The 114143-nt window shown below is 70.1% G+C and carries 90 protein-coding genes and 13 tRNA genes (1 of these 103 cut by a window edge); 25 read left to right on the top strand and 78 right to left on the bottom strand.

Features of this window, described 5'->3' with window-relative positions; all coding sequences use genetic code 11:
- Positions 1 to 339: the 3' end of a M56 family metallopeptidase gene (locus QMK61_RS07950; protein ID WP_302071653.1), read on the top strand. The gene continues 1224 nt to the left of window position 1, outside the view; the window shows 339 of its 1563 coding nt (coding positions 1225–1563); the start codon falls outside the window, past its left edge; the stop codon is at positions 337 to 339.
- Between the two features lie 139 nt (positions 340 to 478).
- The gene (locus tag QMK61_RS07945; protein WP_302071652.1) at positions 479 to 958 is read left to right on the top strand and encodes a nuclear transport factor 2 family protein; all 480 of its coding nucleotides are present in this window, start codon (positions 479 to 481) and stop codon (positions 956 to 958) included.
- A gap of 156 nt (positions 959 to 1114) precedes the next feature.
- On the opposite strand, the gene QMK61_RS07940 is transcribed toward QMK61_RS07945, so the two are convergent.
- The 7 genes from QMK61_RS07940 to QMK61_RS07910 form a co-directional block, all read right to left on the bottom strand.
- Positions 1115 to 4234, bottom strand: coding sequence for a CusA/CzcA family heavy metal efflux RND transporter (locus tag QMK61_RS07940; RefSeq protein ID WP_302071651.1), 3120 nt, complete (start codon positions 4232 to 4234; stop codon positions 1115 to 1117).
- Positions 4234 to 5328: an efflux RND transporter periplasmic adaptor subunit gene (locus QMK61_RS07935; protein ID WP_302071649.1), complete on the bottom strand. Its 1095-nt coding sequence runs from the start codon at positions 5326 to 5328 to the stop codon at positions 4234 to 4236. Before QMK61_RS07935 ends, QMK61_RS07940 begins: the two co-directional genes overlap by 1 nt.
- On the bottom strand, positions 5325 to 6620 hold the full coding sequence (locus QMK61_RS07930; RefSeq protein WP_302071647.1) for a TolC family protein: 1296 nt from the start codon (positions 6618 to 6620) through the stop codon (positions 5325 to 5327). Before QMK61_RS07930 ends, QMK61_RS07935 begins: the two co-directional genes overlap by 4 nt.
- 70 nt (positions 6621 to 6690) lie before the next feature.
- On the bottom strand, positions 6691 to 7017 hold the full coding sequence (locus QMK61_RS07925) for a hypothetical protein (protein ID WP_302071645.1): 327 nt from the start codon (positions 7015 to 7017) through the stop codon (positions 6691 to 6693).
- 350 nt (positions 7018 to 7367) lie between these two features.
- Positions 7368 to 7973: a peroxiredoxin gene (locus tag QMK61_RS07920; RefSeq protein ID WP_302071643.1), complete on the bottom strand. Its 606-nt coding sequence runs from the start codon at positions 7971 to 7973 to the stop codon at positions 7368 to 7370.
- A gap of 249 nt (positions 7974 to 8222) precedes the next feature.
- Positions 8223 to 9248: a hypothetical protein gene (locus tag QMK61_RS07915; protein WP_302071642.1), complete on the bottom strand. Its 1026-nt coding sequence runs from the start codon at positions 9246 to 9248 to the stop codon at positions 8223 to 8225.
- Positions 9249 to 9584: 336 nt separating this feature from the next.
- Positions 9585 to 13466: a glycosyl transferase family 36 gene (locus tag QMK61_RS07910; protein WP_302071641.1), complete on the bottom strand. Its 3882-nt coding sequence runs from the start codon at positions 13464 to 13466 to the stop codon at positions 9585 to 9587.
- A gap of 175 nt (positions 13467 to 13641) precedes the next feature.
- Here QMK61_RS07910 and QMK61_RS07905 point away from each other — a divergent pair, with 175 nt between their 5' ends.
- Both QMK61_RS07905 and QMK61_RS07900 read left to right on the top strand, forming a co-directional pair.
- A complete protein-coding gene (locus tag QMK61_RS07905; RefSeq protein ID WP_302071640.1) occupies positions 13642 to 15012 on the top strand; it encodes a glucoamylase family protein in 1371 nt (456 codons plus the stop codon).
- Positions 15009 to 16541, top strand: a complete 1533-nt coding sequence (locus QMK61_RS07900) for a mercuric reductase (RefSeq protein WP_302071639.1) — start codon at positions 15009 to 15011, stop codon at positions 16539 to 16541. Before QMK61_RS07905 ends, QMK61_RS07900 begins: the two co-directional genes overlap by 4 nt.
- On the opposite strand, the gene QMK61_RS07895 is transcribed toward QMK61_RS07900, so the two are convergent.
- From QMK61_RS07895 to QMK61_RS07885, 3 genes are all read right to left on the bottom strand, one after another.
- A complete protein-coding gene (locus QMK61_RS07895) occupies positions 16542 to 17498 on the bottom strand; it encodes a Dyp-type peroxidase (protein WP_302071637.1) in 957 nt (318 codons plus the stop codon).
- A gap of 97 nt (positions 17499 to 17595) precedes the next feature.
- A complete protein-coding gene (gene fdhD, locus QMK61_RS07890; RefSeq protein WP_302071635.1) occupies positions 17596 to 18462 on the bottom strand; it encodes a formate dehydrogenase accessory sulfurtransferase FdhD in 867 nt (288 codons plus the stop codon).
- A gap of 119 nt (positions 18463 to 18581) precedes the next feature.
- Positions 18582 to 19724, bottom strand: a complete 1143-nt coding sequence (locus tag QMK61_RS07885) for an IS4 family transposase (protein WP_302071633.1) — start codon at positions 19722 to 19724, stop codon at positions 18582 to 18584.
- A gap of 217 nt (positions 19725 to 19941) precedes the next feature.
- Between QMK61_RS07885 and QMK61_RS07880 the strand changes: the two genes are divergently transcribed.
- Positions 19942 to 22233, top strand: a complete 2292-nt coding sequence (locus QMK61_RS07880) for an FdhF/YdeP family oxidoreductase (protein WP_302071631.1) — start codon at positions 19942 to 19944, stop codon at positions 22231 to 22233.
- A gap of 81 nt (positions 22234 to 22314) precedes the next feature.
- Here the strand turns inward: QMK61_RS07880 and pgm are convergent, their stop codons facing one another.
- The 4 genes from pgm to QMK61_RS07860 all read right to left on the bottom strand — a co-directional run bounded on the left by pgm (position 22315) and on the right by QMK61_RS07860 (position 34581).
- Positions 22315 to 23964, bottom strand: coding sequence for a phosphoglucomutase (alpha-D-glucose-1,6-bisphosphate-dependent) (pgm, locus tag QMK61_RS07875; RefSeq protein ID WP_302071630.1), 1650 nt, complete (start codon positions 23962 to 23964; stop codon positions 22315 to 22317).
- A 57-nt stretch (positions 23965 to 24021) separates the two neighbouring features.
- Positions 24022 to 25107 carry a transaldolase gene (gene tal / locus QMK61_RS07870; RefSeq protein ID WP_302071629.1) on the bottom strand — a complete coding sequence of 362 codons (1086 nt, stop codon included), beginning with the start codon at positions 25105 to 25107 and terminating at the stop codon, positions 24022 to 24024.
- On the bottom strand, positions 25104 to 25865 hold the full coding sequence (locus QMK61_RS07865; protein ID WP_302071628.1) for an HAD family hydrolase: 762 nt from the start codon (positions 25863 to 25865) through the stop codon (positions 25104 to 25106). The genes tal and QMK61_RS07865 overlap by 4 nt, the downstream gene beginning before the upstream one ends.
- A gap of 103 nt (positions 25866 to 25968) precedes the next feature.
- Positions 25969 to 34581, bottom strand: a complete 8613-nt coding sequence (locus tag QMK61_RS07860; RefSeq protein WP_302071627.1) for a glycoside hydrolase family 94 protein — start codon at positions 34579 to 34581, stop codon at positions 25969 to 25971.
- 202 nt (positions 34582 to 34783) lie between these two features.
- On the opposite strand from QMK61_RS07860, the gene QMK61_RS07855 reads away from it, so the two are divergent.
- The 3 genes from QMK61_RS07855 (at position 34784) to QMK61_RS07845 (ending at position 38697) form a co-directional block, all read left to right on the top strand.
- Positions 34784 to 35380, top strand: coding sequence for a YigZ family protein (locus tag QMK61_RS07855; RefSeq protein ID WP_302071712.1), 597 nt, complete (start codon positions 34784 to 34786; stop codon positions 35378 to 35380).
- A gap of 384 nt (positions 35381 to 35764) precedes the next feature.
- On the top strand, positions 35765 to 36877 hold the full coding sequence (locus tag QMK61_RS07850) for an acyltransferase (protein WP_302071711.1): 1113 nt from the start codon (positions 35765 to 35767) through the stop codon (positions 36875 to 36877).
- 50 nt (positions 36878 to 36927) lie between these two features.
- Complete coding sequence (locus QMK61_RS07845) at positions 36928 to 38697, top strand: ABC transporter transmembrane domain-containing protein (protein ID WP_302071626.1); 1770 nt, start codon at positions 36928 to 36930, stop codon at positions 38695 to 38697.
- Between the two features lie 64 nt (positions 38698 to 38761).
- On the opposite strand, the gene fabV is transcribed toward QMK61_RS07845, so the two are convergent.
- From fabV to QMK61_RS07785, 12 genes are all read right to left on the bottom strand, one after another.
- Complete coding sequence (fabV, locus tag QMK61_RS07840) at positions 38762 to 39973, bottom strand: enoyl-ACP reductase FabV (protein WP_302071625.1); 1212 nt, start codon at positions 39971 to 39973, stop codon at positions 38762 to 38764.
- A 123-nt stretch (positions 39974 to 40096) separates the two neighbouring features.
- Positions 40097 to 40828, bottom strand: coding sequence for a copper homeostasis protein CutC (locus QMK61_RS07835; protein ID WP_302071624.1), 732 nt, complete (start codon positions 40826 to 40828; stop codon positions 40097 to 40099).
- Positions 40825 to 41865, bottom strand: coding sequence for a N(4)-(beta-N-acetylglucosaminyl)-L-asparaginase (locus QMK61_RS07830; protein WP_302071622.1), 1041 nt, complete (start codon positions 41863 to 41865; stop codon positions 40825 to 40827). Before QMK61_RS07830 ends, QMK61_RS07835 begins: the two co-directional genes overlap by 4 nt.
- A 136-nt stretch (positions 41866 to 42001) precedes the next feature.
- A complete protein-coding gene (locus QMK61_RS07825) occupies positions 42002 to 42208 on the bottom strand; it encodes a cold-shock protein (RefSeq protein ID WP_072320702.1) in 207 nt (68 codons plus the stop codon).
- 162 nt (positions 42209 to 42370) lie between these two features.
- Positions 42371 to 43123, bottom strand: coding sequence for an S-methyl-5'-thioinosine phosphorylase (locus tag QMK61_RS07820; protein WP_302071616.1), 753 nt, complete (start codon positions 43121 to 43123; stop codon positions 42371 to 42373).
- Complete coding sequence (locus QMK61_RS07815; protein ID WP_302071614.1) at positions 43120 to 43662, bottom strand: NADPH-dependent FMN reductase; 543 nt, start codon at positions 43660 to 43662, stop codon at positions 43120 to 43122. The genes QMK61_RS07820 and QMK61_RS07815 overlap by 4 nt, the downstream gene beginning before the upstream one ends.
- A 22-nt stretch (positions 43663 to 43684) precedes the next feature.
- A complete protein-coding gene (locus QMK61_RS07810) occupies positions 43685 to 44233 on the bottom strand; it encodes a hypoxanthine-guanine phosphoribosyltransferase (RefSeq protein ID WP_302071612.1) in 549 nt (182 codons plus the stop codon).
- The gene (nagZ, locus tag QMK61_RS07805) at positions 44230 to 45243 is read right to left on the bottom strand and encodes a beta-N-acetylhexosaminidase (protein WP_302071610.1); all 1014 of its coding nucleotides are present in this window, start codon (positions 45241 to 45243) and stop codon (positions 44230 to 44232) included. The genes QMK61_RS07810 and nagZ overlap by 4 nt, the downstream gene beginning before the upstream one ends.
- A complete protein-coding gene (locus tag QMK61_RS07800) occupies positions 45243 to 45767 on the bottom strand; it encodes a CYTH domain-containing protein (protein ID WP_302071608.1) in 525 nt (174 codons plus the stop codon). The genes nagZ and QMK61_RS07800 overlap by 1 nt, the downstream gene beginning before the upstream one ends.
- 198 nt (positions 45768 to 45965) lie before the next feature.
- Complete coding sequence (gene rlmD / locus QMK61_RS07795; RefSeq protein ID WP_302071607.1) at positions 45966 to 47276, bottom strand: 23S rRNA (uracil(1939)-C(5))-methyltransferase RlmD; 1311 nt, start codon at positions 47274 to 47276, stop codon at positions 45966 to 45968.
- 69 nt (positions 47277 to 47345) lie between these two features.
- Positions 47346 to 47948 carry a YdbL family protein gene (locus QMK61_RS07790; RefSeq protein ID WP_302071606.1) on the bottom strand — a complete coding sequence of 201 codons (603 nt, stop codon included), beginning with the start codon at positions 47946 to 47948 and terminating at the stop codon, positions 47346 to 47348.
- Positions 47949 to 47972: 24 nt separating this feature from the next.
- Positions 47973 to 49997 (bottom strand): hypothetical protein, encoded by a 2025-nt coding sequence (locus QMK61_RS07785; RefSeq protein WP_302071605.1) that lies wholly within the window; start codon positions 49995 to 49997, stop codon positions 47973 to 47975.
- A gap of 45 nt (positions 49998 to 50042) precedes the next feature.
- Here QMK61_RS07785 and QMK61_RS07780 point away from each other — a divergent pair, with 45 nt between their 5' ends.
- Positions 50043 to 50774, top strand: a complete 732-nt coding sequence (locus QMK61_RS07780; RefSeq protein WP_302071604.1) for a hybrid sensor histidine kinase/response regulator — start codon at positions 50043 to 50045, stop codon at positions 50772 to 50774.
- Between the two features lie 19 nt (positions 50775 to 50793).
- On the opposite strand, the gene recO is transcribed toward QMK61_RS07780, so the two are convergent.
- The 11 genes from recO to QMK61_RS07725 form a co-directional block, all read right to left on the bottom strand.
- Positions 50794 to 51516 (bottom strand): DNA repair protein RecO, encoded by a 723-nt coding sequence (recO, locus tag QMK61_RS07775; protein ID WP_302071603.1) that lies wholly within the window; start codon positions 51514 to 51516, stop codon positions 50794 to 50796.
- 109 nt (positions 51517 to 51625) lie between these two features.
- Positions 51626 to 52561 carry a GTPase Era gene (era, locus tag QMK61_RS07770; protein WP_302071602.1) on the bottom strand — a complete coding sequence of 312 codons (936 nt, stop codon included), beginning with the start codon at positions 52559 to 52561 and terminating at the stop codon, positions 51626 to 51628.
- An 80-nt stretch (positions 52562 to 52641) separates the two neighbouring features.
- Positions 52642 to 53301, bottom strand: a complete 660-nt coding sequence (gene rnc / locus QMK61_RS07765) for a ribonuclease III (RefSeq protein WP_302071601.1) — start codon at positions 53299 to 53301, stop codon at positions 52642 to 52644.
- Between the two features lie 4 nt (positions 53302 to 53305).
- Positions 53306 to 53686 carry a DUF4845 domain-containing protein gene (locus QMK61_RS07760; protein ID WP_302071600.1) on the bottom strand — a complete coding sequence of 127 codons (381 nt, stop codon included), beginning with the start codon at positions 53684 to 53686 and terminating at the stop codon, positions 53306 to 53308.
- Between the two features lie 147 nt (positions 53687 to 53833).
- A complete protein-coding gene (gene lepB, locus QMK61_RS07755; protein ID WP_302071599.1) occupies positions 53834 to 54724 on the bottom strand; it encodes a signal peptidase I in 891 nt (296 codons plus the stop codon).
- A gap of 22 nt (positions 54725 to 54746) precedes the next feature.
- Positions 54747 to 56537, bottom strand: a complete 1791-nt coding sequence (gene lepA / locus QMK61_RS07750) for a translation elongation factor 4 (RefSeq protein ID WP_302071597.1) — start codon at positions 56535 to 56537, stop codon at positions 54747 to 54749.
- Positions 56538 to 56679: 142 nt separating this feature from the next.
- Entirely contained in the window at positions 56680 to 58131 is a 1452-nt protein-coding gene (locus QMK61_RS07745; RefSeq protein ID WP_302071595.1) for a DegQ family serine endoprotease, read from the bottom strand.
- Between the two features lie 124 nt (positions 58132 to 58255).
- Positions 58256 to 58942 (bottom strand): sigma-E factor negative regulatory protein, encoded by a 687-nt coding sequence (locus QMK61_RS07740; protein WP_302071593.1) that lies wholly within the window; start codon positions 58940 to 58942, stop codon positions 58256 to 58258.
- Positions 58939 to 59532, bottom strand: a complete 594-nt coding sequence (gene rpoE / locus QMK61_RS07735; RefSeq protein WP_302071591.1) for an RNA polymerase sigma factor RpoE — start codon at positions 59530 to 59532, stop codon at positions 58939 to 58941. Before rpoE ends, QMK61_RS07740 begins: the two co-directional genes overlap by 4 nt.
- 145 nt (positions 59533 to 59677) lie before the next feature.
- Positions 59678 to 62221 carry an EAL domain-containing protein gene (locus tag QMK61_RS07730; RefSeq protein ID WP_302071589.1) on the bottom strand — a complete coding sequence of 848 codons (2544 nt, stop codon included), beginning with the start codon at positions 62219 to 62221 and terminating at the stop codon, positions 59678 to 59680.
- An 11-nt stretch (positions 62222 to 62232) separates the two neighbouring features.
- Positions 62233 to 62724: a hypothetical protein gene (locus QMK61_RS07725; protein WP_302071587.1), complete on the bottom strand. Its 492-nt coding sequence runs from the start codon at positions 62722 to 62724 to the stop codon at positions 62233 to 62235.
- Positions 62725 to 62884: 160 nt separating this feature from the next.
- Here QMK61_RS07725 and QMK61_RS07720 point away from each other — a divergent pair, with 160 nt between their 5' ends.
- Positions 62885 to 64954 (top strand): 3-hydroxyacyl-CoA dehydrogenase NAD-binding domain-containing protein, encoded by a 2070-nt coding sequence (locus QMK61_RS07720; RefSeq protein WP_302071585.1) that lies wholly within the window; start codon positions 62885 to 62887, stop codon positions 64952 to 64954.
- Positions 64955 to 65372: 418 nt separating this feature from the next.
- Here the strand turns inward: QMK61_RS07720 and QMK61_RS07715 are convergent, their stop codons facing one another.
- The 5 genes from QMK61_RS07715 to QMK61_RS07695 form a co-directional block, all read right to left on the bottom strand.
- Entirely contained in the window at positions 65373 to 65915 is a 543-nt protein-coding gene (locus tag QMK61_RS07715; protein ID WP_302071582.1) for a DUF2058 family protein, read from the bottom strand.
- A gap of 39 nt (positions 65916 to 65954) precedes the next feature.
- Positions 65955 to 66167, bottom strand: coding sequence for a SlyX family protein (locus QMK61_RS07710; protein WP_302071580.1), 213 nt, complete (start codon positions 66165 to 66167; stop codon positions 65955 to 65957).
- Complete coding sequence (locus tag QMK61_RS07705) at positions 66167 to 67510, bottom strand: UDP-glucose/GDP-mannose dehydrogenase family protein (protein WP_302071578.1); 1344 nt, start codon at positions 67508 to 67510, stop codon at positions 66167 to 66169. Before QMK61_RS07705 ends, QMK61_RS07710 begins: the two co-directional genes overlap by 1 nt.
- 108 nt (positions 67511 to 67618) lie before the next feature.
- A complete protein-coding gene (locus QMK61_RS07700; RefSeq protein ID WP_302071576.1) occupies positions 67619 to 68365 on the bottom strand; it encodes an FKBP-type peptidyl-prolyl cis-trans isomerase in 747 nt (248 codons plus the stop codon).
- Between the two features lie 167 nt (positions 68366 to 68532).
- Positions 68533 to 70287 carry a cation:proton antiporter gene (locus tag QMK61_RS07695; RefSeq protein ID WP_302071575.1) on the bottom strand — a complete coding sequence of 585 codons (1755 nt, stop codon included), beginning with the start codon at positions 70285 to 70287 and terminating at the stop codon, positions 68533 to 68535.
- Positions 70288 to 70447: 160 nt separating this feature from the next.
- Between QMK61_RS07695 and QMK61_RS07690 the strand changes: the two genes are divergently transcribed.
- The 3 genes from QMK61_RS07690 to QMK61_RS07680 all read left to right on the top strand — a co-directional run bounded on the left by QMK61_RS07690 (position 70448) and on the right by QMK61_RS07680 (position 70719).
- Positions 70448 to 70523, top strand: a tRNA-Ala gene (locus QMK61_RS07690).
- A gap of 9 nt (positions 70524 to 70532) precedes the next feature.
- Positions 70533 to 70608 (top strand) — tRNA-Glu (locus tag QMK61_RS07685).
- A gap of 34 nt (positions 70609 to 70642) precedes the next feature.
- A tRNA-Asp gene (locus tag QMK61_RS07680) sits at positions 70643 to 70719 on the top strand.
- Between the two features lie 137 nt (positions 70720 to 70856).
- On the opposite strand, the gene QMK61_RS07675 is transcribed toward QMK61_RS07680, so the two are convergent.
- Complete coding sequence (locus tag QMK61_RS07675; protein WP_302071574.1) at positions 70857 to 71327, bottom strand: DUF1249 domain-containing protein; 471 nt, start codon at positions 71325 to 71327, stop codon at positions 70857 to 70859.
- A gap of 22 nt (positions 71328 to 71349) precedes the next feature.
- Complete coding sequence (locus QMK61_RS07670; protein ID WP_302071573.1) at positions 71350 to 72165, bottom strand: pyruvate, water dikinase regulatory protein; 816 nt, start codon at positions 72163 to 72165, stop codon at positions 71350 to 71352.
- Positions 72166 to 72394: 229 nt separating this feature from the next.
- Between QMK61_RS07670 and ppsA the strand changes: the two genes are divergently transcribed.
- Entirely contained in the window at positions 72395 to 74848 is a 2454-nt protein-coding gene (gene ppsA / locus QMK61_RS07665; protein ID WP_302071572.1) for a phosphoenolpyruvate synthase, read from the top strand.
- A gap of 142 nt (positions 74849 to 74990) precedes the next feature.
- Positions 74991 to 75746, top strand: coding sequence for a TetR/AcrR family transcriptional regulator (locus QMK61_RS07660; RefSeq protein ID WP_302071571.1), 756 nt, complete (start codon positions 74991 to 74993; stop codon positions 75744 to 75746).
- Here the strand turns inward: QMK61_RS07660 and QMK61_RS07655 are convergent.
- Positions 75718 to 76419 carry a protein phosphatase 2C domain-containing protein gene (locus QMK61_RS07655; RefSeq protein WP_302071569.1) on the bottom strand — a complete coding sequence of 234 codons (702 nt, stop codon included), beginning with the start codon at positions 76417 to 76419 and terminating at the stop codon, positions 75718 to 75720. The genes QMK61_RS07660 and QMK61_RS07655 overlap by 29 nt on opposite strands.
- A gap of 110 nt (positions 76420 to 76529) precedes the next feature.
- Between QMK61_RS07655 and QMK61_RS07650 the strand changes: the two genes are divergently transcribed.
- Positions 76530 to 76619: transfer RNA gene (locus tag QMK61_RS07650), tRNA-Ser, on the top strand.
- A 64-nt stretch (positions 76620 to 76683) separates the two neighbouring features.
- On the opposite strand, the gene dnaQ is transcribed toward QMK61_RS07650, so the two are convergent.
- Genes dnaQ through QMK61_RS07635 form a run of 3 tightly spaced genes read right to left on the bottom strand, consistent with a single transcriptional unit; the run spans position 76684 to position 78539 of the window.
- Positions 76684 to 77415, bottom strand: a complete 732-nt coding sequence (gene dnaQ / locus QMK61_RS07645) for a DNA polymerase III subunit epsilon (RefSeq protein WP_302071568.1) — start codon at positions 77413 to 77415, stop codon at positions 76684 to 76686.
- On the bottom strand, positions 77412 to 77861 hold the full coding sequence (gene rnhA / locus QMK61_RS07640) for a ribonuclease HI (RefSeq protein WP_302071567.1): 450 nt from the start codon (positions 77859 to 77861) through the stop codon (positions 77412 to 77414). The genes dnaQ and rnhA overlap by 4 nt, the downstream gene beginning before the upstream one ends.
- A 33-nt stretch (positions 77862 to 77894) precedes the next feature.
- Positions 77895 to 78539, bottom strand: coding sequence for a methyltransferase domain-containing protein (locus QMK61_RS07635; protein ID WP_302071566.1), 645 nt, complete (start codon positions 78537 to 78539; stop codon positions 77895 to 77897).
- A gap of 241 nt (positions 78540 to 78780) precedes the next feature.
- Here QMK61_RS07635 and gloB point away from each other — a divergent pair, with 241 nt between their 5' ends.
- Complete coding sequence (gene gloB / locus QMK61_RS07630; RefSeq protein ID WP_302071565.1) at positions 78781 to 79542, top strand: hydroxyacylglutathione hydrolase; 762 nt, start codon at positions 78781 to 78783, stop codon at positions 79540 to 79542.
- Positions 79539 to 80798, top strand: coding sequence for a transglycosylase SLT domain-containing protein (locus QMK61_RS07625; RefSeq protein ID WP_302071564.1), 1260 nt, complete (start codon positions 79539 to 79541; stop codon positions 80796 to 80798). The genes gloB and QMK61_RS07625 overlap by 4 nt, the downstream gene beginning before the upstream one ends.
- 105 nt (positions 80799 to 80903) lie before the next feature.
- On the opposite strand, the gene QMK61_RS07620 is transcribed toward QMK61_RS07625, so the two are convergent.
- From QMK61_RS07620 to QMK61_RS07540, 17 genes are all read right to left on the bottom strand, one after another.
- Positions 80904 to 82832: a SurA N-terminal domain-containing protein gene (locus QMK61_RS07620; protein ID WP_302071563.1), complete on the bottom strand. Its 1929-nt coding sequence runs from the start codon at positions 82830 to 82832 to the stop codon at positions 80904 to 80906.
- A gap of 102 nt (positions 82833 to 82934) precedes the next feature.
- Positions 82935 to 83011, bottom strand: a tRNA-Asp gene (locus tag QMK61_RS07615).
- Between the two features lie 10 nt (positions 83012 to 83021).
- Positions 83022 to 83096: transfer RNA gene (locus QMK61_RS07610), tRNA-Val, on the bottom strand.
- A gap of 19 nt (positions 83097 to 83115) precedes the next feature.
- Positions 83116 to 83388, bottom strand: a complete 273-nt coding sequence (locus QMK61_RS07605; protein ID WP_017461157.1) for an HU family DNA-binding protein — start codon at positions 83386 to 83388, stop codon at positions 83116 to 83118.
- A 339-nt stretch (positions 83389 to 83727) separates the two neighbouring features.
- A complete protein-coding gene (lon, locus tag QMK61_RS07600) occupies positions 83728 to 86238 on the bottom strand; it encodes an endopeptidase La (protein ID WP_302071562.1) in 2511 nt (836 codons plus the stop codon).
- Between the two features lie 164 nt (positions 86239 to 86402).
- Positions 86403 to 87701, bottom strand: coding sequence for an ATP-dependent Clp protease ATP-binding subunit ClpX (gene clpX / locus QMK61_RS07595; protein WP_302071561.1), 1299 nt, complete (start codon positions 87699 to 87701; stop codon positions 86403 to 86405).
- 106 nt (positions 87702 to 87807) lie between these two features.
- On the bottom strand, positions 87808 to 88431 hold the full coding sequence (gene clpP / locus QMK61_RS07590; protein ID WP_302071560.1) for an ATP-dependent Clp endopeptidase proteolytic subunit ClpP: 624 nt from the start codon (positions 88429 to 88431) through the stop codon (positions 87808 to 87810).
- A 92-nt stretch (positions 88432 to 88523) separates the two neighbouring features.
- A complete protein-coding gene (gene tig, locus QMK61_RS07585) occupies positions 88524 to 89816 on the bottom strand; it encodes a trigger factor (protein WP_302071559.1) in 1293 nt (430 codons plus the stop codon).
- Between the two features lie 85 nt (positions 89817 to 89901).
- Positions 89902 to 89986, bottom strand: a tRNA-Leu gene (locus QMK61_RS07580).
- A 246-nt stretch (positions 89987 to 90232) separates the two neighbouring features.
- Positions 90233 to 90308 (bottom strand) — tRNA-Lys (locus tag QMK61_RS07575).
- A 14-nt stretch (positions 90309 to 90322) separates the two neighbouring features.
- Positions 90323 to 90399, bottom strand: a tRNA-His gene (locus QMK61_RS07570).
- 15 nt (positions 90400 to 90414) lie between these two features.
- Positions 90415 to 90491 (bottom strand) — tRNA-Arg (locus tag QMK61_RS07565).
- A gap of 22 nt (positions 90492 to 90513) precedes the next feature.
- Positions 90514 to 90590: transfer RNA gene (locus QMK61_RS07560), tRNA-Pro, on the bottom strand.
- A gap of 169 nt (positions 90591 to 90759) precedes the next feature.
- Positions 90760 to 90836: transfer RNA gene (locus tag QMK61_RS07555), tRNA-Arg, on the bottom strand.
- Between the two features lie 142 nt (positions 90837 to 90978).
- On the bottom strand, positions 90979 to 91776 hold the full coding sequence (locus tag QMK61_RS07550) for an amidohydrolase (RefSeq protein ID WP_302071558.1): 798 nt from the start codon (positions 91774 to 91776) through the stop codon (positions 90979 to 90981).
- Entirely contained in the window at positions 91764 to 92909 is a 1146-nt protein-coding gene (locus QMK61_RS07545; protein ID WP_302071557.1) for a pyridoxal phosphate-dependent aminotransferase, read from the bottom strand. Before QMK61_RS07545 ends, QMK61_RS07550 begins: the two co-directional genes overlap by 13 nt.
- Before the next feature lie 46 nt (positions 92910 to 92955).
- A complete protein-coding gene (locus QMK61_RS07540) occupies positions 92956 to 93921 on the bottom strand; it encodes a LysR substrate-binding domain-containing protein (protein ID WP_302071556.1) in 966 nt (321 codons plus the stop codon).
- Between the two features lie 112 nt (positions 93922 to 94033).
- Here QMK61_RS07540 and QMK61_RS07535 point away from each other — a divergent pair, with 112 nt between their 5' ends.
- A complete protein-coding gene (locus tag QMK61_RS07535) occupies positions 94034 to 94618 on the top strand; it encodes an NAD(P)H-dependent oxidoreductase (protein WP_302071555.1) in 585 nt (194 codons plus the stop codon).
- A gap of 82 nt (positions 94619 to 94700) precedes the next feature.
- On the opposite strand, the gene QMK61_RS07530 is transcribed toward QMK61_RS07535, so the two are convergent.
- Positions 94701 to 95531 carry an oxidoreductase gene (locus QMK61_RS07530; RefSeq protein ID WP_302071554.1) on the bottom strand — a complete coding sequence of 277 codons (831 nt, stop codon included), beginning with the start codon at positions 95529 to 95531 and terminating at the stop codon, positions 94701 to 94703.
- Positions 95532 to 95667: 136 nt separating this feature from the next.
- Between QMK61_RS07530 and QMK61_RS07525 the strand changes: the two genes are divergently transcribed.
- A complete protein-coding gene (locus tag QMK61_RS07525) occupies positions 95668 to 96600 on the top strand; it encodes an AraC family transcriptional regulator (protein WP_302071553.1) in 933 nt (310 codons plus the stop codon).
- A 377-nt stretch (positions 96601 to 96977) separates the two neighbouring features.
- Here QMK61_RS07525 and QMK61_RS07520 read toward each other — a convergent pair.
- The 3 genes from QMK61_RS07520 to tpiA all read right to left on the bottom strand — a co-directional run bounded on the left by QMK61_RS07520 (position 96978) and on the right by tpiA (position 98293).
- Positions 96978 to 97062, bottom strand: a tRNA-Leu gene (locus QMK61_RS07520).
- 21 nt (positions 97063 to 97083) lie between these two features.
- Positions 97084 to 97524, bottom strand: a complete 441-nt coding sequence (secG, locus tag QMK61_RS07515; protein ID WP_302071552.1) for a preprotein translocase subunit SecG — start codon at positions 97522 to 97524, stop codon at positions 97084 to 97086.
- A 19-nt stretch (positions 97525 to 97543) separates the two neighbouring features.
- Complete coding sequence (tpiA, locus tag QMK61_RS07510; protein WP_302071551.1) at positions 97544 to 98293, bottom strand: triose-phosphate isomerase; 750 nt, start codon at positions 98291 to 98293, stop codon at positions 97544 to 97546.
- 178 nt (positions 98294 to 98471) lie between these two features.
- Here tpiA and QMK61_RS07505 point away from each other — a divergent pair, with 178 nt between their 5' ends.
- Complete coding sequence (locus tag QMK61_RS07505; protein WP_302071550.1) at positions 98472 to 99281, top strand: SDR family oxidoreductase; 810 nt, start codon at positions 98472 to 98474, stop codon at positions 99279 to 99281.
- Between the two features lie 222 nt (positions 99282 to 99503).
- Here the strand turns inward: QMK61_RS07505 and QMK61_RS07500 are convergent, their stop codons facing one another.
- The 4 genes from QMK61_RS07500 to orn form a co-directional block, all read right to left on the bottom strand.
- Positions 99504 to 100439 carry a 2-oxoglutarate and iron-dependent oxygenase domain-containing protein gene (locus QMK61_RS07500; protein ID WP_302071549.1) on the bottom strand — a complete coding sequence of 312 codons (936 nt, stop codon included), beginning with the start codon at positions 100437 to 100439 and terminating at the stop codon, positions 99504 to 99506.
- 128 nt (positions 100440 to 100567) lie between these two features.
- Complete coding sequence (gene glmM, locus QMK61_RS07495) at positions 100568 to 101914, bottom strand: phosphoglucosamine mutase (RefSeq protein ID WP_302071548.1); 1347 nt, start codon at positions 101912 to 101914, stop codon at positions 100568 to 100570.
- A gap of 72 nt (positions 101915 to 101986) precedes the next feature.
- Positions 101987 to 102895, bottom strand: coding sequence for a dihydropteroate synthase (gene folP, locus QMK61_RS07490; protein ID WP_302071547.1), 909 nt, complete (start codon positions 102893 to 102895; stop codon positions 101987 to 101989).
- Between the two features lie 16 nt (positions 102896 to 102911).
- Positions 102912 to 103472, bottom strand: coding sequence for an oligoribonuclease (orn, locus tag QMK61_RS07485; protein WP_302071546.1), 561 nt, complete (start codon positions 103470 to 103472; stop codon positions 102912 to 102914).
- Between the two features lie 68 nt (positions 103473 to 103540).
- On the opposite strand from orn, the gene sbcB reads away from it, so the two are divergent.
- Together sbcB and QMK61_RS07475 are read left to right on the top strand one after the other, a co-directional pair.
- Positions 103541 to 104986, top strand: coding sequence for an exodeoxyribonuclease I (sbcB, locus tag QMK61_RS07480; protein WP_302071545.1), 1446 nt, complete (start codon positions 103541 to 103543; stop codon positions 104984 to 104986).
- Between the two features lie 16 nt (positions 104987 to 105002).
- Entirely contained in the window at positions 105003 to 105689 is a 687-nt protein-coding gene (locus tag QMK61_RS07475) for a DUF2461 domain-containing protein (RefSeq protein ID WP_302071544.1), read from the top strand.
- A gap of 277 nt (positions 105690 to 105966) precedes the next feature.
- On the opposite strand, the gene QMK61_RS07470 is transcribed toward QMK61_RS07475, so the two are convergent.
- Positions 105967 to 107283 (bottom strand): MFS transporter, encoded by a 1317-nt coding sequence (locus tag QMK61_RS07470; RefSeq protein ID WP_302071543.1) that lies wholly within the window; start codon positions 107281 to 107283, stop codon positions 105967 to 105969.
- Positions 107284 to 107551: 268 nt separating this feature from the next.
- Between QMK61_RS07470 and aqpZ the strand changes: the two genes are divergently transcribed.
- Positions 107552 to 108283: an aquaporin Z gene (aqpZ, locus tag QMK61_RS07465; RefSeq protein WP_302071542.1), complete on the top strand. Its 732-nt coding sequence runs from the start codon at positions 107552 to 107554 to the stop codon at positions 108281 to 108283.
- Between the two features lie 42 nt (positions 108284 to 108325).
- Here the strand turns inward: aqpZ and QMK61_RS07460 are convergent, their stop codons facing one another.
- Genes QMK61_RS07460 through rnk form a run of 4 tightly spaced genes read right to left on the bottom strand, consistent with a single transcriptional unit; the run spans position 108326 to position 112524 of the window.
- Positions 108326 to 108709 carry a VOC family protein gene (locus tag QMK61_RS07460; RefSeq protein ID WP_302071710.1) on the bottom strand — a complete coding sequence of 128 codons (384 nt, stop codon included), beginning with the start codon at positions 108707 to 108709 and terminating at the stop codon, positions 108326 to 108328.
- Between the two features lie 14 nt (positions 108710 to 108723).
- On the bottom strand, positions 108724 to 109680 hold the full coding sequence (gene epmA, locus QMK61_RS07455; protein ID WP_302071541.1) for an EF-P lysine aminoacylase EpmA: 957 nt from the start codon (positions 109678 to 109680) through the stop codon (positions 108724 to 108726).
- Entirely contained in the window at positions 109680 to 112070 is a 2391-nt protein-coding gene (ligA, locus tag QMK61_RS07450) for an NAD-dependent DNA ligase LigA (protein WP_302071540.1), read from the bottom strand. The genes epmA and ligA overlap by 1 nt, the downstream gene beginning before the upstream one ends.
- A 46-nt stretch (positions 112071 to 112116) precedes the next feature.
- A complete protein-coding gene (gene rnk / locus QMK61_RS07445) occupies positions 112117 to 112524 on the bottom strand; it encodes a nucleoside diphosphate kinase regulator (RefSeq protein ID WP_302071539.1) in 408 nt (135 codons plus the stop codon).
- Positions 112525 to 112748: 224 nt separating this feature from the next.
- On the opposite strand from rnk, the gene QMK61_RS07440 reads away from it, so the two are divergent.
- Entirely contained in the window at positions 112749 to 114107 is a 1359-nt protein-coding gene (locus tag QMK61_RS07440) for an MFS transporter (protein ID WP_302071537.1), read from the top strand.
- Positions 114108 to 114143: the final 36 nt, after the last annotated feature.

Raw genomic sequence — 114143 nt, 5'->3', positions numbered from 1 at the left:
GATGCCGCCGAAGCGGGGCGCATCGACGCCGCGCTGGCCGAACGCATCCGCGCCGGGCAGCCGTACCCGGGCAGCCAGAAGGCGCTGGAGCTCCTGCTGCGCGATCCCGTCGACGGCGCCGGCATGAGCAAGGACCTGGCAGAGATCCGCCAGGAACAGCGCGCCTCGCGCGAGCAGTATCTCGCCGGGCTCGGACCGGTGCAGTCGTATACCTTCACCGGCATCAACCAGTACGGCGACGACGTGTACGCGGTGAAACACGCCCACGGCACGGAGATCATCAGCCTCGTGGTCGACTCCGACGGTACGCTGGCGAGGGCATTCCGCCACCCCCGCTGATCCGCCGCTTTCACCGGTCGCGAGCCGGGCGCTTCCCACGCCCGGCATCAGCTCCCTGCAGGCCGCACATCCGCGGCCGTCTTCGGACGGCCGCCAGGGCAGCGCTTGCCTGGGCGCTCACCACTGAAGGAGCTACGCCGTGGAAATCCGCACCATCCTGCGCCATGCCATCGTCGCCACGGCGATCAGCACGGTCGCCACCGCCGCCGTCGCCTCGCCGCCGTCGCCCGGCCGCCGCACCGACGACGCCTGGCTACGCCAGGCCCTCATCGCACGCGAAGGCGCACTGAGCCGCGCCTACGACACCTGCAACCTGCACGCACTACGCGCCAGCCTGTTCGCCGGCACTGTCCTCGGGACGCCCGATGGGCGACGCATAGACCCGGTGATCGACGCGCGCGACCGGGTTTGCGGTCGCCTGCATCGGCACGTGACGCCAGGCAGCCTGTCGGTGCGTGGAGTCGGGGACGACAGTGCATGGGTCGATGGGATGCAGCGCTTCTGCGCGCTGGCCGGCGGCTCCTGTTCCACGCGGGGCGAGCGATTTGTCCATCTATGGACGCTGGATCACGGCCAGTGGCGAATGAGCCTGATGCTCGACCTGGGCGTTGCGCGTTGACAGTCTGGCGCCGGTAGCCCCGCACTGCGCCACAGCACACGTTGGGCGAAAGCGCCTCGCGCCGAGCGGCCTTCTTCAGGCCGTTGGGCGAAAAGGAAGACCGCCTGCCTGCTCCAGGCCATGCACGCTGCCCGTGGCACATGCCCGCCACTTCCTTCATGGTGCGTTCTCATTGGCCAGGCGCCTGGCGGCGCGTTCTTCCATCCAGTCATAGAGCACCGGCAGCAGCACCAGCGTGAGCAGCGTGGAGGTGATCAGGCCGCCCACCACCACCGTGGCCAGCGGGCGCTGGGTCTCGGCGCCGACGCCGGTGGAGAGCAGCATCGGCACCAGGCCGAGGATCGCCACGCTGGCGGTCATCAGCACCGGCCGCAGGCGCAGCGCGGTGCCGCGCACCACGGCTTCGCGCACCGAAAGCCCCTTTTCACGCTGCTCGTTGAGGAAGCTCACCAGCACGATGCCGTTGAGCATCGCCACGCCGAACACCGCGATGAAGCCGATCGCCGAGGGCACCGACAGGTACTGCCCGGTGACGGCAAGCGCGACGATGCCGCCGATGGTCGCGAACGGCACGTTGGCCAGGATCAGGCCGGCGTACTTCACCGAGTTGAAGGCGGTGTACAGCAGCACGAAGATGAAGAAGATCGTGGCCGGCACGATCAGCGACAGCCGCTTCAGCGCGCGCTGCTGGTTCTCGAAGGCGCCGCCCCATTCGGCGTAGTAGCCGGCGGGCATGCGCACCTTGGCGTCGATCGCCGCGTTGGCCTCCTTCACGAAGCCGTCGATGTCGCGGCCGCGCACGTCCATCTGGATCACCGCATAACGCTGCAGCTGCTCGCGGCGGATGAACGAATAGCCTTCCGTGTCGCTGACCCTGGCCACCTGCGACAGCTGCACGATGGCGCCGCCCGGCGTGCGGATCGGGATGCGCTCGATCGCCGGCAGCGACGCCTTGTCGGCATCGTCCAGCCGCACCGTCATGTCGAAGCGCCTGATGCCGTCGAGCAGGGTGCCCACCGGTTCGCCGCCGATGCCGTTCTTCACCACCGCCAGCACGTCGTCGGCGTTCAGGCCGTAGCGGGCCAGGGCGTCGCGGTCGACCTGGATGCGGATCTGCGGCTTGCCGATGTTGGCTTCCAGCGCCAGGTCGGCGACGCCGGGCACGGTGGCCAGCACGTCCTTGATCTTCCCGCTGAGGCGATCCAGTTCGCCCAGGTCGTCTCCGTAGAGCTTGAGCGCCAGGGTGGCCCGCACGCCGGAGATCAGTTCCTCGATGCGCATCTGGATCGGCTGCGTATAGCTGACCACCGCCGTCGGCAGGGCAGCGGAGAGCTCCTTCTGCATGGCCGCCTCGATGCTCTCCAGCATCTGCCCGTCGCGCCACTGCTGGCGGGGCTTGAGCGGGGTGTAGACCTCCATGTAGTTGACGTCGGCCGTCTCGCCCTTCTCGGCGCGCCCGATCATCGCCAGCGTGGTGTCGACCTCGGGGAACTTCTTCCTGATCAGCGCCGACACCTGGCGCGAGATGCCGATCGACTCGTCCAGCGAGGCCGAGGGGATCGAGGTGATGCGCCACATGATGGCGCCCTCCTTGAGGTTGGGCATGAACTCCTTGCCCAGGAACGGGAACAGCGCCAGGCTGCCCGCCAGCGCGACGCCGGCGATGATCATCACCAGCCTGCGCCGGGCCAGCGACCACGCCAGCACGCGCGCGTAATTGCGCTTGAGGAACGCGACCAGCCGCGTGTCCCTTTCCGCCCCGGGCTTGAGCACCAGCGCCGCCAGCACCGGGACCAGCGTCAGCGCCAGCAGCAGCGAGCCGGCCATGGCGAAGCTGATGTTGAACGCCATCGGCTTGAACATCTTGCCTTCCAGCCCCTGCAGGCCGAACAGCGGCAGGAACACCACGATGATGATCAGGATCGCGAAGGCGATCGGGTTGGCCACCTCGCGGGCGGCCGCCAGCACCGCGGCGGTGCGGTCCACCGGCTGACCGTGCGCCTTGCGCTCGGCCATGATGCGGAAGGCGTTTTCCACCATCACCACGGCGCCGTCGACCATCATGCCGATGCCGATCGCCAGTCCCGCCAGCGACATCAGGTTGGCCGACAGGCCCGCCTGGCCCATGCCGATGAAGGCGATCAGCATCGCCAGCGGCAGCGCGATCACTACCACCAGCGCGCTGCGCAACTCGCCGAGGAACAGGAACAGGATCACCGCCACCAGGATCGAGCCCTCGACCAGCGCACGCACCGCGGTTTCGACGGCGGCGTTGACCAGCCCGGTACGCTCGTACACCGGCCTGACCTCGACGCCATCGGGCAGGGCGCGCCTGACCGTGTCGAGCCTGGCCTTGACCGCGTCGACCACGTTCCTGGCGTTCTCGCCGATGCGCGCCAGCGCCTGGCCCATCACCACTTCCTTGCCGTCGCGGGTCACCGCGCCGGTGCGTGGCGCGCCCGCCTCGGTCACCGTGGCGACGTCGCGCACGTAGACCGGCGTGCCGTCCTCGGCCTTGAGCACGATGTTGCCGATGTCCCTGGCGTCGGAGACCAGTCCAAGGCCGCGTACCAGGTACTGCTCGCGCCCCACGTCGACGTAGTTGCCGCCGACCTGGGCGTTGTTGGCCTGCAGCGCCCCGATCACGTCCTTGAAGCCCAGCTGGTGCGCGATCAGCTTCATCGGGTCGATGCGCACCTGGTACTGCTTTTCCTGCCCGCCCCACGAGGTGACGTCATCGACGCCGGGGGCGGTGCGCAGGATCAGGCGCACCGTCCAGTCCTGCAGCGTGCGCAGGTCCATGTCGCCCGGTGCGTTCCTGAGCGCATCGTCGGCGCGCTCGACCGTGTACCAGAACACCTGGCCGAGGCCGGAGGTATTCGGGCCCATCTCCGGCTTGCCATAGCCGGCAGGGAGGCGGTCGCCCACCTGTTGCAGCCGCTCGTTGACCAGCTGGCGGGCGAAGTAGATGTCCATGCCGTCGGCGAAATACACCGCCACGTACGACAGGCCGAACAGGCTCACCGAGCGGATCTCCTGCACCTCGGGCAGGCCGGCCAGGGCCGACTCGACCGGCGTGGTGAGCAACTGCTCCACGTCCTCGGCGGCCAGGCCCGGGGCTTCGGTGTAGACGTTCACCTGCACCGGCGTGACGTCGGGGAAGGCGTCGACCGGCAACTGGCGCACGGCCTGATAGCCGAGCACGCCGACCACGGCGAACACGATCAGCACCAGCACCTTGTAGCGGAGGGAGAGCTCAACCAGTCGTTCCAGCATCACTCTTCTCCCAGCTGCGCGCGGAGCAGGCGCGCCTTGAGCACGAAAGCACCCTTGCGCACGTAGGGTGTACCCGGCTTCAGGCCCTGCTTGATGACGGTCCAGCCACCGTGGGTTTCACCGGTGACCACCGGGGCGGCCTCGAACGGACTCGTGCCATGGGCGACGAATACGGTGGGCTGGTTCTGCAGCAACACGACCGCGTCGGCTGGCACCGCCACGGATTCGTCCTCGCCGCCGACCGCGATGTACGCCTCGACCAGCTCGCCGGGGTGCAGGAGGTCCTGGCGGTTGTCCACCTCGATCCGTACCGGCACCGTGCGGGTGCGCTCGCTGGCCTGATGCGAGCGCTGGATGACCGCGCCAGGCAGCTCGGTGCCGTGGGCGATCACGCGGACGCGATCGCCCGGCTTGACCCGCGCGGCCCCGGCGGGGGTCATCTGCGCCTCGACCCAGACCGAGTTCTCCTGGACCAGGGTGAACAGCGTCCGTCCTGCGGCGACGCGCTCGCCGACCAGGAAGTCGTCCGTCGTGATGCGGCCCTCGGAAGGAGCGAGCAGGTCGTAGCTGCCGTCGGCCCGGGCCGAGCCCGCCTTCAGCAGGTTCCGGATCTGGCCTTCGGACAGGCCGTAGGCGCGCAACTTCGCGTTGGCCTGGTCGCGTGCCACCCTTGCCTCGTTGTAGCGGCGGGCGGATACGGCCTGCGGCCCCAGCGCCGCGATCCGGCGCCAATCCTGCTCGGCGACGATCAGTTCGCCCTGGGTGCCGGCGACATCGACGCTGGACAGTTCCACCAACGGGTCACCCGCTTTCACCACGTCGCCCAGGCGGGCCTTGCGCTTGAGTACCTGCGACGCCACCCGGGGGGAGACGAGCACGGTGGAGTAGGCATCCGCCTCGACCTCGCCCGGCGCCTTCAGTTCGTCGGCAAGCGTTCGCGTCGCGGCCTTGTCGACGATGATGCCGGCTTCCTTGACGGCGCCGGCATCCAGCGCGAGGGGGTTGCCGGCCGGGGCATGCTGGGCCAGCGCACCCGCGCAGGCGAGCGTGAGCGAAAGAGCGAGCAGGGGGCGGCAAAGGAGAAGGTCATTCATCGGTTCGCGTCCTGGGTGCGCCCGGCAAGCCAGTCGTTCAGACGGCCTGCCGCAGTGAGGTAGTCGAACCAGGCCTGCCAGGCCTGGCCTTCGAGTTCGAGGCCGGACAGCGCGGTGTCCAGGCTCTGCTTGAGCTGCACGAGGTAATCGGAGGTGCCGATTTCGCCAGCCCGCCACAGCTTTTCGAGCAGGGCCACGCGATCCTCGAAGGCCGCCGCGCGGCTGCCCCGGAACGCCTCGTCGGCATGGCGCAGCGCGCGATAGCGCTCGGAGAACCCGGCCAGCCGCGCGTCGAGTGACTGGCGCCGCGACTGCAACCTGGCCGCCGCCGCATCGACATCGGCGATGGCCGCGTCAACCTCGGCGCGGCCGTTGTTGAGCACGGGCAGCGGGATCGACACGCTCATCCCGATGACGCGATCCGTCCGCGGGCCGCTGCGCACCTGCCCGCCGGTGAAGCTGATCGTGGGATCGGGAACGCGAGCGCGGCGGGCAACCTGCACGCCGGCTTCGGCGCTCGCAAGCTCGGACCGTGCCTGCACCATGTCGGGCAGATCGCCGGTCGCCCTCGGCGTGATGACGTCGATCGCCGGAGGCAGCCCGGACGGGAGCGGAGGAGGGGCTGGCGCGACGCGCCCCTCGATGGCGAGCAAGGCCGCTTGCGCCGCGGCAGCCTGGCTTTGCAGCGTTGCCTGCTGCACCTGGGCCTCGCCCAGGGCGAGAGCCGCAAGATCCCGTTCAGGGCTGCCGATGTCTCCGACCTTCAGGCGTTCCGCGGCCAGCGCGTCGAAGCGTCGCATCAGCGCCACCCGGCGCTGTCCAAGCCCGGACTGACGCCCGGCAAGGGCGGCGACCGCCCATGCCTTGAGCCATCGTGCCGCCAGATCGCGGCGCTGCACGTCGTAGGCGGCCTCGCTGGCGCGCAGCTCGGCCTGGCCCTGATCCGCCCGGGCGCGCCGCTTTCTCCCCAGATCCAGCGGCAGGCTGATCCCTGTCGTTCGCCGGTCGACGTCGGCGTTTTCCGCGTCCAACGCCAGCGACGGGTTGTACAGCGGCTGCGCCGCGGCCCGCGCCCGGGCACGAGCGGCCTCAAGCTCCGCGCGGGCGGCCTGGATATCCGGACTGCTGTTCCAGAGGCGCCTTACGGCTTCCGCCAGAGCCGGGGGCGCGAGAGGAGACGGGCGTGTCGAGGGAGCGAGCGCATCGCGTCCCTCGAACTGGGGTGTTGCCGCACAGGCGGCAGCGAACAGCAAGCAGACGGCGCCGAGGGGCACCGAACGAAACGCGGACATGCGGGATTCTCCTGAAGGCAGACACAGGCGCCCGGCCGTGATTCACGGCGAGGCGCAATGGCGGTTGCTTTCAGGCGATGGGTGGGCGATGGAGCGTGCCGGGCAGTGTCGGCGGCCGCGAAGCGGTCAGCAGCGGCGGCACGAAACGCGGGACGACAAGCGGCAAGGCATGATTCGCCACCGTCGGGAGGGCGATGCTGTGCACGCAGGTGCAGTGGCATTCCGAACCCTCGCCCAACAGGCACGCATCGTCGCCGGAGGCGAGCGAGGGGCCCTCGGCGGCAAGGGTCATGGCAGTCGACGCGCTTGCAGAAGCCGACGGTGTCCACTGGTACCTGGCGCCGTCCGCGAGGCAGATCGTCCCCGTGACCAGCTTGAGCAGCAGCACGACGAACACCAGCAACCAGAGGCCGCGATGACGCCGAAGCTTGCCCAGCTGGATAGAGGATGAGGGAGGCATTCGCGAAATACTACGAAAGCCGCCGAGCGTTAGACAATTACGTGAGCCGATCCTTGATGTCCGCCTGGTGTCTATGGCGTGGGAGGCTGCACCATGATTGCGCATAATGTATATTATGTAAAATTAGAAATTACCCATAGATCCCTATGTGATGTGCTGGATGTGATGTGCTGGCCTGCTTCGGTCCCTAAAATGGACCGATTGTGTCGACCCGCTGCATCGCTGCTGGCGGATCGCCGGCGGCAAGAGACCTCGTCGCCGGCGCTGCCTGGTTCAGTCCGCCTGCATCAGCCAGCCTGCAGCCGTTGCACGATGGCCAGCGACTGCTTGACGTGGTCTTCTGGATGCAGGTGGTCGGTTTCCGAGGACAGCGTGGCGATGATCCTGCCGTCGCGGCCGATCACGAAGGTGGTTCGCGGGATGAAACCGTGGTCGATCGCCACGCCCCGCACGTCGGTCGCGCCGGCCACCGCCGCGTGCAGTTTGAGGCCATAGGAAGCGGCGATCTTGCCATGGGCGTCGGATGCGACCGGGAACTTGCCTGCGCAATAGTTCGGATCGGACGAGAACGTGTTGAGCCGCTGGAGGCTGTCGGCCGACACGCCGATGATGGTGGCGCCGGCAGCGTCGAATTTCGCCTTCTGCGCGGCGAAGGTATGCGCCTCGATGTCGCAGCCGCCGGTATAGGCAGCCGGGTAGAAGTAGACCACGACCGGTCCCTTCTTGAGGGCATCTTTCAACGAGAAGGTGAAGTCCTTGCCGGCAAGGCTGGCCTCGGCGGTGAAGTCAGGTGCCTTGGCCCCCTGCTCCAGCGCGGCGAATGATGGCGTAGCCAGCACCGACGCCACCGCGAATGCTCCCGCCACCACCAGACCCACGCGATGCTTTTTCATTCCGGCGCCCTCTTTCGAAATTGAGAGATGACATGCACGTCGCCATGAAACCGCTGGCCGGCGGCGTGTGCGTCCGCCGGCAGGGTTCCACGCGTCCATGCATGATCGTACAACCAAGCGGGCCGGACCGGCGCGACACCATCAGATCAGAGTCGCCTCAACAGGTGCGGCCACCCGTAATGACGGCGCGGCGAGGAGCCGCAGCCCCTCGCCGCCCTGGTCACCGTACGGCCGAGGCCGCCGGGACGATCAGTTCGACTCGGTGAACTGGATGTAGGGCGAGCTTCCGCCCACGGCGCTGCACGGACCGAGGTTCAGGTTGTTGGTCTCGCCGGTCGTGCCGTCGTTGGCCAGGCAGGCCGGGGCGTTCGTGCTGCCATCGTTCACCTGCAGGTTCACCGTGATCGACGAGCCGCTGTTGAACGTGGCCGCCGAGCCGCCGCCATTGCCGACGACGTTGAACTCGGACTGGTTCCACACGTAGGCGGCGCCCAGCGTGCCGTCGCTCTCGCTCACCGCATAGGCGTCGTTGCCGTTGGTGAACGTCACCGTATCGTTGCCGTTTGCCGATACCGAGCCGGCCAGCTTCAGGTTCGCCAGCTGGCTGGCGGGCACGGTGACGGTGTTCACGGCATTGCTGTTCTTGTAGCAACCGTTGTACGAACGGGTCTTGTAGGAAGTCCATCCGCCGCTGCGCGGGCAACGGGAATGCGACGGGATGAACATCCAGTTCTGGATGAACACCTGCGCCACGCCGCCCACATAGCTCGAGGAGTAGATGAACTGCTCCCAGACCTGGCAACTGGAATAACCGTAGCTGGCGCAGGCAGGCGACGAATTGCCCAGGTTGGTGTTCAGCTGCAGCGTATAGCTGTTGCTGGTGCTGCCGTCGGTTTCGCTGCTCACCCCGGTCACGACCGGGAAGCTGCCGGTGGCCGAGCTGGTCAGGTTGGCCGTGCTGGCGGCGTAGTCGTTGCCATTGCCGACGGTTTCCGCCGTGTCGGACTTCACGTGGGGGTTCGAGCGATAGTAGGTCACGCCGCAGGAGGCTTTTTCCCAGATCACGCTGGGAAATGCAGCGTGGAAGCAGCCCTCCGTGGGCGGCGCCATATGTCGCATGGTCTCGTGCCAGCTCTTCAGCGCCTGCGCGTGCGCGGCGGCGGCGATGTCGACCGTCGATGCGGCGGCAGGCAGGAACGAGGCTACGCCGAGAAGACCGGCCACCGACACGACCCCGGCCATGAAACGGATACCGATAATGTTCTTGGACTGCATTACACCCTCCCAGGCAATGAAGTAATCGAAGGCAATCGGAAACCCGGGGCGCCGCGCCTTTCGCGCGCACGAATACCTCGCAATCGCGATGGCTCTTGAGCGCATTCCGGATCCTTCTCCCATCCGCGGCTGGAACACGTGCCCGGACCCTTCCCCCAAAAGGATCCCCCCGCCGCGGATGGGCGGAGCGTAGCGCCAGTATTCGACGGAAATAAAGCACTTTGCGGATTCGATTTTTCCTGCGGAATCAAGATGGAAAATACGCATGCCGGAACGGCATGCGCCATGCGGGAAAGTCCATCTTGAACGCCTGGCCTCGGCTATTTCTTTCGATGCTCACCCGCTATTCCCGAGCCGCGCCCGAACCCGGTGTAAACCGCCGTCGTCGACCAGCGGCACGTGCAGCGCGCCGCCTGCGCTTTCCAGCGGCTCGTCGTCCAGGGAGGCGACGGCGATGCCGTGCTGCAGGCCGTGCGGGTTGTCCACCCGGATGTCGTAGCGCGTGACCATGCCGCCGGGGGCCCGGCGTTGGTAGCGAACGTCGAAGCCGGACCAGGCGGCGGGCAGGCATGGCGACAATTGCAGCCGGTCGCCCTGCAGGCGGAAGCCGAGGATGGCCTCCAGGCCCGCGCGGTACAGCCAGCCGGCCGAGCCGGTGTACCAGGTCCAGCCGCCGCAACCGGTCCACGGCTCGACCGAATAGACGTCCGCGCAGGCCACGTAGGGTTCCACGCGGTAGCGTTCGATGGCTGTTTCGCTGTCTGCATGGCGAATGGGGTTGAGCAGGTCGAACAGTTCGCCGGCATGGTCGCCCTGCCCCAGCCCGGCATGGGCGAACACCGACCAGATGGCGCCATGCGTGTATTGCCCGCCGTTCTCGCGGATGCCGGGCGGATAGCCCTTGATGTAGCCGGGATTCTCGCCGCCATGGTCGAACGGCGGCGCGAGCAGCGGCGCGACGCCGGGCTCGTGCAGCAACAGATGCTTCCGCACGGCCCGCATCGCGGCTTCCGCATGGATACGGTCGGACGCCCCGGCGAGCACGCTCCAGGATTGCGCGATGGCGTCGATGCGGCATTCCTCGTTCTCGCGCGAACCCAGCGGCGCGCCGTCGTCGTAGTAGCCGCGGCGGTACCAGTCGCCGTCCCAGCCGGCCTCGCCGTCCATCGTGCGGCGCAGCCGGTCGGCGTGCCGGCGCCAGCGTGCGGCGCGTTCGCCGTCGCCGCGCGCCTCGGCCAGCGGCGCGAAGGCATCGACGGTGGCGATCAGGAACCAGGCCAGCCAGGCGCTTTCGCCGCGCCCCTGCGCGCCCACCTCGTTCATGCCGTCGTTCCAGTCGCCGGTGCCCATCAAGGGCAATCCGTGCGCGCCGGTGGCGAGGCTGGAATCGATGGCGCGCGCGGCGTGTTCGTACACGCTGGCCGACTCGCCGGAAGCCTGCGGCAGGTAGAAGGCATCGGTGGCGCCCGGCGGCACCGGGTCGCCGCGCAGGAACGGCAGCGCCTCGCCCAGCACGGCGGCGTCGCCGGTCGTTTCCACGTAGTGCGCGGCGACGAACGGCAGCCACAGGCGATCGTCGCTGATGCGCGTGCGGATGCCCTTGCCCGACGGCGGCAGCCACCAGTGCTGCACGTCGCCTTCGGGGAACTGGCGGCCGGCGGCACGCAGCAGGTGGCCGCGCGCCACGTCGGGACGGCTGGCGCACAGCGCCATCACGTCCTGCAACTGGTCGCGGAAGCCGTAGGCGCCGCTGGCCTGGTAGTACGCGGTGCGCGCCCACAGGCGGCAGGCCAGCACCTGGTACGGCAGCCAGTCGTTGAGCAGGATGTCCATGGCGCGGTCGGGCGTGCGCACCTGCACGGTGTCGAGCAGGGTGTTCCACTGCGCCTGCAACCCGGCCAGCGCGGCGTCGATGCCTGCCGCGCGGTGCTTGCGCACCAGCGCGCGTGCCGCGTCGCGCGACTCGGCGTCGCCCAGCATGAACAGCAACTCGACCTGCCCGCCGGGCGGCAGTTCCAGCGGCACCTGCAGGGCGCCGCAGGGATCGAGCCCTGCGCCGGTGCGGCCGGACAGCGCGCGATGTTCCAGCAGCGCCGCGGGCCGTTGCACCGTGCCGTGGCGGCCGAGGAATTCGAGCCGGTCGCCGGTGCAGGCCGACATCCGCTCGCCCAGGTCGACGAAGGCCACGCGTCCGCCGAATTCCTCGCGCCAGGCGTTGCGCGCGAACAGCGCGCCGGTGGCCGCGTCGCGTTCGGTCGCCACGAAGGGAGCGCTGGCGACGCCGTTCGCGCCCAGCATCCATTCCACGTAGCCGGTAACCGTCAGCCGCCGCGGATGCGCCGAGCGGTTGCGCAGGCGCAGCCGGGAAAGCTTCACCGTGTCGTCCACCGGCACGCATTGCAGCAGTTCCACGTCGATCTCCTGCGCGCCGTGCTCGAAGCGGCTCCAGCCCTTGCCGTGGGTGGCGCGGTAATGCGCCGAAGGCACGCGGATCGGCGCGGCGGTGGCGCTCCACAACAGGTCGCGGTCCTCGTCGTGCAGGTACAGCGCCTCGTGCGGCATGTCGCAGACGGGATCGTTGGGCCAGGGCGTCAGCGCGTTCTGCTGGCTGTTCTGCGACCACGCGTAGCCGCCGCCCTCGGCCGAGACCAGGCAGCCGAAGCGCGGGTTGGCCAGCACGTTGATCCACGGCACCGGCGTGCAGCGTTCGCCCGCCAGTTCGACCTGGTAGCTGCGCCCGCCGTCCACGAAACCGCCCAGGCCGTTGTCGAACTCGCGCACCGGCACGGCGGGGATCGGCGACGTGCGCGTGGGCGCGGGCGGAACGGGGGCGCGATGCGCCGTGGCGCATGTCACCGGCATGGACCCGCGCAACGGTTCCGGCCAGGGCGCGGCGGCATCCAGCTCGATCCGCGCGACGGTGCGCAGGCCATTGCGCAGCGCCGGCTGCAGTGTCCCGTCGTCCAGCGCGAAGCATTGCGCGCGGGCGAGTTCCTTCGCTTCCAGATGCCCCGCCTGGGCCTTCGCCATGGACTGCAGCGCATCGTGCAGGGCGCCGCCCGTACCGTCGAGCAGCACCACGTCGATGCCCAGCTGCACCGCTTGCCAGTAGCGCTGGGCCAGCAGCCATTCGCGCGCGCATTCCAGCCCGGCTGCATTCGCCAGGCGCAGCAGCACGATGGGGCGGTCGCCGGAGATGCCGGCGCTCCACAACACCGGCGCGCCCCCCTGCCCCTGCGCCAGCACATCGGCAGGCGCGCGCCAGGCGGCCTCCGCATGGAGCAGTGGGCCGGCCAGGGCGTCGAAGCGCGCGGCCCGGGCTTCGTCGATGCCCAACGCACGTCGGCGCGCCGCTGCACGGGCCTCGCCGCTGCGCAGCGTCCCGTCGACAGCATCGGGCGCGCACAGCGAACGCAGCGATGCCAGCACGCCTTCGCGACTGTCGGCCAGCACAGTCCAGAAGCAGGCGGTCATGCGGGCGCCAGGGGCCAGCGTGGCGCGATGGCGCAGGCTGAAGACCGGATCGAGCACGCAGCCGGTGCGGTTGGACAGCCCGACGCCTGGCCGCATCGCATGCGCGTCATGTAGTGTGTGGCCACGGCCGAGGAAGTACATGCGGTCGGTCTCGTGCGCCTCGGCGCCCGCCGTGCCATCGCCGAGGCGCAGCGCGTGCGCGGCCCAGATGCGCGGCTCCCCCGGCGAGCGCGGGCGGCGCGTGGCGAGCAGCGCGCCGGCGTCTTCCAGCCACTCCGTCTGCACGAACATCTTGGAGAACGCCGGGTGTGCGGCGTCCGCGCCGGCCGGGCCCAGCACCAGTTCGGCATACGACGTCAGCGACAGCTCGCGCGGCCGGTCGCCGTGGTTGACCAGGACGACGCGGCGCAGTTCCGCGTCGCGTTCGCCGTCCAGCGCCACCTCCAGCACGCTTTCCAGCGCGCCGTGGCGGCGCACGATGCGTACGCGGGCCGCCTCGAAATCCACCGCGAACTCCCGCGCCTCGCCACCCAGCGGCTGGGGCGCGGTGGACCAGGACTCCCCGCTGGCCTCGTCGCGCAGCAGGACGTAGCTGCCCCAGGCGTCGCCGACCGGATCCTCGTGCCAGCGCGTCACCGCCTGTCCGCGCCACAGGCTGCCGCCCGTGCCGGACGCGCCGACGAAGCTGGCAAGGCGGCCGTTGGAAAGCCACAGGACGGGATGCGCGATGCGGGGGCTGGACATGGACGGGCACGGCTCCTTCGCACGGCCAGGCGCGGCCGTGCATGCACGGGGGACGCCTCGAGCGTAGGGTCCGCTGCCGGAGTGCCACGTGAAATCGACGGCCACGCCGCTTCTACACGCGGTCGATGCAGCCGTCGCGGCATGCTGCGCCCAGCGCCCTGTCCCCCAGCCACGCATGCCCGAGGAATACGCCACGCCATCCGCCGCCGAGGTTTCCCGCCCCGTCCAGGCGTGGCTGGCGCTGGACGACGATCGACTGCTCGAACGCATGCAGCAGGCCGCATGCGACTACTTCATGCAGATGGGCAACCCGCGCAACGGCCTGGTGGCCGATACCACGCGCGAAGGATCGCCTTCGAGCATCGCGGTGACGGGCTTCGCGCTGTCGTGCTATCCGATCGCGGTGGAACACGGCTGGATGACGCGCGCCGAAGCGTTGCACCGCAGCCTGGCGGCGCTGCGCTTCTTCCATGGCAGCGACCAGGGCGGCGGCCAGAGCGCCACCGGCTACAAGGGCTTCTATTACCACTTCCTCGACATGCACAGCGGCGGCCGCGTGTGGTCCTGCGAGCTGTCGATGATCGACACCGCCCTGCTCCTCGCCGGCATGCTGCTGGCGCGCGAGTACTTCGATGCGGACGTGGCCGGCGAACGCGAGCTGCGCGAGCTGGCCGACGCGCTGTACCTGCGGGTGGACTGGTGCTGGGCGCAGGGCGGCGAGGCCACGCTGCGGCAGGGCTGGAAGCCGGAATGCGGTTTCCTGCATTACGGCTGGGACGGCTACAACGAAGCCATCGTGCTGTACGCGCTGGCCGCCGGCTCGCCCGGCCATCCCGTCACCGACGCGTGCTATCGCGCGTGGACGCTCACCTACCAGTGGGAAAACCTGTACGGTCACGACCTCCTCTATGCGGGACCGATGTTCGTGCACCACTACTCGCATGCCTGGATCGACTTCCGCGGCATCCGCGACCGCTTCATGCGCGAGAAGCGCTGCGACTATTTCGAAAACAGCCGCCGCGCCACCCTGGTGCAGCGCGAGTACGCGCGGCGCAACCCGCACGGCTTCGCCGGCTACGGTGAATCGTGCTGGGGACTGTCGGCCTGCGACGGCCCCGCGGGCGGACGGCTCGATCCCGTCACCGGCGAGCCGCGCCGCCTGTTCGGATATGCCGCGCGCGGGGTGCCCTACGGTCCGGACGACGGCAGCGTGTCGGCGCCCGCGGTGCTGGCCTCGCTGCCGTTCGCGCCGGCGCTGTCGCTGGGCTCGCTGCGCCACATGCTGGCGCATTATCCCGAGACCCTGCGCGAAGGGCGTCTCGCCGCCAGTTTCAATCCCTCGCTCGCGGACGCCGGGGGCCGGCCCTGGGTGTCCGACGGCCATTACGGGCTGGACCAGGGCATCGTGGCGATGATGATCGAGAACCACCGCAGCGGCCTGCCCTGGCGCCTGATGCGGCGCAGCCCGTGGCTGGTGCGCGGGCTGTTGCGCGCGGGTTTCCGTGGCGGCTGGCTGGACGAGGCCACGGACGGGACGGACCCATGACGACGTCCCCTGCCGCCCCTTCCCTGCCGCAGGACGCGACCGAATGCCGCCGCATCGGGCACCTGCATCCGTGCGACTGGCGCAATCCGGCGCCGGCCGCGCGCTACCACCTGGTGGTGGTCGGCGCCGGCCCCGCCGGGCTGGCGGCGGCCCGGCTCGCCGCGGCGGCTGGCGCACGGGTGGCGCTGGTGGAGCGCGCATGGATCGGCGGCACCAGCCTGAACACCGGATGCGTGCCGTCCAAGGCGCTGATCCGCACCGCCCGGCTGTACGCGGACCTGCGCGACGCCGCGCACTACGGCGCCCGCGTGCCCGACGCGGCGCCGCCCGACTTCGCCCGCGCGATGGAACGCGTGCGGCACCTCCGTGCCCGCCTTGCCGTCGACGACAGCGCGCAGCGGCTGGTGGCCGCCGGCGTGGACCTGTTCTTCGGCGAGGCGCGCTTCGCCGGGACCGATCGGGTGCGCGTCGACGAAACGCCGCTGCACTTCGACAAGGCGCTGATCGCCACCGGGGCGCGCCCGGACATTCCCGCCATTCCCGGCCTGGCCGAAGCGGGCTACCTCACCCACGAGAACGTGTTCGACCTGGCCGCGCTGCCGCCACGCCTGCTGGTGATCGGCGGCGGGCCGCTGGGCTGCGAGCTGGCGCAGGCGTTCTGCCGGCTGGGCGCGAAGACCACCCTGGTGCAGGACCGGCCGCTGTTCCTGCCGCGCGAGGAACGCGACGCCGCGCAGCTGCTTTCCGACGCGCTGGCCCGCGACGGCATCGCCATCCGCCTCAACACCCTGGTCACCGCGGTGCGCGGCAAGGACGGGGCGCGGCAGGTGGAGATGGTCAGCGACAACTACCGCAGCGTCGTCGAGGTGGACGCCATCCTCACCGGCATCGGCCATGTCTCCAACATGGAAGGGCTCGACCTGGACCGGGCAGAGGTGGCCTGCAGCCAGGCCTCCGGCGTGCTGGTGGACGATTTCCTGCGCACCAGCAATCCGCGCATCTATGCCGCCGGCGACGTGTGCCTGGAGCACAAGTACGCGCACGCCGCCGTGGCCTCGGCGCGGCTCGCCGTCCGCAACGCGCTGTTCCGCGGACGCGAGCGCTACAGCCGGCTGGTGATCCCGTGGTGCACCTTCACCGACCCGGAGATCGCGCATGTCGGCCTGTACGTGCGCGAGGCCAACCGCCGCGGCATCCCGGTGAAGACCTATACCGTGCCCATGCACGAGATCGACCGCGCGGTGACCGACGGCGAACAGGACGGCTTCGCCAAGATCCACGTGCAGGGGCGCGGCGACCGCATCCTCGGCGCCACCGTGGTGGCCCGCCATGCCGGCGAGATGATCAACGGCATCACCCTGGCGATGGAGGCGGGGCTGGGCCTGGGCGGGCTGGAGCGGGTGATCCACGCCTACCCCACCCAGGCCGAGGCGATCCGTGCCGCGGCCGACGCCCATCGCCGCTCGCGCCTCACCGCGCGGATGCGGGCGCGGCTGGCGCGCTGGCTGGACGACGAGCGGCTGCGCTGACTAGCCCGGCGCGCCCGGTACCGGGCCTCCGGCCTCGACGTTGTCCAGGAACGTCGCCGCCGGCACGAAGAACAGCGAGCCGGTGACCGCGCGGCTGTAGTCCAGCAGCCGGTCGTAATTGCCCGGCGGCCGGCCGACGAACATGTTGACGAGCATCTGCTCCATCCGCTGCGGCGAGCGGGCGTAGCCGATGAAGTAGGTTCCGAACTCGCCCTTGCCGGCATCGCCGAACGGCATGTTGTCCCGCAGTATGTCCAGTTCCTCGCCGTCCTCCACGACGGTGGTGAGGGCATTGTGCGCGTAGGCGGGCTTCGCCGCGTCGTCCAGTTCGATGTTGGTGGACTTGGTCCGGCCGATGATCCGTTCCTGCACCTCGACCGGCAGCGCGTTCCAGCCGCGCAGGTCGTGCAGGTACTTCTGCACCATCACGTAGCTGCCGCCGGCGAATGCGGGATCCTCCGCGCCGACGATCGTGGCGTCCACCGCGTCCTGGTCGACCGGGTTCTCGGTGCCGTCGACGAAGCCGATCAGGGCGCGCGAATCGAAATACCGGAAGCCGTGCACTTCGTCGGTCGTGGCGACGGCATCGCCGAGCCCGGCCACGATGTGCCTCGCCAGCTCGAAGCACAGGTCCATCTGCGTGGCGCGGATGTGGAACAGGAGGTCGCCTGGCGTGGAGACGGCATGGTGGTGTCCCCGGACTTCGCGGAACGGATGCAGGTCCTTCGGGCGCGGCTGCCCGAAGAGGCGGTCCCAGGCATCCGAGCCGAAGGCCATCACGCAGGACAGCCGCCCCTCGGGCGCGCGGACCCCGACCGCGCGGAGCAGGCCGGCGAGGCCGCCGCACATCGCGCGGGCGGTGGCGCAGTTCTCCGCGCCCGGCTTCAGGGTCACGACGAGGAAGATCGCGGCTTGCGTATGCTTGGCCGTGACCGGCTGGGATGCGACGGGGGGCACACAGGCTCCTTGGGTTCTGGCTGGATGCTATGCCCGCGCGATGGCCGGGCGGTCGTGTACCGTTTCGACGGACGGGCGCCGGTTCCCCCGGCCCGGCTCACCGGCTGCCCTGCTGCGCCTGCAGGCGTCCCGGATGGCTGTACACCACGTACCGGCCGGGACGCACGAAGCCGGCCAGGGTGAGGTTGCCGGCGCGGGCCAGTTCCACCGCGAGAGCCGTCGGCGCGGAGATCGCCGCCAGCAATCCGATGCCGAGCCGGGCCGCCTTGGTGACCATCTCATAGCTGGCGCGGCTGGTGGCCAGCACGAAGCCGCCGCGCAGGTCGACGCCCTCGCGGCACAGCGCGCCGAGCAGCTTGTCCAGCGCATTGTGTCGACCCACGTCCTCGCGCACGCGCAGGATCTCCCCATCGGGCGAGGCCCAGGCCGCGGCATGCACCGCGCCGGTGCTGCCGTTGAGCGGCTGCCGCTGCGCCAGCGCGGCGAGCGCCCGTCCCAGCGCGTCGCGTCCCAGCATGGGGCCGTCCGGCACCGGTGGCATCGGACGCAGCACGTCCTCCAGCCGGCGGCTGCCGCACAGGCCGCAGCCGCTGCGCCCGGGCAGCAGGCGCGCCGGTCCGGCATCCACGAGCGCGGTCCCGCCAGTGTCGATGTCGACCACGTGGCCTTCCAGCAGTTCGCGCACCGCCACGCCACGGATGGCGCCGGCGTCGGAGACCAGGCCCTCGCTCAGCGAAAAGCCCCAGGCGAAATCTTCCAGGTCGGCCGGCGTGGCCATCATCACGGCGAAGTTCTCGCCGTCGTAGCGCAACTCGACGGGCGCCTCCTCGACCAGCCAGTCGTCGCCGTGCTGCACCGTGCCGGCCTCATGGACGGTGACGGCCCGACGCGCCAGGCCGGGATTCGGCATGGCGCGGGGTTCGCTGCCGGAACCGGGATCGGAAAGCTTCGGGAACGTGCGCATGAACCGGGGCAACCATGATCGACGTGTTCGATCATAGACCCGCCTTCGCGCGCGGACCAATCCACCGGACCGCCACCTGCCCGTCATTCCGCCGCAGGCCCACTGCTGTCCGGAGAAAATCATGTGAACAGCCTTGGTTGGATCGCCTCCAAGGTTCGCTGGCGCTCCCGTCGTCGTCGATCCATGGCGTCGTCGCTATCCGGGCGTTGGAACAGGCCAGCATGCAACCGGTTAAGCACACGCAGCATCGAGATGCCTGTGGTGTGGGCCTGCCGATACAAAGCCACCAACAGATAGGCGATCAGTGCGCACAGGATCTGGATGCGCACGGCGTTCTCGCTGCGGCCGTAGAAGGTCTTGATCTTGAGGTTCTGCTTGATCCACTTGAAGAACAGTTCGATCTGCCAGCGTGTCTTGTAGCCGGCGGCGATGTCCGCCGCCGGGCGTGTCAGGTCGTTGGTGATCAGGACCAACGGGGTCGGTTTGTCGGGCCGATCCACGGTGATGCGCCGTACCGGGGCGGTGTAGCGATGACCGCGTCCACCGCGTGGACTGGGATTGCTGAAGCGCACCACCGCGTCGTCCAGGATCGTGGTGCGATCCGCCTCGGGGATCGCCCGCGCTTCGACCCGCGCGACCCGGGCATTGCGCTTGAGGCGGGTGATAAAGAACGCCTGATGGGCGTCGAACCGTGCCCACCAGGCGTAGTCGCAATAGCCCTTGTCGAAGACATAGGTCTCGCCACGCCGCAGCGGCATCCGCGCCCCTTGGGTCACGTCGTTGACGTTGGCCGCGGTGATTTCCTGCATGACCGGCGTGCCGGTGCCGTGGTCGTACAGCACGTGCAGCTTCAAGCCTTGGGTGTGGCGCGTACGCTGCGACTGCGTCCACGCGTCGTAGCCGCGGCCCTTGAGGGTAAGCGACGTCGAATCCAGCAACAACAGCCCGGCCTGCATCGAGCGACGCACCGTACGGTGGGCCGTCGCCATCAGGCGCGAAGCCAGTTCCTCGAACACGATCGGCATGCGGTGCGCGCAGGCATCGGCCAGCGTGCTGCGGCGGATCGGGCCGGTGCCCAGGTGATAGTGCTGGGTCGGATGCGCGTTGTAGGCCGTCTCCAGCTCGCGCAACGAACGGCTGCCGCTCAGATGGCCGAAGACCTGTGCTGTCAGCAGCTCCAGACAGCCGAAACCCTTGGTGTACTTGTCCGCACCGTGGCGCTCGATGATGGCTTGGAACGTGCCCCGCGGCACCTGCTGCATGAGCTGCTGGAATCGGCTTATCCTGAACATGTTGCGGTGTCTGGAAGTTGAGTTGGCGCTCAGGGGTTTAACCCCAAACTCCAGACACCGCAACGCCCCCCGACTCTCAGGCGAAAAGTTCTCCGGACAGTAGTGGCCGCAGGCCGGGATGACGGTGACGCGGTTGCAGCCGCCATTGGGGCATAATCGAACCCGTACGGCACCTCGAGGTGAAGCCATGAGCGACGACCGCAAGCCCAGGATCGAGCCCTACACCGCGCCTGCCGGCGGCTGGGGCTCGGTGAAGTCGGTGGCGGAGATCCTGAAGCGCGAGAAGGTGCCGATTCCCTCCACCGTGAAGGAGCTGTGGCGGCAGAACAAGCCGCGCGGCTTCACCTGCGTCTCCTGCGCCTGGCCGCAACCCGGCAAGCCGCTGATGTTCGAGTTCTGCGAGAACGGCGCCAAGGCCAGCGCGTGGGAGCTGACCAGCCTGCGCACCACGCCCGAGTTCTTCGCGCAGCACACGGTGAGCGAGCTGCGCGGCTGGAGCGACTACGAGCTCGAGCAGAACGGCCGGCTCACGCATCCCCTGCGCTACGACCGCGCCAGCGACAGGTACGTGCCGGTGGCGTGGGAGGAAGCCTTCCGCGACATCGGCGCGGAGCTGAAGAAACTCGACCCGAAGTCGGTGGTGTTCTATGCCTCCGGCCGCGCCTCGCTGGAAACCAGCTACCTCTACGCGCTGTTCGCCCGCCTGTACGGAAACAACAACCTGCCGGACAGCTCCAACATGTGCCACGAGGCCACCGGCGTGGCGCTGCGGCAATGCATCGGCACCGCGGTGGGCACCGTGGTGCTGGACGATTTCGAGAAGACCGACGGCATCTTCTTCTTCGGCCAGAACGCCGGCGTCAACAGCCCGCGCATGATGCACGACCTGCAGAAGGCCGCGCAGCGCGGCGTGCCGATCATCGTGTTCAACCCGGTGCGCGAGCGCGGGCTGGAGCGCTTCACCAACCCGCAGAACCCGGTCGAGATGCTGACCGGCCAGGAGACCCCGCTCGCCACGCAGTACCACCAGGTGAAGACCGGCGGCGACATCGCCGCGATCGCCGGCCTGTGCAAGACCCTGCTGGCGCTGGACGACGAGGCGCTGGCCAACGGCGCGCCGCGCGTGCTGGACACGGACTTCATCGCCGCGCACACGCACGGCTTCGACGCGTTCGCGGCGTGGGTGCGCGCGCAGCCCTGGGACGCCATCGAGGCCGACTCGGGCCTGACCCGCGCGGCGCTGGAAGGCGCGGCCCGCGTCTACGCCCGCTGCAACGCGGTGATCGGCGTGTACGGCATGGGCCTGACCCAGCACGTGCTGGGCGAATACAACATCTACATGGTCGCCAACCTGCTGCTGATGCGCGGCAACCTCGGTAAACCCGGCGCGGGCATCTGTCCGGTGCGCGGGCATTCCAACGTGCAAGGCCAGCGCACGGTCGGCATCGCCGACGATCCGGCGCTGGTGCCGCTGGACCGGCTGGCCGAGCAGTATGGCTTCGAACCGCCGCGCGAGCGCGGCCTGCACACCGTCGAGGCCTGCAAGGGCGTGCTGGCCGGCAGCGTGCACGGCTTCATCGGGCTGGGCGGCAACTTCCTGCGCGCGATCCCGGACCAGGAACGCGTGATGGCGGCATGGGGCAAGCTGCGCCTCACGGTGCAGATCGCCACCAAGCTCAACCGCACCCACCTCGTCAATGGCGAGGTCGCCTACCTGCTGCCCTGCCTGGGACGCATCGAGCGGGTGGTGGAGAACGGCAAGGCGCAGGTGCTGTCCACCGAGGACTCCACCAGTTGCATCCACGCCTCAGTCGGCAAGGCCGAACCGGCCAGCCCCGACCTGCTGTCGGAGACCCGCATCGTGGTCGAGCTGGCCAAGGCCACGCTGCCGCCGAACCCCAAGGTGCCGTGGAACACCTGGGTGAACGACTACGCGACCATCCGCGACGCGATCGAGCAGACCTACCCCGAGCAGTTCCGCGACTTCAACCGGCGCATGTGGCAGCCCGGCGGCTTCCACCGCCCCAACAGCGCGCGCGAGCGGGTCTGGAAGACCGCCACCGGCAAGGCCAACCTGATCGCGCCACCGGCGCTGGTCGCCACCGGCTTCGACGACGCGCCGGGCCGCTTCCGGTTGATGACGATGCGCTCCAACGACCAGTTCAACACCACCGTCTACGGCTACGACGACCGCTTCCGCGGCATCCACGGCACCCGCGACGTGGTGATGATGCACCGGGACGACATCGCGCAGCAGGGCCTGCGCGAAGGCCAGGTGGTGAAGCTGGTGTCGGATGCCGGCGACGGCATCGCACGCGAGGTCGGCGGCCTCAGCGTGGTCGCGTTCGATATCCCGCGTGGCTGCATCGGCGGCTACTACCCGGAATGCAATCCGCTGATCCCGCTCTCCCACCACACCCTGTTCAGCATGCTGCCGGCGGCCAAGTCGGTGCCGGTGCGCGTGGTGGCGGAAGCCTGATCCGGCGGCCCGGATCTCGATACCCGCGATGCAGAAAGCCCCTCTCCCGCTTGCGGGAGAGGGATTCTGCGCGGTGTGTCGCTATTCCTTCAACGCCTCGTCCACGATCTGCTGTGCCTCCTGCAGGATCGCCGCGAGGTGCGCCTGGTCGCGGAAGCTCTCGGCGTAGATCTTGTAGATGTCCTCGGTGCCGGAGGGACGCGCGGCGAACCAGCCGCTGGCGGCGACCACCTTGATGCCGCCGATCGGCGCGTCGTTGCCGGGCGCGCGGTCCAGCACCTGCTCGATCTTCTCGCCGGCCAGCGCATCGATCTTCACCTGCGGCGGCGACAGCTTCGACAGGCGCTTCTTCTGCGCGGCGTCGGCCTTGGCCTCGACGCGGTCGGCGAACGGCTCGCCCAGTTCCTGCGTCAGCGCCGCGTACAGCTCGCCGGGGTCGCGGCCGCTGCGCGCGGTGATCTCGGCGGACAGCAGCGCGGGCACGATGCCGTCCTTGTCGGTGGTCCACACCGTGCCGTCGCGGCGCAGGAACGAGGCGCCGGCGCTCTCCTCGCCGCCGAAGCCCAGCGAACCGTCGAACAGGCCGCCGGCGAACCACTTGAAGCCCACCGGCACCTCGTGCAGGCGGCGGCCCAGCCGCTTCGCCACGCGGTCGATCAGCGCGGTGCTGACCAGGGTCTTGCCGACGCCGGCATCGGCCTTCCAGCCGGGGCGGTGGCGGAACAGGTAGTCCACCAGCACCGACAGGTAGTGGTTGGGCGGCATCAGGCCGCTGCTGCGCGCCACGATGCCGTGGCGGTCGTGGTCGGTGTCGCAGGCGAAGGCCACGTCGTAGCGGTCCTTCAACCCGATCAGCCGCTGCATCGCGTACGACGAGGACGGGTCCATGCGGATGCGGCCGTCCCAGTCCACCGTCATGAAGCCGAACCTCGGGTCCACCTCGTCGCTGACCACGGTGAGGTCGATGCCGTGGCGATCGGCGATCGGCGCCCAGTAATGCACGCCGGCGCCGCCCAGCGGGTCCACGCCCATGCGCACGCCGGCGGCGCGGATGGCGTCGAAGTCGACCACGCTGGCGAGGTCGGCCACGTAGGCGTCGAGGTAGTCGTGCTCGCGCGTGGTGGCGGCGCGGCGCGCCTGCGCGAACGGCATGCGCCGCACGTCCTTCAGGCCGCCCTCCAGCAATTCGTTGGCGCGGCGCTGGATCCAGCCGGTGACGTCGGTGTCGGCGGGACCGCCATTGGGCGGGTTGTACTTGAAGCCGCCGTCGGCCGGCGGGTTGTGCGAGGGGGTGACCACGATGCCGTCGGCCAGGCCGCGCTCGCGCCCGCGGTTGTGCACCAGGATGGCGTGCGACACCGCCGGCGTGGGCGTGAACTCGCCGCCCGCGGAAACGCACACCTCGACGCCGTGCGCGGCCAGCACTTCCAGCGCGCTCTCGAAGGCCGGGCGCGACAGCGCATGGGTGTCGCAGCCGATGAACAGCGGGCCGTCGATGCCCTGCCCCTGGCGGTATTCGCAGATCGCCTGGCTGATCGCCAGCACGTGCCACTCGTTGAAGCTGCGCTCGAACGAACTGCCCCGATGGCCGGAGGTACCGAAGGCCACGCGCTGTTCCGGCACCGCCGGGTCCGGGCGCAGGTCGGCGTAGGCGGCGACCAGCTTCGGCACGTCCACGAGCAGCGAGGCGGGTGCGGGCTTGCCGGCCAGCGGGCTGAGGCGTGCGCTCATGCGCGCGGAATCCGGTGGAAAGGCATCGATGCGGTCGGGGTCATGGTCGGTCCGTGGTCAGCCGGCGCGCGCCAGTTCGGCGCTGCGCTCGGCAATGCGTTGCAGGAGGTCCTGCCAGGATGTCACGAAGGCCTGCGCGCCGTCGCGCTGCAGCTGCCCGGCGAGCACGTCGAGGTCGACGCCGGCCTGGACGAATGCCGCCAGGCTGGCGTCGGCGTCGCCGCCGTCGGCGGCCATCGTGCCGCGCAGCCTGCCGTGATCGGCGAACGCGCGCAAGGTGTTCTCGGGCATCGTGTCGACCGTGTCGGGCGCGGCCAGCGCCTCGACGTACAGGGTGTCCGATGCCTCCGGGTCCTTGGTGCCGGTGCTGGCCCACAGCAGCCGCTGCGGCCGCGCGCCGGCCTCGGCCAGCCGGCGCCAGCGCGGCGATTCCAGCAGCGCGCGGTAGCTGCGGTAGACCTGCCGCGCCACCGCGATGCCCAGCCGGTTGCGCAGCCCGGTGGGCACCTTGCTCTTCACCTCCACGTCCCAGCGGCTGACGAACAGCGAGGCGACCGAGGCCACGCCGGGGTCCAGCCCGGCCTCCAGGCGCCGCTCCACGCCGCGCGCCCAGGCGTCGGCCGCGGCCAGGTACTGCTCGTTGGAGAACAGCAGCGTGACGTTGATTGGCACGCCGGCGAAGACCGCCTCCTCGATCGCCGGCACGCCGGCCGCGGTGCCGGGGATCTTCACGAACAGGTTCGGCCGCCCGGCCTGCGCGTGGATCTGCTTCGCCGCCTCGATGCTGCCCTCGGTGTCGTCGGCCAGCAGCGGCGAGACCTCCATCGAGACCCAGCCGTCGACGCCGCCGGTGGCCCGGTGCACCGGCGCGAACAGGTCGGCGGCGCGGCGCAGGTCCTCCAGCGCCAGCTCCATGAACAGCGCTTCGCCGGACTTGCCGGCCAGCGTCTTGGCGTGGATGCCGGCGTCGTAGGCGTGGCCGCCGCCGATGGCCTTCTCGAAGATGGTCGGGTTGGAGGTGAGTCCGGTCACCGCGAATTCGTCGATATAGCGGGCCAGGCCGCCCTCGTCCAGCAGCTCGCGGGTGATGTTGTCCAGCCACAGGCTCTGGCCGAGGTCGTGCAGTTGGCGGGTCGCGTTCATGGGGCCTCCGGGACGGCGGTGAAGGGTGGCGGCGCGGCCTCGGGGAGCACGGCGGGGAGGTCGGCCAGGGACAGCGTGCGCAGCTCGCCGATGGCGGCGACCGCGAGGTCCGGCGGCGGCTCGATCGCCATGCCGCGGGCGGCTTCGGCGTAGTGGCCCTGGCGCACGAACACGGTGACCAGCCGGTCGCCCAGCGCGCGCTTCATCGCGGCGAGCAGCTGCGGCTTGTCGTCCACCATCACGTGGCGCCGCGCCGGGAAGCGCCGCAGCACGGCGTCCAGCGCGTGCTCCTTGTGCACGGTCACCAGCACCTGCCCGCCGACCGCGTCCCACAGGCCGGCGCGGCGGATCTTGCGCGGCTGGAACACGATGTCGCCGTCGGACAGGATCGCCGCCGGGCCCAGCGTGCGCAGGTGCGCCACCGCCTCCAGCGCGCCGGGATAGAGCCGCTCGGCGAACGGGTAGTCGAGCAGGAAGTCGGACATGCCCAGCAGCCGTTCCTCGTGCTCGCAGCCGATCCGGAACGCCTGCAGCGCGCCGAGGTAGTCGGCGTAGCCCAGCGCCTCGCGGCGCGCCTCGTAGATCGACTGGTAGCGTTCGCGCTCGGCGGTGCCGAAGTCGCGTTCCAGGCGCGCGGCGAGGTCGATGGCGAAGCGGTCGTTGTCGAGCAGGGTGTCGTCGACATCGAACAGGAAGGCGAGTTCGGCCAGTCCTGCCGGCGTGCCGGTGATGGGGGAAGCGCGCGTGGTGTCGGTCATGTCGGTCAGCAGCGGGGCCGCCGGACGGCGACGGGCCTGCAAGCATGGCGGCATGCGCGTAAAGGCCGGGTATGCGCCGGCCACGGCCGGATCGACGCCGCGTTTACCGGCGGAACACCTCGGCGTGGTGGTCGCGGCCGTCGTCGACCAGCACGACGGCGTCGTCGTCCAGCACGCGGCCGTCGAGCACGCAGCGTTCGGCCTCGCCGTCGCGCGCGCGGCGCACGGTGACGTGGTAGTCGGTCTCGCGATGGCGGTAGTCCAGCGCGAATGCGTCCCAGCCCGGCGGCAGCAGCGGCGCCAGGCGCAGGCGCTCGCCTTCCACGCGCAGGCCCAGCAGCGATTCCACGATCAGCCGGTACAGCCAGCCCGCCGAGCCGGTGTACCAGGTCCAGCCGCCCCGCCCCACGTGTGGCGGCGCGCCGTAGACGTCGGCGGCGACCACGTAGGGTTCCACCTTGTAGGTGGTGATGGCCTCGTCCCGGCCATGGTTCACCGGGTTGATCAGGCCGAGCAGTTCCCAGGCGCGCGCACCGTCGCCCAGCTCGGCGAAGGCCATGGCCGCCCACACCGCCGCGTGCGTGTACTGGCCGCCGTTCTCGCGCACGCCGGGCACGTAGCCCTTGATGTAGCCGGGATCGAGCGCGGAGGTGTCGAACGGCGGGTTCAACAATTGCACCAGGCCGGCCTCGCGGCGCACCAGGTGCGTGTCCAGCGCGTCCATCGCCTGGCGCCGGCGCGCGGGATCGCCCGCTCCGGACAACACCGACCAGCTCTGCGCGATGGAATCGATGCGGCATTCGTCGTTGCCGGCCGAGCCCAGCGGCGTGCCGTCGTCGAACCAGGCGCGGCGGTACCAGCCGCCGTCCCAGGCATGCTCGTCGAGGTTCCGGCGCAATGCGGCGGCCTCGTCGTCGCACTGCTGCGCGAAGGCTTCGTCGCCGCGCAGGCGCGCCAGCGGCGCGAAGCGCTGCAGCACGTGGTACAGGAAGAAGCCCAGCCACACGCTTTCGCCGCGGCCACCCTCGCCCACCTTGTTCATGCCGTCGTTCCAGTCGCCGCTGCCCATCAGCGGCAGGCCGTGCGGCCCGCGCGCGCCGGCGTGGCCGATCGCGCGCCTGCAATGGTCGTACAGCGTCTCCTGCAGTTCCGAATGCGTGGGCAGGTCGTAGTAGGACTCCTCGCCCGGCCCCAGCGGCCGGCCCTCGATGTAGCCGGCGCGCTCGTCCAGCACGCCGGTGTCGCCGGTGACCTCGACGTAGCGGCTGGTCGCCAGCGGCAGCCACAGGAAGTCGTCGGAGCAGCGCGTGCGCACGCCGCGGTCCAGCGGCGGATGCCACCAGTGCTGCACGTCGCCCTCGGGGAACTGGTGCGCGGCGCACAGCAGCAGGTGCTGGCGCACGGCATAGGGCGAGGCGTGGACCATCGCCATCGCGTCCTGCAGCTGGTCGCGGAAGCCGATGGCGCCGCCGGACTGGTAGTAGCCGCTGCGCGCCAGGAAGCGGCAGGCGATGGTCTGGTACATCAGCCAGCCGTTGGCCAGCACGTCCACCGCCGGGTCCGGCGTGCGCACCTGCACCTTGCCCAGCGTCCAGCGCCAGTGCATGCGCACCGCCTCCAGCGCGGCGGCGGCGGTGCCGCGGCGGCGGAAGCGCTGCACCAGCTCGCTGGCCGCCTTGGCGTCGGCGGCGGCACCGAGGCGGAAGATCACCTCGTACTCGTCGCCGTCGTCCAGCTCGAACGCGACCTGCGCAGCGCCGCAGGGATCCATGCCGGCGCCGACCTGGCCGGACAGCTTCGCGTTCGCCATCGCCGCCGGCCGGCGCAGGCTGCCGTTGCGGCCGAGGAACTCCACCCGGTCGCCGCTGATGCTGCGCCCGGGATGGTCCACGTCGAGGAAGGCGACCCGGCCGGCGAATTCCATGTTCCAGGCGTTGCGCGCCATCAGCGCGCCGGTGGCGGGGTCGGAACGGGTGACCACGTGCATCGCGGTCTTGTCGCGCAGGTCGCCCAGCACCCATTCCACGTAGCCGGTGGCGCTGAGCCGGCGCGTGCGGCCGCTGGCGTTGCGCACGCGCAGCACCGAGAACTTCACCGGCGCGTCCAGCGCCACGTACACCCACAGCTCGCTGCGGATGCCGTCCTGCTCGTGCTCGAACACGCTGTAGCCGAAGCCGTGGCGGGTGCGGTAGGCGCCGTGTCCGCGACACGGCAGCGGCGCGGGCGACCAGTACTCGCCGCTGTGCTCGTCGCGCAGGTAGATCGCCTCGCCGCCGTCGTCGGTGACCGGGTCGTTGCGCCACGGGGTGAGCCGGAACTCGTGTGCGTTCTCGCTCCAGGTGTAGGCGCCACCGCTCTCGGAAATGACGGTGCCGAACTGCGCGTTGGCCAGCACGTTGGACCACGGCGCCGGCGTGGCCTGGCCCGGCGCCAGCGCCACCACGTACTCGCTGCCGTCCGGGGCGAAGCCGCCGCAGGGGTTGCCCAGCGCCAGCCCGCTTGCGCTCGGCGCTTCCGGCGGGGGCGGCGGCGCGGGCCGCGCCTCGCTGGCGCGGAATGGCGCGGGCTGCGACTGCACCCGGCGGCGCCCGATCTGCTCGGCCAGGCCGCCGCGGCTGTCGCTCAGCACCAGCCGGGCGGCGGCCTGCATCAGCAGGCGTTCCTCGCTGGAGAGCTGTTGCGCGTTGCGCACGAAGATGCCGCCGGGACGGTCGATCAGGTTCGCCTCCACGCCCGAGGCGATCAGGCCCATGATCTGGTCGTGCAACTGCTGGCGGTAGCCGGCGTGGTCCTCGTTCCAGATCACCAGGTCCACCGCGAGGCCTTTCAGGCGCCAGTACGCGTGGGCCTGCACCAGCTGCCGCACCAGATCGATGTGCGCCGGATCGGCGACGTGCAGCAGCACGATCGGCAGGTCGCCGGACACCGCCTGCCCCCACAGCCCGGACTGCCCGCGCCGGTTCGCGCGCAGGATGCCGGGATCGGCGCGCAGCGAGGGGTTGGCGTAGACGATGGAGGTGGCCATGTGCTCGTACAGCTGGGCGTCGGCCAGGCTGGCGTTGAGCTGGCGCAGCAGCACCTGGCTGTGCGTCCAGGCCAGGTCGAACACGCGATCGGCCAGGTGACGGTCGCGGTATTTCTCGATCAGGCGCAGGCAGGCGTCGCGGCTGTCGCCCATGCCGGTGACCAGGTCCACCCGCGCCGACTGCTCCGGCCCCAGCGTGATGCGGCAGCGGATCGCCACGACGGGGTCGAGCACCGGCCCCTCGCTGTCGGACAACCTGCGGTGCGCCTCGCCCGCCGCCAGCGCCAGCGGCGCGGCCAGGCTGCGACCGCGGCCGATGAAGCGCGCGCGGTCGGTCTCGTAGGAAATCTCGTCGATGTCGGCGCCGTGCACCGCCAGCAGGTGGCACATCCACGGCACGTGCTCGTCGGCCGAGCGCGGCCGGCGCGTGCACACGATGGCTTGCAGCGCGCGCACCAGCTCGGTCTGCACGAACAGCTTGCTGAAGGCCGGATGCAGCGCGTCGGCCAGCGGCGGCGCCAGCACCACCTCGGCGTAGCTGGTGATCTCGATGGTGCGCCGGGTGCGGGCGCGGTTGGTGATGCGCATGCGGCGCAGCTCGATGTCGTCCTCGGGCGAGACCACGATCTCGGTATGCGCGTCGAAGTCCCGTTCGCGCACGCGGAACTCGGCGCGCGCGTCGGAGAAGATCGCCTCGTGGAAGTCGGTGCGCCGCCGCACGGGCTGGTGCGCGGCGGACCAGAACGCGCCGCTTTCCACGTCGCGCAGGTAACAGAACTGGCCCAGGTCGTCGCGGCTGATGTCCTCGTGCCAGCGCGTCACGGCCAGCTCGCGGCAGCGGCTGTAGCCGCCGCCGGCGCTGCTCACCATCACGTGGTAGCGCCCGTTGGAGAGCAGCTGTACGGCCGGGCGCGGCCGGTCGGGGTCGGCGAACACGCGCAGCCGCGTTTCCGCGCCGCGCGCCAGCGCCTCGGGCGTGGGCGCCGGCGTGGCGTGGCGGTACTCGGCGGCGCTGCGCGGCACGCGCTCCTGCAGCAGCAGCAGGGTGGCCTGCAGCGCGGGATCGGCCGCGAAGCGGCGCTGCATCGGCTGGCCGCGCAGCAGGTGGTCCAGCGCCAGCAGGCTCATGCCCTGGTGGTGCGCCATGTAGGAACGGATCACCGCGGCGCGCTGGCCGTGCGGCAACCGTGCCGGGGTGTAGTCCACCGCCTCGTGCAGGCCGTAGCGGCCTTCCAGGCCTTCCTGCGCCAGCCGCTGCAGGTTGGCGCAGGCGGCCTCCGGCGCCACCATCAGCGCCAGCGCCGTGGCGTAGGGCGCCACCACCAGCTCCTCGCCCAGCCCGCGCTTCAGGCCCAGCCCGGGCACGCCGAAGGCGCGGTACTGGTAATTGAAATGGATGTCCATCGTGTTGTAGCCGGACTCGGACACGCCCCACGGCAGGCCGAGCTGGCGGCCGTACTCGATCTGCCGCGCCACCGCGGCGCGGCAGGTCTGGTCGAGCAGCGTGCCTTCGTAGCCGGGCATCACCAGCATCGGCATCAGGTACTCGAACATCGAGCCGGTCCACGACAGCAGCACCGGCTCGCCACCGGTGGTGGTGAGCAGCCGGCCAAGCGCGAACCAGCTTTCCTGCGGCAACTGCCCCTGCGCGATGGCCACGAAGCTGGTGAGCCGCGCCTCGGAGGCGAGCAGGTCGTAGAAGCCCGCGTCCAGCCGGCGCTCGTCCACGTTGTAGCCGATCGACAGCAGGTCGCGCCGCGCATCGTGCAGGAAGCCGTAGTCCATCGCCGCCAGTTCGCCGGACTGGCCGGCCAGCCGCTCGACCATCGCCAGCAGGCCGGCGGCGCGGCGGCGCGCTTCCACCCGCAGGATCGACGCGCCGGCCTCGTCGATCTGCGCCAGCCGGCGCAGCGATGGCATCGCCAGGCCGCCCTCGCCCGCCGGCCAGCCGGCGAAGGGACGCAGGTAGTCGCGCGCGTCGAGGCATTGGGTGCGCAGCGCCTGCAGCCAGAAGTCGGCCTCGCCGTCCGGGTCCGCATCCAGCGCGGCGGCGGCCACGTCGGCGCGGTCGGCCAGGTTTTCCATGCAGGCAGCGGCGGCTTCGACGGTGGCGGGCGGCTCGGCCAACGCGGCTTCCAGCGCGTGGCGCAGCCCGGCCAGCGCCGTGTCGCGGCGCCCTTCGCCGGCGAGGGCGCGGTCGAGCAGGTCCAGCGTGTCGGCCAGGCCTTCCAGCTGGCGCGGCTCGAACAGCGGCGCGTCGGCCAGTTCCAGCAGGCCGGTGCGCAGGGTCAGCAGGTGGCCGGCGAGATTGCCGCTGTCCACGGTGGACACGTAGTGCGGCGGCAAGGGCTGCAGCGACAGCGTGTCGTACCAGTTGTAGAAGTGCCTGCGGTGGTGCGGCAGCTCCTGCATGGTGCGCAGGGTGGCGTCGGTGCGCTGCAGCAGCCGGCCGGCGCTGAGGTAGCCCAGGTCCCACGCCGCCAGGTTGGCCAGCAGCGCCAGGCCCATGTTGGTGGGCGAGGTGCGGTGGGCGACCACCAGCTCCGGCTGTTCCTGGCGGTTGTCCGGCGGCAGCCAGTTTTCCTGCGGGCCGACGTGGCTCTCGAAGAATGCCCAGGTCCGGCGCGCCAGCCGGCGCAGGAAGCGCAGGTCGGCGGGCGTGGCGTCGAAGCGCGGTGGCGACGGCGGCCGGCTGATCCGCCAGGCCACGGCCGGGGCCAGCAACCACGCCAGCAGGAACGGCCCAGCCACCGCCAGCGCCCCGGGACACGCCACGGCCAGCGCCCCGCTTCCCAATACGCCCAGCAACGGTGCGATCCACATCGCGCGCCAGGGCGCGGCGGGGTCGTCGCGCCCCGCGCGGGCTACCTGGCGCGACGGGTGCCATTGCAGCAGGTGGCGGCGGCTGGCCAGCAGCCGCCACAGCGTGCGCAGCACCGCGTCGAGGCTGTACAGCGCCTCGTGCGGCAGCCACACCAGGCCGAGCGCGGCGCGCGCCACGTGCTGGCCCACCCCGCGCATGGCCGCGCGCAGGTGCTGGTCGAGCACCGCCTCGCGCGGCTTCTGGAACAGTTCCAGCAACGCGGCCAGCAGCAGCGGCACCAGCACCACGGGCAGCACGGCGAGCGTCCAGGTGGGCTGCGCCGCATGCGACAGCCAGCCGAACAGCAGCAGCACCAGCAGCGAGGGCGCCACCAGGCTGCGCCGCAGGTTGTCCAGGATCTTCCAGCGCGACAGCGCGGTAAGCGGGTTGCGCCGCCAGCCGCCGCCGCGCGCCGGCGCCCACGGCAGCAGCCACGGCAGCAGCTGCCAGTCGCCGCGGATCCAGCGGTGCCGGCGCTTGGCGTCGTCGAGGTAGCGCGCGGGGTATTCCTCGTAGAGCTGCACGTCGCTGATCAGCCCGCTGCGCGCGTAGCAGCCTTCCACCAGGTCGTGGCTGAGGATGTGGTTGTCGGGGAAGCGGCCGTCGATGGCCCGCTCGAAGGCGTCCAGGTCGTAGATGCCCTTGCCGATGAAGGAACCCTCGTCGAACAGGTCCTGGTACACGTCGGACACCGCGCGCGTGTACGGGTCGATGCCGGCGTCGCTGCCGAACAGCCGCGCGTACGCCGAGCGCGCCGCGCTGGACAGGCTGATGCCCACGCGCGGCTGCAGGATGGCGTGGCCGGCGACCACGCGACCGTGCGCGGGGTCGAACACCGGCCGGTTGAGCGGGTGCGCCATCGCGCCCACGAAGCGGCGGGCCGTCTCGCGCGGCAACTGCGTGTCGGCGTCCAGCGCGATCACGTAGCGCACGTCCTGCAGCGCGTCGGCGCGGCCCACCACCCGCGCGAAGGCGTCGCGCGCGCCGCCGCGCAGCCAGGCGTTCAGGTCGGCCAGCTTGCCGCGCTTGCGCTCGCGCCCCATCCAGGCGCGCTCGGACGGGTTCCACTGGCGCGGACGGTGGAACAGGAAGAAGCGGTCGGCCCCGTCGCCGGCGTAGGCGGCGTTCAGCGCCTCGATGCGTTCCTGCATCAGGTCGAGCAGCACCGTGTCCTGCGGCTGGGCTTCGGCGTCGGCGTCGGCGAAGTCGGTGAGCAGGGCGAAGTGCAGGTGCCGATCGCGGTTGGCCAGGTAGCGCACCAGCAGGCTTTCCGCCAGCTCGTCCACGTCGTCCGCGCCGGTCAGCATGGCCGGCACCGCCACCAGGGTGCGCATGTCGGACGGCAGGCCGTCGTCGTAGTCCATCCGCGGCAGGATGCGCGGCGTGGCGGCCACGGTGACCAGCCAGTTGACCAGGCTGATCGCCAGCTGGCTGCTCACCAGCACCACCGGCACCGCCAGCAGCCACCAGGGCCAGCGCTGGCCGGCGTCCAGCGGCAGGTTGCGCACCAGCGGCCAGGCCAGCAATGCGGTGAGCAGCGCGATCAGGCCCAGGTACAGCACCAGCGGCCGACGGCCGCGCAGGGCCAGTCGCCGCCACCATCGCGCCGGCGAAGGGCGCGCGTCGATGCGCGTCTCCAGCGCATCCAGGCCATCGTCCACCAGGTAGAAGCCGACGTGGCCGCCCGCCTCGGCCCGCGCGCCGTCGCCGCCTTCGCGCGCCAGCGCCACCACGGCCTCGGCCACCGCCCGTTCGGACAGCGCGCAGTGCCGTGCCAGCCGTTCCACCGCGTGGCGGTACTGGTCGCGGGTGGCAAAGTCCATGCGCGCGTAGACGCCGGCGGGATCCTGGCGCAGCGCGCGTTCCACCAGGCTGGTGCTTTCCACGAAGCCGCGCCAGTCCATCGCCGAGAGCGTGCGCAGGCTGCCGATGCTGTTGCCGATGGAGACCTGGTCGGCCGCCTGCTGCTGCGCCTCCATCCGCACCAGGTGTTCGATGCCCTGCCCCGATTCGGCCAGGCGCTGTTCCACCCAGGTCAGCGGCAGTACCAGCGCGGGACTCTGGCCTTGCAACCGGCGCGCCAGCTCGGCCACGAACGGGCCGACCATCGGTGGGTTCGAACGGGCCATGTCGGCCACCGCCAGCACCACGCTCTTGGGGTCGCGCTCGGCGACCTCGCTCATGCGGTTGGCCCAGTGCGCGGCGAGGCGGCGGTCGCCCCAGTCGGCCATCACGCGCGCGGCCACGCGGCGCAGGTTCTCGATCAACGCCAGCCGCAGCATGATCGGGATGGCCCACAGCTCGCCCAGGGTGAGCGGCGCCACCGTCTGGTACGAGGCGACGAAGCGGCGCAGGCTTTCCCCGTCCACGTGGCCGTCGCCGTGGGCGATGGTCTCCTGCGCGATCTCGTACACGCGCGGCAGGCCCGCGCACGGGCCGTTCAGCAGCACCGGCAGCTCGCGGCTGTAGCCCCTGGGCAGGTGGCGTTGCGCGGTGCGGATCTGTTCCTCGATCAGGTAGTAGTTGTCCAGCAGCCATTCCGCCGCGGGGGTGATGCGACGGCCGTCGCGCATCGCCTGCGTGAGCAGGTCGCTGGCCTCCGCCAGCAGCGCGCGGTTGCTGGCCAGGCGTTCCAGCAGGGCGTTCGTGCGCGCGTGGGCGCAGGCCTTGTGCCGGCTGGCCAGCTCGGCGCCGTACTGGTCCATCTGGTCGGCGCTGAACAGTTCCGCGCGCAATGCCGACTCGGGTTCGGCGAGCCGGCGCCGGCGACGGCGCAGCCGGGCGCGCAGGCGGTGCAGGCCAGGAATGGACAGCGGGGCGTTCTTCAAAAGCGGGCGTTCCTTCGGAAGGTGCGCGACGGTGCGCTCCGCCGGCATGGGCGGCCCCGGATTCGGCCCTGTCTCCCTTACATAGCGGGCCGCGCGAAAGCAGCGTGTGAAGGCGTCCGTGACCCTGCTTTCACGCCTTGCGTGGCAGGCGTGCACGCCCGCGCGCGGCTACACTGGGCACTTCGCCGCCCATCTCCACCGCATGAGCGACACCCTGCACACCCTGGCGGGCCCCTGCCGGCACCAGCTCGACATCCGCAAGAGCCGCTTCCTCGTCCAGGCCGCGCCGGTCGAGTCGCCGGAGCAGGCGCTGGCCTTCCTGCGCGACGTCACCGACCCCGGCGCCAACCACCATTGCTGGGCGTACCGCGTCGGCCAGGACTACCGCTTCAACGACGACGGCGAACCCGGCGGCACCGCCGGGCGGCCGATCCTGCAGGCGATCGAGGGCCAGGGCATCGACCGCGCGATGGTGGTGGTGACGCGCTGGTTCGGCGGTATCAAGCTCGGCGCCGGCGGGCTGGTGCGCGCCTACGGCGGCGCCGCGGCCGAATGCCTGCGCCTGGCCGGCCGCGTGCCGCTGGTCGCCATGGCGCGCCTCACCACCCGTTGCGGCTTCGCCGAGCTGCCACTGTTCCGCGCACGCTTGCAGGAACTGCAGGCGAGCATCGACCGCGAACGCTACGAGGCCGACGGCGTCGCGCTGGAATTCCGGCTGCCGCAGCGGAACGTGACGGAAGCCGGCCGCCTCGTCGCCGACCTCAGCCGCGGGCGCAGCACGGTGCGGACGCTGGACTGAGAGCCTGTTCAAAATCTCCCCGTGGCCAGCGCCGGGAGCTGTTTGCGCGCAGGCCAAGGAAGAGCGAGGGAGTGGACGTCCGTCCACGACTGAGCGATGACGCCGGCCTGTGGGCAAACAGACCCGGCCCGAAGGGTTGCCTTGCCCTGGCCGCCATGCGGCAGCGCGCGGCTTGACCTGCCCGCCAGGCAGGCGCTGCGCCACGCACTCCCACCTAGCGGCCAGGGCAAGGCAACGCGAGCTACGGGGAGATCTTGAACAGGCTCTGAGAGCCTGGGCAAGTACGGCACGCCCGCGCAGCGCCAGAAATCGCGCCCGTCCCTGCCGGCCCGGATGGGCACCATGAGCGTCGCCGTGCAACCAGCCGGCTTCTGGGGGACCTCCATGCCACGCCTGCCCGGGCTCGACCTGCTGCGCGCCATCGCCATCGTGTGGGTGATGCTGTTCCACTCGTGGATGATCGGCGGACTGGCGCAGCCGTTCCAGGCCGTGGCCGACTACGGCTGGATGGGCGTGGACCTGTTCTTCGTGCTCAGCGGCTACCTGATCGGCAGCCAGGTACTGGCGCCGCTGTGTCGCGGCGAGCCGCTGCGCCTGGGCGAGTTCTATCTGCGCCGCGCGTTCCGGATCCTGCCCGCCTTCCTGGTGGTGCTGGTGGTCTACGCCGGCTTTCCGTCGCTGCGCGAGGCGCCAGGCATGCAGCCGGTGTGGCAGTTCCTCACCTACACCATGAACCTGCTGATCGACTACCGGTACAACCCGGCGTTCTCGCATGCCTGGTCGCTGTGCGTGGAAGAACATTTCTATCTGGTCTTCCCGCTGCTGGCCTGGCTGCTGTCGCGGCGTCCGTCGCGGCTGGCGACCGTGTCGACCTGCGCGGGCGTGATGTTGGCCGGCATGCTGCTGCGCGGCCATGCCGCCCTGCGTGGCATGGATTTCCTCGAGAGCATCTACTACCCGACCTGGACCCGCCTCGACGGGCTGCTGGCGGGCGTGATGCTGGCCGTGCTGCAGACCTGGTGCCCGGCGCTGTGGGCGCGCCTTCAGGTGCGCGCCAACGCGCTCGCCCCGCTCGGCATGATCGTCGTGGCCGCGGCGATCTGGCTGTTCCGCGACCGCACCTCGCTGGCGGCCGACGTGCTGGGCTATCCGCTGCTCGCGCTGGGACTGGCGCTGGTGGTGGCGGCCGCGACCAGCCGGCAGGGATGGCTGGGACGCCGCGGCGTACCGGGCGCGGGCTGGATCGCGGCGGTTTCCTACAGCCTCTACCTCAGCCACAAGCTGGCCATGCACCAGGTGCAACAGGTACTGGCGGACCATCCGGCCATCCACGGATGGCTCGCCTTCGCCGCCTATGCGGCGACCATCCTGGCCACGGGCGCGACCCTGCATTACCTGGTGGAGCGGCCGTTCCTGCGCCTGCGTTCGCGCCTGCTGCGCCACCGGCCTGCCGAAAGGGGCCCTGCGCCGCTGCCGGCGGCGCAGGCATGTGATTGAATTCCCCGGCGACCTCCACCATGTAGGACGGATTCCACCGGGACGTTTCCATGAGCGCAGCCGATTCCGCCGAACGACCGACACGCCGCATCGGCGCACTGCGCCAGTTGTGGCCGTTCCTGAAGCCGCATCGCGCGCTGGCGATCGGCTGGCTGGTGTTCCTGGCGCTGTCCTCGGGCGCGACCCTGGTGCTGCCGATGGCGATACGACACATGATCGAAGCCGGTTTCGGCCATGCCAGCGCAGCGACGATCAACAGCACCTTCCTGGGCCTGTTCGGCGTGGCGCTGGTGCTGGCCTTCGCCACTGCGGCGCGCTACTTCTGCATCACCCTGCTCGGCGAGCGCGCGCTGGCTGATCTGCGCAGCCAGCTTTACGCGCACGTGATCCGGCTCGACGTGGCGTTCTTCGAGAAGAGCCGCGTGGGCGAACTGGTCTCGCGCCTGGGCAGCGATACCGAGGTGATCCAGGCGCTGATCGGCTCGGGCATCTCGGTGGCCCTGCGCAGCGCGGTGATGCTGCTGGGCGCCAGCGCGATGATGATCTGGACCAGCCCGCGCCTGGCCGGCCTCACCGCGCTGGTGATCCCCGCGGTGATGCTGCCGATCCTGGTGTTCGGCCGGCGCGTGCAGAAGCTCTCGCGCGCCAGCCAGGACCGCATCGCCGACGCCGCGGCGATCGCCAACGAGACGCTCAACGCCGCGCCCGCGGTGAAGGCCTACGCGCGCGAGGACATCGAGAGCACCCGCTACGCCGGCGCGATCACCCGCGCGCTGGCCAGCGCGCGCCAGCGCATCAGCATGCGCGCGGTGCTCACCGCCACGGTGATCGTGCTGTTCTTCGGCGCCATCACCCTGGTGCTGTGGGCCGGCGCGCGCGCCGTGCTGGCCGGCACGCTGGGCGTCGGCGTGCTGGGCCAGTTCGTGCTGTACGCGTTCTTCGCCGCCGGCTCGGTGGCCGGCCTCAGCGAAGTGTGGGGCGACGTGATGCGCGCGGCCGGCGCGATGGAGCGCATCGGCGAGCTGTTCGCCGAGCGCGCCGAGGTGACCAGCCCGGCGCAGCCGCAGCCGTTGCCGCGCCCGGTGCGCGGCGCGCTGCGCTTCGAGCACGTGGGCTTCCACTACCCCAGCCGCCCCGACGCCCCGGCGCTGCACGATTTCAGCCTGGACATCCGGCCCGGCGAGACGGTGGCCCTGGTCGGGCCCTCCGGCGCGGGCAAGAGCACGGTGCTGGCGCTGTTGCTGCGCTTCTACGACCCGCAGCATGGCCGCATCACGCTGGACGGCGCGGACCTGCGCGCGCTCGCCTTGCCCGAGCTGCGCAGCGCCATCGCGCTGGTGCCGCAGGAGACCGCGATCTTCGCCGGCAGCGCCGCCGACAACATCCGCTTCGGCCGCCAGGACGCCGGCGACGACGAGGTGGTCGAGGCCGCCCGCGCCGCCGAGGCGCACGAGTTCATCCACGCCCTGCCCGAGGGCTACGCCGCCGAGCTGGGCGAGCGCGGCGTGCGCCTGTCCGGCGGACAGCGCCAGCGCATCGCGATCGCCCGCGCGATCCTGCGCGACGCGCCGCTGCTGCTGCTCGACGAGGCGACCTCCGCGCTGGACGCGCAGTCCGAGGCCGCGATCCAGCAGGCCCTGGAACGGCTGGAAAAGGGCCGCACCACCCTGGTCATCGCCCACCGCCTCGCCACCGTGCTGCGCGCCGACCGCATCGTGGTGATGGACGGCGGCCGCATCGTGGCGCAGGGCACGCACGAGAGCCTGCTGGCGGAGGGCGGGTTGTACGCGGAGCTGGCGCGGCTGCAGTTCGCGGCCTGAGCGGCCCATGCGCCACGCGTGAAGCTCCCGCGCGCGCGACGCATTTCCGCCGGCGCAGGCCGGCCTACATCTCCACGCAATCGAAGCGCCGGTCCGGGTCCACCTCGGCGTCGTAGTCCACGTCCTTGCGGTCGAAGCCGAACAGCTTCAGGAACTCGTGCTTGTAGCCGTCGTAGTCGGTGACCTGGCGCAGGTTTTCGGTGGTGACGGTGGGCCACAGGGCCTTGCAGGCGTCCTGCACGTCATCGCGCAGCTCCCAGTCGTCCAGGCGCACACGGCCCTCGTCGTCGGTGGGCAGCGCGGCGCCGTCGGCACGGTAGAGACGGTCGTGGAACAGCCGGTTGATCTGCTCGATGCAGCCTTCATGGATGCCCTTGTCCTTCATCACCTTGAAGGCGATGGAGACGTACAGCGGGATCACCGGGATCGCGGCGCTGGCCTGGGTGACCACCGACTTCATCACGCCGACGCGGGCGTCCAGGCCTTCGGCGGCATGCCGCTCGCGCAGGGCCTTGGCGGTGTTGTCGAGGTGCTGCTTGGCCTGGCCCAGGGTGCCGTGCCAGTACATCGGCCAGGTGATCTCGGTGCCGATGTAGCTGTAGGCGACGGTCGTGGCGTTCTTCGCCAGCACGCCGGCCGCGCTCAGCGCGTCGATCCACAGCGCCCAGTCCTCGCCGCCCATCACGGTGACGGTGTCCTTGATCTCCTGCTCGGTGGCCGGCTCCACGCTGGCCTGGATCACCACGTCCTTGTTGGTGTCGACCGAGCTGGCGGTGAAGGTCTCGCCGATGGTCTTGAGCGCGGAGCGCACCACCTCGCCGGTGCCGGGCAGCTTGCGCACGGGCGAGGCGAGCGAATAGACCACCAGGTCGACCGGACCGCCCATCTCGTTGCGGATGATCTCGATGGCGCGCTCGCGGGTGGCGTCGGCGAAGGCGTCGCCGTTGATGGACTTGCTGTACAGACCGGCCTGCTTGGCCAGCGTGTCGAACGCGGCGGCGTTGTACCAGCCGGCGGTGCCGGTCTTGTCCTCGCTGCTGGGCTTCTCGAAGAACACACCCAGCGTGGCCGCGCCGTAGCCGAACGCCGCGGTGATGCGCGAGGCCAGGCCGTAGCCGGTGGAGGCGCCGATCACCAGTACCCGCTTCGGGCCCGTGCCGTCGGCGCGGGCGATGGCCGCCCGCGTGACGTCGATCTGCTCGGCCACGTTGCGCTCGCAGCCGACCGGGTGGGCCGTGACACAGATGAAGCCGCGCACTTTGGGTTTGATGATCACGGGGTCGCTCCAGGGGATTCGCAATGCGACATCTTAACCAAGGCGACGGGCCATGCGCTGCGGTAGGGATGGGATGCGCCCTGGCTTCCCCTCTGCTCTGGCGGCTGGGCGCAAAACGGGCGGCTACGGGGACGGGAGGGCGCGCACCAGAGCGCGGACCTGTTCCACGTCGCTGCGCAGTTCGCCGCCTTGCATGTCGGCGAGCCGCGACAGGCGGTAATGCATGCCCGAGGAGATCTGCCGCTTGGCGGAGGCATGGAACTCCCGCGCGCCGGTGGCCGCGGCCAGCGTGGCGAGGTTGTCGGCGGTCACGCCGGCGCCGGGCATGACCACGATGCGGCCGGCGGCCTGTTCCACCAGTTCGCGGATCAGCGCGGCGCCTTCCTGCGCGCCGGGCTGTCCGCCGGAGGTGAGCACGCGCTCGCAGCCCAGCGCGATGACGTCCTCCAGCGCCCGCCGCGGATCGCGGGCGAGGTCGAAGGCGCGGTGGAAGGTGACTCCCATGCGTCCCGCCGCGCCGACCAGCACGCGGCAGCGGGCGACATCCACCCCGCCGTCGGCATCGAGCACGCCGAGCACCACGCCGTCGCAGCCCAGCGCGGCGCAGGTTTCGATGTCGCGCCGCATGGCCTCGCACTCGAGGTCGTCGTAGAGGAAGTCGCCGGCGCGCGGGCGGACCAGCACGTACAGCGGGATGCGCAACCGCTCGCGCGCCATCGCGATGGTGGCGTGCGAGGGCGTGAGGCCACCCGCCTCCAGCGCAGCGCACAGTTCCACCCGCCCCGCCCCGCCTTCCTGCGCGGCCAGCGCGGAGGCCACCGAGTTGGCCGCCACCTCCAGCAGTCGCCCGCTCATGCGGCGTAGAGGCTCTTCGAGGGGACCAGCGCGCTCTGCTCCTTCGCGTCGCACACCGCGTAGGAGAAGCCGTGCTGGATCGCCCACGCGCCCACCTCGCCGTCCTTGTTCATGGCGAGGAAGGCCACCTGCAGGTCCTTCGCCGCCTCCCGCCGCTTGCGCACGATGCGCATCACCGCTTCGCGGCAGGCTTCCTGCGGCGAACGGCCCTGGCGCATCAGTTCCACCACCAGGAAGCTGCCGGCGTTGCGGATCACTTCCTCGCCCACGCCGGTGGAGGTGGCGCCGCCCACCTCGCCGTCCACGTACAGGCCGGCGCCGATGATCGGGCTGTCGCCCACGCGGCCGTGCAGCTTCCACGCCATGCCGCTGGTGGTGCAGGCGCCGGCCAGCCTGCCGCGTGCGTCCAGCGCCAGGATACCGATGGTGTCGTGGTTGTCCCTGCCGCCCGGCAGGCCGGCGGGATGCCCTGCGCCGTAGTCGCGCACCTCGCTGTTGATCACCGGCCGGTAGCGCGCGGTCTTCAGCCATTCGCGCCAGGCCTCGCCGGCTTCCGGGGTCAGCAGGTTTTCCTTCTCGAAGCCCTGCTCCAGCGCGAACTGCAGCGCGCCGTCGCCAGCCAGCATCACGTGCGGGGTGCGTTCCATCACCCGCCGTGCCACCGAGACGGCGTGGGTGACGTGCTCCAGCGCGGCCACCGCGCCGCAGTTGCCCTCGGCGTCCATGATGCTGGAGTCCAGGGTAACCCTGCCGTCGCGGTCGGGATAGCCGCCCTTGCCCACGCTGTGGTTCTTCAGGTCTGATTCCGGTACGCGCGCACCGGCTTCCACCGCGTCGAGCGCGCTGCCGCCCTTGCCCAGGATCGCCCATGCCGCGTGGTTGGCGGCGATGCCGAAGTCCCAGGTGGAGGCCACGCGCACGACCGGCGTCGCCGCCGCCCTGCCGCCCGCGGGCACGGTACCGGCCTTCGCGTCGGCCATCGCCAGGGTGGCGGCGCCCAGCATCGACGCCTTGAGGAATTGCCTGCGGTCGGTCATGCCTGTCTCCGTGGAGGCGGATGGGGCGAGCGCGGGGACGACGCCCGCGCCCGCCCCCGGAAGCAAAAAGCCCCGCGCCATGGGGCGCGGGGCCTGGATGTTGCATGTGGCCGACGCGAGCGGCGGCCTGCGAAGCTCAGGCGGCGATTTCGACGCCGGATGCCTGGGCGCCCTTCGGCCCCTGGGTGACTTCGAACTTCACGCGCTGGCCTTCCTGCAGGCTGCGGAAACCCTTGGAATTGATCGCAGAGAAGTGGACAAACACGTCCTCACCACCATCCTCGGGCGCGATGAAGCCGAAACCCTTCGCATCGTTGAACCATTTGACCGTACCGAAACGCATTGCGGGAACCTCTGACTCATGGACAGGATGTACCAAAGTCTTTGCGAGAACCTACCGTACCCCCCGGTCCATCGCCCCTGGCACAAACGGAAGTATCAACATGTTTGTGGGCAAAGCGCAATATGTGGAATGGCGTGGCGTGCGCCATACCCGCCGGCCTGCTCAGCTTTTGAGCAGGCCGGCGACGATCGGCGGCACGCGGGCGGTGGCGGCCGCGAGGTGGGCGAAGATTTCCTCGATGCTGATTTCCGCCTCGTCGCCGCAGCCGGCGGCGAAGTTGGCCACCAGCGCGAGGCAGGCGTACGCCAGGTCCAGCTCGCGCGCCAGCGCCGCCTCCGGCATGCCGGTCATGCCGACCAGGTCGCAGCCGTCGCGCCTCATGCGCGCGATCTCGGCGCGGGTTTCCAGCCGCGGGCCCTGGGTGGCGCCGTAGCAGCCGCCGTCGATCGCCGCCACGCCGGCGTGGCGGGCCGCCGCCAGCAGTTCCTGCCGCAGCGAGCCGGTATAGGGTTCGCTGAAGTCGATGTGCCTCACCTCGGCGCCGTCGACGTCGCAGAAGCTGGTGGCGCGGCCGTGGGTGTAGTCGATGACCTGGTCCGGCACCACGATGGCGCGCGGCCCCATGTCGGCGCGGATGCCGCCCACCGCGTTGACGCCCACCACCTTGCGCGCGCCCAGGTGATGCAGCGCCCACAGGTTGGCCCGGTAGTTCACCCGGTGCGGCGGCAGGCTGTGGCTTTCGCCGTGGCGCGCCAGGAAGGCCACCCGGCGGCCGGCGAAATCGCCCACCACCACCTTGCCCGAGGCCGGTCCGTAAGGCGTGTCCACCGCGTGCCGCGAAGCGTTCTGCAGGCCGGGGAAGTCGTACAGGCCGCTGCCGCCGATCACGGCCAGGTCGATCTGGGGGTTGCTCATGCCAGGGTTCCGAGGAAATGGTGGAGATGGCGTGCCAGCAGCTCGCGGGTGCGCTCGTCGGCCAGCCGGCCGTCGACGATCTTGGTGTGCGCCTGGAACACCAGCACCTCGCCCTGCGGCTCGACCGTGGCGCCGGCGCGGCGCAGCACCAGCCGCAGCTGGTCCTGCGCGCGCACCGTGCCGGTGACGCCGGGGCTCGCGCCGACGATGCACACGCGTTTGCCGGCCAGCGGGGCGGACTGCCGCGCGCTGCCCGGCCGCGAGATCCAGTCGATGGCGTTCTTCAGCACCCCGGTGATGCCGCCGTTGTATTCGGGACACGCCAGCAGCAGCGCATCGGCCCGCGCCACCGCGTCCTTGAGCGCGGCGACCGGCGCGGGGTCGCCCTGCTCTTCCACGTCCTGGTCGAACAGCGGCAGGCCGTGCAGGTCGTGGATGGCGATGGCGGCGCCCGGCGGCGCCAGCTCCCGCGCGGCATGCAGCAGCGCGGTGTTGAACGAGGCCCGGCGCAGGCTGCCGGAGAGGCCTAGGAGGTTCATGGGGCGTCCCTGGCGTGTGCGCTCAGCGCAGCGCGTAGATGGCTGGCAGGTTGCGGCCCTGCTCGTGGTAGTCCATGCCGTAGCCGAACACGTAGCGGTCGGGCAGCTCGACGCCGTTGAAGTCCGAGGCGACGCCTTCGACCAGCCGGTCGTGGCGCTTGCTGCACAGGCTGGCGATCAGCACCCGCTTCGCGCCGCGGCGCAGGCAGTCGTCGCGCACCGCCTTCAGGGTGTGGCCTTCGTCGAGGATGTCGTCCACCAGCAGCACGGTGCGGTCGCGCAGGTCGGCCGCGGGCTCGCGCAGCCAGTGCAGCTCGCTGCCGCGGGTTTCGCCGCGGTAGCGGGTGGCGTGCACGTAGTCGAACTCCAGGTCGGTGCGGATCGACAGCGCCAGCTGGCCGGCGAACATCAGCGCGCCGTTCATCACGGTGAGGAACACCGCGCGCTCGCCGTCCAGCGCGGCGTCGATGCGCCGGCCCAGGTCGGCGATCACGGTTTCCAGCTCGGCGCGGTCGAACAGCACGTCGGCGCGGGCCAGCGCCTCGGCCAGCGGGGGGATCATTGCAGTCATGCGGGGTCCTCGGCGTCGAGCGCCGTGATGCGGGCGACGAAACGGTCGCGTTGCGGGTTGTCGAGCAGCCCGCCCCAGCTGGCGCCGATGGCGCCGCGCAGGGGCGACAGGCGTTCGCGGGCGGCGGGAGGCGGCGCGGGCACGGCGGCGATGGCTTCCTCCACCACCTCGGGGAAGCAGGCCAGCACCAGGTCGCAGCCGGCGGCGAGGTGCGCCTGCACGCGGCCCGCCACGCTGCCGGCTACGCCGGCGGCGGCCATGCTGATGTCGTCGCTGACCACCACGCCGGCGAAGCCCAGCTCGCCGCGCAGGACCTGCTCGATCCACACCCGCGAATAGCCGGCCGGCTGCGCGTCCACGGCGGGATAGACCACGTGCGCCATCATCACCGCCTCGGCATGCGCGGCCATGGCTTCCGCGAACGGGCGCAGGTCGGCGGCGCGGATCGCGTCGAGCGGGCGCGGGTCGATCGCCTGCGCCTTGTGCGTGTCGGCGGCCACCGAGCCGTGCCCCGGGAAGTGCTTGAGCACCGCCGCCATGCCGCCCAGGTGCATGCCGCGCACGTAGGCGGCGGTCAGTTCGGCGGCGACCTCGGGATCGGCGTGGAAGGCGCGCGGGCCGATCGCCGCGTTTCCGCGCGCCAGGTCCGCCACCGGGGCGAAGCTGAAGTCCACGCCGCTGGCGCGCAGCTCGCCGGCCATCACCCAGGCGTGTTCCTCGGCCAGGCGCACGGCCTCCTCGGGGTCGCGGTCGAACACCGCGCCGATCTTCGCCAGCGCCGGCAGCCGGGTGAAGCCGTCGCGGAAGCGCTGCACCGGGCCGCCTTCCTGGTCCACCGCCACCAGCAGGTGCTCGCCGCCGGCCTCGCGGATGGCTTCGGTGAGCGCGATCAACTGATCGCGGCTGGCGTAGTTGCGTGCGAACAGGATCACGCCCGCCACGCCGGGGGCGGCGAGCCAGGCGCGTTCGCGCTCGGCGATCCCGGTGCCGGCCAGGCCGATCAGCAGCATCAGCAAGGTTCTCCGTCGGCGGCCGCGCGCTCGGCCGCCGACCACGCGGCGTACGGGTGCGCGATCAGGTTGACATTGTAGTAGCGCGCCAGCGCGCTCACCTCGCGGCCCAGCCAGGGCGGGCGCGGGAACGGCGCATCGGCCGCCGGCAACTCGATCTCGGCCAGCACCAGGCCGGCGTTGGCGCCGAGGAACTCGTCGATCTCGAACAGCGCGCCGTCCACGCTGACGTAGTGGCGGACCTTCTCCAGCACGCCGTCGCACAGCGTGGCCAGCATCTCGTCGGCCTCGTCCGGCGGCAGCGCCACCTCGTACTCGGCGCGTTCCACGCCCGGCCGCGCAGCCTTGATGTTGAGCCAGGCCCGCCCGCCGCTGCGGCGTACCCGCACCGAGGCGCGCGCGCCGCCGTCGCGGATCGCCTGCGCGCCGACCAGGTAGCCCTGCGCGATGCGCTCGCTGCGCGCGACCTGCCCGCGCCAGCCGTCGCCGCTCAACAGGAATTTGCGTTCGATCTCGATGGGCATGGGTGTTCCGTCTCTCGAAGTGGAGTACCTGCGGTAGTGCGCTCCGCCCTTGCTCGTCATTCCGGCGCAGGCCGGAATCCAATCACGAAACCGGCTTTGCGTGCTGCGCACGAGTATTCGGCTGGATTCCCGCTTTCGCGGGAATGGCGGTGGGGGAATACTTGCGTCGAGGCAAGCCCCGCCGGCCCATGCGCTGGATCAGCGCTCGAACAGCGCAATCGACTCCACGTGCGCGGTGTGCGGAAACATGTCCATCACCCCCGCGGACACCAGCCGGAAGCCATGCCTATGCACCAGGAGGCCGGCGTCGCGCGCCAGCGAGGCCGGGTGGCACGAGACGTAGACGATGCGCTTCGTCGCCTTGTGCGGCAGGTAGTCCAGCACCTTGTCGGCGCCGGCGCGCGGCGGGTCAAGCAGCAGTTTGTCCCACGGCTGGCGCGCCCAGTCGGCGCCGCGCTGGTCCTCGAACAGGTTGGCGACGTGGAAGCGCGCGTTGCCGATGCCGTTGCGCGCGGCGTTGTCGCCGGCGCGCTCGACCAGGCCATGCTCGCCCTCCACGCCGGCCACCTCGGCCACGCGCCGCGCGATCGGCAGGGTGAAGTTGCCCAGGCCGCAGAACAGGTCGAGCACCCGGTCGCCGGGCTGCGGGTCGAGCAATGCCATTGCGTGCGCCAGCATGCGCTGGTTCATGCCGGCGTTGACCTGCACGAAGTCCAGCGGGCGGAATTCCAGCTCCACCGGATCGGCGCCGGCACCCGGATCGAGCCGGAACGCCAGCCGCGGCTCTTCCGGCCACAGCGGGTGCACGCTGCTGACACCGCCGGGCTGCAGGTAGATGGCGAAGCCGTGCTCGCGGCCGAACGCGGCCAGCGCCTCGCGGTCGCGCTCGCCGAGCGGCTTGAGGTGGCGGAACACCAGCGCCACGGCGTCGTCGCCGGCGGCGAACTCGATCTGCGCGATGTCGGCGGCGGCCTCCAGCGTGCCGACCCGTTCCGACAGCGCCGCGATGCGCTCGCCGATGCGCGGGTGGATCACCTCGCAGCGGCCGATGTCGGCCACGTAGCGCGGGTTGGATTCCTCGCGGAAACCCACCAGCACGCGCCCCTTCTTCGGCACCGAACGCACCGACAGGCGCCCCTTGCGGCGGTAGCCCCAGGGCTCGCCGGTCAGCGGCGGCAGCCAGCTTTCCGGCTCCACCTTGCCGATGCGGGCGAAGTTCTCGGCCAGCACGCGCTGCTTCATGGCGATCTGCGCGGCGGCGTCCAGGTGCTGCAGCGAGCAGCCGCCGCACTGGCCGAAATGCGGGCACTTCGGCTCGACCCGGTGCGGCGAGCGTTCCAGCAGCTCGACCGTCTCGGCCTCGTCGTAGGTGCGGTGGCGCCTGCGGATGGCCAGGCGCACGCGCTCGTCCTGCAATGCGCCGGCGACGAACACGGCCTTGCCGTCGATGCGCGCCACGCCCTTGCCGTCGTGGGTGAAGTCGGTGATGGTGGCTTCGTATTCTTTCATGGGCCTGCAAACAGGCGCGCCCGGGTCGTGAACCCGGGCGCGGCGATCGGGTGGACGGGGCGGCTGCGCCTATTTGCGCTTCCAGGCCCCGGAGGCGTCCTGATAATACCAGCCGGCGCGGGCATGGCTGATCCAGCCCTTGGCGAAGGTGGCACGGATCTGCGCTTCCCATTCCGGGTGGTTGTTGGCGCTGGCGATCTCGCGGTACAGCGCGTCGCGGTCGCGGTTTTCGTCGGCGATCGCGGTGTTGAGCTGGGCGCGCTGCGCCAGCGGCACCTTGCTGGCGTCGTGCAGGGCCACCAGGCCGTCGTTGGTGAAGCCGATGGCGCCGCTGTCGAGCATCGCCTTCAGGCTGTTCTCGAAGCGGGTGCGCATGCGCTGGCGGATCGCCTCGGTGGTGGCGGTCTGCACGCGCAGGTTGGGGGTATCGGCCGCCTGCGCGGCCGGCACCAGCAGGTCGAGCAGCATGGCCGAGGGCCGGTTGCCCGGCGGCGTGGACGCGTCGGGCTTCGGTGCCGGCTGCGCGGGAGCGGCGTCGCCGTCGAGCACGTTGCCGATGAACTGGTCGGCTGCCTTCTGCGCCGCCGCGGCGGGGAAATAGACGTTGATGGTGACGCACCCCACCAGGGCGACGATCAGCAGGGTCAGCAATCCATAGACGAGCTTGCGCATGGGGGTCTCCGTGGGGAACGGGTGTCAGCGGATTTCCGGTGCCGCGCCTTCGACGGCCGCCTTCAGGCGCTGCACCAGGGTCGGCCAGTCCACCCGGGACTGGTGGCCGATCACGTGCAAGTGCGGCAACCCGCTGCCTTCGACGATAGTGTAGCCGTCGGGACCGCCGTCGAGGCCACCCATCTGGCATACGTCGGCCTGCAGCGTGCAGCTGAGGCCGATGCGCTTGTACGAGAAGTTCTTGAACAGCTTCAGCACCGCGCCCTGCAACCCGCCGGCGATGCCGCCGCCACCCACGGTGGTGAGGTTGTTCACCGCGCGCTGGCTGATCCGCCCGCCGCCGCCGGCCAGCAGCGAGGCCTTGAACGCCACCGGCGTCCAGTCGACCAGGCGCAGGTCGTCGATGCGGCCGTCCATGCGGCCGGTGATGCTGCCGAAGTCGAACACGCTGGTGAGCGCGCCCAGGTCGAGCTGCTTCAGCGCCACGTCACCGGTCAGCACCGGGCTGGTGCCGAACGGCTGCTGCAGCGTCATCCGGGTGATGTCGACGAAGCCGCCGAACACGTTGAGCGACAGCCCGCCGTCCAGCACGATGCGGTCGTCCGCCCAGCGCAGCGACGGCACCGCGCCGCCCAGGGTGCCCGGGAACTGCGGCCAGCCCACCGCCTTGCTGAAGGCGCGCATGTCCACGCCGGTCAGCACCAGCGCGGTGGACAGGCGCTGGCCTTTCGCGGCCGCCGGGCGCCAGTCCAGCGAACCGACCCGCAACTGGCCGCCCAGCACCGGCACCACCAGCGGCTGCTGCAGCACCAGCCCGCCGCCACGGCTCTGCCAGTGCGAGCTGGCGGCGCCGTTGGCGATCCGGTACACCCGGATGCCGTCCCAGGCCAGCGTGGTCGCCGGTCGTTCGCCCCGGGCCGACCAGTCCAGGCCGCCGCGCAGCCGGGCGACCGCCAGCCGGCCGGCGCCGTCGGCCAGATCCAGTCCGCCGGTGCGGAAGGCGAAGCTGTGCAGCCCGTCCGGCTCCAGGTCGAGATGGCCATCGAGGGCGCCGGTAACGGTCAGGTTCTGCAGGCCCAGCGTGTTCAGCCAGGCCTGGCCATAGCGCTGGTAGGCGGCCGGAAAATCGGCGTGCAGGCGGTTCAGGCGCAGTGTGCGCAGCGCGCCCCGGGCGTCGAAGGCCAGGTTGCCGTCCAGTTGCAGCGCGCCGGGATCGGTCACCTTGAGCCGGTCCAGCGCGATGGCGCCGTGGCTGGACCGGGCGCTCAGCCCCAGTTGCACCGCGTGGTCCGGCAGGCGGGCGAACACCGGGCCCAGCAGCAGTTCCCCGCCGTGCAGGGTGCCGTCGAAACCGATCTCGGCGGCGCCGCCGGTGGTGTCGATGTCCAGCCGGGCGCGGGCGCCCAGCCCCTGCCCCGCCAGCGTGCCGGCGGGCGTGTCGAAGCCGATGCCGGCCAGGGTGAAGTCGCCGGAGGTCTGGATGCCGTCGCCGCGCACGTCCAGCGCCAGTTCCGCGTCCACCCGGCCGCCGGTGACGTGGCCGGACCAGGCCATGCCGAGCAGGCCCTGCAGCCAGCCGGCGGGCAGTTGCTTCAGGCTGATCTGGGCGTGGCTGGGCTGGTCCAGCGGCAGCGCGGCATCCAGTTGCGCCTTGCCCTGGGCCAGGGCCACCTGCAGGGTGTTGGAGGCATCGTCGACAGTCAGGAACAGTTGCGCGTGCTCCAGCGCCCGGCCCGGGGCGCCGGCCAGTTGCGCGGTACCGTCGAACATCCAGCGCAGTTGCGCGTCGCGCTGGAGCACGCCGGCAAGATCGACGCCGATGCGGCGCCAGCCCAGCGCCGGGATGTCCGCCCTGGCCGCCTGCAGGTCCAGCTGCAGGGTGCCGGCGTCGGCGCCGGGAGCGATGCGCAGGCGCACGTCCTGCAGGCTTACCCCGGCAAGCTCGAGGCGCCGGGCGGCCAGAGTCACGTCGGCCCGCGCCGGCACGCTTGCCAGGGCGCACGACAACGCGCACAGAAACAGCAGAAGGCGGCTTGATAAGAAACGCATGCCGCGCCATTCTGCCAAACTCAGATGAACGAGAAGGATTTCGTCATGCCGGCCGCCGCCAGTCCGCTGCCCGATGCCGCCTCCACGCCACGCGTGCTGGTCGCCGACGACGACCCGGCCAGCCGGCGTTTCCTTGGCGATGGCCTGCGCCAGCTCGGCGCCGACGTGACCACCTGCGAGGACGGCACCTCCGCGCTGGCGCTGGCGCGCCGCGTCCGCTTCGACCTGCTGCTGCTGGACTGCCGCATGCCCGGCGCCGGCGCCCTGGCGGTGCTGGAGGCCGTGCGTGCCGACCTGGGGGCGGCCTCGCGCCGCAGCCCGGCGGTGGCGACCAGCGCCGAGGTGGACGCCGCCGAGCGTCGCCGCCTGCTGGCCGCGGGCTTCGGCGACATCCTGCTCAAGCCCTGCGACCTGCACTCGCTGGCGCGCATCTGGGCGCTGGGCCGTGATCGCCCACCCCTGCTCGACGACCCCGCGGCGCTGGCCAGCACCGGCGACGCCCGCACCATGCGCGCCCTGCGCCAGCTGCTGCGCGAGGAACTGCTGGCGCTGGACCGCGAACTGGAGCGTCTCGGCGCCGACCGCGCCGCCCTGACCGAACGCCTGCACCGCCTGCGCTCCTCCTGCGGCTTCTGCGGCGCCGCCGCGCTGGGCGAGGCCACCGTCTCGCTGCAGCGGCAGCTCGCCGAGGCGGCGCCGGACGCGCCCCTGCCGCTCGGCGCCTTCCGCGATACCCTGCAGGCCACCCTGCAGGCGCTGGCGAACGAACCGGCCTGAGCGCGCCCGGCAGTTGTCCTCAATCCGGGCGGGGTCGTGCGGCCAGGGCCCCGGACAGCACACGCCAGGCGCGCAGTTCGCCGCCGCCCAGGTGGAAGCGGATCACCGTGCGCATCAGCCCGCGCAGCGCCGCCAGGCCGGCAGCGCCGGGCATGCGGTCCCGCGCCAGGGCAAGCAGGTCCTGGCCGCGCAGGGCGCCCGGTACCATGGCGGCGACCGGCCGCGCGCCCTGCTCCACGTCGTAGCGGTAGCAGCCTTCCGGCGCCAGCGGCGCGCCGGAGTCGGCCTCGTGTTCCAGCTGCAGCGCATATCCCAGCGCTTCCAGCAGGTCGCGCTCGAAGCGCCGCAGGGTCCATGCCAGCGGTTCTCCCGCGCCCAGTCGCGCCAACGCCAGGGCGTAGGCCTGGAACAGTTCCGGATGCGGATCCTGCCTGCCGGTCAGCCGTACCACCAGCTCGTTGACATACAGCCCCGCCAGCGCCGCGTCGCCCTGCAGCCGAGGCAGGGCGACGGGTGCGTCCACCCCGCGCAGGGTCGCCAGCTCGCCGCGCAGCAGCAGGTCCAGCGCCAGCGGCTGGAACGGTTCGAGCTGGGCGCGCTGCAGGCGCCCGCGCTCGCTGCGCACCCCGCGCGCCACCACGCCCAGCCGGCCATGGTCGCGGGTGAGGCATTCCAGCAGCAGCGAGGTCTCGCGGTAGGGCCGCGCGTGCAGGACGTAGGCGGGCTGCTGGTCGAGGTGCATGGGGGGCTGGGAAACGGGAAATGGGGAACGTATAGGCCCACGGGGTCCGGGAGGCTTGTCAGCCTACATGCTCACCGGAGCCTTCACGTTCCCCATTCCCCGTTCCTCCTCAATCCGTATACCCCAGCTTCTTCAGCATCGCCTCGTCGTCCACCCAGCCTTCGCGCACCTTCACCCACAGGCGCAGGAAGACCTTGCGTTCGAACATGCGCTCCATGTGCCGGCGCGCGGCGCTGCCGATGGCCTTGAGCTGGGCGCCGCCCTGGCCGATCACGATGGCCTTCTGGCCGTCGCGCTCCACCCAGATCACGGCATGGATCTCCGCCACGCCGTCGGGGCGGTCCTTGAACTGCTCGATCTCGACGGTGGTGGCGTACGGCAGTTCCTGGTCCAGCCGCAGCATCAGCTGCTCGCGCACCATCTCGGCGGCGAGGAAGCGCTCGCTGCGGTCGGTGACCTCGTCCTCGCCGAACATGGGCGCACGCACCGGCAGGCGTTGCAGCAGGTCATGCTGCAGGGTTTCCAGGCCCTTGCGCTTGAGCGCGCTGACGTAGTGCACGGCGTCGAAGTGATGGCTGGCGGAAAGCTCGGCCACGAACGGCAGCAGCGTGGCCTTGTCCTTGCTCAGGTCGACCTTGTTCAGCGCCAGCAGGCGCGGCAGCTTCTGCTCGGCCAGGGCGGCGTACAGCGCCTCGTCCTCGTCGGTCCAGCGGCCGGCCTCGATCACCTGCACCGCCAGGTCCACCTCGCCGATGGCGCTGCGCACGGCGCGGTTGAGGCTGCGGTTCATCGCCCGCTTCGCGCCGCGGTGCAGGCCGGGCGTATCCACGTACAGGACCTGACCGGCCTCGCTGCTGGCGATGCCGAGGATGCGGTGGCGGGTGGTCTGCGGGCGCGGGCTGACGATGGACAGGCGGAAGCCGATCAGCGCGTTCAGCAGGGTGGACTTGCCCACGTTGGGCCGGCCGGCCAGGGCGACCAGGCCGCAGCGGTAGTCCGGGTGCGGCAGTTCGCCATCGGCGCCGGCGTCCAGTTCGTCGTTCATGGTGCGATCGTTTCCGAGATGGGACACAAGCATGGCGCCGCGGCGGCGCGAACGCCAGCGCGGCAGCCGTGGAGATGGAGTCAGTCCTGTTTCTGCGCCGCCAGCAAGCGGGACAGCACCGCTTCGGCCGCTTCCTGCTCGGCGGCGCGGCGACTGCCGCCGCGGCCGTCGGCGGCCAGCGCGAGCGGCGCCTCGATCGCGCAGCTCACGTCGAAGACGCGTGCGTGTTCCTCGCCGCCGGTGCCGAGCAGTACGTAGTTCGGCAATGGCAGGCCGCGCGCCTGCAGCCATTCCTGTAGGCGCGTCTTGGCGTCCTTGGACGAGCGCGGCAGGGTCGCGATGCGTGTGGCGAACAGGCTGCGCACCACTCCACGGCAGGCCTCCAGGCCTCCGTCCAGGTGGATCGCCGCCAGCAGCGCCTCGAAGGCGTCGGCGAGGATCGAATCGCGCCGGAAGCCGCCGCTCTTCAGTTCGCCCGGACCCAGCTTCAGGCGGTCGCCCAGTTCCAGCTCGCGCGCGATGTCCGCCAGCGCCTGGCCGTTGACCAGCTGCGCGCGCAGCCGCGACAGCTCGCCCTCGCTGGCGTTGGGGTGCGCCTCGTACAGCATCTCGGCGACGAAGGCGCCCAGCAGCGCGTCGCCGAGGAACTCCAGGCGCTCGTTGTTCGGCTTGCCGGCGCTGCGGTGGGTCAGCGCCAGCTCGGCCAGGGCGGGATCGCGAAAACGGTAGTTCAGTTCCACAACGTTACTGGGCGAGATTGCCCTGCAGCGGCACGCTCTTCTCGAAATGGACCAGGAAGTCGATGTTGTAGATGAACGCCGTCTGCTTATCGTACGAGATGTTCAGCTGATTGCCGCCGTTGTCGTGGGTGATGGTGATGTCGCTCGGGGTGATGGTGTCGTCGCCCACGTACTGCATGCTGAACTTGTACATCAGATCGCGGCGGATGGAGTCCAGCGTCTTGCCGTCCACGCCGCTGCTGGCCTCCTGGTTCATCGCCTTCACCACGCCCATGTACTCGCTGTACGCCGGCACCAGCTTCATCGCCATGTAGCCGAAAAATGCCACCACGACCAGCACGATCAGGAATCCGATCAGGGTGATGCCCGTCTGCTTCGATTTCATAGTCCCCTCGCCATGCCGTCGATGCGGCGCGCCTTGTTCACGAAACGTCCGGCCGGTACCCGGCCGCTGCGTACTGTGCCGCGCGCCGCGCCGCGCTGCCAGCCGGCGCGGTCACGGAATCACACAGCCGCCGACCGGCGCCGCCGGTCAGTGGATGACCTTGCCGATGCGGTGGAAATCCACCCCGCCGGTGCCCCAGCCCTTCCAGCTCATCCAGATCAGGAAGGCCTTGCCGGCCAGGTTCTTCTCCGGCAGGCAGCCCCAGTAGCGGCTGTCCTCGCTGTTCTCGCGGTCGTCGCCCATCACCAGGTAGCAGCCCTGCGGCACCACCGAGGGCACCCGCGGGTTGGGAATGGCGGGCGTCGGGCCGCGTTCGGGCATGCGCGCGATCAGGTGGTTGACCTTGCCCAGGTGCTCGTTCCAGATGGTGGCGCCGTAGGACAACAGCACGTTGTCGTCGGTGCGCGCGGGATTGCCGGCGAACGGCCCCACCTCGTCGGCCTGCACCGGCTTGCCGTTGATGATGATGCGGCTGTCGCGCACTTCCACGGTGTCGCCCGGCAGGCCGATCACGCGCTTGATCCAGTTCTGCCGAGGCACCGGCGTGGCGCAGTCCGGGTCGCCGCCGTGCACCACCGAGCCGTCGGCACGATGGCAGGTGTAGCCGGGCCAGCGGAACACCACCACGTCGCCGCGCTTCGGTTCGCCGGTGGCGAGGAACTTGGTGTTGAACACCGGCAGGCGCAGGCCGTAGGCGAACTTGTTGACCAGGATGAAGTCGCCCACGTCCAGCGTCGGCATCATCGAGCCGGACGGGATGCGGAACGGCTCGGCCACGAACGAGCGCAGCAGCAGCACGATCAGCACCACCGGGAACAGCGAGCGCGCCCAGTCCACCGGCACCGGGTCGCGGTACTCCTCGCCGGCCGCGTCGAGCCTGGCCTTGCGCTTCTTGTACAGGAACAGGCGGTCCAGTCCCCAGACCACGCCGAACAGGACGGTGAGGCCCAGCAGGATCGCCGAAAAATCGTACTCCATGCCCTACTCCTTAGTGCCGCTTCTACTTGTCTGTCCGCAGCACGGCGAGGAAGGCTTCCTGAGGAATCTCCACCCGGCCGACCTGCTTCATGCGCTTCTTGCCTTCCTTCTGCTTTTCCAGAAGTTTCTTCTTGCGGCTGACGTCGCCGCCGTAGCATTTGGCCAGCACGTTCTTGCGCAGGGCCTTTACCGTGGAACGCGCGATGATCTGCGCGCCGATCGCCGCCTGGATCGCCACGTCGAACTGCTGCCGCGGGATCAGGTCCTTCATCCGCTCCACCAGCTCGCGCCCGCGCCGGTCCGCATGCGAACGATGCACGATCAGCGAGAGCGCGTCCACGCGGTCGCCGTTGATCAGCACGTCCACGCGCACGAACGGGCCGGCGTCGAAGCGCTCATGGTGGTAGTCCATCGAGGCATAGCCGCGCGAGACGGACTTCAGCCGATCGAAGAAATCCAGCACCACCTCGGCCAGCGGCAGTTCATAGGTGATCTGCACCTGGGTGGCCAGGTACTGGATCGAGCGCTGCACGCCGCGCTTCTCCTCGCACAGGGTGATGATGTTGCCGATGTAGTCCGGCGGGGTGAGGATACTGGCCACGATGATCGGCTCGCGGATCTCCTCGATCTGCGGCACCGGCGGCAGTTTCGCGGGGTTGTCCAGCGGCATCACCGTGCCGTCGGTCTTCAGCACCTCGTACACCACGGTGGGCGCGGTGGTGATCAGGTCGAGGTCGTACTCGCGCTCCAGCCGCTCCTGCACGATTTCCATGTGCAGCATGCCGAGGAAGCCGCATCGGAAGCCGAAGCCCATCGCTTCGGAGCTTTCCGGTTCGAAGAACAGCGCGGCATCGTTGAGGCGCAGCTTGTCCAGCGCCTCGCGCAGCGCCGGATAGTCGTCGGCGGAGACCGGGAACAGGCCGGCGAACACGCGCGGCTGCATGGTCTGGAAACCGGGCAGCGGCTTCTCGGCCGGCTTGCCGGCGTGGGTGAGCGTGTCGCCCACGGGAGCGCCGTGCACGTCCTTGATCGAGGCGTTGATCCAGCCCACCTCGCCGGCCGCAAGCTTGTCCAGTTTCTTGCGCTTGGGCGTGAACACGCCCACGTCGTCCACCTCGTGGGTGCGGCCGGTGGACATCACCAGTAGCTTGTCGCCCGGTTTGATCTCGCCCTGCATCACGCGCACCAGCGAGACCACGCCGAGGTAGTTGTCGAACCAGGAATCGATGATCAACGCCTGCAGCCGGTCGGTGTCGCGCGGCTTCGGCGGCGGGATGCGGGCCACGATGGCCTCCAGCACCTCGGTGACGTTCTGGCCGGTCTTGGCGCTGACCGCCACCGCGTCGGTGGCGTCGATGCCGATCACCGCCTCGATCTCGGCCTTCACCTTCTCCACGTCGGCGGTCGGCAGGTCGATCTTGTTGAGCACCGGCACCACTTCCAGCCCCTGCTCCACCGCGGTGTAGCAGTTGGCCACCGACTGCGCTTCCACGCCCTGGGCGGCGTCCACCACCAGCAGCGCCCCCTCGCAGGCGGCCAGCGAACGGCTCACCTCGTAGGAAAAATCCACATGGCCGGGCGTGTCGATGAAGTTCAGCTGGTAGGTCCTGCCGTCGCGCGCCTTGTACGGCAGAGACACCGACTGCGCCTTGATGGTGATGCCGCGCTCGCGCTCGATCGGGTTGTTGTCCAGCACCTGCGCTTCCATCTCGCGCTCGGCCAGGCCGCCACAGATCTGGATGATGCGGTCGGCGAGGGTCGACTTGCCGTGGTCGATGTGGGCGATGATGGAGAAATTGCGGATCAGTTCCATGGAGCACGCTGTCAGCTTGCACTGCCGCGCAAGGGTGCCGGCAGCGTATCACCGGGATGGCGATATGAACCCGGCATTATCGCATGGAAACGCCCTCCGGCCGCGGCGGGCGCGGCCGGAGGGCGCAGGCGGCAGGCGCCCGTCAGTCGCCCGACTTGGACGGCACGCTCAGGCTGACGAAGTTGGTCTGGTCGCCGCGGCGCACCAGCAGCAGGATGGTGTCGCCCGGTTTCACGTTGGCCGTGGCCTTGCGGAACGCCTCCACGCTGCCGATCTTCTGCTGGTTCACCATCAGGATCACGTCGCCCGCCTGCAGCGTCTGCGCCGCCACCGGGCCGGTGATGTCGGACACCACCACGCCCTCGTCCGGCTTGAGGCCCAGTTGCTGGCGGGTTTCCTTGTCCAGCGGCTGCACCACCAGGCCCAGTGCCCCGGTGCCGCTGGTGGGGCCCTGCCCCGCGCCCGCCGTCCGCTCGCCGCGGTCGCGCGGCATGGTGCCGATGGTGGCCTGCAGGGTCATCCGCTTGCCATCGCGCAGCACTTCCACCGGCACCTTGGTGCCCGGCTTGGTCATCGCCACCAGCGGCGGCAGGTCGCTGCCCTGCAGGATGTCGTGGCCGTTGTAGCCGACGATGATGTCGCCGGCCTGGATGCCAGCCTTGTCCGCGCCGCTGTCCGGCGTCACGCTGGCCACGATGGCGCCATTGGCGCTGTCGAGCTTGAGCGCCTTGGCCACGTCCTCGTCCACCGGCCTCACCATCACGCCCAGCATGCCGCGGGTGACGTAGCCCTTGGTCTTGAGCTGCTCCACCGCGTTCATCGCCGTGTCGATCGGGATCGAGAACGACACGCCGAGATAACCGCCGGTGTTGGAGTAGATCTGCGAGTTGATGCCCACCACCTGGCCCTGCAGGTTGAACAGCGGGCCGCCGGAGTTGCCGCGGTTGATCGGCACGTCGGTCTGGATGAACGAGGTGTCGGGCTGGTCCTGGCCGCCCAGGTTGCGCCCCACCGCGCTGACGATGCCCTGGGTCACGGTGTAGTCGAAGCCGAACGGCGAGCCGATCGCCAGCACCCACTGGCCGGGCTTGAGCGTGTGCGAGTCGCCGATGCTCACCGCGGGCAGCGGACTTCCGGCATCCACCTTGAGCAGGGCGATGTCATAGGTGGGGTCGGTGCCGACCACCTTGGCGGTCAGCGTGCGACGGTCCTGCAGGCGCACGGTGACCTTGTCGGCATGGTCCACCACATGGTTGTTGGTGAGGATGTAGCCGTCGCTCGAAATGATGAAGCCCGACCCCAGCGACGTGTGCGCCTGTTCTTCCGGCGACGGCATCGGCATGCCGAAGAAGCGGCGGAAGATCTCCCACTGCGGGTCGCCGGGACCGCTCCCCTGCATCGGCACCGCGTTCATGCGTCGGCCGCTGTAGCGGGCCTCCACATGCACCACGGCGGGCGCGTTCTTCTTGACGATGCCGGTGAAGTCGGGCAACGCGGCGGCGGGGGCGGCCTGCGCCTGCGCCGGCATGCCGGCGGCGGCGAAGCCCATGGCAAGCGCGCAGCAGAACAGGTTGCGCCAGAGGGATCGGTTCATGGTTTCCTCCTTGGGTTTCTGCGGACACGCCCCGGGGAGGCGGCCCGTATCGCGGGCCGGCCGGGACGGAAAGGATGGAGCCTGGCGGTCGCGCGGACGATGGCCGTCACGGCGACCGCCACGGTCACTGCGCCGTGGCGGCCTGCGGCAGGCGGCGTGGCGCGGTGCGGGCGGGGTCGACCAGCAGCAGGTAGCTGCCGTCGCCGTTGTCGAGCGTACGGTAGCGGTTCACCCGGTAAGGGCGCAGCGGATCGTTCGACGCGTTGTCGCCCAGGGTCATGGAAGCGCGCTCGCTGTAGCGCCAGGCGTTCGAGTCGAGCCACGGCGGCACGCTGGCCGGCGGGGCGGCGGGCGCCTGCGCGGCGGCTTCGGCCAACCGCTGCTGCGGCTGGGGCGCCACGCTGGCGCTGGCGCTGGCGCTGGCGCTGGCGCTGGCGACGGCCGGCGCCGCACGCCGCACGCCGCTGTCGCCGGTGGGCTGGGACACCATCAACGCGGCCACCGCCACGCCCGCCGCGATCGCGCCGCCGGCGGACCAGCGCAGCCAATGCCGGCGGCTCGCGCGGCCATGCCCGGTCGCGGCCGGGACGGCGGTCTCCGCCTCGATGGCGGACATCACGCGGGCGGCGAAGCCGGGCGAGGCCAGCACGGGCAACTCCCGGCGCTGGCCGTGGCGCGCCGCATGATGGCGCCCCCATGCATCGCGCAGGGCTTCGTCGTGGTCGAGCCGGCGCAGCAGGAAGCGCAGTTCCTCCTTCGTCAGCTCGCCGTCGACGGCGGCGGAAAGGGTTTCACGATGGGATTCAGTCATGTCCGATCCTCGCGGTTCGACAGCAGCGGCCGCAGTTTTTCGTCGATCGCCTCGCGCGCCCGGAAGATGCGCGAACGTACCGTTCCGATGGGGCAGTCCATCGCGGCGGCGATCTCCTCGTAGCTGAGGCCGTCCATCTCGCGCAGCGTGATGGCCGTCCGCAGCTCCTCGGGCAACGCTTGGACAGTGGAAAAGACGGTTTGTTCAATTTCCTGGCGCATCAGTTCGCGCTCGGGCGTGGCGTTGTCCTGCATGCGATCGGCGCCGGGCACGAACACCGCGTCGTCCACGTCGATGTCGTCGCTGGGCGGACGCCGCCCCTGCGCCACCAGATGGTTCTTGGCGGTGTTCACCGCGATCTTGTACATCCAGGTGTAGAACTGGCTGTCGCCGCGGAACGAGCCGATCGCCCGCCAGGCCCGCACGAACGCCTCCTGCGCCACGTCTTCGCATTCGGCGTGGTCGTGGACGTAGCGGGAGATCAGGCCGACGACCTTGTGCTGGTACTTGCGCACCAGCAGGTCGAATGCGCGCTTGTCGCCCCCTTGTACCCGCTCGACCAGCGCACTATCGAGTTCGTTTTCGCCCATCCGGGCCCTCTCCTTCGTTGCTGCCGCATGCCAGCAGGGATGCCGCCGGATGGTTCAAGCTGGCTGAGACCGCCGTCGCGGCTGCAAGTTCAGCACGAATGCGGCCCCGCTCCAACCATCGGAAATGGGGGCGGGCGGCCCCGGCTCAACCGCCGGCGGCGGCCAGCACGTGCTCGCGCTCGGCCAGCAGGCGGTCGAAGGCGGCCTGCGGCAGCGGGCGGCAGAACAGGTAACCCTGCAGTTCGTCGCAACCGTTCTGGCGCAGGAACTGCAGGTGCTGCTCGATCTCCACGCCCTCGGCCACCACCTCGCGGTTGAGCCGGTGCGCCATCTCGATGGTGGCGCGCACGATCGCCTCGTCGTCCGGGTCGACGCCGATGTTGCGCACGAAGCTCTGGTCGATCTTGATGCGGTCGGCGGGCAGCTTGCGCAGGTAGTCCAGAGAGGCGGCCCCGGTGCCGAAGTCGTCGATGGCGATGCGACAGCCGAGCCGGTGCAGACCGAGCATGTTCTCGGTGAGGTTGGGCACCGCCTTGATGCTGATGCTCTCGGTGACCTCCAGCTCCAGCAGCGCCGGGTCCAGCCCGGTCTCGGCCAGTACCCGGGCCACCACGTCCACCAGGTCGGGCTGAGTCAGCTGCACCACGGAGAGGTTCACGCCCAGCCGCAGCCGCAGGCCGTGGCGGGCCTCCCAGGCCTGCGCCTGGTGGCAGGCGGTGCGCAGCACCCACTCGCCGATGGAGACGATCAACCCGGTTTCCTCGGCCAGCGGGATGAAGAAGCCGGGGCCGATCGCGCCCAGCTCGGGATGCTCCCAGCGCACCAGCGCCTCCATACCCACGATATCCTCGCTGGCCGCGTCCACCTGCGGCTGGTAGAATACGCGCAGCTCGCCGTTGCCCTCGGCGTGGCGCAGGCTGGCCTTCAGCGCCACGTTCTGCCGCTCCTGCTCGGGGCTGACGTCGTAGATCTGGTAGTTGTTGCGGCCCAGGCCCTTGGCCGCATACATCGCCTCGTCGGCGTGCTTGAGCAGGGTCTCCGCGTCCGGCGCGTCCTCGGGGAAGAAGCTGATGCCGATGGAGGCGGTGGCCTGCAGCTCGGTGCCGTCCTCCAGATGCAGCGGCTTCTCCATCAGCTGCACGATCTTCTCGGCCACGCGCAGCACGTCGTCGTTCTTCACGATGTGGCGCAGCACCAGGATGAACTCGTCGCCGGCGTAGCGCGCCACGGTGTCGGAGGCGCGCACGCTGCTGCGCAGGCGCTGGGTCACCGCCACCAGCACCTGGTCGCCCACCGCATGGCCCAGGTTGTCGTTGATCGACTTGAAGCGGTCCAGGTCGACGAACAGCACGGCGAAGCATTCGCCGGTGCGGTGCGCCTCGCGGATGATGGTGTCGAGGCGGTCGTTGAACAGCAGCCGGTTGGGCAGGCCGGTGAGCGCGTCGAGCAGACCTTCGGCGCGCCCCTGTTCGCGGGTGCGGTGCAATTCCAGCACGTGGGCGAAGTACGCCGCGGCGCAGCGCAGCACCGGCTCGATGACTTCCGGCTCGCCGAACGGCTGCCGCCGCCCGGCCAGCAGCGCGCCGAGCACGTTGCGCCGCTCGTCCAGCAACGGCAGGCCGGCGAAGCCGCACAGGCCGAGTTGGGCCACCAGCGGGTCGGCCTCGGCCAGGCGCTGCGCATCCGCCGCATGCAGCAGGGTCTTGCCGCCCAGCACCAGGCGCAGCGAGCTTTGCAGCTGTGCCGCCGGCCAGAGCCGGTCGTCGCCGCGCCAGCGCTGCACCAGTTGCACCGGCATGCCCTCTTCCGGCCGTGCCGACCATATCGCCAGGTAGTCCAGGCCCAGCTCGTCCACCAGCAACTGGGCGTCCCCGCTCATCTCGCCGTCGCCGTCATTGCCGAACAGGCGCGCCAGCAGGGCCAGCGCCATCGCCGGCCGGGCATCGGCGCTGTCGCTGCGGAACATCAGCGCCACCACCTCGCGCCCGGCATGGCGCACGTGCCGCGCGCTCACCTCGCCGCTGTCGAAGCCACGGGCGGAGCGGCGCGAACAGGCATGCCAGCGGCGGTCGCCCTCGCGCAGCAGCCGCTCCAGCGTGGGTTCCTCCAGCGCGAGCAGCTCGGCCAGCGGCCGGCCCAGCACGGCGACCTCGCCGAGGCCGCTGTGCCGCACCAGGGCCGGGCTGGCTTCCAGCACGCGCTCGCTGACCGGGTCGGCGACCAGCCACTCGCCATCGTCGGCCTCGAACACGAAGCGGTAATCGCCATCGCCGGCCGGCAGCGCGCGTGGCGGCGGTACGGCGTCGCCCGTCCAGGCGGAACGCGGCAACCGTTGCCAGCGCGCCACCAGCTCGCGCTCGACCTGGGCGGCGTACAGCCAGTCGCCCACGCCTGCGGGGAGCTGCGCCGGGCGGATCGCCGCGCCCTCCGCCAGCACCGCGATCAGCGGCGCGTCGGCGCAGGCCGGCACCCGGCGCAACTGCTCGCAGCAGGCCAGCGCGGCGCGGCCGTCGCCCTCGAAGGCCACCACCATCAGCGCCAGCGGGGCGCGCCCCTCGAGCAGGATCGCCGCGTGCGCCGGATCGCGCGCCGAGTGGATCGCGGGATGTCCCTCGCGGTCGAGCGCATCGAACAGCGCGCGGCGCAGGTCGCGCTGCGGCGCCACCACCAGGATGCCGCTGTCGGACATGGTCGGCACGCTCACAGCAGCCAGCGCCCGTCGCGCAGCCGCGGCCGCTGGGCGGCCTTGGGCGCACCGTTGAGGCGCACCGCCACGTCGCCCAGGCTGGCGACCAGCGAGGGCGCCGCGTCCAGCAGCACCACGCGCCGCACGTGCCCGGCCGGGGCGCGGGCGAGCTGGCGCAGCAGGTTGCCGTCCGCGGTGGAAAGCGGCAGCGGGAAGCGGCTCAACAGATAGACCCCGAAGTGCTGGCTCTGCTGGATGTAGCGCAACGCATTGCCCAGCCGCTGCGAGTCGGGCACCCGCGCATGCGCCTCGCGCAGGTTGCCCATGCCGGTGTCGGGTTGCCACAGGTAGATCGACTGGCCGCTGTGCCGGGCGATGGCGCGGAACTGCTCCACCAGCACGGCGCTGTCGCCGCCCTCGAGCACGAGCAGGCCTCCCGCCGCCGCCAGGATGCGCTCGAGGATCTCGCTGCCGGCGACCGGGTCGGGGGCCATCAGGGTAGTCATCGCGGCCTAACGTTACGCGCCCGCGGGCGAAGCGCAATAGCGGGCGCGCCGCCGCGTGACGTGGACGACACCGCGGCGTCGCCACCCGCCCGGGGGCGTCTCGCAATCCACGCTACGGGACGGTATGGTGCGTTTTCCACCCAACCGGTACGGCACGGCCATGTTCGAAGGACTGCGCTTCAACCACTGGAAAACGAACCTGGACGACGACGGCATCGTCACCCTGGCGGTGGATCGCGCCGGCAGCGGCGTGAACGCGATCTCGCGCGAGGTGCTGGACGAACTGGGCCAGATCGTGGAACGGCTGGCGATCGAGAAGCCCGCCGGGGTGATCGTGCATTCGGCCAAGCCCGCCGGCTTCGCGGTGGGCGCCGACATCAAGGAGTTCGTGGGCTACGCCGAACAGGGCACGGTGCTGGAGAACATCCGCAACGGCCAGCAGGTGTACGAGGCGCTGGCCCGCCTGCCCTGCCCCACGGTGGCGGCGGTGCACGGCGCCTGCATGGGGGGCGGCACCGAGCTGGTGCTGGCCTGCCGCCAGCGCATCGCCGCCGACGACGACCGCACGAAGATCGGCCTGCCCGAGGTGATGCTGGGCATCCATCCCGGCTGGGGCGGCACGGCGCGCCTGCCGCGGCTGATCGGCGCGCCGGACGCGCTGCCGGCGATGCTCACCGGCAAGCCGCTGTCGGCGAAGCGGGCGCTGGCGCTGGGCGTGGTCGACCGCCTCGCCCGGCCGGACGAATTGCTGGCCGGGGCGAAGGCGTTGCTGCGCCGGCCGGCGGCGCGACCGTTCGCGCGCCGCGCCAAGGCCTGGGCCACCAACACCTGGCTGGCGCGGCAGGTCCTGGCGCCGATGGTGGTCAAGCAGACCGCGGCCAAGGTGCGCAAGGAACACTACCCCGCTCCCTTCGCGCTGATCGACGTGTGGAAGCGCGGCGGCGGCGGCATCCAGCAGCGCCTCAGGCTGGAGGCGCAATCGGTGGCGAAGCTGGCACAGACGCCCACCGCGCACAACCTGATCCGCATCTTCTTCCTGCAGGAACGGCTGAAGGGCGCGGGCGGCGGCGTGGAACACGGCATCGAGCACGTGCACGTGGTCGGTGCCGGCGTGATGGGCGGAGACATCGCCGCCTGGACCGCGCTCAAGGGCTTCCAGGTGACCCTGCAGGACCGCGAGATGAAGTATGTCCAGCCCGCGCTGGACCGCGCCCGCGCGCTGTACGAGAAGAAGCTGAGGACGCCGGAGAAGATCGAAGCCGCCACGCGCCGCCTGCGCGCCGACGTGGAAGGCGCGGGCGTGAAGGACGCCGACCTCGCGATCGAGGCGATCTACGAGAACGCCGAGGCCAAGGAGGCGCTGTACGCCATCATCGAGCCGCAGTTCCAGGCCGACGGGATCCTCGCCACCAACACCTCCAGCATCCCGCTAGACGAACTGCGCGGCAGGCTGTCCGCGCCGCAGCGCTTCCTCGGCCTGCACTTCTTCAACCCGGTGGCGCAGATGCCGCTGGTCGAGATGGTGCGCCACGACCAGTTGGACCCGGCCGTCGAGAAGCGCGCGCTGGCCTTCTGCAAGGCGATCGGCAAGCTGCCGGTGGCGGTCAAGGGCACGCCCGGCTTCCTGGTCAACCGCATCCTGATGCCCTACCTGCTGGAGGCCATGCGCCTGTACAGCGAGGGCGTGCCCGGCCCGGTGCTGGACAAGGAGGCGAAGAAGTTCGGCATGCCGATGGGGCCGATCGAGCTGGCCGACACCGTGGGCCTGGACGTATGCGCCTCGGTGGGACGGGAACTGGGGCCGTTCCTGGGCCTGGAGCTGCCGCCGGGCCTGCAGGACAAGCTGGAGGCCGGCAAGCGCGGCAAGAAGGACGGCCTGGGCCTGTACGTGTGGCACGAAGGCAAGCCGCAGAAGCCCGAGGTCGACCCCGATTACGTGCCCTCGCCCGACCTGCAGGACCGCATGATCCTGGCGATGGTCAACGAGGCGGTGGCCTGCCTGGCCGACGCCGTGGTGGACGACGCCGACCTGCTCGACGCGGGCGTGATCTTCGGCACCGGCTTCGCGCCGTTCCGCGGCGGCCCGATCCAGTACGTGCGCAGCGAAGGCGCCGGCAAGCTCAAGGCACGGCTGGAAGCGATGGCGAAGCAGTACGGCGAGCGCTTCACGCCCAAGGCCGGCTGGGACCATCCGGCGCTGGCGCGAGGCGGCTTCGGGTTGCCGGGCTGATCCTGCGTCCATTCTCCGCGCAGGCCGGGCACTTTCCCGCCATTGGCTGGCCACTCCGTGACCGCACGGCCCGAACCGGCATGATCGCTACTGGATCCCGGCCTGCGCCCACTGCTGTCCGGACTATTTCCTGCCGCTGGATGCACTCCTCCCCCTGCTCGCAGGGGGAGGTTGGGAGGGGGTAACGCTTCGGCTTTCAAGCCAAAAGCACCCCACCCCAACCCTCCCCTGCGCGCAGGGGAGGGAGTCTTCTCGCCCTCCCTTCGAGGCAACCGACAGTCTTCCCCGCACCCTCGGTGCAAGCTCTTGACCGGCGTCAACCAATATTCCGACAGCCGTGGGCCTGCGCCGGGATGACGCCCGGGGGATGATCGCCACGCGGGATCGAATCGCCCCCGTCCGGGTCACCGGACGTGGTTCACCACATCAGGTCGTCGGGCACGCCATCGTCGCCGATGCCGCCCGCGCCCGGCTCCACCAGCAGCGCCAGCAGGTGCGGATCGATGTCGCGTACCTGCTCGGCGAGCGAGCGTTCCACCAGCAGGTAGTGGCCGCTTTGCTGCACGATGCCCAGTTCGCCCGCGTTGAGCGCGGCCAGCTGCGCGGCATCGACGTATACGCGCCGGATCTTGCCGCCGTACTCGAAATGCCGCACCTGCTCGGCCTCGGCCTTGTTCAGCGCCTTGCCCTGCAGCAGTTGCTGCACCTTCTGCTTGCGCTCGCGCTTCAGGCGCGCCTGCTCGGCGGCCTCGCGCTCGGCCTGCTGGCGTTCGCTGGCCTCGGTGCGGGCGCGGATGGCGTAGGCCTTGGCAAGATCGATCTCGCCGCTGCCGCCGGCCCGCGCCGGCGGGTTCCCGCGTGGCGGCGGGCGGACGGGTTTCGGCGAAGCGGCGCGCTTTTCCTCGCGCACCTGTTTGACGATGCCGCTCTTCAGGAGCTGGTCGCGCAGGGAATCGGCCATGGGGAAATCCGGTTCGGCGTGGGCGGTTCGTGGACGTGGTCAGTAATGCGGAGGCGGCGGTTCGCTGTGCGGATCGTCCGATTGCGCCAGGCGCAGCGCAACCAGTTCGGTATGCAAATCGCCCAGCAGGCGCTCCAGCCGCGCGATGCGCCGGGCCTTGTCGCTGTCCGCCTGGACCAGCGCCTGCACGGTGTCGTCGAGGAAGGTGAGCCTGACTTCCAGCTCGGTCAGGCGCTGCTCCAGCGTGTCCATCACGGTGCCGCCTGCAAGCTTCGTCCGCGCCCGATGCCGTAGTAGGCCAGTCCGGCCTCCTCCACCAGCGCCGGCTCGTACAGGTTGCGGCCGTCGAAGACCGCCGGCTCCTTCAGCGCGGCGCGGATGGCGGCGAAGTCGGGGCTGCGGAAGGCTTTCCATTCGGTGACGATGGCCAGCACGTCGGCGCCGTCCAGCGCAGCATAGGCGCTGTCGCACAGCACCAGGCCGGCACGCTCGCCGTAGATGCGCCGGACCTCGTCGCGCGCCTCCGGGTCATAGGCGCGTACCGTCGCGCCTGCCTCCCACAGCGCCTCCATCAGCTGCCGGCTGGGCGCCTCGCGCATGTCGTCGGTGTTCGGCTTGAACGCCAGGCCCCACAACGCGATGGTCCTGCCCTCGAGCCGGCCGCCGAAGTGGCGCGCGATCAACTCGAACAGCTTGGTCTTCTGGTCGCGGTTCACCGCCTCCACCGCGCCCAGCAGGCGGGCCTCGTAGCCCGCGCCGCGGGCGGTGCGCTCCAGCGCCTGCACGTCCTTGGGGAAGCACGAGCCGCCGTAGCCGGCGCCGGGGTAGATGAAGTGGTAGCCGATGCGCGGGTCGGCGCCGATGCCGTGGCGCACCAGCTCCACGTCCGCGCCCACCCGCTCGGCGATGTTGGCGATCTCGTTCATGAAGCTGATCTTGGTCGCCAGCATCGCGTTGGCGGCGTACTTGGTCAGCTCGGCCGAGCGCTCGTCCATCACCACCATGCGGTCGTGGTTGCGGTTGAACGGCGCGTACAGCTTGCGCAACCGCTCGATGGCGCGCGGGCTGGAGCTGCCGACCACGATGCGGTCAGGGCGCATGCAGTCGGCCACCGCGTCGCCTTCCTTCAGGAATTCGGGGTTGGAGACCACGTCGAACTCGACCGCCGCGCCGCGCGCGGCCAGCTCGGCGGCGACCGCCCCGCGCACGCGGTCGGCGGTACCCACCGGCACCGTCGACTTGTTCACCACCACGGTGTAGCGGTCCATGTGCCGGCCGATGGTCTTCGCCACGCCGAGCACGTAGGTGAGGTCGGCGCTGCCGTCCTCGTCCGGCGGCGTGCCCACGGCGATGAACACCACCTGCCCGTGCGCGATGGCCGGGGCCGGATCGGTGGTGAAGGCCAGCTGGCCGTTGGCATGGTTGCGCTTGACGATGGGCTCCAGGCCCGGCTCGTAGATCGGGATCTCGCCGCGCTCCAGCCGCGCCACCTTGGCCGCGTCGATGTCCACGCAGACCACGCGGTTGCCCATCTCCGCCAGGCAGGCGCCGGTCACCAGGCCCACGTAACCGGTTCCGAATATCGTGACGTTCATCGCCTGCCCAGTTGCCTCGTTGCGGGGCCGCACATTCTAGCAGGGGCGGCAAAAGCGAAGGGGCGCGAATCACTCGCGCCCCTTCGTCCGTCCGCCGGAGGCGGCTGCTTACTTCTGCGGCGTGCTGCCGGCCTTGGTCGGGCCGGTGCCGACCAGGGTCACGTCGAAGATCAGCGTCTCGTTCGGCGGCATCTCGCCGCGCGGTTCCGCGCCGTAGGCCAGGTTCGACGGGATGAACAGCTGGTAGTGGCCGCCGGTCTGCATCAGCTGCAGGCCTTCGCGGAAACCGGGGATCACGTTGGCCAGCGGGATCGACGCCGCGCCGCCGCCAGGATGCTTCGACGAATCGTCGAACACCGTGCCGTCGACCAGCTTGCCCACGTAGTTCACCTGCACGGTGTCGTTCGGACCCGGGCGCGCGCCGTTGCCCTGGCTGAGCACCTTGTACTGCAGGCCCGAGGCGGTCACCTTCACGCCCGGCTCCTTGCGGTTCTTGGCCAGGAAGGCCTCGCCTGCCGCCTTGTTCTTGGCCGCTTCCTGGTCGAACTCGGCCTTGGCCTTGGTGCGCAGCTGGGTGAGGAAGGCTTCCTTCACCGACTTGTACTCGGTCTCGCTCATGGTCGGCTTCTGGCCCGACAGCGCCGACTGCACCGCACGCGCGACGGTGGCCGGGTCGACCTCCTCACGCACGATCGGCGGCAGCGAGCTGGCCAGGTCCCAGCCGACCACGTAGCTGGCCTTGGTCTTGTCGACCTTGGTGGCCGGGGCGGTCTGGGCCGCCTGCACGCTGGCCGTCAGGCCCATCGCCACGGCCAGCGCGGCCGCCGTCAGCGTGGGACGCAGAAAATGCTTCATTCGGAACTCCCTCGTCTTGGATATGCCGGCGTGCCGGCCGGGCCCCCCCGATGGAGGCAGGCCCCGCATTGTGCGGTGCCGGCTCCGGTCTTGGCAACGGCGTTCTGGAGCGGACAGCCGCATTCGGCAAAGGTTCCGCCGCCATCCGTGGATAACGGTGATCCCATTCATGTTTCGTGCGGCGGCTTGTCCAGCGTGTCCCGCAACGCCGCCTGCAGCCGCGCGTGCATCTTCACCAGCGCGCGCCACAGCACCACCGCCAGCACGACCAGCGCCGCCAACAGCGACAGCGCCACGTCGCGCGGCGGCAGGATGGCGGAGCCCAGCGCGCCGACCAGCAGGGCCAGCAGCAGCAGCGCCGCCAGCGGGATCAGCCGCGCCAGCACCTGCCGGATCGCCTGCGTGTAGCCGCCCGCGAAGCGCTCGCGGATGCCCAGCTCGGCCAGCAGCATGCCCAGCGCCTCCGCCTTGCGGTACACGGCGATCAGGAACGGCAGCGACAGGAACAGCGCGCAGGCCCAGATCAGCGAATGGCGCATGTCGCGATGGATGCCCATGCGCGAGAACCAGCCCCAGCCATGCGCGTTCACGAACGCCCCGATCGTGAACAGGGCGACCACCAGGGTCACGTTCACCGCGATGTGCCACAGCAGCCTCCGGAACATCGCGGCGATCGCTGCGTTTTCCGCCACCGGGCGCAGGTTCTCCAGCCAGCCGCTGTAGCTGGCGGCGAGCAGGCGCAGCGAGCGCGGCAGCAACCGACGGCCGGTGTCCGCCAGCGCATCGGTCGAACGGACCAGGTAGGGCGAGGACACCATGCAGACCAGCGCCGCGGCCACCGCGATCGGGTAGATGAAGTCACTCACCGCCCCCAGCGACAGGCCCAGCGTGGCGATCACGAACGAGAACTCGCCGATCTGCGCCATGCTCAACCCGGCACGCAGCGCGGTGCGCGCATCGCGCCCGATGAAGAAGCAGCCCACGCTGCACGCCACCGTCTTGCCGAGCATCACTGCGGCGGCGATCGCCAGCGCCGGCAGCGCGTAGTGCGCCAGCAGCGCGGGATCGATCTTCAGGCCGATCGCTACGAAGAACAGCGCCGCGAACATGTCGCGCAACGGTTCCACCAGGTGCACCACGCGCGCCGCGCTACGCGCCTCGGCCACCACCGCGCCGGCCAGGAAGGCGCCCAGCGCCACGCTGAAGCCCAGCCAGGCCGCCAGCAGGCTGGCGCCGAAGCACAGCCCGAGCACGCTGACCAGCAGCATCTCGTCGTTGCCGAAGCGCGCCACGTAATCCACCAGCCGCGGCAGCAGCAGCAGGCCCACCAGCATGCCCACCACCACGAACAGGCCCAGATGGCCGATCAGGCTCAGCGCCGTCCCGGGCTCCACCACGCCGCCGATCGCGACCGCGGTGAGCATGGTGAGGATGACGATGGTGAGCATGTCCTCGGCCACCAGCATGCCGACCACCAGCCGTGCGAACGGCCACTGGCGCATGCCGTTCTCGCTCAGCGTGCGCGTGGCCACCATGGTCGAGGACAGCGACATGATCGCGCCGAGGAACAGCGCGTCGCGCGTGCCCCAGCCGAAGGCGGAACCGAGGCCGTAGCCGAGCCACAGCATCGTGCCCACCTCGGCCACCGTCACCAGCAGCACGCCGGCGCCCACCTCGCGCAGCTTGCGCACGCTGAACTCCAGCCCCAGCGTGAACATCAGCAGCACCACGCCCAGGTTGGAGATGTCGCCGATGGTGCGCGGGTCGGCCACCAACACGCCCGGGGTATGCGGGCCGATCAGCACGCCGGCGAGGATGTAGCCCGGCAGCACCGGCAAGCGCAGGCGATGCAGCAGCACGGTGGTGGCGCCGGCCACCAGCATCACGATGGCGAGGTCGCGGATGAAGCCGATGTCGTGCATGCCTTCCTCATGGCGGTGCGTGGCCTGCCAGCTTAGAACATGCGGCGCGATCGGCGTCGATGCGCGCGGAAGCGTCGACTGCATCCGACGATGCAAAATTCCTGAAAAAAACGCTTGACGGAATCGCGACCCCCACCTATTCTTTCGGGCTTCCAGCGGCGGGGCCATAGCTCAGCTGGGAGAGCGCCTGCATGGCATGCAGGAGGTCGGCGGTTCGATCCCGCCTGGCTCCACCAACTCATCACGTCCCCATCGTCTAGAGGCCTAGGACACCACCCTTTCACGGTGGCGACCGGGGTTCGAATCCCCGTGGGGACGCCAAGAGTCGGTACGCAACAACGCTGGTAGACAACGTGGAGCGGTAGTTCAGCCGGTTAGAATGCTGGCCTGTCACGCCGGAGGTCGCGGGTTCGAGTCCCGTCCGCTCCGCCACTATGGAAAGCAGAAAGCCCGCCTCGCGCGGGTTTTTTGTTGGGCGTTATTCATGCGTTTCGTCCTGAACGCGAAAGCAAAAGCGGCCATCCATGGCCGCGCTTTTCGCAAGGGCTTCGCCCTCGAGTGAGCTCCGATCACCCGTCCGTTTCGATCCGCTCAAGCGTGCCGGTCGAGTGCCCCTGCCCCGCCAGATATTCCAGCCAGCGCGAGAGGAAACCGTTCATCTGCAGGCGATGCTGGAACACGGTATGCGCCGGCGGGAACGGGCCGAGCACCTGCCACAGGTGGCGGCCGGGATGGCAATGCAGCGCCTCGGCCACGTGCGCGTCGGTGTACATGCGCAGCTGCGCCGAGGGGGAGCGGTGCCCGGTCTGCGCGTCGACGAAGCCGTAGGTCAGCTCCAACTCCAGCGTGTAGGGATGGCATTCCTGCACCACCAGGTGCACCGGCAGCCCGTCGGACACGTCGGACAGGTAGCCGCCCGGCGCCAGCGCCTGCGGCGCGAACAGGCGCGCCAGCCGGTGGTAGTTCTCGGCGTACAACCCCATCAGGAACTCGAAGCGCCCCGGCAACAACGAGGCGCGGCTGTCCAGTACGGCGCTCATGCGAAAAGCGTCCCTCCGCGGGTCAGAACATGGTCCGCTCGATGCCGAAGCGGTCGAAGATCTTGCTGGCGATTTCCTCGATCGACACGTGCGTGGTGTTCAGGCACGGCAGGTTGGCCTGGCGCATCAGCCGGTCGGCCTGCTCCAGCTCCCAGCGGCACTGCTTCAGCGTGGCGTAGCGGCTGCCGGGCCGGCGCTGTTCGCGGATCTGCGCCAGGCGCGCGGCGTCGATGGTCAGGCCGTACAGGCGGTCCTTCCACGGACGCAGCCGCGCGGGCAGCTCCAGCTTCTCGAGGTCCTCGTCGGTAAGGGGGTAGTTGGCGGCGCAGACGCCGTAATGCAAGGCCATGTACAGGCAGGTGGGCGTCTTGCCCGAGCGCGACACGCCGACCAGGATCAGGTCGGCCTGCGAGTAGTCGACGTCGATGCCGTCGTCGTGCGCCAGCGCGTAGTTGGTGGCGTTGATGCGCGCCTCGTACTTGTCGAAATCGACCAGGCCGTGCGAGCGGTTCACCGCACCGGAACGCTTGGCGCCCAGCTCCTCCTCCAGCGGCCCGATGAAGGGCGCGAACACGTCCAGCATCAGCGCGCCACTGCTGGCCACGATGTCGCACAGCGCGCGGTCGGCCATGGTGTTGACCACGATCGGCTTTTCGCCGGTCCGGGCGTAGTGCGTCTTGATCCGCAGCGCCGCGTTCTCGGCCTTGTGCACGTTGTCGATGAACGGCAGCCGGTGCTTGTCGAAGTGCATGCCTTCGAACTGGGCGAGGATGCTGTTGCCGATCGTCTCCGCGGTAATACCAGTGGAATCGGAAATGAAATAGACCGTGCGTTGCATGGGCGATCCGGCAGGCGGTGGAGGTTCCGGTCCGGCACCATAGCGCAAGCGCCAGCGCCTGTCTTTGCTTGACCCGCGCCTGACTGGTATGCAGTTGGCGCGGCCCTGGCCTGCAATGGTCTTCTTGTGCCATGCACCACCGAAAGCGGACAATACCAGTCTTTGCGCGGCGCGATGCCTCGGCCGCCCGACGCCTTCAATCACTATCGAGCTCTCGAGGAGACTCCCCTTGAACGACCTGGTGCTCTGGCTGGACCAACTGCGCATGACCGACCTCGGCAAGGTCGGCGGCAAGAACGCCTCGCTCGGCGAGATGATCGGCAACCTCGCCAAGCTCGGCGTCTCCGTGCCTGGTGGTTTCGCCACCACCGCCGACGCCTTCCAGCAGTACCTGGAAAAGAGCGGCGTGGCCAAGCGCATCCAGGCCCGCCTGGCCGACCTGGACGTGGATGACGTGGACGCGCTGACGAAAGCCGGCAAGGAAATCCGCGAGTGGGTCACCGAGACCCCGCTGCCCGCCGAGCTCGACCAGGCGATCCGCGACGCCTACGCCAAGCTGTGCAGGGACGCCGCTCCTGCTGAACAGTCCGGCGATGGATCGCCGGTTCTTGATTCTGGCGATCAGGGACGATCGCAAAAGTACCCGGACATCGCCGTGGCCGTGCGCTCCTCCGCCACCGCCGAGGACCTGCCCGACGCTTCGTTCGCCGGCCAGCAGGAAACCTTCCTCAATGTGGTCGGCATCGACGACGTGCTGCACAAGGTGAAGGAAGTCTTCGCCTCGCTGTACAACGACCGCGCCATCGCCTACCGCGTGCACCAGGGCTTCGCCCACGAGAACGTGTTCCTGTCCGCCGGCGTGCAGCTGATGGTGCGCTCGGACGTGGGCGCCGCCGGCGTGCTGTTCACGCTGGACACCGAGTCGGGCTTCCGCGACGTGGTCTTCGTCACCGGCAGCTACGGCCTGGGCGAGATGGTCGTGCAGGGCGCGGTGAACCCCGACGAGTTCTACGTGTTCAAGCCCACGCTGAAGGCCGGCAAGCCCGCCGTGCTGCGCCGCAACCTCGGTGCCAAGCAGCTGCGCATGGTCTATTCCAGCGCCCCCGGCGAGCGCGTGAAGACCGAGGACACCCCGGCCGAACTGCGCAACAAATTCTGCATCAGCGACGCCGACGTGGAGTCGCTGGCGAAGCAGGCGCTGATCATCGAGCAGCACTACGGCCGCCCGATGGACATCGAATGGGCGAAGGACGGCCATACTGGCAAGCTGTACATCGTGCAGGCGCGTCCCGAGACGGTGAAGTCGCGCGCCCACGCCACCCAGCTTGAGCGCTTCAGCCTCAACGAGAAGGGCAAGGTGCTGGCCGAGGGCCGCGCCATCGGCCAGAAGATCGGCGCCGGCAAGGCGCGCGTGGTGCGCTCGCTGGCCGACATGAACAAGGTGCAGCCCGGCGACGTGCTGGTGGCCGACATGACCGACCCCGACTGGGAGCCGGTGATGAAGCGCGCCAGCGCCATCGTCACCAACCGCGGCGGACGCACCTGCCACGCGGCGATCATCGCCCGCGAACTGGGTGTGCCGGCGGTGGTGGGCACGCACAACGCGCTGGACAGCATCCCCGACGGCGCCGAGGTCACCGTGTCCTGCGCCGAGGGCGACACCGGCACGATCTACGAGGGCAAACTGGCCTTCGAGCGCGTCACCGCCGACCTTGGCGCGATGCCCGAGGCACCGCTGAAGATCATGATGAACGTGGCCAACCCCGAGCGCGCGTTCGACTTCGGCATGCTGCCGAACGCCGGCATCGGCCTGGCCCGCCTGGAGATGATCATCGCCAGCCACATCGGCGTGCATCCCAAGGCGCTGCTGGAATACGGCAAGCAGGACGCCGAGACCCGCGCGAAGATCGACGAGCGCATCGCCGGCTATGCCGGTCCGGTCGAGTTCTACGTCGACCGCCTCGCCGAAGGCATCGCCACCATCGCCGCCTCGGTGTACCCGAAGCCGGTGATCGTGCGCATGAGCGATTTCAAATCCAACGAGTACGCCAACCTGCTCGGCGGCGCGCGCTACGAGCCGCACGAGGAGAACCCGATGATCGGCTTCCGCGGCGCCAGCCGCTACGTCGATCCCAGCTTCGCCGAAGCCTTCGGGCTGGAATGCAAGGCGGTCAAGCACGTGCGCGAGGTGATGGGCCTGGACAACGTGTGGGTGATGATCCCATTCGTGCGCACGCTGGACGAAGGCCGCAAGGTGATCGAGGTGCTGGCGAAGAACGACCTCAGGCAGGGCGCCAGCGTCAACGGGGAGCAGGGCCTCAAGATCATCATGATGTGCGAGGTACCCTCCAACGCCCTGCTCGCCGAGGAGTTCCTGGAGATCTTCGACGGCTTCTCGATCGGCTCCAACGACCTCACCCAGCTCACCCTGGGCCTGGACCGCGATTCCTCCATCGTCGCCGGCCTGTTCGACGAGCGGAACCCGGCGGTGAAGAAGCTGCTGTCCATGGCGATCAAGACCGCGCGCGCCAAGGGCAAATACGTGGGCATCTGCGGCCAGGGTCCCAGCGACCATGCCGACCTGGCCGAATGGCTGATGGACCAGGGCATCGAATCCGTGTCGCTCAACCCGGACACCGTGGTCGACACCTGGCTGCGGCTGGCGAAGAAAAAGGCGGCCTGAGCGGGAGCCTGTCGACCGCAACGTCGACGAAAGGCGGGCCGCAAGGCCCGCTTTTCGTTTGCCCCCCTTCCCTGTCGCTTGCCTCCGGCCCACGGAAGCGGCTAGCGTCGCCGTGCGCATACGGCGCAGCCAGGGGGCGACGATGGCCACGCGCGAACACGCCGACGACACCCGCAGCCGCCTGCTGCATGCGGCCGAGCAACTGTTCATCGAGGGCGGCCACGATGCGCTGTCGCTGCGCCGGGTCACCGCCCGCGCGGGCGCGAACCTCGCCGCGGTGAACTACCACTTCGGCGGCAAGGAAGCGATGCTGCACGAGCTGCTGGAACTGCGGCTGGGGCCGCTCAACGCCGAGCGGCTGCGCCTGCTCGACGCCTGCGAGGCCGGCGGACGCGCGCCCGATCATGAAACCATCCTCGGCGTCCTGTTCGTTCCCGCGCTGCGGATCGGCCGTTCGCCCGGCGGCGGCCCGGCCTTTCTGCGCCTGCTGGGTCGCGTCTACAGCGACGCCTCGCCATTCGTGCGCGACTACCTGCAGGAGCACTACCGGCCCATCTTCGAGCGCTTCTTCGAAGCCTTCGCGCGCGCCCTGCCCCGCATCCCGCGCAACGAGCTCGGCCTGCGCCTGGACTTCGCGCTGAAGGCGCTTTCCGGCGTACTGGCCACGGACGACATGGGCGAGCTGATCGCCAAGCTGAGCATGGGCCAGCCGCTGGGCGACGCGGCCCTGCTGGCGCGGCTGGTGGCCCTGGTCTCGCCGGCGCTGGTGGCGCCGCTGGGCGAACCGCACCAGGTCGAACGGATGGATAGCCTGCTGCGACAGGATGCCGGCCTTGCCCAGGCACCGGCGCCCCGGGCTTCCGGCCAGGTCAGCGCACGCGGGCGAGGATCGCGGTGACGTTGTCTTTGCCGCCATGGTCCAACGCGGCCAGCAGCAGGTGGTCCACGCATTCCTGCGCTGCCAGGTCCTGCCGTCCCACGATGGCCGCCATCGCGACGTCGCCGACCTCCTCGGTCAGGCCGTCGCTGCACAGCAGGAAGGCCATGTCCGGCGCCAGCTGTCCCCGCGCCATGCCGATGTGCAGTTGCTCGCCGGCGGTGATGCCCAGCGCCTGGGTGATCACGTTGCGCCGCGGATGGCGGGCCGCCTGAGCCGGATCGATCGAACCGCTGGCCACCAGTTCCTGCACCAGCGAATGGTCGTGGCTGATCTGTTGCAGGCCGTTGCGCCACCGGTACACGCGGCTGTCGCCCACCCAGGCGACCTGGTAATCGTTGCCGGACAGCTGCAGCGCCGCCACGGTGGAACCCATCGGCAATGCGTCGGCACCGCCACGGGCCTGTTCCAGCAGGCGCCGCCCGGCCGCGCGGATCGCATCCGGCAGCGACTGGCCGCGCGTCACCATGTCCACCACCGCGTCGCGCACCAGCGCGGAAGCCACTTCCCCGTGCTGGTGCCCGCCCATGCCGTCGGCCACCAGGAACAGCCCGAGCGAGGGATCGGCGTAGTAGGTGTCTTCGTTGCGCGTGCGGCGCAGGCCGACGTGGGTTCCGTGTCCGAATTCGATCATGGCTGGGCTGCTGGCTGGGCCGTCGCAGCATGCCGCATGCGCGGGCGGTTGTCACGGCGCACACTCCCGCGTATCATCGCCGGCTCGCACGCGCCACCGTGCACCCCTCCGGAGAGGTGGCAGAGTGGTCGAATGTACCTGACTCGAAATCAGGCGTACGTGTAAGCGTACCGTGGGTTCGAATCCCACCCTCTCCGCCAGTAAAGCAAAACGCCCCTGTCCGGGGCGTTTTGCTTTTCCAGGGCAGATCGTGAGCGCCCCCCCTCAGGCCGCGGCTTCCTGCTTCTCCTCCCGCCGCCACAGGCTGCCGCCTTCGCCCGCGCTCTTGTCCAGCGCGTCCAGCCTGCGCTCGTGCGCGGCGAGTTCCTCGGCGTTAGCGCGCAGCACGCGCGGGCGGCGGGTCAAGGTCGTCGGCTGCAGCACCACGGCCACGGGGCCGGTTTCGCTGGCGTCTTCGAAGGCCAGGTCGAGCGCGACCTGGCCCGAGGTCATGGCCAGGTACACCTCGGCCAGCAGTTGGGCGTCGATCAGGCCGCCATGCAGATCGCGGGCGGAGTTGTCCACGCCCAGGCGCTTGCACAGCGCGTCCAGGCTGTTGCGCTGGCCGGGGTAGCGCTCGCGCGCCATCGCCAGGGTGTCGAGCACCTGGCAGCGGTCGCCGATGCGGCCGTAGTGGGCGCCGGCGCGGGCCAGCTCGGCGTCGAGGAAGCCGACGTCGAAGCTGGCGTTGTGGATGATCAGCTCGGCACCGTCGATGAAGGCGAGGAACTCGTCGACCTTCTCGGCAAAAAACGGCTTGTCGACCAGCATGTCGTCGCGGATGCCGGTGACCTGGCTGGCTCCCTCGTCCATCGCGCGTTCGGGATTGAGATAGGTCTGCCAGTGGCGGCCGGTGGGACGGCGCTCGATCATCTCGACGCAGGCGATTTCCACCAGCCTGTGGCCCTGGCGCACTTCCAGGCCGGTGGTCTCGGTGTCCAACACGATCTGCCTCATGCCGCCGCTCCGTCGCGATGCTGTTCGGCCTGTTCGCGCGCGGCCTGGTCCACGCGCTCGTTCTCGACGTGGCCGTTGTGGCCGCGCACCCACTGCCAGCGCACCTGGTGCGGCTGCGTCGCTGCGGACAGGCGCTGCCACAGGTCCTGGTTCTTCACCGGCTTCCTGTCGGCGGTGCGCCAGCCGTTAGCGCGCCACTTGGGCAGCCACTGCTCGATGCCCTGCATCACGTAGCGCGAGTCGGTGGTCAGCATGACCCGGCACGGGCGGGTCAACGCTTCCAGCGCGCCGATGGCGGCCATCAGTTCCATCCGGTTGTTGGTGGTGGCCGGCTCGCCGCCGGCCAGCATGCGCTCGGTCCCCTTGGCGCGCAGCAGGGCGGCCCAGCCGCCCGGGCCCGGGTTGCCCAGGCATGCGCCATCGGTAAAGGCTTCCACGTCGGTCACTTAAAAACGGCTCCTGGATTCAACCCAATCGGTTCATGCGGCGCTGCGGCGCGCGCCGGGCGCGAGGCCGGCCTTGGCGGGCGCGGCCACCGCGGCCGGGCGCAAGCGCGTGGGCAGCGCCATATGCCTGCGCTTGCGTGCCAGCAGCACGTAGCCGCCGCCCAGCGGACTGGCGGCACCATGCACGTCAACCACGGACGCCGGCCACATCCGTCCCACGCGCGCCACCCGCTCGACCTGCAGCTCGGCCCTGCGCAGCCAGCGGCCAAGCTGCAGCGGCGCGCTCAGACGCATGCCCGCACCGCGCATGCGCCAGTGCCACCACGGTGACCAGCCGCTGACCGGATGCAGCCCCGTCAGCGCGAGCATGCCGCCGGGCGCCAGCGTGCGGACGATCTCGCCCAGCAACGCCGGCTGCAATGGGGCCGCTTCCAGCGCATGTCGCAGCAGCACCAAGTCGAACGCCTCGTCGACGAAAGGCAGCGGCTCCAGCGCGCTGGCGCGGACGGCACCGTCCAGCGAGTGCCGTGCCAGGGTCAGCCGGGTCCAGTGGCCCAGCAAGGGCAACTGCGGCGGTACGTCATCCGGCGCCGCCGTCACCAGCAAGCCCCGCGTGCCCGCGCAGCGCTGCAGTACGGGCAGCATCACGGCCATCTCCTCCGCCAGCAGGCTGCGCATGGGCGAGCTGGCATAGATGTCATGATCACGCGATGGCATGCGTCGGACGGCCGTTGCGTACGGAGAACCCGTCCAGTGTACCGGTTGCCGTCGCAAAGACGAACCGGCGCACAGGGCTGAACGCCCGCATCCGGCCTTAACGACATGCTAACGAGCATGCTTTCCCCGCCCCTTATAGTCGGAAACTTCGCGTGGCCGGACACGGCCGCGCGGTCCCGTACCGTTGCCGTGGAGCCCGAGCTTGCACGTCATTGCCATACCGGCGCTGGCCGACAACTACATATGGCTGCTGCACGACGGGCAAGGCTCGGCGCTGGCGGTCGACCCGGGCGAAGCCGGCCCGGTGGAGTCGGCGCTGGCGGAACGCGGATTGCGCCTGCGCGCGATCCTGCTCACCCATCACCATCCCGACCACATCGATGGCGCGACGGCGTTGCACGAGCGCCACCGGGCGCCGGTATACGCGCCGCAGGACGAGCGCATCGAGGTCGCCACGCGCCGGGTGTCCGACGGCGACGAATTGAACCTGGACGCCCCGGCCGCGCGCTTCCGGGTGATCGCGGTGCCCGGCCACACCACCAGCCATGTCGCCTACGCCAGCGAAGGCGTGCTGCTGTGCGGCGACACCCTGTTCAGCCTGGGCTGCGGCCGCCTGTTCGAAGGCACGCCTGCGCAGATGCTGGCCTCGCTCGACCGCCTTGCCGCCCTGCCCGGCGATACCCTGCTGTGCTGCGGCCACGAATACACCGCCGCGAACGCGCGCTTCGCCCGCACGGTCGAGCCGGACAACGGCGCGCTGGCGGCACGCGAGCAGGACGTGGCGCGGCTGCGCGCCGCCGGCCAGCCCAGCCTGCCCACGCCACTGGCCGGCGAACTGGCCGCCAATCCCTTCCTGCGCGTGGACAGCCCGGCCGTGATCGACTGGTGTCGCCGCCAGGATGCCGCCAACGACCGCGTGGCGCGCTTCGCCGCCCTGCGCGCCGCCAAGGACGCGTTCAGGTGAAGCGCCGCTGGCGACATGGCCTGGCGCTGGCCGCGCCCATGCTGCTGGCCGCCTGCGCCACCACGCCGAGCGCGGTGCACGCGCCGGAGATCCATCCACCCAAGCCCGCCGCCGTGCCGCTGCCGCAGCCGTCCGTGTCGGCCGTGATGCCCGCCCAGGACGACATCTGGAGCCGCCTGCGCCAGAGCTTCGCGATGTCCGACTGCGACGCCGACACGCACATCCTGTCCTGGGCCGAACGCTACACGCGCGATCCGCAGCGCTTCGAGGACACCCTGCGCGAAGCCATGCCACGGCTGATGTACGTGCAGCAGGTGGCCGCCCGGCACGACGTGGCAGGCGAGTTCGTGCTGCTGCCATGGGTGGAAAGCCAGTTCCAGCCCGTATCCAGCCACCGCCACCAGCGCGCCGCCGGCATGTGGCAGATCGTGCCGAGCACGGCCCGCTCGATGGGCCTGCACGTGGGGCGCGACTATGACGGCCGCTATGACGTGTCCGCCGCCACCGAAGGCGTGATGAAGCTGCTCGGCCGCTACCATGCCGACCTGCATGACTGGCGCCTGGTGGATTACGCCTACAACGCCGGGGAATTCGCCGTGCGCCGCCTGGTGCAGCAGCACGGCATCCCGGCGGACGAGCCGGCGATCCCCGCCTTGCCGGTATCGCGCATCACCCGCGAGCACCTCACCAAGCTGCTCGCCATCGCCTGCGTGGTGCGCGAACCGACCCGCTTCCACGTCAGCCTGCCGCTGCTGCCCGCGGACCAGCGACTCGAGGCCGTGGCGGTGCACCAGCCGATGAAGCTGCCCGAGGCGGCGAAGCGCGCCGGCATGCCGGTGGCTCAGATCAGGCACCTGAACGCCGCGTTCCGCAACGGCCGCATCGCGGCCGACCAGCGCCCGACGCAACTGCTGCTGCCACAGCGCAATGCCGTGCAATGGCGCGACGCGCAGCAGCGGGCCGCGGACGCCGGGCTCACCGCCAGCGTGACGCCCTCGACCAGCCCGCTGCCCACGCTCCCCGCCGATGACGGCGTGCCGCCGCCCGGGGCCGCGGAAAACACGCCGCCGCTCGTCGCCGCCGCATCGCCCGCGGCACCATCCGCCACGAACCGCACGCATACCGTGCGGGCGGGCGAAAGCCTGTGGAGCATCGCGCACCGCTATGCGGTGAGCGTCGACGCGCTCGAGCGCTGGAACCACTTGGGCGGGGCGACGATCCGACCCGGCCAGGTACTCAGGATCGGCGCTGGCTGAAGGACCGGCTTCCGCGGGCGGAAGCCATCCCGCGGGCACCGCTGAAACGAAAGGGGCGACCTCGCGGCCGCCCCTTTGCCTGTCCGCCATCGGCGCGACCCTTACTCACTGCTTGTTGTTCGCGTCCGGCGCGATCTTGATCTCGGTCTTGGACTTCAGGATGCCGATGAAGCCGCGGGTGGCGATGCCGCCGTAGGCCTGCGTCATCTGCGCGCGCAGCTGGTCGCGCTGCGCCGGCGTGACCTTGGCCAGGTCACCGCCCTGCACCTTGTCCACGGCCACGATCGCGAACACGCCGTTGCCGAGGTCGACGTCGGCAAACTGCGGCTTGCCGTCGGCGGGGTGCGGCATGCGGAACGCCTGTTCGCGGACCGGCATGGGCAGCTTCAGGTCGGCTGCGCTCTGCGGCATGCGCAGGGCCTCGCTGGCACTTTCCACGGTGGCTCCCGCGGACTTGGCCACCGTCTGCAGGTCCTCGCCCTTGCGCAGGCGCGCGAGCAGGTCGTCGGCCTGCTTGCGGCCGGCCGCGGCGACGCGGTCGTCGACGATCTTCTTGTGGATCGCATCCTTCACGTCGGCCAGCGGGCGTACCGCCTTGGGCTCGTGCTTGTCCACGCGCACCACCACGGCGGTGTCCTTGCCGAGGTTGATCAGGCCGGAATTGTTGCCCTGCGCCAGCACGTCGTCCGAGAACGCCGCGGCGATCACCTTGGCGTCGGCGGCGATGCCGCTGCCGCCGGCGCGAGAGAACAGGCCGGTGTCCTTGATCGGCAGGCCGAGCGTCTTGGCCGCGGTGTCCAGCGAGCCCGGGGTCTGGTAGCTCAGGTCGGCCAGCTTGCCGGCCACCTCGTTGAACTTGCGCTCGCGGTCGGCCTGGGCGGCTTCCTTGGCCAGTTCGTCGCGCACCTCGGCGAAGGGCTTGGCGTCGCCGCTGTGCACGTCGCGCAGGTAGATGATGTGGTAGCCCTCGGGCGACAGCACGGGCTTGGAGATGTCGCCCTTGTTCATCGCGAACAGTGCGGCGTCGAAGGCGGCATTGGTCATGCCCTTCTGCAGCCAGCCCAGGTTGCCGCCCTGGCTCTTGGAGCCGAGGTCGTCGGAATCCTTCTTCGCCAGGTCGGCGAAATCGGCCGGGGTGGCCTCGGAGGCGATCTTCTCCGCCTTGGCCAGCGCGGCCTTCTGCTGGTCCGGCGTGGCGTTCTTGGGCACGTCGATCAGGATGTGCGACACCAGCCGCTGCTCGGGCTGCACGAAGCGGGACTTCTCGTCCTCGTAGCGCTTCTTCAGCTCGTCCTCGCTGGGCTGTGCATCGAGCTTGAGGTCGGCGTCATCCACCTCGACGTACTTCAACGACACCTGCTCGGGCTGCATGAAGTCGGCCTGGTGCGATTTGTAGTAGGCGGCGATCTCGTCATCGCTCACCTTGTCGTCGGCCGGCGCCGGGCGCGCCAGCACGAAGTAGCTGAGGTCGCGGCGCTGCAGCCGCAGGTCGAGGAAGCGGTCCAGGTCCGCGCCGGTGACGATGGCGCTGGCGCCGATCGCGTCCGGCAGCAACGAGGTGGCCATGCTGGCGCGCTGCTGCTGTTCGAACCCTTCCGGCGTCATGCGGTTGGCGGCCAGCAACGTGCGGTAGGTGTCCGGATCGAACTTGCCGTCGACCTGGAACGCCGGCACGCTGGCGATCGCATCGCGCAGCGCCTCGTCCGAGACGCGCATGCCGAGGTCGTCGTTGGCCTTCAGCAGCAATTGCTGGTCGATCATCGCGTCCAGGATGCGGCGCTTGTTCTCCGGCTTCTCGAAGGCGCTGCCGTCGAAATGGTCGCCCTGCTCCGCCATCTGCTGCTGGCGGATCTGGTTCATGCGGTCCTGGAACTGCTGCTGGCTGATCTCGTGCTTGCCCACCTTGGCCGCGTAGGTATCGACCGAAGCGCTGAAATAGCCTTCGATGCCGAAGAACGACATCGCGAAGACGGCCACGCCCAGCACGACGATCGCCGGCCACCCGTGCATCTTGTTACCCAGTGCCTGCAGCATGAACTCTTCCCGCAATCCGAATGACGAAAGGCGCCCGGTACGCCGGGCACAAGGCGCCTAGCATAAATGACAAGGGCGCCACGTGGGCGCCCTTGCGAACTGTGGCGGAGCGGACGGGACTCGAACCCGCGACCTCCGGCGTGACAGGCCAGCATTCTAACCGTCTGAACTACCGCTCCGCATTGCTTCTGGTGGGTGCTGTAGGGATCGAACCTACGACCCTCGCCTTGTAAGGGCGACGCTCTACCGCTGAGCTAAGCACCCGAAACCAAGCGACAGCCGCTTAGTTTAGGGCGTCCTTGAGCGTCTTGCCAGCCTTGAAGGCCGGAACCTTCGAAGCCTTGATCTTGATCGTCTCGTTGGTGCGCGGGTTGCGGCCGGTGCGGGCAGCGCGCTTGCGCACGGTGAAGGTGCCGAAGCCGACCACCGAAACGTCGTCGCCCTTCTTCAGGGCCTTCTGCACGGTCTCGAAGAAGGCCTCGAGCGCGCGACCGGCGTCGGCCTTGGTGAGCTCGGCCTTGTCGGCGATGGCATTGATCAGATCGGTTTTATTCATTAGTCACTCCCTTAAACGGTTATGCGGCCCGCGTGGTCAGTCTGGGACGAGACGACGCCGCCTTGTGAAAGATGTTGGCTCCCTGGAGGAGCGCCGTCCCGCGACCCCGCATCGCAGTGCCATCCAGCGACGACACCCCGGTTGCGGTGACTCTTTATACCAGTGGCCCCGAAGCTCCGCAATACAAGCAATACCAAGGCTTCCGGCGATTCAGGAGCGGTCCTGGAAGCACTTGCCAGCCGTCCCTCAAAACCGTATGCACATGCATGGAATGCCGTCCCCGCGGACACGAAAACGGCCCGGACGACGTCGTCGTCCGGGCCGCGATGCGCGGCGCGTTCAGTGGGTGCGCGTATGCGTGCCGGAGGGATCCTCGTGCGGCGGCTCCGACTTCGCCGGCTCCACAGCTCCCGCCTCGACAGGCAGCGGCTGCAGCGGCCGTTCCAGCGCGATGTCGAGCACCTGGTCGATCCAGCGCACGGGATGGATGTCCAGCGAGCCGGTGATGTTCGCGGGGATGTCGGCCAGGTCCTTCTCGTTTTCCTCGGGAATGATCACCGTGGTGATGCCGCCGCGATGCGCCGCCAGCAGCTTTTCCTTGAGGCCGCCGATCGGCAGCACGCGGCCGCGCAGGGTGATCTCGCCGGTCATCGCCACTTCCGAGCGCACCGGCACCCGGGTCAGCGCCGACACCAGCGCGGTGCACATGGCGATGCCGGCGCTGGGGCCGTCCTTCGGCGTGGCGCCCTCCGGCACGTGGATGTGGATGTCCAGCTTCTCGTGGAAGTCCGGCTCGATGCCGAGCTGGCCCGCGCGCGCGCGCACCACCGACAGCGCGGCCTGGATCGATTCCTTCATCACGTCGCCGAGCTGGCCGGTATTCACCTGCCGCCCCTTGCCCGGCAGCACCGAGGCCTCGATGCTGAGCAGGTCGCCGCCGACCTGGGTCCAGGCCAGGCCGGTCACCAGGCCCACTTCGTTCTGCTGTTCCTTGCGGCCGAAGTCGAAACGGCGCACGCCCAGGTAATGATCGAGGTTGGACGAGTCCACCCGCACGCCCGAGGGCGCGCGCGCGGCCTTCGCGCGGGAGGGCTTGGCGGCCTTCGCCGGCTTCTTCGGGCCTTTGGCCGGCACGGCTTCGCCGAGGGCCAACTGCTTCACGACCTTGCGGCAGATCTTGGAGATCTCGCGCTCGAGGTTGCGCACGCCGGACTCGCGCGTGTAGTAGCGCACGATGTCGCGGATCGCCTCCTCGTCCACCCGCAGCTCCTCGGGCTTCAGGCCGTTGGCCTTGAGCTGCTTGGGCAGCAGGTACTTCTGCGCGATCGCCAGTTTCTCGTCCTCGGTATAGCCCGGGATGCGGATCACCTCCATGCGGTCCAGCAGCGGACCGGGGATGTTCAGCGAATTGGCGGTGGCGATCCACATCACCTCGGACAGGTCGAGGTCCACTTCCAGGTAATGGTCGTTGAAGGCATGGTTCTGCTCGGGGTCGAGCACCTCCAGCAGCGCCGACGACGGGTCGCCGCGGAAGTCCATCGACATCTTGTCGATCTCGTCCAGCACGAACAGCGGGTTCTTGGTGCCGACCTTGTTGAGGTTCTGCACGATGCGTCCCGGCATCGAACCGATGTAGGTGCGGCGGTGGCCGCGGATCTCCGCCTCGTCGCGCACGCCGCCCAGCGACATGCGGACGAACTTGCGGTTGGTCGCCTTGGCGATGGACTGGCCCAGCGAGGTCTTGCCCACGCCCGGCGGGCCGACCAGGCAAAGGATCGGCCCCTTCATGGTGTTCACGCGCTGCTGCACGGCGAGGTATTCGAGGATGCGCTCCTTGACCTTCTCGAGGCCGAAATGGTCGGCGTCGAGCACCTCCTGCGCCAGCGCGAGGTCCTTGCGCACCTTGGTGCGCTTCTTCCACGGCACGCCCACCAGCCAATCCAGGTAGTTGCGCACCACCGTGGCCTCGGCCGACATCGGCGACATCTGCCGCAGCTTGCCGAATTCCTGCCGGGCCTTGGCCAGCACCGGCTTCGGCATGCCGGCGGCGTCGATCTTCTTCTGCAGCTCCTCGATTTCGTTGGGGCCGTCCTCGCCCTCGCCCAGCTCCTTCTGGATCGCCTTCATCTGCTCGTTGAGGTAGTACTCGCGCTGGCTCTTCTCCATCTGCGACTTCACGCGGCCGCGGATGCGCTTCTCCACCTGCTGCAGGTCCATCTCGCCGTCGACCAGCGCGATCAGCAGCTCCAGCCGCTCGCCGACGTCGGCGGTCTCCAGCACCTTCTGCTTGTCCGCCATGCGCACGGACAGGTGCGCGGCGATGGAATCGGCCACGCGCGAGGGATCCTCGATGCCCGACAGCGTGGTGAGCACCTCGGGCGGCAGCTTGCGACTCTGCTTCACCAGTTGCTCGAACAGCGAGACCAGGGTGCGCGAGACCACGTCCAGCTCGCGCTCGCGGCTGCCGTAGACGGGCTCGATCACGCGCGAGCGCGCGGTGAGCATGCCGGCCTCCTCGCGATAGTCCTCGATCGACACGCGCGCCTGCCCTTCCACCAGCACCTTCACGGTGCCGTCGGGCAGCTTGAGCAGCTGCAGCACACTGGCCAGGGTGCCGATCCGATGCAGGTCGTCCACCGCCGGATCGTCGATGTCGGGGCTCTTCTGCGCCACCAGCAGGATCTGCCGTTCGCCTTCCATCGCGTGCTCGAGCGCGCGCATGGACTTGTCGCGCCCCACGAACAGCGGTATCACCATGTGCGGGTAGACCACCACGTCGCGCAGCGGCAGGACCGGCAAGGCGTCCAGCAGGGCGGAGGCGGCTGCGGGGGAAGCGGCGTGTTTTGCCATCGATAGTCTCGCGGAACTGGATTCGGACGGCCCCGACACTGCGCCGGGGTGCTGAATACGTCAAGTGGAGGCGGCGGCACGCGCCGTCAAGTGCGCATGCAGGAAACGCAAACGGCCCCGGCGTCGCCACCGGGGCCGTTCGTTTCGCGCCGGAACGCGCCGGGTCAGGCGGCCGCGTCGCCGCCGTCGCTGGCGATGCGCTGCTGCTGCAGGTTGCCGCGGTAGATCAGGTAGGGCTCGGCCTGGCCCTCGATCACCGCGTCGTCCACCACCACCTTGCTCACGTGCTCCAGCGAAGGCAGCTCGTACATGGTGTCCAGCAGCACCTGCTCCAGGATGGTACGCAGGCCGCGGGCGCCCGTCTTGCGCTTGAGCGCCTTGCGGGCGATCGCCTGCAGCGCCTCGGGGCGGAACTCCAGCTCCACGCCCTCCATCTCGAACAGCCGCTTGAACTGCTTGGTGACGGCGTTCTTCGGCTCGGTGAGGATCTTCACCAGCGCGGCCTCGTCCAGCTCGTCCAGCGTGGCCACCACCGGCAGGCGGCCGACGAACTCGGGGATCAGGCCGAACTTCACCAGGTCGGTGGGCTCCACTTCGGCCAGCAGCTTGCCCAGGTTCTCGGTGCGCTCCTTCGAGCGCACCTCGGCGTTGAAGCCGATGCCGACGGTCTCCGAACGCTGCTGGATCACCTTCTCCAGCCCCGCGAAGGCGCCGCCGCAGATGAACAGGATGTTCTTGGTGTCCACCTGCAGGAATTCCTGCTGCGGGTGCTTGCGCCCGCCCTGCGGCGGCACCGAGGCCAGCGTGCCCTCGATCAGCTTCAGCAGCGCCTGCTGCACGCCCTCGCCCGACACGTCGCGGGTGATCGACGGGTTCTCGCTCTTGCGCGAGATCTTGTCGATCTCGTCGATGTAGACGATACCCGACTGCGCCTTGTCGACGTCGTAGTCGCACTTCTGCAGCAGCTTCTGGATGATGTTCTCGACGTCCTCGCCCACGTAGCCCGCCTCGGTGAGCGTGGTGGCGTCGGCGATGGTGAACGGCACGTTGAGCAGGCGCGCCAGCGTCTCGGCCAGCAGCGTCTTGCCCGAACCGGTCGGGCCGATCAGCAGGATGTTCGACTTGGCCAGCTCGACCTCGTCGCTCTTCTGCCGCGATTCCATCCGCTTGTAATGGTTGTACACCGCCACCGACAGCGCCTTCTTGGCGCGGGTCTGCCCGACCACGTACTGGTCGAGCGTCTCCATGATCTCCTTCGGCTTCGGCAGCTGGGTGCGGCCGGAGGCGGCCTTCTCCTCCAGTTCCTCGCGGATGATGTCGTTGCACAGTTCCACGCACTCGTCGCAGATGAACACGGACGGACCCGCGATCAGCTTGCGCACTTCGTGCTGGCTCTTGCCGCAGAAGGAGCAGTAGAGAATCTTGCCGCCGTCGTTGGAACGGCCCTGCCGCTCGTCACTCATGCTGTAACCCTGCTGTAAATCGTTTGCATAGCGAGAATAGCACAGGGCTCCGCGCCTGCATCCAGGCGCGGAGCCCCTCGCGAACCCGTTGTAAGGCGACCGGAAATCAGGCCGATTTCACCGTCTCGACCGCGCGTCGGCTGCGCACTTCGTCGATCAGGCCGTAGGCCTTGGCGTCCTCGGCGCTGAGGAAGCGGTCGCGTTCCATGTCGCGGGCGATCTCCTCCACCGGCTTGCCCGTATGGTGGGCGTAGAGGCTGTTCAGGCGCTCGCGCAGGTAGAGGATTTCCTTGGCCTGGATCTCGATGTCGGTGGCCTGGCCCTGGGCGCCGCCGGAGGGCTGGTGGATCATCACCCGCGAGTTGGGCAGCGCGAACCGCTTGCCCGCCGCGCCGGCCATCAGCAGCAGCGAGCCGGCGCTGCAGGCCTGGCCGATGCACAGCGTGCTGACGTCGGGCTTGATGAACTGCATGGTGTCGTAGATCGCCAGGCCCGCGGTGACCACGCCGCCGGGGCTGTTGATGTAGAAGTGGATGTCCTTGTCCGGGTTCTCCGACTCCAGGAACAGCATCTGCGCCACCACCAGGTTGGCGACGTTGTCGTCGATCGGGCCGACCAGGAAGATGATCCGCTCCTTGAGCAGGCGCGAATAGATGTCGAAGGAGCGCTCGCCGCGGGCGGTCTGCTCCACGACGATGGGCACCAGGTTGAGGCTCTTGATCGGGTCCATGGCCACGAGGGGAAGTCTCCGGGAACGAATGTTGTTGGCCTCGCCGGGAGGGCCTTGGCCCTCCGCGGCAGGCGCCGCACGGATCGGCTGCGTCAACCGCCGACCGGCCGCATCACCTCGTCGAAGCTCAGGTCCTGGACAGTGGTCTTGGCATGCTCGGCCACCCACTCCGCCACCTGGTCCTCGATCACGCGGTTCTGCAGGCCCGACATGAGTTGGGGGTCGCCGTTGTAAAGTTCAACGACCTTCTCCGGTTCCTCGTAGGTGGAGGCGATCGCGGCCAGCTGTTCAGCCACGCGGGTGCGGTCCAGCTTGATCTCCTGCCTGCGGGCGATCTCACCCATCAGCAGGCCGGCGATCACGCGCTTGCGCGCCATCGGCATGGCGGCCTCGACCAGCTGCGGCGGTGGCTGCTGGCCGCGCGGCACGCTGCCGGCGGCGAGGTTGCGCGCCTCGCCCTGCACCAGCATGTTCGGCACGTCCAGGCCCTCGTATGCAGTGGACAGCTTCTCGGCCACCTCGGACTTCAGCCGGGCCAGCAGGGTGCCCTTCAGCTCGCGCTCCAGGTTGGCGCGCACTTCCTTGCGGAAATGCTCCAGGTCGCCGTCGGCGATGCCGAACAGCTTGGCGAACTCGGCATCCACCTCGGGCAGCTTCGGCTCCTGCACCTTGACGATCTTGAAGCTCACCGTGGCGGTCTTGCCGGCCAGGTTCTCGTTGCGGAAATCCTGCGGGAAGGCGACCTCGGCCTCGTACTCGTCGCCAGCGGAACGGCCGGTCAAGGCCTCGTCCAGGGCCTTGAACAGGCTGCCCGAACCCAGCACGCTGCCCGCGCGCTCCAGGCCTTCGGCCGGGAAGCGGTAGTCGCCGGCGACGGCGCTGTACTCGAACATCACGAAATCGCCCTCGGCCGAGGCGCGCTCGACCGGGTCGAAGCTGCGGCGCTGCGTGCGCAGGGTCTCGATCATCTTCTCGATGTCGGCATCGGTCACTTCCGCCTTCGGACGGCTGATCTCGAGCGCGGCGACGTCGACCTCGGGGAACTCCGGCATCACCTCGAAGGTGGCGGTGTAGGCGATCTCGCCGTTCTCCGGCTTGCCCGTGGTGTCGATCGCGGGATTCGCCACCGGCTGCAGCTTCTCCTGCGCGAACGCCTCGCGCAGCGTGCTGCCGATCAGGTCGGAAAGCACCTCGTTGCGCACCTGGTCGCCGAAGCGCTGGCGGATCACCGTGGCCGGCACCTTGCCGGGGCGGAAGCCCTTCAGGCGGACGGTGCGGCCCATCTCCGCGATGCGCTCGTTCACCTGGCTGTCGAAGCGCTCCGCCGGGAACTTCACCGTGAGCTTGCGCTCGAGCTTGCCGACGTTCTCAACCGAAACCTGCATGACGTCTCCTGGAATGACCTGTGGTGGCCTTGTCGCGGCGCTGCGGCGGCCACGCCGCCCTACATGACGAAAACACTCAAGGGAATGGTGCGAAAGGCGGGACTCGAACCCGCACGGTGTGAACCGCTGGAACCTAAATCCAGTGCGTCTACCAGTTCCGCCACTTTCGCCCGTCACCGTCCCGGCAGCCGCCTGCGAGCGACGGTTCGCCGGCCGTTCGCCGGCATGGCGTCCCCCCGCTTGGCGCGCACCTGCTAAGTCGATGATTCCCTTGCACGAAAGCAGGCCATTTTACGGTTGCACGGCCGTCCAGCACAAGCACGTGGCGCACATGTCGCACGACCGTGCCGCCGAGCCCGGCCGGCCGGCCGGACAGGAAAAACGAAGGCCCGCGTCGCCGCGGGCCTTCGTCCGTTTGGTGGGCCGTGTAGGATTCGAACCTACGACCAATTGATTAAGAGTCAACTGCTCTACCAACTGAGCTAACGGCCCTTGAAACTCGAATTTGGGGTGGACGATGGGATTCGAACCCACGACAACCGGAATCACAATCCGGTACTCTAACCAGCTGAGCTACGCCCACCGTAGAACCTGGATCTGGCGCGCCCGACAGGAATCGAACCTGCAACCGTCGGCTTAGAAGGCCGATGCTCTATCCGGTTGAGCTACAGGCGCCTGGGTCCAGCATAACGCCTGCTGGTCGGGGCAGAGGGATTCGAACCCCCGACATCCAGCTCCCAAAGCTGGCGCTCTACCAGACTGAGCTATACCCCGTTCGGACGCTTCGATCACTTTCGCGCACCGAAGCCTTCGAATGCTAAGGGTGATACTCCGTCCAGTCAATCCGTATCGAAGCACACCGAACTTCAAATTTCCGTCCGGCGCCTCGGGCGATGTCCTGCCCTCGGCATCCACGATGCCGAAGCATCGTGCCTTGCAATAATGGCGCGCCCGGAGAGATTCGAACTCCCGACCACCAAGTTCGTAGCCTGGTACTCTATCCAACTGAGCTACGGGCGCGCGGTAAAAACTTTGCTCCGGTCGCGTTTCCCGATGAAGTGGAAGGCGCCGAAGCGAGAGGCGGAATTATTCAGATTCGGGACGCGGGCGTCAACACTTTTCGCAAACTTTTTTCTCGGCCGCGGCGCGCGTCGGGCCTCCGCTACGGGCGCAGTTCGAACTCGTCGGCGTCCATCCATGCCGGGAAGCGTTCGCGGTGCGCCAGCAGCAGCGCGGGGTCGAGGCGCACCGTTGCCACCTGTTCCTGCGCACCGAGCTCAAGCAGGGGCTCGCCCACCGGATCGACCGCCACGCTGTCGCCCGCGTAGGGCAAGTCGTTGCCGTCGGTGCCCACGCGGTTCACGCCCACCACGTAGCACAGGTTCTCGATCGCCCGCGCGCGCAGCAGCGTGCGCCACGGCTGCCGGCGCGGCGCCGGCCAGTTCGCCACGAACAGCACCAGGTCGTAGTCCATGCCGCCCGCGGCCTTCTCGTCGCGGCGGTTGCGCAGCCAGACCGGAAAGCGCAGGTCGTAGCAGACCTGCGGCAGGATGCGCCAGCCCTTCAACTCCACCACCAGCCGCTCGCTGCCGCCACCGTAGCGCGTGTGTTCGCCGGCCATGCGGAACAGGTGCCGCTTGTCGTATTGCGCGTGGGTGCCGTCCGGACGCATCCACAGCAGGCGGTTGAACACCGTGCCGTCCTCGCGGATCGCCAGGCTGCCGCAGACCACCGCGTCCACCTCAGCCGCCAGCGCGCGCATCCACGCCACGCCCTCGCCGTCCATCGTCCCGGCACTGGCGGCGATGTCGTTGCTGAAACCGGACAGGAAGGTTTCCGGCAGCACCACCAGGTCGCTCGGGCCGGCGCGGCGCACGAGGCCCGCGTAGTAGTCGCGGTTGGCCGGCGCGTCGTGCCAGCGCGTGGCGCCCTGCACCAGGGTGACGTTCAGAGCTTGCACAGGCGTTCGGCTCCCGCTTCGAGGGTGGCGTCGTTCTTGGCGAAGCACAGCCGCAGCAGGCGCGCGCCCGCCGGCCGCTCGCAGAACGGCGACAACGGGATGCTGGCCACGCCGCCCTGCTCTACCAGCCAGCGGCTGAAAGCGAGGTCGTCCTCGTCGCGGATCGCCGAGTAATCCACCAGCTGGAAGTAACCGCCCGGCACGTCCAGCAGCTTCAGCCGCGAGGGCCGCAGCAGCTCGCGGAAACGGTCGCGCTTGGCCTGGTAGAACGCCGGCAGTTCCAGGTAATGCCGCGGATCGCTGGCGAGGAACTCGGCGAACGCCACCTGCGCCGGATGAAAGGTGCAGAACGTGAGGTACTGGTGCACCTTGCGGAATTCCGCCGACAGCGGCTTCGCCGCCACCGCGTAGCCGACCTTCCAGCCGGTGCAGTGGTAGGTCTTGCCGAAGCTCGACACCACCACGCTGCGTTCCGCCAGCTCCGGATGGCGCAGCACGCTCTGGTGTTCGGCGCCGTCGTAGACGATGTGCTCGTACACCTCGTCGGACAGCACCACGATGCCGGTGTCGCGCACCACCGCAGCCAACTCGTCCAGGTCGTCCGCCGACAGCGTGGCGCCGGACGGGTTGTGCGGGCTGTTGACCAGGATCATGCGCGTTTTCGGCGTCACCGCGTCGCGCACGCGCTGCCAGTCGATGGAGAAGTCCGGCAGGGTCAGGGGAATGTGCACCGCGCGCGCGCCCTGCAGCTCGATCGCCGGCTCGTAGCTGTCGTAGGCCGGGTCGAACACGATCACTTCCTCGCCCGCGCGCACCAGCGCGGCGATGGCGGCGAACAGCGCCTCGGTGGCGCCGGACGTCACGGTCACCTCGGTGGCCGGATCCACGCGATGGCCGTACAGGCGTTCGGTCTTCAGCGCGATCTGCTCGCGCAGCGAAGCCAGGCCGATGCCCGGCGCGTACTGGTTGCAGCCCTCGGCCATGGCGCGCGTCACCGCGTCGCGCAGCGCCTGCGGCGGTTCGTAGTCGGGAAAGCCCTGGCCCAGGTTCACCGCCTTGTGCTCCAGCGCCAGCTGGCTCATCACGGTGAAGATGGTGGTGCCGACCTTGGGCAGCTTGGTGTCGATAGTCATCGTGCGGAGGTATGGATGTCCAAACGCGCAGCCTAGCACGGCCGGTTCACAGCGCGGGCAGCGGTCGCACCCTGCACTCCTCGTGCTTGCGCCGGGCGGCCTCGGGCAGGCGCTCGGCCAGGAAATCCACCAGCGCGCGCACGCCCGGCAGCATGCCGCGCCGGCTGGGGTAGACGAAATGCATCGTGCCGTCAGGCGCGCTCCACTCCGGCAGCACTACCTCCAGTTCGCCGCGCGTGATCGCCGGCGCGCAGACGAATTCCGGCAGCAGGGTCACGCCCATGCCGCGCCGCGCCGCTTCCAGCAGCATCGCGAAATCGCCGGTGATGAGGCGCGCCTGCATCTCCACGCTGCTGCGCTGTCCCTGGGCGTCGATCAGTTCCCACACCTGGGCGCCCTCGTGCTCCTGCATCGACAGCGCCGGCAGCCGCGGCAGCTCGGCCGGCTGCTGGGGCCGGCCCTGCGCCTTGAGCAGGCCGGGGCTGGCCACCACCAGCACGCGCGACAGGCCGAAGCTGCGCACGACCAGGTTCGCGTCGGTGTCCAGCTTGTTGCGCACCCGGATCGCCAGGTCGTAGCCCTCGCCGATCAGGTCCACCCGGCGGTTGGTGGACTGCACGCGCACCTGCAGCTTCGGATAGCGCGCCAGGAAATCCGGCAGCACGTGGGCTAGCACGGTCTGCGTCAGCGAGACGGGGCAGCTGATCCGCACCACGCCACGCGGCTCGGCGCGCAATTCGTCCACCGCCTCCTGCGCCGCGCGCGCCTCCTCCAGCACGGCGCGACAGTGTCCGTAGAAGCGCTCGCCCACTTCGGTGACCACGAAGCGGCGCGTGGTCCGCTGCAGCAGGCGCACGCCCAGGCGTTCCTCCAGTTGCGCGACCCGCTTGCTCAGGCGCGACTTGGGAATGCCCAGCGCGCGTCCCGCCGCCGAGAAACCGCCGTGTTCCACCACCGCGGCGAAGAAATACAGGTCATTGAGATCCTGCAGGGCGCCTTCCAGCATGGTCATGAATGTTTCCCACCACGAACGATAAGTCCGATCTTAGCCTACTTATCGCCGGATTGTATCGAGCCTATCGTGTTTCCAACGCCGCTTGGCGGCATCGACCGGGACACATGCCATGAAACTGCTGCATATCGATTCCAGCGCCCTGGGCCAGCACTCGGTTTCCCGCGCGCTGTCCGCGCGCATCGTCGACCAGCTGAAGGACCAGCATGCATCGCTGGAAGTCAGCCACCGCGACCTGGCCGCCCAGCCCCTGCCCCACTGGCAGCCGGTGGCCGACGCCAGCGACCCGGCCGCCCTCGCCGGCAGCGAGGCGCTGGAAGAGTTCCTGGCCGCCGACATCGTGGTGATCGGCGCGCCGATGTACAACTTCGGCATCCCCAGCCAGCTCAAGACCTGGATCGACCGCATCGCGGTGGCCGGCAAGACCTTCCGCTACACCGCCGATGGCCCCGAAGGCCTGGCGGGCGGCAAGCGCGTGATCGTGGCCTCCAGCCGCGGCGGCATTTATAGCCCCGGCAGCGCCGGTGCCGCGATGGACTTCCAGGAACCGTACCTGCGTGCCGTGTTCGGCTTCCTGGGCATCCCCGAGCTCGAATTCGTCCGTGCCGAAGGCCTCAACCTCAACGAGGAGCACAAGCGCAAGGCGCTGGCGTCGGCGCACGAGTCGATCGGCAAGTTGTTCGCGCAGGCCGCCTGAGGCGGGATTGCCGCACCACTCGTGGAAAGCCCGCCTCACGGCGGGCTTTTTGCGCAACGGTGGCCGGCCGGGGGCATCAGCGTCAGCCATCGGTCGATCGTGTCAGGGTTTCCCAGGCATCGATCTCCGAGGCCAGGGCGGCCAGCTTCCCGCGCACGAGGGAAAGCGCATCGCTGCCGAGCAGGAGATGCGCAGGCGGATCCGGCTGGCCGACCAGGGTCAGGATGGCCTTCGCCGCCTTCTCGGGATCGCCGGGCTGCTTGCCGCTCTTTTCGCGCCGGGCCTGGCGGATGGGGTCGAACATCCCGTCGTAGTCGGCAATGCGTCGCGGCGATCGCTGCATCGACCGCCCCGCCCAATCCGTCCTGAAGCTGCCCGGGGCGACGGCGGTGACGTACACGCCGAACGGCCGCAGTTCCTTGCCAAGCACCTCGCTGATGCCCTCGAGCGCGAACTTGCTTCCGCAGTAGTACGCAATGCCCGGCATCGTGATGAAGCCGCCCATCGAGGTGATGTTGACGATGTGCCCGCGCTGACGCCCGCGAAAACGCGGCACGAACGCGTGGGCGACCGCCACGGCGCCGAACACGTTGACCTCGAACTGGCGGCGCATGTCGTCGAGCGGGGACTCCTCGAAAATGCCTTCGTGGCCGTATCCCGCGTTGTTCACGAGCACGTCGACAGGCCCGGCGCGCGATTCCGCATCGGCGACGACGCCCGGGATGGCGTCGATGTCGGTCACGTCCAGCATGAAAGCGTGGGCGCGCTCGCCGTTCAGGGCCTCGAAGGCCCGGCGCGCCTCGTCGGTGCGCACCGTGCCGATCACCCGATGGCCCGCCGACAGGGCCTCGCGGGCAAGCGCAAGGCCGAAGCCGCTGCTGGCGCCGGTGATGAAGAAGGTTTTGTGGTTCATGGATGGACACCTGGTGGGGAATCGCATCGATCGTAGGTGCCCCGCGCCATGCGCCCCATGGCCTTGCGTGTGGCGTCATTGCCTGATCCTGTGAGCAACGCTTGCGGCAGGCCCCGGGAACACGGAAAGTGCCCGCATGGACACATCCTCCTGCCAGCGCATCATCGGCCTGCTCTGCGGACTTGCGCCGAAGGAGGGATACACGCTGACGCCGCTGCCGGATGTGCGCCTGCTCCGCTCCGACCGACCGCTGCGCCGCACTCCGGTGCTCTACGAGCCCGGCATCGTCATCGTGGCGCAGGGGCGCAAACGCGGTTTCCTCGGCGACGAGGTCTTCGTCTACGACGACCAGCACTACCTCGTCGTCTCCGTGCCGGTGCCCTTCACGATGGAGACGAACGCCTCGGCGGACGAACCGCTGCTGGCGATCTACTTCCGCCTCGACCACGCCGTGGCCGCGGAGGTCTGCATGCAGATCGACGAGCGGCGCGGAACCTCGTCGGCGCCACCCCGCGGGCTGTATGCCTCGCCCATGGAGGACGCGCTTGCGGCGTCGGTCCGGCGCCTGCTCGAGGCACTGGCGAGTCCCCCGGACGGCGAGGTGCTCGGCCCTGCGCTCATGCGCGAGATCTACTACCGGATCCTGTCCGGCGCCCAGGGTGGCTCGCTGCGCACCGCGCTGGCGCAGCGGGGCAAGTTCGGCATGGTGGCGCGCGCGATTCGCGTCATCCACAGCCGCTACGCCGAGGCACTCAGCGTGGACGAGCTTGCCGGCGAGGCGGCGATGAGCACATCCACCTTCCACGCCCACTTCCGCGCGATGACCGGCACCTCGCCGATGCGCTACGTGCAATCGACGCGCCTGCACCAGGCGCGCCTGCTCATGCTTCGGCAACACGCCACCGCTGCTGCTGCGGCCTCCGCCGTCGGCTATGAAAGCGCCTCGCAGTTCAGCCGCGAGTTCAAGCGGCTATTCGGGAGACCGCCGGTCGAGGAAGTGGAACGGATGAAACGGGACTTCACCCTGCCGGAGGCGCCGGGAGCGTCCGCCTACGTGTCGTCGCATTGAGTCGCGCCCTGTCCGGCCGGCAGGCGTCGGCCGATGGCCTCAGTTGGACCGCACCGCGATGAACGGGGGCCGTGGGACACCCGGAGACGAGCCGCGTCGCCGATCGTGAAGACCCGCCCGGTTCCCGGCAGAAATCGACAGACGCGTGTTGCACTCCAAAAGCTTTCGGATGGGGCACACGACGATCCTCACGACCGCCACGATCTACGCCCACGTCGCCAAGCGATCCCTTGGGCGCGCAGCCTCGGCCATGGACGCCCTGCGGAATGGCACCTACCTTGACGCACCGGGAAACCCCTGAGACAGGGAGTAGCCGCGCAACAAGAAACCCTAGCGTGGCAACTACCGCTAGGGCCTTGATTTACAAGGAAATTAAATGGTGCCCAAGAGGGGACTCGAACCCCTACGCCTCTCGGCGCTACCACCTCAAGGTAGTGCGTCTACCAATTCCGCCACCTGGGCAGGTGTCTTGCTTGAAATCCTTCAGTGCTTCGCGGGAGCGGCCGGCACGTCGGGTTGCGTCTTCGTCGCCGGGGCGGCCGGGACGTCGCCGCTGGCGGCGCTGGGCGAAGGCACTTCCGCCTTGGCCGGAGCGGCCGGCGCCGCGGGCTGCGCATTCTGGGACTTCGCGGGCTGCTTGCCAAGTCCCGCCATCACGCCGAGGTCGTTGTTCGCGCTCTGCTGCGGCGCGCCGTTGACCTTCAGGTAGATGCCCATGCCGAGGCTGAGCAGGAAGAACAGCGTGGCGAGCACCGCGGTGGCGCGCGACATGAAGTTGGCCGAGCCGCGCGCGCCGAACACCGTGGCGGACGCGCCCGCACCGAAGCCCGAGCCGGCGTCGGCGCCGGCGCCGCGCTGCATCAGGATCAGCACGATCATCGCCGCGGCGATCAGGATGTAGAAGACGCTGAAGATGACGAACATGGTGTGTTCCGTAGCGCGCTCAGCGCGCCGCGGCGCAGATGTCCAGGAAATCGGAGGCCGCCAGAGAGGCGCCGCCGATCAACCCGCCATCCACGTCCGGCTGCGCGAACAGTTCCGCGGCGTTGGCCGCCTTCACGCTGCCGCCATAAAGCAGCCGCGTCAGACCGGCAATCATAGCATCCTCTTTCGCCAGTTGGCTACGGATAAAGGCGTGCATCTGCTGCGCCTGTTCCGGTGTGGCGGTGCGGCCGGTGCCGATCGCCCATACCGGCTCGTAGGCCACCAGCGCGGTGTCGAAGCTGGCGATGCCGTTGTGCGCCAGCACCGCCTGCAACTGGGCGGTGATCACCGCCTCGGCCTCGCCCGCCTCGCGCTGCGCCAGCGTCTCGCCCACGCACAGGATCGGCGTGAGGCCGCCGGCCCGTGCCGCGGCGAACTTGCGTGCCACCAGTGCGCTGCTCTCGCCGTGGTACTGGCGACGCTCGGAATGGCCCACCAGCGTCCAGCGCGCGCCTACGTCGACCAGCATCGCGGAGGAGACTTCGCCCGTGTAGGCGCCTTGCCCCTCGTGCTCGCTCACGTCCTGCGCGCCCACGCCCACGCCGCTGTCGGCGCAGCGCTCCACGGCTCCGGCCAGGTAGGGGAACGGCGGAAACACCAGCACGTCGACGCCGTCCGGCCTGGCGGCGACGATCCCGTCGACCAGCGCCTCGGCCATCGAACGGCTGCCGTGCATCTTCCAGTTGCCCGCGACGAGTTTCTTGCGCATGCCCTATTCCATTGCGTCCAAAGCGCGAAGGGTAACCAGCATGCCGGCAATGGGCAATCACGGGCGCTCGCGGGGAATACCACTTTTTGCCGGCACGGTCGCTACCCGGAGGCTCCACGGCCCGCGAGCCACCTGCATGCATGCGATGATGCAGCTTCTCATCCGGCCGGGGACATCCATGCCGCAACGCCATCCGCTCAGCCTCGTCACCGGCGCCTCCGCCGGCATCGGCGCGGCCTTCGCCCGCGCACTCGCCGCGCGCGGACACGACCTGGTGCTGACTGCACGCCGTGCCGACCGGCTGGAGTCCCTGGCTGCCGAACTGCGCCAGCAGCATGGCCGCGACGTGACCGTACTTCCCGTCGACCTTGCCGCCCCAACCGCTCCCCGTGTGCTGTGCGAGGAACTGGGGCGGCACGGCCTGGCCGTGGACTGGCTGGTCAACAACGCCGGCTACGGCGTGCCGGGAAGCTTCGTCGCCAACGGCTGGCAGACCCACGCGGACTTCCTGCAGGTGCTGCTGGCCGCCCCCACCGAACTGGCCTGGCGCCTGCTGCCCGGCATGCGCGAGCGCGGCCATGGACGCATCGTCAACGTGGCCTCGCTGGCCGGCCACGTGCCGGGCACCGCGGGGCATACGCTATACGCGGCCAGCAAGGCGTACATGATCCGGTTTTCCGAGTCGCTGGCGCTGGAAAGCCGTGAGTGCGGCGTGCACGTCTGCGCGCTGTGTCCCGGCTTCACCCGTTCGGAATTCCACGACGTCACCGGCACCCGCGCACTGATGGACAAGCTGCCCGGCTTCATGTGGCAGAGTGCGGAGGACGTGGTGGAGCAAGGCATCGCGGCGGTGGAGCGCGGTGATGCGGTCTACGTCACCGGCCGCGTCAACCGCACGATCAAGTCCGTGTTCAAGCTGCTGCCCGACCGGCTGGCGCGGCGCCTGTCCGGGCGCCAGGCGCGGCGCTACCGCCAATTCGACGAGTAGCGGCCGCTGCCTGGGCGGCACATTCGAAGCGATGACCCGCCCGGGCAGCCGCATAGGCCGGGATCACCATGGCGTCACCGGGTGAAGCCCTCGCCCGCTTGCGGGAGAGGGTAGCGGCAGCCGGGAGAGGGGCGGTGCGAAGCGTGGCGTGGCGACGCTGCCGTGCCCTCTCCCAACCCCTCTCCCGCAATCGGGCGAGGGGCTTTCGGGATCCGGCACCGCTCAGATCAGCTTGATCTCGCGCAGCCGCTGCTGCAGGTACTCGTGCGAGGAGATCGGCGTGTCGTAGCGCTTCGGGTTGTCCGGCGTCACGCACTGCGGCAGCGGGTCGAGCATCACGTCCGGGTTCGGATGCAGGAAGTACGGCACCGAGTAGCGCGGCTTGCGCGCGTTGGCGTTCCGCGGGTTCACCACGCGATGGGTGGTGGACGGGTACACGTGGTTGGTCAGCCGCTGCAGCATGTCGCCGATGTTCACCACGATGGCGTCGCCCTCGGTGGTGATCGGCAGCCATTCGCCCTCGCGGGTGAGCACTTCCAGCCCTTCCGCGCTGGCGCCGACCAGCAGGGTGATGAAGTTGATGTCCTCGTGCGCGCCGGCGCGCACGTTGGGGATGTTTTCCTCGGTGATCGGCGGGTAGTGGATCGGCCGCAGGATGGAATTGCCCTGGTCGGTCTTGTCCTCGAAATAGTTCTCGGGCAGGCCGATGTGCAGGGCCAGCGCGCGCAGCACGCGGGTGCCGAGCCGGTCCAGTGCCTCGAACAGGCCGTAGCCGTACTCGCGGAACTCCGGCACCTCGGCCGGCCACAGGTTGGGCGGCATCACGCCGGCGAACTTCGAGTCGCGCGGGATTTCCCGGCCGATGTGCCAGAACTCCTTGAGGTCCGGGTAGCGGCTGTCCTTGGCGGTCTCCACCTTGAACGGGGTGTAGCCGCGCGCGCCGCCGCCACCCGGCACGTGGTACTTCATCTTGGTTTCGGCGGGCAGCGCGAAGAAGCGCTGGAACACGTCGTAGGCGCCGTCGACCAGCTCGCGCGGGATGCCGTGGCCGCTGATGCAGCAGAAGCCGAATTCGCGGTAGGCCGCGCCGAGCTCGGCGACGAAGGCGTCGCGGTCGGTGTCGTAGCGGCGGATGTCGAGGGTGGGAACGTTCTTCATGGGCAAGGATCCAGGTTCGTTGACGCGCGGTCGATTTGTGTCCGCCACCGCAGGGGCGGTGCACGTCGGGCCAATCCTTGGCGACCTGGTCCTGGCTGTCATGGGGCCGGCGCGATGCGCCGGCTGGTTCACGAGCGTTCGGCTGCGGATCTTACGACGTCGGCGAGGCCTTGCGCCAACTGCTGCACTTCGCCCGCGTCGTCGCCCTCCACGGTGACCCGGACCAGCGGCTCGGTGCCCGAGGCGCGCAGCACCACGCGGCCGCGGCCGCGCAGGGCCTGCTCCGTATCGGCCAGCGCCTGCCGGACCGCTTCGCTGGCGAGCGCCTCGCGCGCGCCGTCGGCGCGCACGTTGATCATCACCTGGGGCAGCTTGCGCAGCCCCTGGCGCGTCGTGGCGAAATCCTCGCCGCCCAGCGCCTCCAGCACGGCCAGCGCGGAGACGATGCCGTCGCCGGTGGTGGCGCGATCCAGGCACAGGATGTGGCCGGAGGTTTCGCCGCCGAGCACGCCGTCGTGCTCCTTGAGCTTCTGCAGCACGTAGCGGTCGCCCACCTGGGCGCGGACCAGGCCGACACCGAGCTGCTCCAGCGCCTGCTGCAGGCCGTAGTTGCTCATCAGCGTGCCGACCACCGGGCCGCGCAGCTGGCCGCGCGCCTGCCAGGCGCGGGCGATCACGTAGAGCAGGTCGTCACCGTCGGCGAGCACGCCGTGGCGGTCGACCATCTGCACGCGGTCGCCGTCGCCGTCGAACGCGATGCCGAGGTCGGCACCCTGCTCCAGCACCGCGCATTGCAGCGCCTGCGGGTGGGTGGAGCCGACGTCGCGGTTGATGTTGAAGCCGTCCGGCTTGTCGCCGATGGCGACGACCTCGGCGCCCAGCTCGGCGAAGACCTTGGGCGCGACCTGGTAGGTGGCGCCGTTGGCGCAGTCCAGCACGATCTTCAGGCCGTTGAGGTTGAAGTCCTCGGCCACCGTGCTCTTGCAGAACTCCGCGTAGCGGGTCACCGCGTCGTCGATGCGGCGCGCCTTGCCCAGCTGTTCGGAGGGCACCGTGACGAAGGGGGCGTCGATCTCCGCCTCGATGGCCGCTTCCATCGCGTCGCTGAGCTTCTCGCCGTGCGCGGAGAAGAACTTGATGCCGTTGTCGTGGTGTGGGTTGTGCGAGGCGCTGATCACGATGCCGGCCTCGGCGCGCAGCGAGCGGGTGAGGAAGGCCACCGCCGGCGTCGGCATCGGCCCCAGCATGCGCACGTCCACGCCGGCGGAGACCAGGCCGGCTTCCAGCGCAGCCTCGAACATGTAGCCGGAAACGCGGGTGTCCTTGCCGATCAGCACGCCGCGCCGCGAGCCGCCCTGCTGCCGAAGCACCGCGCCGAGCGCGCGGCCGAGGCGAAGCATGAACTCGGCATTGATCGGCCATACCCCCACGGTGCCGCGGATACCGTCCGTGCCGAAATACTTGCGCTGGCTCATGCGTGTCGTTTCTCCAAGAGGTTGTCCCTGTCCTGCCGGCCGGCGCATGCCTCGCCAGTCGTCCCGTGGTTGTCAGTCGTCGTCCGGCCAGCGCGGGGCGGCCGGCTTCGGGTCGCGGCGCGGCGCCGGCTCGCCCGCGTGTACGCCATGCCATACCGCCAGCGCATCCACCGTGGCGGCCACGTCGTGCACGCGCACCATGCGCGCGCCGCGCTGAACGGCGATCAACGCGGCAGCCACCGAACCGGCGACGCGCTCGGCCGGCACCTTGCGCCCGGTCAGCTCGCCGATCATCGACTTGCGCGACAACCCCGCATACACGCCGCTGCCCAGCTCGGCGAAGCGTTCCAGCGCGCGCAGCAGGGCCAGGTTGTGTTCCAGGTTCTTGCCGAAACCGAAACCGGGGTCGACCATCACCTTGCGTTTGTCGATGCCCGCCAGTTCGCAAGCGAACAGGCGATCGGCGAGGAAACGGTGCACCTCGCCCACCACGTCGTCGTAGTGTGGGTCGTCCTGCATGCCGCGCGGCTCGCCCTGCATGTGCATCAGGCACACCGGCACGCCCAGCTCGGCCGCCGCGTCCAGCGCGCCCTCGCGGCGCAGCGCGTAGACATCGTTGACCATGCCCGCACCGGCGGCCACGGCGGCGCGCATGACCTCGGGCTTGGAGGTGTCCACGGCAATGGGCAGCGCGGTGCGTGCGGCCAGTTGCTCGATCACCGGGACCACCCGGCGCAGTTCCTCGTCCGCCGACACGTCGCCCGCCCCGGGGCGGGTGGATTCGCCGCCCACGTCGAGCATGTCCGCGCCTTGCTCCGCCAGCGCCAGGCCGTGCGCCACGGCGGCCTCGACGGTGGCGTGCGCGCCGCCGTCGGAGAACGAATCCGGCGTGACGTTGACGATGCCCACCACGCGCGGCCGGTCGAGTTTCAGCGGGCGGCCGCGGCAGTCGAGCACGGGCGCGAACAGGTCGCTGGACATGGCGCGTCCCTCCGGTTCAGTCCTGGCCGCCGAGCGCGCCCATGTGCCGGCGGTAGTAGCGCAGCTCGTCGATGGAGTCGCGGATATCGGACAGCGCGGTATGCGCCGACTCCTTGCTGAATCCCTTGCCGACCACCGGCGCCCAGCGCCGCGCCAGTTCCTTCAGCGTGGACACGTCGAGGTTGCGGTAGTGGAAGAAGCGTTCCAGCCGCGGCATCTGCCGGTGCAGGAAGCGGCGGTCCTGGCAGATCGAGTTGCCGCACATCGGCGACTTGCCGGCGGGCACCCACTCGCGCAGGAAATCCAGCGTGGCCTGCTCCGCCTGGGCGTGGTCGACGGTGGATTCCAGCACTTTCTGCCACAGGCCGGACTTGCCGTGCTGGTTGCGGTTCCAGGCATCCATCGCCTCCAGCCGGTCCAGCTCGTGGCGGATCGCGAACACCGGGCCCTCGGCCAGCGTGACGAGGTCCCTGTCGGTGACGATGGTGGCGATTTCCAGGATCGAATCGGCGTCGGTGTCGAGACCGGTCATCTCCAGGTCGATCCAGATCAGGTTGTCGTCGTTCGCTTGGCTCATGCGCCCTCCTGGCCGCGCAGTCTATCAGCACGCCGTGCGATCATCGGGGCCTGCCACCCGGGAACGCCATGCAGACCTTCTTCTGGCACGACTACGAGACCTTCGGCGCGGATGCCCGCCGCGACCGGCCGGTGCAGTTCGCCGGCATCCGCACCACCATGGAGCTGGAGATCGTGGGCGAGCCGGTGATGTTCTTCGGCCAGCCGCCGCGCGACAGCCTGCCCAGCCCGGACGCCTGCCTGATCACCGGCATCACGCCGCAGCAGGCCGAGCGCGAGGGGGTGACCGAGGCCGAATTCGCCGCGCGCGTGCACGAGCAGCTGGCCGAACCGGGCACCTGCGGCGTGGGCTACAACTCGCTGCGCTTCGACGACGAGGTGACGCGTCAACTGCTCTACCGCAACTTCTACGACCCGTACGGCCGCGAGTGGGAGAACGGCAACTCGCGCTGGGACCTGATCGACCTGGTACGCATGTGCGAGGCGCTGCGCCCCGAGGGCATCGCCTGGCCCGTCCGCGAGGATGGCACGCCCAGCTTCCGGCTCGAGCACCTGGCTGCCGCCAACCGCCTGCAGCAGGAGCGCGCGCACGACGCGCTGTCCGACGTGCACGCGTTGATCGACCTGGCGCGGCTGATCCGCGTGCGCCAGCCCAGGCTGTGGGACTGGCATTTCGCGCTGCGCCGCAAGCAGCGCGCGTTCGAACTGCTCGATGCGGCGAACATGACCCCGCTGGTGCACGTCTCCTCGCGCTACCCGGCCAGCCGCCACTGCCTGGCGGTGATCGCGCCGCTGGCGCCGCATCCGTCGCGCCCGGGCGAGATCATCGTCTACGACCTCGCCACCGATCCGGCCGAGCTGCTCGAACTGGACGAGGACGCCATTGCCGACCGCGTGTTCACCGCGCGCGCCGACCTGCCCGAGGACGTCGAGCGCATCCCGCTGCGCACCGTGCGCGCCAACCGGGCGCCCGCGCTGGCGCCGCTGTCGGTGCTGAAGGGCGCGGACCTCGGCCGGCTGCAGCTCGACCTTGAGCGCAACCTGGCCCACCGCGACGCCTTGCGCGCGGCCGCCGGGCTGGTCGACAAGGTGCGCCGCGTGTTCGCCCGGGCCGCCGCGATGCCGCCGGCGCAGGACCCGGAACTGGCCTTGTACGACGGCTTCCTGCCCGACGCCGACAAGCGCCTGCTGCGCGAGGTGCGCGCCACGCCGCCGGCGCTGCTCGGCACGCGCGCGTTCCCGTTCCGCGACCCGCGCTACGCCGAACTGCTGTTCCGCTACCGCGCCCGCAACTGGCCGGAGACGCTCGGCGCCGACGAGCGCGAGCGCTGGGAAAACTTCCGCCGCGACCGCCTGACCCGTCCCACCCCGCTGACCACGCTGACGCTGGACGACTACTTCGCGCGGCTCGCCGCGCTGCGCGAAGACCCCGCGCTGCGCGGGCGGCTGCCGCTGCTCGACCAGTTGCAGGCCTGGGGCGCGCACCTTGCCGCCGAGATCGCCCTGCCCGCCTGACCACCCGACGCCGACCATGCAGAAGACCTACTTCACCCCCGCCACCTTCCGCTTCCTGCGCGCGCTGGACCGCAACAACAGCCGCGACTGGTTCCAGGCCCACAAGGCCGACTACGAACGCCACGTGCGCGAGCCCTTCCTCGAACTCATCACCGACCTGCAGGCGCCGCTGGCGAAGATCAGCCCGCACTACCGCGCCGATCCGCGCAAGAACGGCGGCTCGCTGTTCCGCATCTTCCGCGACACCCGCTTCTCCAACAACAAGCTGCCCTACAAGCCATGGCAGGGCGCGCGCTTCTTCCACGAGCGGCGGCACGAGATCCCCGCGCCCTCGTTCTACCTGCACATCCAGCCCGGCGACTGCTTCGCCGGCGGCGGCATGTGGCATCCGGAGCCCGACGCGCTGAAGAAGATCCGCGCCTTCCTGGCCGACAACCCCGCCGCGTGGAAGAAAGCCACGCAAGGCAAGGCCTTTCGCGAGCACCTGGAATTCTGGGGCGAGTCGCTGAAGCGCCCGCCGCACGGCTTCGAACCGGACCACGAGCTGATCGAGGACCTGAAGCGCAAGGACTTCGCCGCCGGCGAGGGTTTCGACGAGGCGCTGGCCAGCTCCGCGGAGCTGCTGCCGTGGACGGTCGCCAGCTTCAAGCGCGTGGCGCCGATGATCGACTACCTGTGCGCCGCCCAGGAACTGGAGTTCTGAGAGCCTGTTCAAAATCTCCCCGTGGCCCGCGCCGGGAGCTGTTTGCGCGCAGGCCAAGGAAGAGCGAAGGAGTGGACGTCCGTCCACGACGGAGCGATGACGCCGGCCTGTGGGCAAACAGACCCGGCCCTCCGGGTTGCCTTGCCCTGGCCGCCATGCGGCAGCGCGCGGCTTGACCTGCCAGCCAGCCAGGCAGGCGCTGCGCCACGCACTCCCACCTGGCGGCCAGGGCAAGGCAACGCGAGCTACGGGGAGATCTTGAACAGGCTCTGAGCGCTCAGCCGTCGATCGCGTCGGGGCGCCGGCGCAACCACGACGCCAGCAGGATCGCCAGCACCGCCGTCGCCGCCACGTAGTGCGCGGGCGCCAGCGGCCCGAAGCGCCGCACCAGCAGGCCGACCAACGGCGGCGTCAGGCCGCCGAACAGCGCATAGGCGATGTTGTAGGAGAAGGACAGGCCGGAGAACCGCACCGGTGGCGGGAACGCCCGCACCATCAGCACCGGCACCACGCCGACCACGCCGACCAGGAAGCCGGCCAGCGCGTACAGCCCGAGGAAGTGCGTGCCGCCGCCGGCCAGGTCCAGGTACAGCGCATAGCCGCCCGCGAGCAGTCCGAGCGAGCCCAGCAGCAGGGCTCGCGCCGCGCCGAGGCGGTCCGCCAGCGCGCCGAAAAACAGGCAGCCCAGCGCCAGCGCGAACGAGGCCAGGTTGTTGCCCAGGAAGGCCCGCGCCGGCGCGACGTGGAACACCGACTGCACCAGCGAGGGCGTCATCAGGATCAGCACCACGATGGCCGCGGTCAGCATCCACGTCGCCAGCATCGACAGGGCCACCGCCGGCCGGTGCCGCGCCACCACCTGCGCCAGCGGCAGGCCGGCGGCCAGCTCGCGGCGCGCGCGCAGCTCGCGGAACACCGGCGTCTCGTCGAGCCAGCGGCGCAGCCACACCGCCATGAAACCGAACACGCCGCCGAGCAGGAACGGCACCCGCCAGCCCCACGCCAGCATCTGCGCGTGGCCGAGCCGCGCATGGAGCGCCGCGGCCAGCAGCGAGCCGATCAGGATGCCCACGGTGAGCCCCGCGGTGAGACTGCCGCAGGCGAAGCCCACCCGCCGCCGCGGCACGTGCTCGGCCACGAACACCCAGGCGCCGGGCACCTCGCCGCCCACCGCGATGCCCTGCACGATGCGCAGCGCCAGCAACAGCACCGGCGCCAGCATGCCAGCCTGGGCATGGGTGGGCAGCAGGCCGATCGCCAGCGTGGGCAGCGCCATCAGGAACACGCTGAGCGTGAACATGCGCTTGCGTCCCGAGCGGTCGCCGAAGTGCGCCATCACGATGCCGCCCAGCGGGCGCGCCAGGTAGCCCGCGGCGAACACCCCGTACACCTTGAACTGGGCCAGCCAGGGCGAGCCGCCGCCGGGGAAGAACAGCTCGCTCAGCGGCAGCGCCAGGAACACGAACACCACGAAGTCGTAGAACTCCAGCGCCCCGCCCAGCGCGGAAAGCAGCAGCGTGCGCGCATCGCGGCGGTCCAGCGCGCGCTCCGGCGACACGGTGGCGGACGACGGCGGCAGGCAGGCATCGGTCATGGCGGCTGGAACGAAGCGGCGGGCCCGGCAACATAGCGCAAGTCGTGGCGCCCGCGCCCGTCTCGCCACGCGCGCGCGCATCGCCTATGCTTGCCGCGCCCGGCCGGGAAGCCGGGCTGCCCGGGCCGGTGGCTCCAGTCCAGTGCCTGCCCGGCGTCGTTTCAGGGGGTGCAGAAACGTCGTCCGACCCTGGCCACGGCCAGCCGTCCGGCGGCACGCCACCTGGTGACGCGTGCCGCCCTCACGCAGTCCGACAAGGAGACATCGCATGAACCTGGGCAAACGTATGGTCGCCGAATTCTTCGGCACCTTCTGGCTGGTCCTGGGCGGCTGCGGCAGCGCCGTGCTGGCCGCGGCCTTCCCGCAACTGGGCATCGGCTTCGCCGGCGTGGCGCTGGCGTTCGGCCTGACCCTGCTGACCATGTGCTACGCCATCGGCCATGTTTCCGGCTGCCACATCAACCCGGCGGTGACCTGCGGCCTCGCCGCCGGCGGACGCTTCCCCGCGAAGGAAGTCGTGCCGTACATCGTGGCGCAGGTGGTCGGCGGCATCGTGGCCGGGCTGGTGCTGTACGTGATCGCTTCGGGCAAGCCCGGCTTCGACGCCGTGGCCAGCGGCTTCGCCTCGAACGGCTACGGCGACCATTCGCCCGGCGGCTATTCGATGGGCGCTTCGGCGCTGTGCGAACTGGTGATGACCGGCTTCTTCATCTTCATCATCATGGGCGCCACGCACCGCAGCGCGCCGGTGGGCTTCGCCGGCATCGCCATCGGCCTGGCGCTGACCCTGATCCACCTGATCAGCATCCCGGTCACCAACACCTCGGTGAACCCGGCGCGCTCGACCGGCGTGGCACTGTTCCAGGGCGGCTGGGCGCTGCAGCAGCTGTGGTTCTTCTGGGTGATGCCGATCATCGGCGGCATCGTCGGCGGCCTGGTCTACCGCTACCTGTGGAGCGACCGTCCCGCGCAGCCGGACATCCGCGGCGACCGCGCCTGAGCCTCGGCGCCACGCGGCCCCGGGCCGCGTGGCGCGATCGGGCTAGGCTTCGTAAAGCTCGAGCGGCAACCCGTCCGGGTCGGCGAAGAAGGTGAAGCGGCGGCCGGTGTGCTCGTCCATGCGCACCGGCTCGCACGCGACGCCGCGCGCGGCCAGCACGGCCACCGTGGCGTCGATGTCGTCCACCGCGAACGCCAGGTGGCGCAAGCCCTGCGCCTCCGGCCAGGAAGGCCGCGGCGGTGCGCCGGGGAAGGAGAACAGCTCCAGCTGCACGCCCGGGCCGACCTCCAGGTCGCACTTCCAGGAATCGCGCGCCTCGCGGTAGATCTCGCGCGCGATGCGCAGCCCCAGCGTCTGGCTGTAGAACGCCTTCGAGCGCGGATAGTCCGAGCAGATCAGGGCGACGTGGTGGATGCCGCGCAGCAGGGGTTTCGGCACGACTACGCCTCCGCGAAGGGGAATGCCAGCACGTCGGCGATGGCTTCGGTGCCGGCCAGGCACATCAGCAGCCGTTCGATGCCCAGCGCCACCCCGGCGCAGTCGGGCATCGCGTCCAGCACGGCCAGCAGCCTCCCGTCCAGCGGGACTTCGCGCTGGCCGCGCCCGCGGCGGCGTGCGTTGTCGCGCTCGAAGCGCGCGCGCTGCTCGGCCGCGTCGTTGAGCTCGTGGTAGCCGTTCGCCAGCTCGTACGGGCCGAGGTACAGCTCGAAGCGCTCGGCCAGCGGCGGGTCGCCGGGGCGGATCTTCGCCAGTGCGCACTGGCTGGCCGGGTAGTCGTGGATCACCGTGATGCGGTCGCGCGGGAACGCCGGCTGCAGCCTGTGGGTGAGCAGCAGGTCCAGCCAGTCGTCTCGGGTGAGCCCGGCCGGGTCGATGCCCTGGTCGGCCAGCGGCGCGCGCAGTGCGTCGACCGCGGCGTGCATGGGGTCGAGGCCGAGCTCGTCGATGAACAGCTGCCGGTAGCCGGCGACCCGCACCTCGGCACGGCGCCCCCGCATCGCCAGCGCGGCTTGCACCAGCTCCACGGTCTCGTGCATCAGCCGGCGGTGGTCCCAGCCCACGCGGTACCACTCCAGCATGGTGAACTCGGGGTTGTGCCGGCCGCCCGCCTCGCCGTTGCGGAACACGCGGCCCAGCTCGTAGCAATCGCCCACGCCCGCGGCGAGCAGGCGCTTGAGCGGGAATTCCGGCGAGGTGCGCAGCCAGCGCTCGCGCGCGCCGGCGTCGACGTGGCCGCTGAACGCCGTGCTGAAGCTCTCGATGTTGGGCTCGGTGTTGCCGGCGGCGGACAGGACCGGCGTTTCCACTTCCAGGACGTCGCGCCCGGCGAAGAACGCACGGATCAGCGCATAGAGCCGGGCGCGCAGGCGCAGGTGCTCGAACGTGGCGCCGGCCATCACGCCTGCCCGTGTTCGTCGAACAAGGCCAGCAGGCGCGCCTCGTCCCATACCGGCACGCCCAGCTCGTTCGCCTTGTCGAGCTTGGAGCCGGCCGCCTCGCCGGCCACCACGAAGCTGGTCTTCTTCGACACGCTGCCGGCCACCTTGGCGCCCAGCGCCTCCAGCCTTTCCTTCGCCTGGTCGCGGCTGAGCGTGGGCAGCGTGCCGGTCAGCACCACGGTCTGGCCATCCAGCGGCAGGCTGGCGGCCGCGGTGGCCTGCGGGATCGCCGCCAGCAGGCGCTGCATCGCCTCTTCCGCCTCGCGCAGGGCGGCCAGGTTGGCTGCGTCGGCCAGCCAGGCCTCCAGGTTGATCGCCGCCGCCTGCGGCAGGCCGGCGGTGATCCACTGCGCCTGACCCGCGTCCAGCAGGCGCTGCAGCGTGGGATAGTGCCCGGCCAGCAGGACGGTGCTCCTGGGACCGAGCTTGGACACGTTCGCCATGTCCAGCAGCACGGCCAGGCCCAGCCGCTGGCGCAGCTTCGGCGAAGGATCGCCTTCGTCGCCAAAGCGGATGCCGGCCGCGAGCAGCGCGTCGACCACCTGCTGGTTGCCCGCCTGCGCGAAGAAGCCGGCGACTGAAGCGGCCACCTCGCCGCCAATGTCCGGCAGCACGCGCAGCACCGGCGCCGGCATGCTGCGCACGAACTCCAGCCGGCCCAGCCAGGCGGCCAATGTCTTCGCCGTGCTTTCGCCGATGTGCATGATGCCGAGCGCGAACAGGAAGCGCGCCAGCGTGGTGGACTTGCTGGCCTCGATGCCGGCGATCAGGTTCTCCGCCCACTTGGTGGCGATCTTGCCGGCCTTCACCGTCTCCGGCGTGGTGCCGTCGCGCTCGTCGGCGCGGCGCTTCATCTCCAGGAAGTCGTCCAGCGTCAGCGCATAGAGGTCGGCCGGCGTATGCACGTAGCCGAAGTCCACCAGCGCGTCGGCGAAGCGCTCGCCCAGGCCCTCGATGTCCATCGCGCGGCGCGAGGCGAAGTGGATCAGCGCCTCCTTGCGCTGTGCCACGCAGACCAAGCCGCCGGAGCAGCGCCAGACCACCTCGCCTTCCTCGCGCAGCAACGCCGAGCCGCATACCGGGCAATGCGACGGCATGCGCCACGGCTGCGCCTGCGGCGGCCGCCGCTCCGGCACCACCCGCACCACCTCGGGGATCACGTCGCCGGCGCGCCGCACGATCACGGTGTCACCCACCCGCACGTCCAGCCGCGCCACCTGGTCGGCGTTGTGCAGGGTGGCGTTGGTGACGGTGACGCCGCCCACCTGCACCGGCGCCAACCGTGCCAGCGGGGTGGCCGCGCCGGTGCGGCCGATGTTGATCTCGATGTCCTCGACCGTGGTGGCCTGCTCCTGCGCCGGGAACTTGTGCGCGATGGCCCAGCGCGGCGCACGCGAGACGAAGCCCAGCGCGCGCTGGCCCTCGTAGTCGTCCAGCTTGTAGACCACGCCGTCGATGTCGTACGGCAGGCGGTCGCGCTTTTCGCCGATGCGGCGGAAGTAGGCGACCAGGCCGTCGAAGCCTCGCGCGGTATCCACTTCGGGCGAGACCGGGAAGCCCCATTCGCGCAGCTTCTGCAGCGTGGCCGAATGCGTGGGCGGCAGCTCGGCGCCCTCGACCACGCCCACCGCGTAGGCGAAGAAGCTGAGCTTGCGCTTCGCGGTGATCGCCGGGTCGAGCTGGCGCAGCGAGCCGGCCGCGCCGTTGCGCGGGTTGGCCAGGGTCTTCTCGCCGTGCGCGAGGGCGCGTTCGTTGAAGGCCTCGAAATCCCTGCGCAGCATGATCACCTCGCCGCGCACCTCCAGCACCGCGGGCCAGTCTTCGCCGCGCAGCCTCAGCGGGATCGCGCGCACGGTGCGCAGGTTGGCGGTGACGTCCTCGCCGGTCTCGCCGTCGCCGCGGGTGGCGCCCTGCACGAAGACGCCGCGCTCGTAGCGCAGGCTGATCGCCAGGCCGTCCAGTTTCGGCTCCACCGAGAACAACGGGTCGCGCCGGTCCAGCGCCTGCTCGATGCGGCGCACGAACTCGGCCACCTCGCGGAAGCGGGTGCGGTCGTCCTCCCCGTCCTGTTCGAAGGCGTTGGCCAGCGACAGCATCGGCAGCGCGTGCCGCACCTCGGCGAAGCCGCCGCTGGCGCGGGCGCCGACGCGGCGGGTGGGCGAGTCGGGCGCGGCCAGCGCCGGGTGCGCCGCCTCCAGCGCCTCCAGCTCGCGCATCAGCCGGTCGTATTCGGCGTCCGGGATCTCCGGGTCGTCGAGCACGTGGTAGCGGTAGTTGGCCTGTTCGATGCGCGCGCGCAGCTCGGCGGCGCGCGCCTGGATGTCGCCGGGGACGGGGGTTTCGCTCATGCGTGAAGTCTAGCGGCAGGACCAGCGCACGGGACGTGGACGGTCGTCAGCGGTGCAGCTCGCCGGCCGCCTCGGGCTGGTAGTCGATGCCGACCACGCGCAGGCGCCGCCGCTGGGCGCCGGGCACGGGCCAGTCGATGGTCTGCCCGACGCGCAGGCCCAGCAGGGCGCTGCCCACCGGGGCCAGCACCGACACCGCGTTCGCCGCCGGCGCGTCGCCCGGATAGGCCAGGGTCACGGTGCTGCTGCCGCCCTGCTCGTCCTCGAAGCGCACCACCGAGCGCATGCTCACCACGTCGGGCGGCATCGCCGCGGGTTCGACCACCGTGGCGCGGTCCAGCTCGGCCTGCAGCGCGGCATAGCGGTCGGCCTCCTGCGGCGGCAGGCGCTCCAGCAGCGCCTCGATGCGCTGCAGGTCGAGCCGGGACAGGACGATGGACGGCTTGGCGTTCATGACGTGCTCCTTACCCATGCAAAAGGCGCGCGCCCGCGCCGGGACGGGCCCGGATGGCGCGGCGCGCGCGTCGAAGATCGAATGCCACCTGACTTTGCGGGCGGCGCCCGCGAAAAACAAGCTGCCGCAGCAGCTATCATGGACGCATGCCCCTCCCCGCCGCTGCGTCCCCCGCCCCAGCCGGCGCCGCGGACACGCTCCAGCCCGACACCTCCGCCGTCCCCATGAGCGGACTGCTGGTGCTGGTGTCCGCCGCGTTCTTCATGCAGACGCTGGACTCCACCATCGTCAACACGGCGGTGCCGGCGATGGCCGAGGCGCTGGGGGTCACGCCGCTGGGCATGCGCAGCGCGCTCACCAGCTACGTGCTGACGCTGGCGATCCTGATCCCGGCCAGTCCCTGGCTGTGCGACCGCTTCGGCACGCGCCGGGTGTTCGGCGCCGCGATCGGCCTGTTCGCGCTGGGTTCGCTGCTGTGCGGCATCTCGCAGACGCTGCCGCAGCTGGTGGCCTCGCGCGTGCTGCAGGGTTGCGGCGGCGCGGCCCTGCTGCCGGTGGGACGTGCGGTGCTGGTGCGCAGCGTGCCGCGGCACGACTTCGTGCGGGTGACCAGCCTGGTCTCCACCTTCGGCCTGCTCGGCTCGGTGCTGGGGCCACTGCTGGGCGGCGCGCTGACCGAGTTCACCTCGTGGCGGCTGATCTTCCTGCTGAACGTGCCGGTGGGCATCGTCGGCGTGTGGATGAACCGGCGCAACATGCCGGACTACCGGCTGGAACGGGCGCACCGCTTCGACTTCTCCGGCTTCCTGCTGTTCGCGGTGGCCTCGGCCCTGCTGCTGACCGCGTCCGAGCTGGTCGGCGAGACCCCCATCCGCTGGCCGTGCGTGGGCGCCTGCTTCGCCATGGCCCTGCTGCTGGGCCTGGCCTACCTGTGGCACTGCCGGCGCACCGAGCACCCGGTGGCCGACCTGCGTCTGCTGCGCGTGCGCAGCGTGTGGGTATCGCTGGCTGGCGGCCTGTTCACCCGGCTCGGCGTGGCCGGCATGTTCCTGCTGGTGGTGCTGTTCCTGCAGGTGGGTTGCGGTTGGTCGCCGCTGGCGGCCGGCCTGATGATGGTGCCGCAGGCGCTGGGCTCGATCTGCGCCAAGTGGGCGATCGACCGCGCGCTGGCGCGGTTGGGCTATCGCCGCATGCTGCTCGGCAACACCATGGTGGTGGCCGTACTGCTGGCCACCTTCGCCCTGCTGGGGCCGGGCACGCCGGTGGCGCTGATCGCCGCGTTGATGTTCCTGTACGGCGGCTTCATGGGCCTGCAATACACCACCATGAACACGCTGATCTACGTGGACCTGGACGTGAAGCATGCCGGGATGGCCTCGTCGATGGCCTCCACCGCGCAGTACCTGGCGATGAGCTTCGGCATCGCGCTGGCCACGCTGCTGATGGAGGCGTTCCTGCCCAGCCATGCCCAACAGGGCTACGTGTCGGCGTTCCGCTGGACGGTGCTGGTGCTGGCCGCGATCACCGCGGCGGCCGGCCGCGTGTTCGTCCACCTGCGCCACGACCGCCCACCGCAGGCCTGATTGCCGCTAGCATGCGGGGCGTGTTCCACGCACGGC

It is taken from the genome of Fulvimonas sp. R45 (genome assembly GCF_030504985.1).
In the GTDB taxonomy this organism is placed as follows: Bacteria; Pseudomonadota; Gammaproteobacteria; order Xanthomonadales; family Rhodanobacteraceae; genus Rhodanobacter_A.
The sequence above is the reverse complement of the archived record's forward strand: the minus strand, read 5'-3'. Positions and strand labels throughout refer to the sequence as shown.

What these genes read in the sequence shown, in the direction of transcription:
- QMK61_RS07720 (WP_302071585.1), top strand. Translation starts at nt 62,885, where the DNA reads ATGTTCGAAGGACTGCGCTTCAACCACTGGAAAACGAACCTGGACGAC.
- QMK61_RS07670 (WP_302071573.1), bottom strand. Translation starts at nt 72,165, where the DNA reads ATGCAACGCACGGTCTATTTCATTTCCGATTCCACTGGTATTACCGCG.
- QMK61_RS07835 (WP_302071624.1), bottom strand. Translation starts at nt 40,828, where the DNA reads ATGAGCGGGCGACTGCTGGAGGTGGCGGCCAACTCGGTGGCCTCCGCG.
- pgm (WP_302071630.1), bottom strand. Translation starts at nt 23,964, where the DNA reads ATGAGCGCACGCCTCAGCCCGCTGGCCGGCAAGCCCGCACCCGCCTCG.
- QMK61_RS07725 (WP_302071587.1), bottom strand. Translation starts at nt 62,724, where the DNA reads ATGACTACCCTGATGGCCCCCGACCCGGTCGCCGGCAGCGAGATCCTC.
- clpP (WP_302071560.1), bottom strand. Translation starts at nt 88,431, where the DNA reads ATGGACCCGATCAAGAGCCTCAACCTGGTGCCCATCGTCGTGGAGCAG.
- QMK61_RS07825 (WP_072320702.1), bottom strand. Translation starts at nt 42,208, where the DNA reads ATGCGTTTCGGTACGGTCAAATGGTTCAACGATGCGAAGGGTTTCGGC.
- QMK61_RS07505 (WP_302071550.1), top strand. Translation starts at nt 98,472, where the DNA reads ATGCCGCAACGCCATCCGCTCAGCCTCGTCACCGGCGCCTCCGCCGGC.
- QMK61_RS07900 (WP_302071639.1), top strand. Translation starts at nt 15,009, where the DNA reads ATGACGACGTCCCCTGCCGCCCCTTCCCTGCCGCAGGACGCGACCGAA.
- glmM (WP_302071548.1), bottom strand. Translation starts at nt 101,914, where the DNA reads ATGAGCCAGCGCAAGTATTTCGGCACGGACGGTATCCGCGGCACCGTG.
- QMK61_RS07785 (WP_302071605.1), bottom strand. Translation starts at nt 49,997, where the DNA reads ATGCGTTTCTTATCAAGCCGCCTTCTGCTGTTTCTGTGCGCGTTGTCG.
- QMK61_RS07470 (WP_302071543.1), bottom strand. Translation starts at nt 107,283, where the DNA reads ATGACCGATGCCTGCCTGCCGCCGTCGTCCGCCACCGTGTCGCCGGAG.
- secG (WP_302071552.1), bottom strand. Translation starts at nt 97,524, where the DNA reads ATGTTCGTCATCTTCAGCGTCTTCTACATCCTGATCGCCGCGGCGATG.
- aqpZ (WP_302071542.1), top strand. Translation starts at nt 107,552, where the DNA reads ATGAACCTGGGCAAACGTATGGTCGCCGAATTCTTCGGCACCTTCTGG.
- QMK61_RS07705 (WP_302071578.1), bottom strand. Translation starts at nt 67,510, where the DNA reads ATGAACGTCACGATATTCGGAACCGGTTACGTGGGCCTGGTGACCGGC.
- QMK61_RS07545 (WP_302071557.1), bottom strand. Translation starts at nt 92,909, where the DNA reads ATGACTATCGACACCAAGCTGCCCAAGGTCGGCACCACCATCTTCACC.
- tal (WP_302071629.1), bottom strand. Translation starts at nt 25,107, where the DNA reads ATGAACGCGACCCGCCAACTGCACGACCTCGGCCAGAGCCTGTGGCTG.
- QMK61_RS07880 (WP_302071631.1), top strand. Translation starts at nt 19,942, where the DNA reads ATGAGCGACGACCGCAAGCCCAGGATCGAGCCCTACACCGCGCCTGCC.
- lon (WP_302071562.1), bottom strand. Translation starts at nt 86,238, where the DNA reads ATGGCAAAACACGCCGCTTCCCCCGCAGCCGCCTCCGCCCTGCTGGAC.
- QMK61_RS07715 (WP_302071582.1), bottom strand. Translation starts at nt 65,915, where the DNA reads ATGGCCGATTCCCTGCGCGACCAGCTCCTGAAGAGCGGCATCGTCAAA.
- QMK61_RS07745 (WP_302071595.1), bottom strand. Translation starts at nt 58,131, where the DNA reads ATGAACCGATCCCTCTGGCGCAACCTGTTCTGCTGCGCGCTTGCCATG.
- nagZ (WP_302071610.1), bottom strand. Translation starts at nt 45,243, where the DNA reads ATGCTGCTGATCGGCCTGGCCGGCACCGGGATCGCCGAGCGCGAACGC.
- QMK61_RS07675 (WP_302071574.1), bottom strand. Translation starts at nt 71,327, where the DNA reads ATGAGCGCCGTACTGGACAGCCGCGCCTCGTTGTTGCCGGGGCGCTTC.
- QMK61_RS07655 (WP_302071569.1), bottom strand. Translation starts at nt 76,419, where the DNA reads ATGATCGAATTCGGACACGGAACCCACGTCGGCCTGCGCCGCACGCGC.
- QMK61_RS07730 (WP_302071589.1), bottom strand. Translation starts at nt 62,221, where the DNA reads ATGTCCGACAGCGGCATCCTGGTGGTGGCGCCGCAGCGCGACCTGCGC.
- QMK61_RS07820 (WP_302071616.1), bottom strand. Translation starts at nt 43,123, where the DNA reads ATGAGCAACCCCCAGATCGACCTGGCCGTGATCGGCGGCAGCGGCCTG.
- QMK61_RS07440 (WP_302071537.1), top strand. Translation starts at nt 112,749, where the DNA reads ATGAGCGGACTGCTGGTGCTGGTGTCCGCCGCGTTCTTCATGCAGACG.
- epmA (WP_302071541.1), bottom strand. Translation starts at nt 109,680, where the DNA reads ATGGCCGGCGCCACGTTCGAGCACCTGCGCCTGCGCGCCCGGCTCTAT.
- rlmD (WP_302071607.1), bottom strand. Translation starts at nt 47,276, where the DNA reads ATGAAAGAATACGAAGCCACCATCACCGACTTCACCCACGACGGCAAG.
- QMK61_RS07695 (WP_302071575.1), bottom strand. Translation starts at nt 70,287, where the DNA reads ATGCACGACATCGGCTTCATCCGCGACCTCGCCATCGTGATGCTGGTG.
- QMK61_RS07850 (WP_302071711.1), top strand. Translation starts at nt 35,765, where the DNA reads ATGCCACGCCTGCCCGGGCTCGACCTGCTGCGCGCCATCGCCATCGTG.
- lepB (WP_302071599.1), bottom strand. Translation starts at nt 54,724, where the DNA reads ATGGAGTACGATTTTTCGGCGATCCTGCTGGGCCTCACCGTCCTGTTC.
- lepA (WP_302071597.1), bottom strand. Translation starts at nt 56,537, where the DNA reads ATGGAACTGATCCGCAATTTCTCCATCATCGCCCACATCGACCACGGC.
- QMK61_RS07740 (WP_302071593.1), bottom strand. Translation starts at nt 58,942, where the DNA reads ATGACTGAATCCCATCGTGAAACCCTTTCCGCCGCCGTCGACGGCGAG.
- tig (WP_302071559.1), bottom strand. Translation starts at nt 89,816, where the DNA reads ATGCAGGTTTCGGTTGAGAACGTCGGCAAGCTCGAGCGCAAGCTCACG.
- QMK61_RS07855 (WP_302071712.1), top strand. Translation starts at nt 34,784, where the DNA reads ATGAGCGACACCCTGCACACCCTGGCGGGCCCCTGCCGGCACCAGCTC.
- QMK61_RS07815 (WP_302071614.1), bottom strand. Translation starts at nt 43,662, where the DNA reads ATGAACCTCCTAGGCCTCTCCGGCAGCCTGCGCCGGGCCTCGTTCAAC.
- QMK61_RS07845 (WP_302071626.1), top strand. Translation starts at nt 36,928, where the DNA reads ATGAGCGCAGCCGATTCCGCCGAACGACCGACACGCCGCATCGGCGCA.
- QMK61_RS07660 (WP_302071571.1), top strand. Translation starts at nt 74,991, where the DNA reads ATGGCCACGCGCGAACACGCCGACGACACCCGCAGCCGCCTGCTGCAT.
- QMK61_RS07710 (WP_302071580.1), bottom strand. Translation starts at nt 66,167, where the DNA reads ATGGACACGCTGGAGCAGCGCCTGACCGAGCTGGAAGTCAGGCTCACC.
- QMK61_RS07605 (WP_017461157.1), bottom strand. Translation starts at nt 83,388, where the DNA reads ATGAATAAAACCGATCTGATCAATGCCATCGCCGACAAGGCCGAGCTC.
- QMK61_RS07940 (WP_302071651.1), bottom strand. Translation starts at nt 4,234, where the DNA reads ATGCTGGAACGACTGGTTGAGCTCTCCCTCCGCTACAAGGTGCTGGTG.
- QMK61_RS07535 (WP_302071555.1), top strand. Translation starts at nt 94,034, where the DNA reads ATGAAACTGCTGCATATCGATTCCAGCGCCCTGGGCCAGCACTCGGTT.
- QMK61_RS07620 (WP_302071563.1), bottom strand. Translation starts at nt 82,832, where the DNA reads ATGCTGCAGGCACTGGGTAACAAGATGCACGGGTGGCCGGCGATCGTC.
- QMK61_RS07910 (WP_302071641.1), bottom strand. Translation starts at nt 13,466, where the DNA reads ATGTCCAGCCCCCGCATCGCGCATCCCGTCCTGTGGCTTTCCAACGGC.
- sbcB (WP_302071545.1), top strand. Translation starts at nt 103,541, where the DNA reads ATGCAGACCTTCTTCTGGCACGACTACGAGACCTTCGGCGCGGATGCC.
- QMK61_RS07760 (WP_302071600.1), bottom strand. Translation starts at nt 53,686, where the DNA reads ATGAAATCGAAGCAGACGGGCATCACCCTGATCGGATTCCTGATCGTG.
- ligA (WP_302071540.1), bottom strand. Translation starts at nt 112,070, where the DNA reads ATGAGCGAAACCCCCGTCCCCGGCGACATCCAGGCGCGCGCCGCCGAG.
- QMK61_RS07475 (WP_302071544.1), top strand. Translation starts at nt 105,003, where the DNA reads ATGCAGAAGACCTACTTCACCCCCGCCACCTTCCGCTTCCTGCGCGCG.
- QMK61_RS07915 (WP_302071642.1), bottom strand. Translation starts at nt 9,248, where the DNA reads ATGCAGTCCAAGAACATTATCGGTATCCGTTTCATGGCCGGGGTCGTG.
- QMK61_RS07780 (WP_302071604.1), top strand. Translation starts at nt 50,043, where the DNA reads ATGCCGGCCGCCGCCAGTCCGCTGCCCGATGCCGCCTCCACGCCACGC.
- recO (WP_302071603.1), bottom strand. Translation starts at nt 51,516, where the DNA reads ATGCACCTCGACCAGCAGCCCGCCTACGTCCTGCACGCGCGGCCCTAC.
- QMK61_RS07500 (WP_302071549.1), bottom strand. Translation starts at nt 100,439, where the DNA reads ATGAAGAACGTTCCCACCCTCGACATCCGCCGCTACGACACCGACCGC.
- fdhD (WP_302071635.1), bottom strand. Translation starts at nt 18,462, where the DNA reads ATGCGCACGTTCCCGAAGCTTTCCGATCCCGGTTCCGGCAGCGAACCC.
- QMK61_RS07830 (WP_302071622.1), bottom strand. Translation starts at nt 41,865, where the DNA reads ATGACCGACCGCAGGCAATTCCTCAAGGCGTCGATGCTGGGCGCCGCC.
- QMK61_RS07540 (WP_302071556.1), bottom strand. Translation starts at nt 93,921, where the DNA reads ATGACCATGCTGGAAGGCGCCCTGCAGGATCTCAATGACCTGTATTTC.
- rnk (WP_302071539.1), bottom strand. Translation starts at nt 112,524, where the DNA reads ATGAACGCCAAGCCGTCCATCGTCCTGTCCCGGCTCGACCTGCAGCGC.
- QMK61_RS07905 (WP_302071640.1), top strand. Translation starts at nt 13,642, where the DNA reads ATGCCCGAGGAATACGCCACGCCATCCGCCGCCGAGGTTTCCCGCCCC.
- QMK61_RS07525 (WP_302071553.1), top strand. Translation starts at nt 95,668, where the DNA reads ATGGACACATCCTCCTGCCAGCGCATCATCGGCCTGCTCTGCGGACTT.
- QMK61_RS07885 (WP_302071633.1), bottom strand. Translation starts at nt 19,724, where the DNA reads ATGCAGCAGGTGCCGCGGGGCACGTTCCAAGCCATCATCGAGCGCCAC.
- QMK61_RS07930 (WP_302071647.1), bottom strand. Translation starts at nt 6,620, where the DNA reads ATGTCCGCGTTTCGTTCGGTGCCCCTCGGCGCCGTCTGCTTGCTGTTC.
- QMK61_RS07800 (WP_302071608.1), bottom strand. Translation starts at nt 45,767, where the DNA reads ATGCCCATCGAGATCGAACGCAAATTCCTGTTGAGCGGCGACGGCTGG.
- clpX (WP_302071561.1), bottom strand. Translation starts at nt 87,701, where the DNA reads ATGAGTGACGAGCGGCAGGGCCGTTCCAACGACGGCGGCAAGATTCTC.
- tpiA (WP_302071551.1), bottom strand. Translation starts at nt 98,293, where the DNA reads ATGCGCAAGAAACTCGTCGCGGGCAACTGGAAGATGCACGGCAGCCGT.
- orn (WP_302071546.1), bottom strand. Translation starts at nt 103,472, where the DNA reads ATGAGCCAAGCGAACGACGACAACCTGATCTGGATCGACCTGGAGATG.
- QMK61_RS07935 (WP_302071649.1), bottom strand. Translation starts at nt 5,328, where the DNA reads ATGAATGACCTTCTCCTTTGCCGCCCCCTGCTCGCTCTTTCGCTCACG.
- dnaQ (WP_302071568.1), bottom strand. Translation starts at nt 77,415, where the DNA reads ATGAGGCAGATCGTGTTGGACACCGAGACCACCGGCCTGGAAGTGCGC.
- QMK61_RS07865 (WP_302071628.1), bottom strand. Translation starts at nt 25,865, where the DNA reads ATGACCGACACCACGCGCGCTTCCCCCATCACCGGCACGCCGGCAGGA.
- QMK61_RS07920 (WP_302071643.1), bottom strand. Translation starts at nt 7,973, where the DNA reads ATGAAAAAGCATCGCGTGGGTCTGGTGGTGGCGGGAGCATTCGCGGTG.
- QMK61_RS07700 (WP_302071576.1), bottom strand. Translation starts at nt 68,365, where the DNA reads ATGAAGCATTTTCTGCGTCCCACGCTGACGGCGGCCGCGCTGGCCGTG.
- folP (WP_302071547.1), bottom strand. Translation starts at nt 102,895, where the DNA reads ATGTCCAGCGACCTGTTCGCGCCCGTGCTCGACTGCCGCGGCCGCCCG.
- QMK61_RS07810 (WP_302071612.1), bottom strand. Translation starts at nt 44,233, where the DNA reads ATGACTGCAATGATCCCCCCGCTGGCCGAGGCGCTGGCCCGCGCCGAC.
- rpoE (WP_302071591.1), bottom strand. Translation starts at nt 59,532, where the DNA reads ATGGGCGAAAACGAACTCGATAGTGCGCTGGTCGAGCGGGTACAAGGG.
- QMK61_RS07530 (WP_302071554.1), bottom strand. Translation starts at nt 95,531, where the DNA reads ATGAACCACAAAACCTTCTTCATCACCGGCGCCAGCAGCGGCTTCGGC.
- QMK61_RS07635 (WP_302071566.1), bottom strand. Translation starts at nt 78,539, where the DNA reads ATGCGCAGCCTGCTGGCGGAGGAGATGGCCGTGATGCTGCCCGTACTG.
- era (WP_302071602.1), bottom strand. Translation starts at nt 52,561, where the DNA reads ATGAACGACGAACTGGACGCCGGCGCCGATGGCGAACTGCCGCACCCG.
- QMK61_RS07790 (WP_302071606.1), bottom strand. Translation starts at nt 47,948, where the DNA reads ATGCGCAAGCTCGTCTATGGATTGCTGACCCTGCTGATCGTCGCCCTG.